Genomic DNA, 115343 nt, shown 5'->3' on the forward strand with positions numbered 1-115343 from the left:
GAATTGGTTGATTTAAATTTTTGACTGCCAACCCGAAGGCTAAGCAGTTTCGATTAACTCAACACCTGTGAGTGTCCACACAGATTTGCTTGATAAATTGTTAAAGAGCGTGGTTATCAGCTTATTCAGCGTTTAACCCTTGACCCCGCTGGGTCAGTGGATGCGCATTATAGGGATGTCAGATTTTACCGCAACCCCTTTGGCGCGAATAATTACGAAAAAACGATTCAATCGCACACTTTTCAAACTAAAAGTGTGTTTTAACGCCAATATTATCGAATTTGTGCTGGATTAAGGCAAAAGATGAGGTTAACCCAGCGCTAGAAATGACAAGAGCCAACCTATTGGTTAGCTCTTTATGCCATGTTAGATCGCTTTTAACGCAAGGTTCCATTCAACAAGAGCAACAACCCACGCTACTGGCTACTGTAATAGTAGCTACTTGAGATGAACTTATAAGCAAATGTTTATCTGCTTATAAGTAGTAGCGTAGCGACTAGCCTAGGCTTTTTAAGTAAGCCGGCACATCGGCAATACTGTCGAGTACCACAGTGGCATCACTGTCATCGGCAATAACCTTACCACTGCGCACTAATATACGTGTAGTCACGCCCGCCGCTTTCGCTGCCTGCATATCTTCGGCTTTGTCGCCAACCATGACTGAGTGCGCTAAGTCGATTTTTAAGAATTGCGCCGCATCATTAAGCATACCCGGCTTAGGTTTGCGGCAATCACAGTCGACCTTATATTCCCCTATACCTTTTTCGGCATGGTGCGGGCAATAGTAAATACCATCGAGCTCGACCCCTTTATCGGCAAAGTTCCAATCCATCCACTCCGTTAAGCTGTGGAATTGGTCTTCAGTATACATGCCACGGGCAATACCGGATTGATTAGTGACGACAACTAACTTGTAGCCCATTTCTTTTAAAGAGAGGCAAGATTCAAACACACCGTCAATATATTCGAAGTCATCCACTAAGTGGACATAACCATGGTCTTTGTTAATCACACCATCACGGTCTAAAAATACTGCTCGACTCACTGTAATACTCCCAAATCGCCTAAGGCGTTATCGCGCTATTATTCCATTCATTATCAGAAATTGCACCGCGAAGTTATGCTTTTAGCGCTAAATTGCGCATTAGTGATATTTCGTGGCTGTACAGGCAAATCTCTATGCACAGCTTGTGTCTATGCGAGATAGCAATTGTCCCACCAAATTAGAGTCCAAAAAAATCCAGCAGTGAAATGTGTAATTACACTGTTTTAATCAAAATACTCAATCGAAGAAGCTGAACAGCGTTTTTACAAATAATTGCCACCGTTGCCATCGAAGCCGCTCGCAAGGAATGCGCTTCAAATCGTAAGAGAAAACCACAAAAAACCCCGTCTTTTGGGCATTGTTAGTCTCTGAGATGCTGCACTCAATCAAGCATTTCCCTTTATTTGTGGTGTTTTTAACGGTAATCTTGGGCAAATAACGAGAAAATACCCGAAATAGACGGAAATAATGAGTCGAACTACGCCTATCGTCCACAAAACCCGCACCCAGTTAGTTGTGGAAGTGCTCAGAGAGAGAATTCTTTCAGGTGACATAGCCGCAGGAGAACCCCTCAGACAAAGTGCCTTGGCTGAAGCGTTAAATGTCAGCCGTATTCCGGTGAGAGAAGCATTATTGCAACTCGAAGCCGAAGGACTCGTTAAGTTTGAGCCCCATAAAGGTGCGACTGCGACCGTGTTATCCGTCGAACAAGTCACCGAACTCTTTGAATTACGTGCAATGATCGAAACCGATCTGCTTGCGAAAGCGATCCCACGACTTCAAGAGGCTGATTTAGAAAAAGCAGAACGTGTACTCGAGCAATTGGAGTCGGCCTTCAAACATGAAGATGCCGTCGCCAGTTGGAGCGAGTTGAATACGCAATTTCACACTTGCTTATATCAGGCGGCTAATCGCCCACACACCCTTGAGGTTGTTCACGGCCTCAATACTAATTGTGATAGATACATTCGTTTGCAGTTATTGCTCGCGGGGGGAATTCCTGCCGCAGAGCATGAGCACAGGGCTTTGCTCAACCACTGCAAACTGAGAGAAACAGAAAAAGCGACGGCGCTACTGCGTCATCATATTCTGCATGCCGCAATGACAATTCGAGATCTCGTCGCCAAACAGGTGGTCTAGATCACGGACGGCCATTAGAGTTGCCGATAAGCTTTGTTGTCGATTCAAGGCAGCGCTCAGGTTCTGCCTTTTTTATTTGAGAGAAACCACCATGCAGTACGCCACTATCACTGGTTGGGGCAAATGTGTTCCACCAGCCACGCTGACCAACGATGATCTTGCGACCTTTATCGAGACATCCGACGAATGGATTAAATCTCGCACAGGGATCAGCCAGCGCCATATCAGTCATGTAAATACCTCTGAACTTGCTTCAGTTGCAGCACAACGTGCGCTCGCAGCAGCAGGTATTGATGGCAGTGAAATCGACATGATCATTCTTGCCAGTGCCAGCCCAGACACTTTGATCCCAAATATTGCATCCACTGTACAAGCTAATATTGGCGCCAGTTGTGCAGCATTCGATATCAATGCTGCCTGCAGTGGCTTCTTATATGGCTTAGGTTTAGCCAGCTCACAAATCAAGAGTGGCCAGAGCAAGAAAGTATTAGTCATTGGTGCTGAACGTTTATCTTTCTATTTAGATTGGTCGCGCCGCGAAACTGCAGTGCTATTTGGTGATGGTGCGGGTGCCGTTGTGGTTGAAGCGACAGATGTTGCCGGTGGCGTGCTCGGTTATGAGCTAAATAACGATCCTGAAGGTCGTGATATTCTGAAAGCGGGCTTTGGCACGGCGATGGACAGATTCTCAGCCGACTCATTGGACTTTTTCATTGAATTCGATGGCCAAGAAATCTTCAAGCGTGCGATTAACGGAATGAATAAATTGAGCACTAAAGTGCTTGAAAAATGTGGTGTTGATAAGGATGAAGTGGATCTCGTGATCCCGCATCAAGCCAACGAACGTATTATTGATACCTTAGTTAGCCGAATGAAAATCCCGAAAGAAAAAGCCTTCGTGAACATCGCTAATTATGGCAATACCTCGGCGGCGACGATTCCAATTGCGATTTGTGATGCGTTAGAACAAGGCATTATCAAGCCGAATCAAACCATACTCTCTTGTGCCTTTGGCGCAGGCTTAACCTCTGCTGCACTCTTGCTGCAATGGGGAAATCGCGTCACACCTATCAATATCAGTGATGCCGAGTTACCGCCTTGTGACAAAACAGGCATAGAGTTAGTCAAACGCGCTGTAGATTATTTTTGTAAGCCGTAAACGGTTTTTGCAAAACGATTACATAGTGTTTCACTAAAACAAAAAGCCATCTTAATCGATGGCTTTTTTAGTATATGACTACAGAGCTTATTCATTCAGCTTGCTAATGATCATCTCATCCCAATAGATAGCTTGATTAAAATGTTCGGCGAGTTTTTGATTTAACTCGTTAAAGCCTTTAACCACGCCTTCGCTGCCACTAATACAAGACCAGACAAATCGATGGCAATTATTGTCGAATAAATCATATTCCCGATACTGATAAATCGCCTGTTCAGCACGGGGCAACACAGACTCGGCAATAAGAGGCTGATGTTGGTGATTACAGGCAAGATAGATTTGGCTGCCAGTCCGTCCCGCTAAAAAACGCTTTACCGATACAGCCCGCACCAGCCCTGAGCCATGTAACTCTACGAGGCAATCATCACCAAGCCAAATGCCAGTATGCTCAATCACGCCAAAAACATAACAACAGACGATACTGCCAGGAATTGGCGATACTTGTTTTAATCCCTTTTGCCATTGACTCGGCGGTGCCACCATAGCGCGATTGGCAACGGGGTACTTAGGGGCCTTACCGAGTAATCTGTCACGCTCAAGCTGTTGACGCTGCTCGCGCTCATCGGCCAGCAAAACCGCACCGATTACGGCACCACCCACCCAAAGTAAAGGTAACGGCATCATATTCTCCTACACACTCAACTTAGTAGAGTGAAGTACAAGTTGGTTGGATTGCCAAGTTAACGGCAGGTTGAATTTGAACAGAGGATTAAATGTCAACTGAGTTTAGCTTGTCAGTGATTAACCTAAGATGAAATCAAGGTGAAATCAATCCATCTCAAATGGATTCACTCACCACAAAAAGTGATTTCTGTTAACACTGACTAAGTCGATTTTTGCAGTAAATCAGCCACAGTAAGCTTTGCCGCACCGCCCATGGCGGCCATTTGCGCGAGTAATAATTCCCCACAAGCTAAGGCATCGGTCAGCGCACTATGGGCCGTATAAATGGGTAAACCATAACGCTCGCGACAAGCGCCAAGGCGCAAACTCCCCTCTTTAATCACTGAGTGTTCCCGTAGTAAACGGTGCTTTTCAATCATTAAAGTATCAATTGCAGGTAAAACAATGGCTTGATGATAAATCGTCAATAAATCCTGCTGTAAAAAACGACAATCTAAAGGGGCATGATGTGCCACCAGCACGCGGCCATAGGTTTGATTGATAAACCAACCCATGGCTTCTTCAATAGTGACAGCTTGCACCAAATGATTATCAAGAATGCCGTGGATCGTCGCACTTTGGCCGACACTACCGCGAATTTGCACTAATTTTTGCTCGGCGCGTGCCAACGGGATCTCACCGCGCTCAATCGGCACCAATCCAATACTGAGAATTTGATCTTGCTGTGGATTGAGCCCTGTCATCTCCAAATCCATCGCCGTTAACGGCGCTTCGGATAACGGCATTGCCAGCAGAGGCAACAGCGACTGATAATAGCCTTTAAATAAATGATGTTGGCAACGCAGCGCCCGCCAATTGAGCTGAGTTTTCAGCAACAATGTATTCATATCAAAAGCTTCGCATAAATTTCATCTTCATCCCCGCCTGCGCCTCATGCACGACTTTAAAAGCGTCACGTAACTGATGACGAACCAGCGAAGATAAATGCCCAGGCAGCAAATAATTACTCACCTCTACCCCTAGATTATGTTGATAACCTTGGTTCGATAACCGCATATGAGCGATAAACTCGTGGGCATCAGCCAAATTGAGCGCATCTTGTCGATTGAGGATATTCGCATCCATCAAGGCACGAATACGTTTTGCAGTATTCACTTCTTTAATGCCCGCAGACAAGGCATAAACACGGGCAATATCGTTAATCAAAGCATTACCTTTATGCTTCAAATCTATGCCTTTAACTTCACTACCATCCCGCTCTAGTACAAATTTGCGAAAAAATCCTAACGGCGGCGACTCCACTAGTGAATTGCCAGTCATACCCGCGAGGAAAATATCGTTATCGCGGGTTTGAGCTAAGACTTTATCCTGTAAGGCATCAAAAAGGGTTTGCGGACCGTAAACCGATCGCATATCGAAGAAGATGCTGGCGTGCATTAACGCCTTAGGCTCAGGCGTTATGACCCATTTTTCAAATACCTGTTGCCACTGTTTGAGTGACATCCGCCATTGGGGATTTTGCGCCATAATATTGCCGGGACAAAATTCATAACCGCATTGGTCAAGCCCTGCGCACACGGCATGGGTTAAGGCATCAAAATAACCTTTAGCAAAATCATCCATCTCTTCTGCGACTAACAAGCCATTATCTTGATCTGAACACGCAGCCTGATCTTGTCGTCCCTGCGAGCCAAATGCCAACCAGCAAAAGGCCATGGGCGGTTCACCGAGTAATTGCTGATTGAGCACAATTAATCGCCGCGTCAGCGCATCGGTGACAGAGGTTAACACTCGGCCAATTTCTTCAGCTCTAGCATCGGCACTAATAAGATTTTGCAGCAATAGGGGAATTTGCTTACTGACACCAATTAAACTGGCAAGATCCTGCTGCCGTTCAATCTCACCAATCAACAGTAGCGGTTGTGAGCCCTGCCCGCGCAAGATGTCAGTACTGGTCACCATACCGATAGCTTTATCTTGATCGATAATAGGTAAGTGATGAATGTTATGCTCACTCATCAGCAGCATGGCTTCAAAAATCAATGCATTGGAGGAAATCGAGATAGGTGAAACCGTCATGGCTTGATGCACAGCAACGTTGCCATCAAGCCCTGCAGCTAACACGCGATTACGCAAATCCTTATCGGTTAAGATGCCAACCAATTTATGATTATCCGTCACCAATAAGGACGATACTCGGCGATTTCGCATCAAGAGTGCCGCCTGAGTCACGCTAGCTTGGGCATCAATAACGATGGGAGTGGAAGACATCAAGGTACTTATCCGACTTGTGGTCGTCAGATCCTTTGCCTTAAAGCGAGCCTCATGGCGTAAACGCTTTGCGAAGGCGCGGGTAAAAAACTTATCGAAGTGACGACTCTCACTCCTAAGGCTATCAAACAAGGCTTGGGGCAGATGATAAACTAGACCGTCTTCAAGAATAGCGACTTTATTAACGACTTTTTCCCCTGATAACAAAGTAGAAAAGCCAAAAAACTCACCCTCGCCCACTCTATCCACCAACACGCCGTCAGGATCGCGCACCTCAAAGGCGCCGCTACGCACCATATACAACTTAGGCGAATTCGCGTCGAAATTAACATAACCAGAGGCTTTGCTGTAATACCCAACAGTAACAGCCTTAGCGCAGCGCACGACTACATCCTCAGGCAGAGCATCAAAGGGCACAAGTCCCTGTAGAAATTGCACTACGGGTTGTAACTCACTGGCATTCATAGACAACACCTTCTTTAGGCGAATTTTTACTGAGATGTCATCACTATAGCCTGCATTGTCGCTACGCTACATTCGACTAAAGTCAGCCGCAAGCATAATAAAGTGACTCCCCACAGAGTCATAAAGGCAGGCCAAAAGAGGCAATAAAAAAGAGCGCCGAAGCGCTCTCTTGTGTTGATACTCACCATTACGCAGTAAGGTTAGTGGCCGCTTGCTTCACCCGAACCTTTAGGGAAACGAATCGATTCAACCATCTCCTGAACATGCAGTGGTGTTGCCGCAGTGACTCGACTCACTATCGCTGCCACACCGAAGTTCACTAACATGCCTACCATACCAATACCTTCTGGTGAAATACCCAGGAACCAGTTAGCAGCTATGTTAGCCGTTGGATCAACAAACTTGAAGTAGATGATATAACCAGCAGTAAACAGCAGACCCGTTAACATACCAGCAATCGCACCTTCTTTATTCATTGTCTTAGAGAAAATACCCATAACAATGGCAGGGAACAGTGAGGAAGCCGCTAATCCGAAGGCGAATGCCACCACTGCCGCCACGAAACCAGGAGGGTTCACCCCAAAGTAACCCGCAATCACAATGCCAATACCTGCCGCCAAGCGAGCATATAGCAGCTCTTTTTTATCGGAAAGGTTAGGCATTAAATTCTTTTTCAATAGGTCGTGTGAAACCGACGTTGAAATCACCAATAGCAAGCCTGCAGATGTTGATAACGCAGCTGCTAAACCACCCGCCGCCACAAGGGCGATAACCCAAGCTGGTAAATTAGCGATTTCTGGCGTAGCAAGTACGATAATATCGTTATCAATCTTCATTTCATTTTTGCTAGCGGGATCTTCAATCTTACCTGACGAATAGTAAATTTTACCGTCGCCATTTTTGTCATCCCACTTAATCAAACCGGTTTTTTCCCAGTTCTTAATCCAATCTGGTGCAGACTCATAAGCCACACCTTTAGAATCGGGACCGTTAATAGTTTCAATCATGTTCACGCGGGAGAACGCTGCTAACGCAGGCACTGTGGTGTACATAATCGCAATAAAAACAAGCGACCATCCTGCAGTGATACGTGCATCTTTCACCTTAGGTACAGTGAAGAAACGCACGATAACATGGGGTAAACCCGCAGTACCCACCATCAAGGCACCCGTAATACAGAACACATCTATCATGCTCTTAGAACCGTCGGTGTAAGGTGCAAAGCCGAGCTCAACCGAAACGTTATTGAGTTTTTCTAACAAATACACACCGCTATTATTGCCAGCGGCATCCAGTAACTCAGCACCAAAACCAATTTGCGGAACTAAGTGGCCTGTCATCATCACTGAAAGGAAAATAGCCGGAACCATAAAGGCGAAAATCAGTACGCAGTATTGGGCAACCTGAGTGTAGGTAATCCCTTTCATACCACCGAGTACCGCGTAGAAGAACACGACCGCCATACCGATATATACGCCAGTATCCACCTCCACTTCAAGGAAGCGCGAGAACACAACACCCACACCGCGCATTTGCCCTGCAATATACGTAAAGCAAATAAAGATGGCACAGATAACCGCTACAGTACGTGCCGCCTGTGAGTAATAACGCTCACCGACGAAATCTGGCACAGTAAACTTACCAAATTTACGTAAATACGGTGCCATACAAAGGGCAAGCAATACGTAACCGCCCGTCCAGCCCATCAAGTACACACTACCATCGTAACCGACGAAAGACACAATACCCGCTAACGAAATAAATGACGCCGCTGACATCCAATCTGCCGCCGTTGCCATACCGTTCACCACAGGGTGAACACCGCCGCCAGCAACATAGAACTCTTTGGTTGAACCCGCACGGGTCCAGATTGCAATCCCAATGTAGAGCGCAAATGAGAGCCCTACGATAATATATGTGAGTGTTTGAACATCCATCTCAAAGCTCCTTAGTCTTCTTGTACGTTATATTTTTTATCTAAGGCGTTGGCTTTTGCCGCGTAGACAAAGATAAGCGCAACGAATACATACATAGATCCCTGTTGTGCAAACCAGAAACCTAATTTGAATCCCATGAAATGGACTTCATTGAGTACATCAACCAATAAAATGCCGCATCCAAAAGAAACTGCCGCCCAAATGGCTAATAAGCTCAGTACGAGACGAATATTCTCGCGCCAATAACCCTTTGCCTTGTCGTTGTTTTCAAAACCCATAGTGACTCCCCTGTGCTGTTTTAATTTTAAGTCATGTTTAATCTAGCAACAGCTGGTGTGAGCACAATCACGACTTTCGTCTAACCCGTGATTCAAAACACTGTCCGAAAATAGCGAATAGAAACAAATTCAATGAGTTAACAATGGCATTACATTTCGATACGGTTTTAACTTTTTTAACAGGTTAGACCAATGTCGAACAAGAATGAGTGGGATGTGAATGGAGAAAGAAGATTTGCAACCAATAAATAGAAATAACTTATTGTCTGAACTAGGGAAATTAGAAATTTAAATGACCTTTAATACGGCTCTAGACTGGTTAAAAAATCAGATAATTGAGATTTTTAGCCTAGATTATTGAGAGTTTTAATCATGAGTTTCTCAATTAATTAGAGACATTTCATTTCATCAAACCTAGGTCAGGTCAATTGCTTACCGTTTCATTTCCTCATGTTATTTCGTCAAAATGTTAGGGTTTGACTCACTGCCTCCTTGCAGGTTTACAACAAAAAATAACCCAGCCTATGCTGGGTTACTCAATCTACCTTGAGGAAACGTGACTAAGCGTTACTCGCAACAAGCGGCTTTCATCGCATGATACATCGCGTGCCGTCCGTCTATAAAATGCCGTTACTTCGCAGCTAAAAACCTCACTAACGCCGCCAATTCTTCTGCGGTATGTGCGGTTGAGGTCAGCATATAACGGCCATTAACCAGTAATGACGGTACCCCCTTGATCCCAGCAAGCTCAGCTTGAGAGTCATAATTCATTAGGGTAAATTTAGCATCGACGGAATTCATCGCGGCATCGACATCATCCGCCTTAGCGCCTTGGGCAAGGAAAAAGGCTTTTACTTGCTCAAGGGTGGTAAATTGCTCACCTTTCTCATGAATTTGCTTAAAAATGGCACCATGGGTTTGCTTAGTCATCTTTAATTTTTGCGCCATATAATAGGCAAACTGGCTCAATTCCCAAGCGGGACGACCTGCACCAACGGGGGTACGCTCAAAGGCCACATCTTTGCCAAGCAGCTTTACTGTCGACTCGATGAGCGGTTCTTGCTTATAACAATGTGTGCAGTTATAAGAAAAAAACTCCCGCAGCACTGGCTTTTGTGCTTCGGTAATGCCCGCCACAGTGACGTAATCCTTGCCTTCTTCGAAACTTGCAGCCTGCAGGGCAAAGCTGGCACTCAGCATTAATCCGCACGCAAATACTGCTATAGGTCGAACTCGATTAAACACGCTCATGATATTGTCTCTTTTTATTCGTCATTTGTTTAAATAAGGATTACACATTTGCTCAAGCAAATTTGGAACTCAAAGATAACCTAAAAGTTCAACTTTTACCTTTTACAGTAATGAACCTTTCTCAACATGCCGCTAGCATATCCAGCGGCGAAACATACTGATATCGAAAGCCTAAATCCGTGACAATCGCGTCAGCTTGGATGACTTTACTCGGCATAGATTGTTGATTAAATTCTGGCGCGACTAAACCTAGAGATTCAGCAGCAGCTTGATAAAACTCAGCTTTAGTCGGATGTGAAGGTGCGCAAAGATTATAAATCGGCGCCACTGATAATCCAGAATGAGTTGCCGCGAGAATTGCGCTAACGGCGCGCACACAGTCACTAAGATGGACTAAATTTACCGCGACATTCGCTCCACTCACATCGGTTTTTCCAGCAAGAAAACGCCCAGGATGACGTTTAGGACCGACGAGTCCAGCAAAACGAACGATACAGGTATGGGGCAATGCTTGAAATAAAGCTTCAGCATCTAACAGCACTTGGCTATCGCTTGATTCTGCCATCGCATCGGCTTCTGTCATCAATTTATCTTGGGTCGGATATACGCCCGTAGTGCTGATAAACACAATCCGCTGATATTTCCAGCCTTGAGTTAATGCGATGAGTTGTTGTAATTCTTCAAGATAAGCGGCATTACCACGCTTTAATCGGGGAGGAATATTGACCACCAGATAATCAGTCTGAAATAAACCGCTCAACGCCTGAGCATCGGGGGCAGATGATGCTTCGTGGCCCAATTGCAGCGGATAGGCTTCAATCCCGACTTCAGTTAATACCGATAATTCTTCGGCACTGCGCTTACAGCCAGTGACTCGATAGCCCTCATGGACAAGTTGCTTTGCCAAAGCAAAACCAAACCATCCACAACCGACCAAAGCAACACTGGATTTTACTGCGCTGTTTTCTGCTTTTACATTCGCCATATTAGCCCTAAGGGAATCACATCAGCGGATAGAATACGGAACTTAGCGCATAAGATTCAAGTTTGTAGCGAACTAAAATAAAAACTAATCCCTTTATCGACTTGTAAGGTACGAATCGCCCCCTCGGACAACTCTTCCGCCTTGATGGCTTTTTGTACTGTCACGCCTTCATTACTTAAAAAACGCAGCGATGGCTCACTGCCATCCTCTTTGCAGGCCCACACTTGGGGTTGACTCACTTCTTTGGTGGTCATGATCACTTTCGCAATACTGTCATCGGAGAGCTTTACTATGGTTCCTGGTGGGTAGATGCCAAGAATTTTAACCAACACAGAAATCAGTGATTCTGAATGTTTACTCGCACGGTTTTTAAACAAATAACCTAATGCTACTTGAGGAGATGTCACTTGCTGACCACTGAGCTGTTGATCGTAGTCATTTGCCAAACTCACGATCTGCGTAATGATAGGGATTTTATGACCCGTCAATCCGTCAGGAAATCCTGAACCATCAACAAACTCATGGTGGTGTAAAATGACATTCAGCACTTCTTTAGGGAATAATCCGGAACGATTCAGCATGTCAAAGCCAAAATTAGGGTGCATTTGCAAATAGCTTGCTTCGTGTGTAGTCAAAGAGCCTCGCTTACGGCGAATAACATCAGGTACCTTAAGTTTACCAATGTCATGTAACAAACTACCAAGAGCAATATCACGCAGCTCTCTTGGAGTTAAATCCAGCGCATGACCTATCATCATTGCCAGCACAGCCACAGAGACGCCATGTTGGGTCACACTGACATCATTATCATCCATTCCAACTAATGTTAGGAACGGTGTTTCAACTTCCTGTAGATGGCTGAGTAAGTCTTCGACCAGTGCCGCCGATAAACGATAGGCGCCTTCAGGATCGCTGACTATTTTACCAAACACACTACGGCAGTTATTCACATTCATTAAAAAACGCTTCTGACTCAAACGCATCGCCTTACGGGTATCAGCCTTAAGATCACGCTCGGGTTCAACTGCTATCTCATCTTCGATGTCATCTTCTTCAACAATATCCAGTTCGGCATTCAATTCAGATAACAAAAAAACATAGGGGACGCCTAAGCCACGGATCATTTCAATTTGAGCGGCACTGCTAATATCAACACGGTTAAATAAAAAAGGATGGTTCGTCCATGACAAAGGCAACTTGACTCTCATGCCAAGTTGAATTTCTGACAGTAACAACTTTTTTTGAGGTACTTTTGCCACGCAATATGACTCCTTTCAAATGTAATGTGGATATAAACAGATGGCCTTATCTGCGTATCCAACAGGGCACATTTAAGCTAAGTACATATAACTATAGATGATTCAAAGCATTCAATGGAGAAATAAGGTAAAAATCCTTATCAAACTGAGGGATAGAACACATCGTCATGTGCCCCACCGCTCAGATCTAAATAAAGTTATTATATAACAATACGATAAAAACTAAGGCTGAAGTTCTTTAGCTTCTTCTTTTGGCCAATCACGGAGGTAATAACTGAGTCGCTTCGATTTAATAAGATAAATGCTCGACCAAAACAACATTAAAGCGTCTAAAGCAAGACTCCAATGAAACAGAAATTGGCCATGGATTAACCGCTGACCCAACAAGACGCCATCAATAATCAACAGCAACCACAACCCCCATTTTAAATGCACAAAAATCGGTCTTAACCATTGGGGCGAACGTCGACGTTCAGCTATCACCACAAGATAAATCAAAACCGCGCCAAGTCCCGCCCCGAGTGCTAACAAAAAATCTGACTTTTCAGGGTAAAAAATCCGCACTAACTCAGAACGGTCACCCATCTGAGTCAGCGAGGCGATAAAAATACACCAACCACGCGCGAGATAAGCCAAAAGCGCATATAAAAAGATGGGCGGTTTAATGTGGCCTTTATCATCGAGCCAAGTGATGTGACTAAAATTCAAATAGGTTTCCAATCAGCAAAATCTAAAACAGCATATCAAGGAGATGGTGCCAATCGCGGTTAATTCAATAGCCAAAGCAGATAATCTTTCCGCACCTTGATTATTTTCAGACAAAAAATAGCGCCTTGGGCCAGGCGCTATTTAATATCTGCTATTCGGCGGTATTCCCCCCTCGATACAAGGCTGCAGCCGTTACAGCCGGCATTGAATCAACATCAAGCCAACGCCCTCTCTGAAATGACGCCAATCAAGCGTTCGCGGCGAGAAGGGCTAACAACGCGTCTTCATCCATCACTTTAACACCAAGCTCCTGCGCTTTAGCCAGTTTTGAACCTGCCGCCTCACCTGCCACTAAACAATCGGTATTTTTGGAGACACTGCCTGCCACTTTCGCCCCCAGCGCCTGCAACTGAGCTTTAGCATCATTGCGATTGAGCTGATTTAAGGTGCCAGTCAATACCCAAGTTTGGCCTTTAAGCGGCTGTGCATCTGCACTTGGCGCTTCAATGGCGGGCCAATGCACACCAGCAGCGATTAAAGCATCAATAACTTCAAGGTTATGGGGCTGGGCAAAAAAATGGGCCACATGCTGGGCAACAACAGCACCAACATCTTCCACTTCAGTTAACTGCTCCACAGTTGCCACCCGCAGCGCATCTAGACTGGCAAAGTGCGCCGCCAGGTTTGCTGCCGTCGCCTCACCCACTTCGCGAATACCTAAGCCATATAAGAAACGCGCAAGAGTGGTGGTTTTGGCTGCTTCAATCGCGGCCGCTAAATTGGTTGCCGACTTCATCCCCATGCGGTCAAGCATCGTCATCATAGAAGCGGTGAGCTTAAACAGATCCGCAGGACTTTGAACTAACTCTTTATCAATCAATTGCTCAACGACTTTGTCGCCCATGCCATCGATATCTAAAGCCTTGCGGGATGCAAAATGCTTAATCGCTTCTTTACGCTGCGCTTCGCAGAATAAACCACCGCTACAGCGAGCCACAGCCTCACCTTCTAGGCGCTCAACTAAACTGCCACATACAGGGCAATTATGCGGAAATACAATGTCAGTCGCCGTTTCAGGGCGTCTTTCAGGCACTATGGCAACAATTTGTGGGATAACATCGCCAGCGCGGCGGATGATCACAGTGTCACCGACCTTAATGCCTAAACGGGCAATTTCATCGGCATTGTGCAGCGTTGCATTTGATACCGTCACGCCACCAACAAACACTGGCTTTAAGCGCGCCACTGGCGTCACGGCACCTGTGCGGCCCACTTGAAAATCAACGCCTTCAAGTTGGGTCATTTCTTCCTGTGCGGGGAACTTATAGGCAATCGCCCAGCGGGGAGATTTAGCCACAAAGCCTAAACGTTGCTGCTGGGCAATGTCGTTAACTTTCATCACTACGCCATCAATTTCAAAGGCTAAATCGCCGCGACGGCTGAGAATGTCTTTGTAGTAATCATAGACTTGGCTTAGTTCAGCGCAGACTTTAATTTCACTACTTACGGGTAAACCCCACGACTTAAGCTGTTGCAACTGTTCAAAATGGGTTTTAGCTAACGGATGGGAGTCGGGCTCCACCACACCGAGCGCATAGGCATAAAAAGCCAATGAACGGGCAGCAGTAATTTTACTGTCGAGTTGTCGCAAGCTACCGGCTGCTGCGTTACGCGGATTAACAAAAAGTTTTTCATCTTTGGCGCGCGCCCTGTCATTCAAAGCTTCAAAAGCGGCTTTTGGCATAAAAGCCTCGCCGCGCACTTCAACGACCTCGGGAAAATCATGACCACGTAATTTAAGCGGGATCGATTTAATAGTTTTCACATTTTCAGTGATGTCTTCACCTACTGAACCATCGCCGCGCGTCGCCGCACGCTCGAGCACACCATGGCGATACAAGATACTCACGGCAAGGCCATCGAGTTTAGGCTCACAACAAAAGCTCACCTCACCGACTTTATCGGTGACACGCTTATGGAAAGCACTGAAATCCGCCTCATCGAAGGCGTTATCTAAACTCAACATAGGCTTAAGGTGCGTGATTTGATCAAATTTGGCGAGCGCTAATCCGCCCACCCTTTGAGTCGGTGAATCAGCGACAATCAAATGGGGATACAAGGCTTCTAACTTGAGTAAACGCTGCATCAACCTGTCGTACTCAGAATCGGTAATGCTCGGTGCATCGTCTACATAGTAACGAATGTTGTGCTCGTTCAGCGATTGGCTGAGCGCCTGCATCACCTGCGATGCGTTTTCTGGGGTGACGTCTTTAGACAGAAGTGTATCGATTTGAATGTCTTGCATATTCTTTATCCAGAATTCTTTAGATCACAAAAAGTAGATCACAAAAAATGAGGCCGCAATCGCGGCCTCATCAATGTATTAACCGCCAAGTTGCGGCGTCGGCTTAAGCGTTAGCGCGAATGCGGTGTAAATAATCTTGCTTAGTGAACTCACCCCAAGGTTGGCGTTGTCCGTCAAGCACGACCGCATCGATATCATCCGCGAGTTGACGCGCCGAGTTAAGCATAATCGAGAAATTCATTAGGGCGTCACCGTAGCAAGGCAAAGTCATGAAAAACACCACACCTTGGGTACTGAACTGCTCCATATTATCCGGATCAAACACGCCAGGCTTTAGCATATTCGCTATCGAGAACAATACTTTACCATTGCCAGCATTATCCACATGGCGATGGAAAATATTCATATCGCCATATTTAAAATTCAAGGTTAAGAAACAAGGTAGCAATTCGGCGCCGTTAAGCTGTAGACCCTCTTTAGCGACCACGTGTAATACCAGTACGTCGCGTGGTTCACCTAACTCATCTTCAGCGGCTTGTTCGACAACCTCTTCTTGATATCTATCTTCTTTATATTCATTTTCGTCAAACAAGGCCGTTTGCTGCGGAGCTGCACTACGTAACGCATGTTCCTGCTCAGCCGCTTTTTGCGCGACGATAGCCGCATGAGATTGACCCATTGGCGGAGTTTGCGTACTCACTTGAGTGTTCAAAACGGGCTCTTGACGCGAGACTTTCGGGCCACGGTGTTGCTCTTTTGCCACGGGTGGCTGCAAGCTAAAATCAGGCTGAGCTGTTACAGGCTCGTGTTTAGGGCCAACTTTCAACTCTGGTTTAAATTCTGCTGATTTAAACTCTTGTGGTTTAAATTCAGGCTTAGGTTCTAGCTTTACTTCCTGCTTCAAATAAGGATTGGTCGCAGGAGTTTCGTTGTTAGGTGCAAGTTCACCGGCTTTGCGCACGCGTACGGCGCCAATACCATCGGCATCAAACCCTTCTGAATCGATCCGCTTCGGACTCGGCTCACCTTTCTCAGCCTGTTTCTTATAAAAGTTGCTCATTGGGCTATCTTTCAATGATTTAGGCTGTTGTCTTCTGATAGACCAAAATCCATGCACCAGCACAGCAACTATGGCTATGGCGCCTAAAACGAACAATACTAGTTGCAAATCTTCCATTGGTTACCCTGTCTTTCTTCTAGTTATCCAGCGTCAGCCATCGCCACCGCTTGCTCTATGTCTACCGCAACTATACGAGACACACCGGGCTCGTGCATAGTCACGCCAATAAGTTGATCCGCCATTTCCATGGTTATTTTGTTATGGCTGATATAAATAAACTGTACGCTCTGTGACATTTCTTTTAGCAATCGACAGAAGCGTTCTACGTTGGCATCGTCTAATGGCGCATCCACTTCATCTAACATACAGAAGGGAGCAGGATTCAGCCTAAAAATGGCGAATACCAATGATAAAGCGGTTAATGCTTTTTCACCACCCGAAAGAAGATGGATTGTGCTGTTCTTCTTCCCCGGTGGTTGGGCCATGATAGTCACGCCCGTTTCTAGCAAATCGTCGTCAGTTAACGCTAAATAAGCTCGGCCGCCGCCAAACACTTTCGGAAATAAGCGTCCGAGATCTTCGTTGACTGAATCAAATGTCGTCTTAAAGCGGCTTCGGGTTTCCTTATCTATTTTACGGATCGCTTCCTCTAAGGTTGCAAGCCCTTTATTTAAATCGTCATCTTGATGATCAAGATAAGATTTTCGCTCACTTTGCTGTTCAAATTCTTCGATCGCCGCAAGGTTAATGGCACCTAAACGAACAATTTTCTGCCGTATTTGATCTAAATCACTCTGCCACTTGTCTGGCATCCCCTCTGCGGGCAAGTTTCCAAGGATTTCAGACAGAATGATTTGCTGTTCCTGTAAGGCTTCCAGCTGACTATTCGCTTGGCCTTTTATTCCTTCACGACGTAACTTTAACGTGCTCAGGCTTTGAGTCAAGTCCTCAAGCTTACCAAGCTCTTGTTTTTGCTTTATTCCTATACGGTTTAATGTGTCTGTGAGCACACTTTGCTGCTGACGAACCTCTTTTAAGCCCTGTTGTTGCTCATGTTGTTGCTTTAGTAACTGCGTTAACTGTTCAGTCAGCTGCCCACTATTTTGCACCCCACTCAATTGGGCAACTTTGGCAAGTTCTGTTAACACAGACTCGCGGGAGTGGATGAGTTCATTGACACGCACTTGCTGTAATTCAATTTGCTCCGTGCTCACGGCCATGCGCATCGTCACGGCTTGCAAACCCGTCGCAGTGGCTGATAATTGACGTTCTACCTCAGTAATACGCCCTTTTAATGCTTGATGGCGCACACTATCGGCCTGCGTGTCTTGGATGAGTTGCCGTTGAATATCTTCACTTGCCTGCAGCGTCTCATCGAGCTCCATTTCTTGTTCTGCTAATAATTCGCATTGCTCGCTTAAGCGTTCAATATCAATCAAACTCGTACTTAAAGCCGCGTCGAGTTTACTTTGCTGTTCGACGCGCGCCTTCACTTGCTCGATTAAACCACTAAGCTGCATCGACTTAGTCGCTTTGTCTAACTGCAATTGATGTAATTTTTGCGCGCCATCGGTCAGTTGCAGTCTTTGTTGCTGCAAAATAGCCGCAAGATCTGTCATCTTGTCTTGCCGAATCTGCAGGGATTGTTGCAAATCGAGGATATTTTGCGCTAACTGAGCTTGCTCTTTACTGAGTTGCACCAGTGACTGGGCGCCCTCTGTTTTCGTGATTAAAAAACCTTGTCCCAGTAGATAACCGTCGGCAGTGACAATCCGTTGATCGGATGTTAGCTGTGGCAGCAGTTCTTTCGCTGCATGGATATCCTTTGCCCACTTAAGCCCCGCTAACCAAGGGGCGAGATTCACCTTAGCCTGTAAAAATTCACTTTGGCTTGATTGTGACGCTAACGCTTGAAACCCCATTTCAGTTTCAGTGACGCCAACGGGCAAGGTCAACAAGCCATTTAGGGCGAGTTCCGCCGCTGTTTCCCAACCATTTTCAACGGTTAAACTCTGCCATAACTGCGGTTTATCACTCTGCTGTTCTTGCTTAGTCAACCACTGTTCAACCAGCTCATGGCGCGCTTTAGTCGCGGTTAATTGCTGCTGAATGTGCTCAGCGCTATGACGGGCTACATCTAAAGCTTGCGTACTTGCACTTACACTTTGTTCTTGCTGATGATTAATTTCATTTTGCAGTGTGAGCGCATCATCCAAAGACTCAATATCTTGCTGCAATGGTGTAATACTCGATGCGAGATCACCGTCCATTAACGCCGAAAGTTGCGCCTGCTGCTCACGACTTTGCTGCTGTTTGTGTTGCAGTAATTGCTGCTGATGCGCTAACTGGCTGCGACGTAGTTCAAGCTGCAACTTATGCTGAGAAACATCCGCTGCCTGTTGGCGCGCCACTTCGGCCTGCTGCTGACTACGTTCTATGCTCATTTCCCATTGGGATTGCAGCTCATCCATGAGCTCTTGTTGCTCATCATGCTGTGGCCCAAGTTTGGCAAGCTCAAGCTCCAACGCGCTAAGACTCGCTTTATAGCCGTTAAGCTTGTCGGTATTTTGTTGGATCTGCTCTTTGACTTGCGCCAACTGGGTTTCGAGCTGGGCGTCGCGCTGCTTTTGATTCTGTAGCTGTTGCTCTAACTTAGCGATTTCAGTACCAGTCAGATAATAGGCTTCAACGGCTCGCTGCTCTTGCTCCGCCAGTTGCGCGAGTTGCACTTGCAGTTCAGTGGTTTGTAATTCATCGGTTTGCGCGAGTGACTGCGCCGCCGCTTGCTGCACTTCAATAGCACTTATCTGCTCAGATAGGCTCGCCATCTGAGCTTGCAACTCTTGATAGCGCATCACAAGGAGTTCAGCATGGGTCTTACGCTCGGCCTGTTTAAGCTCACGATATTGTTTAGCGGCTTTAGCCTGCTGCGCGAGTTTATCTAACTGCTTACCGAGTTCACTGCGAATATCGCCCAAACGCTCGAGGTTTTCGCGGGTATGGCGAATACGGTTTTCAGTTTCGCGCCGACGCTCTTTATAGCGGGAAATCCCAGCGGCTTCCTCAATAAAGGTGCGCAAGTCTTGGGGTTTAGATTCAATCAGGCGGGAAATAGTGCCTTGCTCGATAATGGCATAACTTCGCGGGCCAAGACCTGTGCCCATAAACAAGTCGGTAATGTCTTTACGACGACACTTTTGACCATTGAGAAAATACCAAGACTCACCGTCGCGGCTCACCTGACGCTTAACGGCGATTTCTTCATAACTGGCATACTGACCAGCGAGGCGACCCTCTTTGTTTTCAAAAATAAGTTCAACACCCGCCACAGACACAGGTTTTCGCGCGCTTGAACCGTTAAATATCACATCGGCCATAGAATCACCGCGTAGGTGCTTCGCCGAGCTTTCACCGAGCACCCAACGCACGGCATCGATCACGTTCGATTTGCCGCAGCCATTTGGGCCAATAATGGCGGTTAATGCCTGTAAAAAAGGAATTTTCGTGGGATCGACAAACGACTTAAAGCCGGCAAGTTTTATCTGTTTTAATCTCATGGTGCCAGTTAGCGCGTCTCTGAAGTCTGGCCCGAAAATGAGCCAAGCGGTGCAAATGCATTTATCGGCCAACTTTAACAAAGCAGGCAGCATTTTGTAACGCTTTTTATTGAATTCATGCGGCTTTTAGCTTGTCATCTGTCCATGAGTTGATCACAATCGCATATAGCTGTCGCTTAACTTTTTGGAAAAACGATATGACACAGAAAAAAACCTTGCCCTTCCCAGCCAAAAGTGGCGTTAATTATTTTCTCGATGGCTTTGGTTTAATCACACGTAAAGGCCTGCGCACTTTCGTATTTATTCCGTTAATGATTAACCTTCTGCTGTTTGCTGGCGTCATTTATGTAGCCATAGGCCAGTTAGATACGCTATTCACTTGGATGACTGCCCAGCTCCCTGACTACTTAAGCTGGTTAAACTTTTTGCTTTGGCCACTCGCCGTCACCACTATGCTGGTGATGCTTGCTTTTGTATTTAGCTCCGTCATGAACTGGCTCGCTGCCCCCTTTAATGGTCTGTTGGCTGAAAAAGTCGAGCAGCTATTAACTGGTAAGCAGCTGAATACCGGTTCTGGTATTGATTTAATCAAAGACTTACCGCGTATCCTTGGGCGTGAGTGGATCAAACTCAAATACTATCTGCCCCGCGCACTGGTATTTTTGTTATTGTTTTTAGTGCCTATGGTAGGCCAGACGCTGGCGCCGATTTTATGGTTTCTGTTCAGCGCTTGGATGATGGCGATTCAGTACTGCGATTATCCCTTCGATAACCACAAGGTCAGTTTTAAAGATATGCGCTTTGCCTTGAATCAAACCCGTGGCACCAGTTTTAGCTTTGGCGCAACTGTGACGCTATTTTCGATGATCCCCATAGTCAACTTTATCGTCATGCCAGTGGCGATTTGTGGCGCGACGGCCATGTGGGTCGATAAGTATCGTGAAGCATATCGCAACCATGCCATCGCACCCGAGTAGTAACACCAGCAGTGCTGAGTCATGGCTCAGCACTGCTCCCCAATTTTTTAGACCCAATAATCCAATCATGTTTCGCCTCGTTAAAATCAACGCAAACCTTGTAACAATTACTCGCTATTGTTAACTTCACATTTTCTGGCAAAATGCGCGCCACGAATGTGTTATTTGAGTCTTTTTTGTTGAAATCAATCTTAGCCATCATCTTATCTAGTCTTACTTTTCTACCTGTAACTTGTCTTGCTGGCTATGCCAGCCAATTTCAGTTAGCCATTCCAACACTTAACAGTGCTGCCAATATCGACGGTGAGTTGGACGATGCCATTTGGCAACAAGCCGCAGTCACAGAGCTCAAATACGAAACCCAACCAGGGGAAAACATTGCCGCATTAGTGAAAACCGAGGCGCGAGTCTATGCGACTAAAACCAGTCTTTTTGTGGCATTTACTGCCAAAGACATTAATCCCAAACTCATTCGCGCCACACTCAAGGACAGAGACAAACTGTGGAGTGATGATTTAGTCGGAATTAAACTCGATACTTTTAATAATGCCCGTTTAGCATACCAATTTTTTATTAATCCCCTTGGCGTGCAATTAGACTCAATTGAAAACGAACTAACGGGTGAAGAAAGCGAAGCATGGGATGGTATTTGGAAATCCGCAGGCAAGATCACCGCCGATGGCTATCAGGTCGAAGTCGAGTTACCACTGAGACTGTTCAACTTTGACGACAAGAAAAGCCTGCAAGAATGGGGCTTTGAGTTAATTCGTTATTATCCACGCAATGAAAAACATCGCCTATCGACCCATAAGATTGACCGTAATACGAGTTGTCAACTTTGTCAGTTAGGTGTGGCTTCTGGCTTGGCGGGGGCAGAACAAGGACAGGATGTACAAATCACCCCGACTTTTATCGCCAACCGTAACGAACATAAACAGGCGGATGGCTGGGAAGCTGATAACAATCTCGAGCCAGGTGTAGACTTGCGCTGGGGCATTAATTCCAGCACCTTACTCAATGCCACCATTAATCCCGATTTTTCCCAAGTGGAATCCGATGCTGGCCAGCTCGATGTGAACAGCACTTTCTCCTTGTTCTATGATGAGAAACGGCCGTTCTTTTTGGATAATAAAGACTATTTCGACACACAGGTGAATCTGCTGCACACCCGCAATATTGTTGCACCTGACTATGGTATCAAACTGACAAGTAAGAGCGATGATCACACCTTAGCTCTGCTAGCAAGTAACGATAGCCAAACCACGTTTTTGGTACCGGGAAATTTAAGCTCAGAGGTTGCCTCGCTTGATCAAGAAAGTTTGAACCTTGCTGGACGTTATCGTTTCGACATGAGCAAAACTTTCTCCATCGGCGGATTACTTACCGCGAAAACAAGCAGTGACAACACTCACAATGGTACAGTAAATAACCCACACGATGGGATTAACAGCCAACCCGATTACCACAACTATGTCATTAGTCTGGATGCGAAATATCAACCAACACCACAGGACAGTTTCACTGCACAAGTGGCCCAATCGGATACTCAGTACCCCACTGGAGTCTATCGTCAATTTTGTACTGACACTGAAAAGGCCCCTAGTAATGGGTTGCCCTGTGGCCAATCTCAGCTTGATTGCGAACTCGGTCACTGCCAACTCAACGAACAAGTATTACGTAGCCAATCTGATAGCCGCTTTGGCGGCAATTTATATCAGTTAACCTTTAAGCACGAAGAACGAAATTGGTTTGCTTACAGTGAATACAACGCCGTTGATCCCGATTTTCGTGCCGATTTAGGCTTTGTCGAAAAAATCGATTACCGCACCTTTGAGGCTGGTGCGGGTTTGATTTGGTATCCTACGGGCACCTTTAACAAGGTAGAATTAGCGGGAGATTGGGATATCACTCATAACCAAGCAGGCGAACGACTTGAAGAAGAGTATGAAGCCTACATAGAAATCCTCGGCGCATTACAAAGCGAAATCACCTTTGGTATAGAAACCCGTGAACGTGTGGGCCCTCGCCGCGATGCTTCACAACTCACTATCGCCGGAAATAGTCAACTATATGATGAAACCCAAGTGTGGTTTTATGGCGCAGTAACCCCGTTATCGCCCCTGAGTATGGAGCTTGAAATGTACTACGGCGATGAAATTGATTTTATCAATGATAGGCTGGGCACTAAAACGCAAATGAACCCGAGTATCAATTGGAAAATTGCTAATGGACTTTCTATCGATATATCCCATCTTTATCAGCAAATGGATGTGGAACAAGGTGCGCTTTTTACCGCTAATCTGAGCGATGTACGCCTCAACTGGCAATTCAGTCTACACAGTTTTATTCGCCTTTCTAGCATTTACACCCGGATAAATCGCAATGTGGCGCAGTATTTATATTCAGCGCCGCAGAGTGAGGAAGCGCATTTAGGCAATGAGCTCCTCTACGGTTATAAACTCAATCCGCAGAGTGTGTTCTACCTCGGATACTCTGATAGTTTGCAGGCTAATGATGAGTTAAGCCGCCTGACACGGGACGAGAAAACCTACTTTATGAAGTTAAGTTACGCATGGCTGCTATAAACAATCATTGCCTTAAACAGAAAGCAACTTAGGCAAACAACTGACATAAAAAAGCCCACATCTTCCTCGATGTGGGCTTTTTATTATGACGGTGAGAATCTTAGACCTTCTGCAGAATAACACTACCAATAGAATATCCTGCGCCAAACGAACTCAATAAACCTAAATCGCCAGTCTTAAAGTCACCGGAAAACTTATGAAATGCAATCACAGAACCCGCGGAAGCCGTATTGGCATATTCATCTAGTACCACGGGCGCTTGTTCCGCTGACACATCATCCCCTAACAGCTTTCTCACCACGAACTGATTCATGTTGATGTTGGCTTGATGTAACCACAAACGTTTGAAGGACTGTGGCGTTAACGCTTGTTCGGCCAGATGTTCATCCAAATGTTGATAAATCATCGGCAACAGCTCTTTAAATACCTTGCGCCCTTGTTGGTGGAATAACTTATCGGCTTGATGGGCCGCACTCGGATCGCAGCGGTTCAAGAAACCGAAATTACTGCGAATATTGTTCGAGTAATCGGTAAAACAGCGGCTCGAGAGGATCTTAAACACATGGTCAGACTGGGCTAAGCTTCGTTCTTCCAGTACCAGAGCCGTCGCTACATCACCGAAGATAAAATGGCTGTCACGGTCGCGATAATTCACCTGTGCCGAGCAAATTTCAGGGTTGATCACTAGCACTCTAGAGGCAGAACCCGTAGCAATGGCATTAGCCGCGGCGACAATTGCAAACGTCGCCGATGAACACGCTACCTGCATGTCGTAACCATAACCCCGCGTTCCCAGTGCACGTTGAATTTCAATCGCCATAGCAGGATACGCACGCTGAGTATAAGCGCAGGCAACAATCACTAAGTCAATTTGCTCAGCCTTGAGATTGGCATTCTTTAGTGCCATCAAGGCAGCTTCAAGGCCAATCTCAGCCTGCATAGATAATTCGTCACTACTGCGCTCAGGAATCAACGGCATCATGACTTCGGGATCCAGAATGCCCTCTTTCACCATCACATATCTGTGCTTGATACCTGAGGCTTTTTCAATAAACTCGCTCGATGAATAGGACAAAGCCGCAACATGGCCTTGCTCAATTAAGCCTGCATTTTCAAGATTGAAAATATCCACATAAGCATTGAAGCTCTCAACTAAGGCTTCATTGGAAATACTGTGGGGCGGCGTAAATAGGCCACTCCCCGAAATGACGACCTGTTTCATAAATGCTCCAAACGGGTACTGGTTGTAAGGTGAGCAGAGGATGCATCATCACTCGTAAGCACAGGTGCTAACTCATTTTGCCTCTGCGCTTGTTGCTCTAATCGTTGCTTTTTATGCATTTGCACTAAGTCTATCACGACTGTTGAAGATATTTTATCTTGGATCCCCTGCCGATTAGCATCCCAAAATATTTGCATAAAACCAAGTAAGCCTGTGGTAAAGCCTGCGGCATAGCCACCATAACGGCCAAACGCGGCCCATAAACTGATGTTGGCACCATCGAGCTGGATCACCCGAATGCCCAACATCTTCTTACCTAAGGTTTGACCATCAAATCGTGCAGTAAAGACGGTAAAGTAAAACGCTGCCCACCCAAAACCCAACCCCATATCACTCAGAAAGCCTTTCACCCAAGCGAGAACACTATGGGTTGTAGCTTCATCAACGGTTCTGAGGCGAGAATATTGCGAAGAGCTCACATTCACTGCATCAGCCGCACTTTGCAGCTGTACATCCGGCGAAATAGCTTGAATAGGCTGAAGTGGCTCAGGCGGAGAATCTGTTGTCGCCAACTCAACAGGAAGTGTAATAACAGGCCATAGGCTGCCATTAAGCACCTCCGCCTGTAACTTTTCACTGTCTACGGCAGGCAAACTACTGTTGGCTATGGTTTCTAGCACCATTTCACGTTGATCATTTTCTGTCATGCCCTTTGATACTGAAGCGCTTTTTATCGCTTCATGTAGGGATTGAACTTGAGTTTTACCACAAGCATAATTATTGCACTGGCTCAACGACATCAATGCTGGTAGTGACGTAATGATTTGTTCACCTAATGCCAATTGTTGCTCTACTCCCTCACTGCTTTTAACGTCTGTTCCATTAAAATCAAACAGATTATTGGCGGTTGTCAGCAACATAAAAACCAACATCAGGGCATAAAGTCCCCACTTTAATAAACGACCAAACTTACGACTTCGCTTTTCAATCCAGATAATACTGACCACCAGCAAGACAAACATCCAATCCATCTGTTCAGCTAACACAGTGATCAGCAAACCATCAATCAGTATGGCTAACATCCGCTTCAACGGTGTCGCCAATGGGGTGTATAACACGGATGCTGCAATGGTAAATGCCTTTGGTGTTACCATCGTTTTTGGATCTTTACCCAGATCCATTTGTTGCTGCTTCATCTTTGCGCTTGTCCGATACGAGTGATAGGCTAGTTTTACGATTGAGACATCAAGAAGTTATCCCTGTTAATGCCACAATCTTTTTTATGTTAGCAAGAGGTTAACACAGTTAAACTGGCTGCCAATCAGGGTTTGCGAATAACAGCACCCCCTTTAATAACCAAATCGAATAAAGAAGAACAAACAATCACTTCTAAAAGCGCCACAGCAGATTATGATTCAGTAGTGCCAACATAGGAGCAAGCAATCCATGAGCAAAATTTTCGAAGATAATTCATATACTATTGGTAATACACCACTAGTACGTTTAAACCGTGTTAGCCAAGGTAAAGTGCTGGCCAAAGTCGAAGCCCGTAACCCAAGTTTCAGTGTTAAATGCCGTATCGGTGCCAATATGATTTGGGATGCCGAGAAGAAAGGTCTATTAACAAAAAATCACGAGCTGATTGAGCCGACATCAGGCAACACAGGTATTGCATTAGCGTATGTTGCCGCGGCCCGTGGCTATAAACTGACCCTGACCATGCCAAATACCATGAGTTTAGAGCGTCGTAAGCTACTCAAAGCCCTAGGCGCAACTCTCGTGCTGACTGAAGGCGCGAAAGGCATGAAAGGTGCGATTGATAAAGCGGAAGAAATTCGCCAATCGGCTCCTGAAAAATATATTTTATTGCAGCAGTTTAATAACCCTGCTAACCCAGAAATCCATGAAAAAACCACAGGTCCAGAAATCTGGAATGATACCGATGGTGAAGTGGATGTGTTTGTTGCCGGTGTAGGTACTGGCGGTACAATTACTGGTGTAAGCCGTTACTTGAAAAAAGTGGCCGGTAAAACCATCACCTCAGTTGCGGTTGAGCCAGCAGATTCTCCTGTTATAGCTCAAACCTTAGCGGGTTTACCTGTGCAACCAGGGCCGCATAAAATCCAAGGTATTGGTGCTGGCTTTATCCCAGGTAACTTAGATTTAGAATTGATTGACCGTGTTGAGGCTGTAACTAACGATGAAGCCATCGACATGGCCCGCCGCTTAATGCAAGAAGAAGGCATTTTAGTGGGTATTTCATCGGGTGCCGCCGTTGTCGCCGCCAACCGCATCGCTGAGTTGCCAGAGTTTGCAGGCAAAACCATTGTGGTGATTTTGCCATCGGCTGCCGAGCGTTACCTATCTTCAGTCTTGTTCCAAGGCCAATTCGGCGACGAAGAAAACGTTCAATAAACGACGTTTTCTCGTCCTTAAAATACCCAGCTTTGGCTGGGTATTTTTATTTATGGCATTCCATTATTTAGATCTCGATTACAGAGCATAAATAAGTTACTGCTCAAGTTTGGATACAGCTCATAGTTCTTCGTATCTCAACTGGCTTTCACGGCTAACTTGGTTATAAAGAACGGACCCGCTCGCCAATTCATTCCTTTTTATGTCTTTTTACCGAACACCAAGTAATATCAGCGCCTTCAATGCAAAGTTTGAAGCTCAAAAAATTGCCTTTGGCCCCATCAGCTTTCAAGTCGCCCACTGCCTACTCAAATTCGATGTGCTGGCGCAAATAGATAAAGCGGCCGAGCATGGGATCACTGCGGCCGAGTTAAGGCAATCCACCCCACTGAGTGAATATGCCTTGGGGGTATTGCTGGATATGGGACTCAGCATGGGGCTCGTTTGGCAACATGAAAATGGCTATGTGCTCGATAAAACGGGGCACTTTTTACTCCATGACGACATGGCCGCCATCAATCTTAACTTTGTGCAGGATGTTTGCTATCAAGGCCTTTTTAACCTTGATACCGCGCTACTCGAAGGCAAGGCCGCAGGACTTAAGGTGTTCGGTGACTGGAATACCATCTACCCCGCCTTAAAAGATCTACCACCCAAAGCGAAACAGAGCTGGTTTGCCTTCGATCATTACTATTCGGATCATGCCTTTCCACACCTTCTGCCATTAGTGTTTGCCCATAAGCCAATCCATTTAGTGGATATAGGCGGCAATACGGGAAAATGGGCACTGAGCTGCTGTGATTATGACGCAAACGTTGAAGTCACGATTATGGATTTTCCGGGGCAACTAGAGGTAGCCACACAAAATGCACTCGCACGAGGTTTTGCAGCACGAGTGCATACCTTTGCCACCGATCTGCTGGACGACTCCCAACCCTTTGTCGAAGGCGCCGATACTTACTGGATGAGTCAATTTCTGGATTGCTTCTCAAAAAGCCAAATCCTGAGCATTTTACAACGCACGGCAAAGGCAATGACATCAAGCAGCCAACTCTTTATCGTCGAAACCTTTTGGGATAGACAGCCATCGGCCGCCTCCGCCTATTGCGTAAATGCCACTAGCCTCTATTTCAGCGCCATGGCCAATGGCAATAGCCGCATGTATCACTCTAAGGATTTATTGGCCCTGCTTCACCAAGCGGGACTGTATGTGGATGAAGACACAGACAATCTTGGCCTAGGGCACACGCTACTGCGTTGTAAACTCAAACCTTAAGTTTAATAGCAACATTAAAGTAAATAAAACTTATGCAATGAATAAAATTAATCAAATTTATTTATCATAGATACCCGCAGTACACTAAATACATCAAAACAGCGCCCCAATAAAGCGATGTTAAGCATTGTCAGTATTGAGAGGTATTCAAAATGACTTCAAAACGCAAACGCTGGACATCCCACGCAGCTAAACTTCCCAGCCCTATGGCTGGGTTGGCACTGGCAATTGCCAGCTTAGGTTGGACATGGGAGAACATGACACCTTCACTTAATGGCGCAGGACAACTCACAGGTGCCATCATAGCCTCTGTGTTACTGTTATTGCTCATGGGTAAATTCATGCTTCATCCTAATATTTTAAAGGACGAGCTGAGTCACCCTGTGATTGGTAGTGTGATCCCCACCTTCGCCATGGGCTTGATGGTGGTGTCTAAATCACTCGGCGATTATTTCCCCCATGCAGGCTTAACTCTGTGGCTAGTCGCCATTGGTATCCATGTGATCTTCCTAAGCGCGTTTATCTATTATCGCGCCATTGATTTTAAACTCGAGCACATGGTTCCAAGCTGGTTTGTACCACCGATTGGCATTATCGTCGCGGCAGTGTCTTTCCCTGTGTCTGACTACCAATGGTTAGCAAATGCCATTTTGGTTTTTGGGATGTTGGCTTACTTAATCATGCTGCCTTTGATGCTCTATCGCCTCATTTTCTGTCAGGCGATACCCGATGCCGCTAAACCAACCATTGCCATTCTCGCGGCGCCCGCCAGTTTATCACTTGCAGGTTATCTGACCGTTTGCGAGCAGGCGTCGATTCCCTTAGTCGCCTTACTACTGAGCATCGCCATTCTGATGACCAGCATCATCTACTTAGCCTTCTTTCACCTGCTAAAGCTGCCCTTTAGCCCAGGCTATGCTGCTTTTACCTTCCCTATGGTAATCGGTGCAACCGCCCTCTTTAAAACCGCTGCTTGGTTAACGCAGTTCAATAGCATGGGTGAGTTAGCGATATGGATAAAATACTTAGCAGAATTCGAACTGGTAATCGCCACCTTAGTGGTTGCCTATGTCGCCATACGTTATTTAGGACACTACTTTCCACTGCAATTTAACGTGGTAGAGCACAAATCAGTTCTAAATAGCAAATAAACAGAACAGCTTTTTGTAAAAAAAAATAACCATACAAATGAATTGTTCACTCAAAAAACTAAACAATAAACCGAAAGCGAAGTGAATAAACCGAAAGCGAAGTGAATAGATATTCACTTCGCTTTTATATTTAAACGGTCAAAATTAAATAATCAGAAATAGCATTTGATTAGTTTTTATTCTTTACAACATTTCATTCCATAATTTTACTTCTAGCTTCCTGACGCGGTGTAAAATATCACCATACAAAATTAAACCGCATGAAAACCCTTATTGATAACACTCCTCAATCATCCAATCTAAAATATATGGAATGACAAACCATATCGTTATTAATTTTTACTTTTTCACATAAAATAGTTTCAAACTATTATTGAAAACAACAAAATTAAAAAACAATAAAACAAAATATTAGCAACAATAAAAAAACACAAAGAACCAATAATAAAAACAAAAAGCCAAATAAAAAACAAAACCCTCAGATTAAAACCTTATCTGCCACCGATTACACACACACCCTACTTATATCTGCATTTTAAAAAGAGAATAAATAACAAATTCTAAACAAAACTCCAGCATGACCAATGTTGCACTTGTTATTTTCTTGTGGTTATATCCTGAATTCAATTAAATGAGAGCTTAATTCTTTACATAAGTAACCATTTAAGAAAAATAAAAAATAAACATACAACATGTGTTAAGGGAGAATAAAATGCGTGCAAATTCTACATTAGCCAAAGCCGTTCGCTTTGCATTAATAAGCGGAGCAGCTACTGCCGCGTTAACCACTTCGATAGTATATGCAGCTGAAGATGGTGCCAAAGTTGAACGTATTGAAGTAACAGGTTCACGTATTAAGCGTACCGACATGGAGGGCTCATCACCAGTTACAACTATCAGTGCATCCGATATTGAGAAAACGGGTGAAATGTCTGTTGCTGATGTATTACGTAGAAGTAATTTAAACAGCTTCGGGTCTACTTCAGAACGTTCAGGTAGTAGTGCTCAATCACAAGCGACAATTAACCTCCGCGGTGCGGGTTCAGATCGTACTTTAGTACTGTTAAATGGCAAGCGTATGCCTGGCTCTCCTACGCTAGGTGGCACCGCTGTCAACCTTAATACTATCCCAACTGCTGCAATTGAAAGAATTGAGGTATTAACTGATGGAGCTTCCGCAGTATATGGCTCAGATGCCGTTGCAGGTGTAGTCAATATTATTCTTAAAAAAGGCTTTGAAGGCCTTGAAGTTTCAGCTACAAGCTCACAACCAGAGCAAGACGGTGGTGAAGAATGGAAAACACAAATTGTGGGTGGTACTGTTGGTGAAAAAGGCAGTGTAACTTTCTCTTTTGAACACTTAAACCGCGAAATCATTTATCAACGTGATCGTTGGTTTTCAAGTTCTTCCAATATCCTAGCACCAAAATTTGACGATACCACTGGCGTTTCAACTTATGCTCGTAATTTCCTAGATGGAAAAACAGGCCAATTTAAACCTATGACGGCTTGTGATAACCCTAAGATGGTTGGTGGTGGACATATCTATGATGCTGGCGATGGTGACTATGTTTGTGGTTACGATTTTACAGCAGAAGCTGCTGACCATGCTGCACGTTCCTATACTGCTGGCTATGTAAATGGAGAATATGAACTTTCTGATGAAATCGTATTTCAAGGCTTAGGTCTATTCTCTCGCAATGAAACTTTCGGTCGATATGCTCCGGCAGCAGGCTGGTTTAATGTCGCTCCAGGTCAAGTTGAAGTAAAAAATTATGATGCTAATGGGAAATACACTGGCAACAGTTTAAACGAAAATGCTGGGCGAGCTTATTATCGCTTCACAGATGTTGGTACTCGTGATGCAAAAACTGTCGATTACAGCACCGATATTCAATTGGGTTTAGTTGGCACGCATGACAGCTTTGGTTGGGACTTCACATACCATTACAATTTAGCTGAAAACAGTAACTATGGTACTGGATATGTACACAGACCTACGGTTGAAAGATATGTGAAAGATGGTATTTTCAACTTTGGTCCTGAAGGAAATAGTGCATCTGTCATAGCAGATATGACTCACGAAACCCTCAAGCAAGACATAATGGAGTTCCAAAGTATTAATGCTGGTGTGAACTTTGAAGCCATTGAATTACCTGCTGGTAGCATTGGTTGGTACATAGGAACTGAAGCACTCCAATACAAGTATGAAGCTAACGTTGATGCGCAAACCGCTGCTGGTGACGTTATTGGTTCATCAGGTAATGGCTCTTCAGGTGACCGTGATGTCTATGCACTGTTCGCTGAATCAATTATCCCTGTAACCGAAGATTTAGAATTAAACTTAGCTTATCGCTACGATAACTACTCTGACTTTGGCTCTGCAACAACACCAAAAGTCGCTCTAAGATATCAAGTCTTAGATGATGTTGTATTCAGAGCATCTTGGGGTCAAGGTTTCCGCGCTCCATCATTATCAGATCTACTTGCAGCAGATTCTTTCAGTGCAGATACAGCAACGGATTACCATTACTGTGATGTGCTAGGCACGAATGTAGCTGACTGTAAAGCCAAACAATATGATGTGACTCGCACTGCGAATAGCGAATTACAACCAGAAACATCAGATTTCTACAACTTAGGACTAGTATGGGATATCACAGATAAACTGAGTAGTAAAGTTGAGTATTACAGCTTAGATATCAAAGATGTTATTACTTTTGTCTCTTTAGACTCACTATTAAAAGAAGAACAAAAAGTTGGTTACGGTAACTTAAGCCGCGGTGAAATCAAACGCGTAGGCGATAATCCGAATGGCAAGTTATTATCAGCAACGACACCTAAAGCAAATGGCAACGGTTTTGATACTTCTGGTGTTGACTTCAATCTAACATATAGTGGATTTGAAACAGCTATTGGCGACTTTAGCAGCTCGTACGATCTAACTTATATTCTTTCTTATAATGAGGAAGAATATTTTGATGGCCCAGTTAACGATAAAATTGGCCGTAATGGTATGCCTGAGTTCAGATTTACTTGGGTTATCGACTGGAGCTATGGCGATCACTCTGCATCTATATTAACGCAATATATTGATGGCCAATCAGAAAAGACAGATCCAAATACATACGCCCAAGTTGGAAGCTTGTCTTCGCAAACAACTTTCGACATTAGCTATGGCTATGCTACACCATGGGAAGGCAAAATTAGTTTGGGTATTCGCAACTTAACTAATGAAGATCCAGTTTTAGATTCGGACCTTAAATATGATGCTTCTCTGTACAGCTTATATGGCCGTACATTTACGGCAACGTATACACAGAAATTCTAATCTCGCATTTATTAGTTAGAACCTAATCAAAAAACGGCATCTTCGGATGCCGTTTTTATTTACTTCATTATTTACACATCATAGTAAACCGACATAAAAATGCCCAGCTACCTGCTGGGCACTTTCACTTCAGACTGATAATTAAAGACGTTTTAGGAATGTTTAGTCAGCTTAATCTCACTCTGATGCTGAGGTTTTTCAGTATGTGAATGTGGTGCAGAAAAATGTTCATGATGAGCTTTGTGTGATTCAGCCAAGGTTACTTTACCCTGCTCTATCCACCAATAACCTAAACCAACAATCACACCGCCACCGACAATATTGCCTAAGGTTACAGGTATTAAATTATTGAATATAAAGTTTGCCACGGTTAAATCGGCAAATTGTGCTTGAGTAACCCCTAAAGACACGAAGAACTCTGGGCTGGCGATAGATTGGATCATCATGCCCATAGGCACCATAAATAAGTTAGCGATACTGTGTTCAAAGCCACTACTGACGAACATAGCCACAGGTAAAATTAACAGTAACGATTTAGTCAGCACATCACGGCTAGCAAAGGTCATCCACACACCTAAACACACCAACATGTTACATAAAATGCCTAAACTAAAGGCTTGGACCCAAGTATGGTGCAGTTTGTGCTGTGCCACTTTAAGGGCATTTAATCCCCAATTACCACCATCGAGATCATACATACCTGCGGCAGTGATCAAGCAAACCATCAACATAGCGCCGACAAAATTGCCGGCATATACGCGGCACCAACATTTGAGTAATTCAGCGCCAGTAACCTGTTTTTGTGCCCAGGCGACGGTACTGAGCACAGAACTGGTGAACAGTTCTCCACCGCAAACAACCACTAAGATTAAACCTAAACTAAAGGCTATTCCGCCAACGAAACGAACTAAACCCCAAGACGCATCGCCTGCGCCAGTGGTTACGGTTAAATAAAAAACAAAGGCTAAAGCGATAAATGCGCCAGCAAACACGGCTAAGCCAAAGGACTGCCAAGGTGCTTTAACCACTTTGCTTGTCCCGTAAATTTCAGCCTGATTGTAACAACTAAAATGAGCTGAAACCTGTGGCGCTTCATGTGCGCTGTTTGTCACAGTTGGAACTGATGACGATGGATTTGGGCTTTTCATTGCATAACTCCAACTTCAGATAAACAAACTTGAACGCGTAGCATAGGTATCTCCAGCAGCGCCATTGCGCAGATAACACGAATCAAAACCGAGATAATGATTTGCTTAAATGATGATTCACTAAAGTCTCGCTTTGTATCATACAACGCGCTTATGCTGTGAAGCAGATATTGCTAAAGCGTGATGCTATTCACACCCAAAATGTGAAAACTTTGAAGCCAAAAACACAAAAGGTTAATTGGTCTTACCATGGTGACACAATTTTCATCGCGAGAATGTGGCTTAATTAAGATGGTATACGATGCAAATCCTGCACGTTTCCATCTCATATTTAGCGAACTAACGCTTAAATTAATGCCCTATAGATTCAAGTTAACCTCAGCAATGACACATTAAATGACCAATAGCTTGATGCGTGTATCTCAGTATTCATTAAATTGAACCGATACTTTAGCATTGACAGTTTAGTCCAACAGCAAGTAACAAGTTGCCTGCATCATAGCAAACTACCATATTTAGCCACTCTCTAACCCTTCCTGAATGATTTAAGCATTGCATGCTTTATTTGATGGCGTTATGACATGCCGTCTCCTAAATCGACACTAAGTTAGCAAATAAAAATAAATTAATACAAATAGCTAACATCAAACTTATTTTTAATATCATAACCACTGCGCCTACTGTGACAGCATCCATTATCGAGCCGTGACTCCCACCAATCAAAATCAGCCTATACGAGGATAGATTTATCCTCGCTAAAGGTGGACAGTAAATGGGAACAATATAGGCAGGCTGATTTAAGAGATAATGGGGTTCAGATGTCACACCAACTTAAAAAGCGTGCCGTATTCCCTATTGTGGTAAAAAAATGCTACCTAGCTAGCAAATTTGGGATTAACAGAGCATAAACCAAGCCGTTTAAGATGCGATAGCGACAGACCTATGTTAATATGCTTATGGACAATTGGTCTTACCAATTATAAAGATTTATCAGTAGCCGATAATCAAAGTAAGCGAATATTTGTCATCTTATCGGGTATCAATAGACAGACTTTTGGAGTGACGAGCGCTTCAAAATCCAGTTCCCATCATAGGGCGTCATCATGAAGGGAGCTTTATTTCAGGAATTAGCTATTGGCTTATACTCAGCATTGCTTAACGCTGATCGCCAATAACCTTTTATCTCAACCAGAAGGTATTAGTACGATGACCGACAAAACTGAACTGTTTGCCAACGCATGGGAAGGCTTTACTCCTGGCGATTGGAAATCTGAAGTCAATGTACGTGACTTTATCCAACAAAACTACGCGCCTTTTGAAGGCGACGAGTCCTTCCTCGCCGGTGCCACCGAAGCGACCACAAAATTGTGGGATAAAGTCATGGAAGGCATCAAACAGGAAAACCGTACCCACGCGCCTGTTGATTTCGACACTAAGATGGTTTCAACCATCACTTCCCACGACGCTGGCTATATCAACAAAGAATTAGAAACTATCGTTGGCTTACAAACAGACGCGCCGCTAAAACGCGCTATGTTGCCTAACGGTGGTATTCGTATGGTGGAAAGCTCATGCGCCGCCTACGATCGTGTACTGGATGAAGATGTTAAATACGTTTATTCAGAACTGCGCAAAACCCATAACCAAGGTGTGTTCGATGTTTACACCCCCGAAATTATGGCCTGTCGTAAATCAGGTATTTTAACGGGCTTACCCGATGCTTATGGCCGTGGCCGTATCATTGGTGACTATCGCCGTGTGGCACTTTACGGTATCGATTACCTGATGAAAGATAAGTTTGCCCAATTTAGCTCACTGCAAGCGCAGTTCGAAGCGGGTGAAGAGTTATCTAGCGTTATCCAATTACGTGAAGAAATTGCCGAGCAACACCGTGCATTAGGCCAAATGAAGAAAATGGCTGCCAAGTATGGCTTCGATATTTCTCGTCCTGCGACCAATGCACAAGAAGCGATCCAATGGACTTACTTCGGCTATTTAGCTGCAGTGAAGAGCCAAAACGGCGCTGCCATGTCATTAGGTCGTACCTCTTCATTCCTCGACATCTATATTGAACGTGATCTGAAAAATGGCACCTTAACTGAGCAACAAGCTCAGGAAATGGTTGACCATTTCGTGATGAAATTGCGTATGGTGCGTTTCCTACGTACCCCTGAATACGACGAATTGTTCTCAGGCGACCCAATTTGGGCGACGGAGTCAATCGGCGGTATGGGCTTAGATGGCCGTACGTTAGTGACGAAATCAAGCTTCCGTTTCTTGAACACCCTTTACACTATGGGTCCAAGTCCAGAGCCAAACATCACAGTATTATGGTCAGATAAACTGCCAATCGGTTTCAAAAAATATTGCGCCAAAGTGTCTATCGACACTAGCTCAATCCAATACGAAAACGATGACTTAATGCGTCCTGATTTCCAATCAGACGACTATGCAATCGCCTGTTGCGTGAGCCCTATGGTTGTGGGTAAACACATGCAGTTCTTCGGTGCTCGCGCTAACTTAGCGAAAACCATGCTGTATGCGATTAACGGCGGCGTAGACGAAAAACTGAAAATCCAAATTGCCCCTAAAGCAGACATGATCACAGACGAAGTGCTCAACTTTGATGATGTGATGAATCGCTTAGACGGTTTAATGGATTGGTTAGCGACTCAATATGTCACTGCACTGAACTCAATCCACTACATGCACGATAAGTATTCTTACGAAGCCGCGCTTATGGCGCTGCACGACAGAGACGTACGTCGCACTATGGCTTGTGGTATTGCGGGTTTATCTATCGCAGCCGACTCACTGTCTGCCATCAAATACGCCACCGTAAAACCAGTGCGTGATGAAAACGGCATAGCAGTTGATTTCGATATCAGCGGTGACTATCCAAAATTTGGTAACAACGACCCACGTGTAGATGATATAGCCTGTGACTTAGTTGAACGTTTTATGGCGAAAATTCGTGACCGTAAAATGTATCGCAATGCAATCCCAACGCAGTCAATTCTGACCATCACCTCAAACGTGGTTTATGGTAAGAAAACCGGTAACACACCAGATGGTCGTCGTTCAGGTGCGCCATTTGCACCGGGTGCAAACCCTATGCATGGCCGTGATGAAAAAGGCGCAATCGCTTCTTTAACCTCAGTGGCAAAACTCCCATTTGCCCACGCTCAAGACGGTATTTCTTATACCTTCTCAATCGTGCCAAATGCGCTGGGTAAAGATGATGATGCTCGCCGTACCAACTTAGCGGCATTGATGGACGGATACTTCGACCACAATGACAAAAAAGAAGGTGGCCAACACTTGAACGTCAACGTGATGAACCGCGAGATGCTCGAAGATGCCGTTAAGCATCCAGACAAGTATCCACAGCTGACCATCCGTGTTTCTGGCTATGCAGTGCGCTTCAATTCACTGACGCCAGAGCAGCAACAAGATGTGATCACGCGTACATTCACAAAAGGTCTGTAAGCTAAATTAGTCAAGGCTGTAGTACACTGTGCTACAGCCTCACTTATTTTAACAGGAGTCACAATGGCAGTTATCGGTCGGATCCACTCGGTGGAATCCTTTGGCACAGTAGATGGTCCAGGCATACGGTTTATCACCTTTATGCAGGGCTGTTTAATGCGCTGCCAATATTGCCACAACCGTGACACTTGGGATCTTGATGGCGGAAAAGAAGTTCTGGTCGATGAGTTAATGAGTCAAATCATCAGCTATCGGCCTTTTCTCGATGCCAGCAATGGTGGTGTTACGGCCAGTGGTGGTGAAGCCATTTTACAGGCCGAATTTGTCGCCGAATTATTCACGGCTTGTCAGCAAGAAGGTATTCATACCTGTTTAGATACCAATGGTTTTGTACGTAAGTACACGCCAGTGATTGATGAGTTGCTCGACCATACTGACTTGGTCCTGCTCGACATCAAGCACATGGACGATGAAAAACATATTGAGTTAACTAAAGTCAGCAATCATAGAACATTACAGTTTGCGCAGTATTTAGCAGAGCGTAATCAAGCGACGTGGATACGTTATGTCGTAGTGGGCGGATTTACCGACGATGAAGCATCGGCATTACAACTGGCCGAGTTTATCAAGCCCATGAAAAACATTGAAAAGGTAGAGTTACTACCCTATCACGAATTAGGTAAACATAAGTGGGAAGCCATGGGCGAAAGCTATCAACTCGATGGGATATCCCCCCCGAGTCGAGAAACCATGGAAAAGATCAAAGCGGTATTTGTCCAGCAAGGGATTAACGCGATTTATTAATCCACAGTAACAAAAGAGCCAAAAGGGATAACAGCGGCAACGGCCTAAAGTTCTTCCCAATAACTAGCATCTAGACGCTCAAAAGCTATTTTTAAAATCAGTGCCATATCGAGGTAACAGGCCTTAGCGCCTAAAGTGTGGCAATTGATACCCATGGATGACAACTTCGCACTCAACTGGTTAATCCAGTCGAACAGCGTTAACGGTAATGGATGGCGAGCTCGCCAGCCTAACCACAGCAGCCCCTGTAACGGTAAGCTGATGAAAAATAAACCGAGAGTGACAGCTTGGGGCAGAAATGCCCAACCGTGAATATACAGCTGGCTCATGCTCACAAAAATCGCCAGCACTGGCATCACCAGTATGGCGAGCTGAGTTGCTCGGACGACCCGATACTCAGGAAAATAAAAACCCAGTTGTCTAACCATAGGCCAAGTCTTCATATACTGATGACCATCACCTAAGGTTTTGAGGATCTTAATGCTCAATCTTAGACACCAACTACAATGGAATACTGCTCTTACCATAGCACAATCTGGCGAATCGCCCCAAGACTGATATGGTAAAAACACCGCAGTTCCTCATTATTTTGAATCGTTATATTAAACACAATGGCAAAGGGTTTACACATGTCAAATAAACTGGTTTTAGTTCTCAATTGCGGTAGCTCTTCTCTCAAATTTGCCGTCATTGACGCGCAAACAGGTGACGACCAAATTTCTGGCTTAGCCGAATGTTTTGGTTTAGAAGACTCTCGCATTAAATGGAAAATCAACGGCGAAAAACATGAAGCAGCCTTAGGTGCATTTACGGCTCACCGTGAAGCAGTTGAATACATTGTTAATAAAATTCTTGCGGAACAACCTGAATTAGCAGCAAAAATTCAAGCCGTTGGCCATCGTATCGTTCACGGTGGTGAGAAATTCACTCGCTCAGTGATCATCGATGAGAGCGTGATCAAAGGTATCGAAGACTGTGCTTCATTAGCCCCACTGCACAATCCTGCTCACCTTATCGGCATCCGCGCGGCAATGGCCTCTTTCCCTAAATTGCCACAGGTTGCTGTATTTGATACCGCTTTCCACCAAAGCATGCCAGACAGAGCTTATGTCTACGCCCTGCCTTACAAGTTATACCGTGAACACGGTATCCGCCGTTATGGCATGCATGGCACGAGTCATTTATTTGTTAGCCGTGAAGCGGCAAAAATGCTCAACAAGCCAATTGAAGAAACGAATGTTATCTGTGCTCACTTAGGCAACGGTGCATCAGTCACTGCCATCAAAGGCGGCAAAAGTGTCGACACTTCTATGGGCTTAACCCCATTAGAAGGTTTAGTGATGGGCACACGTTGTGGCGATATTGACCCTTCAATCATCTATCACTTAGTCCATCAACTGGGTTACACCTTAGAAGAAGTGAATAACCTGATGAACAAGCAAAGTGGTCTGCTGGGTATTTCCGAGCTGACCAACGATTGCCGTGGCATTGAGGAAGGTTACGCCGAGGGCCATAAAGGCGCGACCTTAGCCTTAGAAATCTTCTGCTACCGCTTAGCCAAGTACATCGCCTCTTACACTGTGCCACTGGGCCGTTTAGATGCAGTCGTCTTCACCGGTGGTATTGGTGAAAACTCAGATTTAATCCGTGAAAAAGTGCTCAACATGCTGGAAATATTCAATTTCCATGTCGATAGTGAGCGCAACAAAGCGGCGCGTTTCGGTAAGAAAGGTATCATCACCCAAGATAAAGGCACGATTGCCATGGTGATACCAACGAACGAAGAATGGGTTATCGCCGAAGATTCCATTAAACTTATCAACAAATAAAAAGGCCGAAGCCGTTTGCTCACCCAAACGGCTTTATACCTTACGTAGCCGTACTCACAAGCAAATTTGCAGAAACTATTCTGCCAAAAACCATCGAAACTAGAGGTTTTTATGTCTCGTAATATTATGTTAATCCCCATAGGTACCGGAGTCGGCCTGACCTCCTTAAGCCTTGGGATGGTGCGCGCACTGGAGCGCCACGGGGTTAAGGTTCAGTTCTTTAAGCCTATTTCTCAGCTTCGTCCAAACGATAATGGCCCAGAACGCTCGACCACTATTCTGAGCAAATCGCCAACAGTAAATCCCTTAGAGCCCTTCGACATGGCCCATGCCGAAGCCTTAATTCGCGCCGATCAAATCGACGTCTTAATGGAGCAAATCATCGCCCGTGCGGCCGATTGCGCTAGCAACACAGAGACCTTAATTGTCGAAGGTTTAGTGCCAACGCGTAATCATCCCTTCGCCGATGATGTGAACTATGCCATCGCTAAAGCCATGGATGCCGACGTGATTTTTATTGCCACACCAGGCAGTGATACGGCCACAGGGCTAATGAATCGCCTCGAAATCGCCTATAACTCTTGGGGCGGGAAAAAGAATAAACGCTTAATTGGCGCTGTGATTAACAAGATTGGAGCACCCGTGGACGACGAAGGTCGCGCGCGCCCTGACTTATCTGAAGTCTTTGATCACCAAGGTGTTCAACGCTCAGATGCGGCCAGCATGTTCCAACTGCCGGGTAAGAGCCCACTGCGTATCTTAGGCAGCGTGCCCTACAATCTTGATCTTGTCGCTCCTCGTGCGTCGGATTTAGCGAAACATTTAAGTGCACGCATTCTGAATGCTGGTGAAATGCATACCCGCCGCCTGCGTAAAGTAACGTTTTGTGCCCGCAGTATCCCGAACATGGTCACTCATATTAAGACTGACTCCTTGCTTGTAACCTCAGGCGATCGCTCAGATGTGATCGTATCAGCCTGTCTTGCGGCCATGAACGGCGTGAAAATTGGTGCCCTGTTGTTGACCGGTAGCTACGAGCCAGAGCCGGAAATCCTTAAGCTGTGTGAACAGGCCTTTGAAACTGGTTTACCTGTGTTCTTGATCGACAGTAACACTTGGCAAACCTCGCTCAACATTCAACGTTTCGACCATGAAGTACCCGTCGATGACGCGGTTCGTATCGATCTGGTGCAGGATTATGTGGCCAGCCACATCGATCAAACGTGGATTGAAAGCGTGACTAAAAACTCACCCCGTGAGCATCGCCTGTCACCACCGGCTTTCCGTTACAAACTCACGGAATTGGCGCGCGCCGCCCACAAGACTGTGGTGCTACCTGAAGGTGATGAGCCGCGTACCATTAAAGCGGCGGCCATTTGTGCAGAACGCGGTATTGCTCGCTGTGTACTTTTAGGTAAAAAAGATGAAATCCTGCGTATCGCCGCACAGCAAGATGTGGTGCTTGGCGAAGGCGTGATCATTATCGATCCAGAAGAGGTGCGCGACCGTTACGTAGAACCTATGTTGGAACTGCGTCGCAGCAAAGGCTTAACTGAAGTCGTTGCCCGTGAACAGTTAGAAGACAACATGGTGCTCGGCACTATGATGTTGGCGCAAAACGAAGTCGACGGTATCGTTTCTGGTGCGGTTAACACCACAGCCAATACCATTCGCCCACCACTGCAATTGATCAAAACGGCACCGGGCTCAAGCTTAGTTTCATCCATCTTCTTTATGCTGATGCCAGATCAAGTGCTTGTTTACGGTGACTGTGCGATTAACCCAGATCCCAATGCTGAGCAGTTAGCAGATATCGCCATCCAATCGGCAGAATCAGCAAAAGCCTTCGGTATCGAGCCAAGAGTGGCAATGATCAGCTACTCAACTGGCAACTCAGGTACAGGTTCTGATGTTGATAAAGTGCGTGAAGCAACCCGTATTGCCAAAGAAAAACGCCCAGATCTGATTATTGATGGTCCATTGCAATACGATGCGGCGGTTATGCCAAACGTTGCCCGCTCTAAGGCACCTAATAGCCCTGTCGCTGGTCAAGCTACCGTTTTCGTGTTCCCAGATCTTAATACAGGCAACACGACTTACAAGGCCGTACAGCGAAGCGCCGATCTGATCAGTATTGGTCCTATGCTGCAAGGTATGCGCAAACCTGTGAACGACTTGTCTCGCGGCGCGTTAGTCGATGACATCGTCTACACTATCGCACTAACGGCAATTCAAGCTGCACAAAACGACGCAGCTAAAGGCTAACAGCATTAAATCTGCATAGCGTTACGCACAAAAAAGCACTGGTTATTACCGGTGCTTTTTTTATGCTCAAATTTAGCGTAAACCATACCGTTGATCGTAAGAATCGCTTAATGGATAAGTCTAAATTGCAAAAGATGAAGAAAAAACGAGAAATATCAAATTATGCAGTGTGAATAAGCTCGGAAAATTGCGAAAAATATCCACAAGTAGAAGTGGAACATAATGGAAAGCAGAAAAGCGTCACTTTTTAACCAGCAAATAAAGCAAGACAATATCAGTGACTTACAAAGTATCACTGAAGTCTTCAACATAGTTTTCCACAGTTTCTGTGGATAACCTTTTTATGTGACTCCTAACTATATGCCACACACATGAGGTTTGAGTCAATGCTTTTCACAATAGACAGCGAATCACGACAAGACTTGTACATTACAGCTAAAATCGCGATACTCGGAACAAATTCCAATAACTAAAACTTATGCGAACTCTATTTTTTTTCTCCCTCCTGTTCCTCTTCGGTTGTGGCGATCCCTCAACGCAAGAGCAACGCCAGTTATCACCGGAAGAAGTGAGCTTAGGCTTTTTTCAAGCGATTTATGTTGATCGTAATGTTGAACAAGCCAAGCAATACGTCGACGATCCCATTAAACAAGTGCTCACCCATTACCACATTGCCGCAGCCGTACAGCGTAATATGCTCGGCCTATCTATGACCAATGTTGAAATGGAAATTGATGATATCGATATCGACTTCTTCCGCAAATTTACCAAAGACGTCATTGTTGTGGTCAAAATGAAAGGTCTTAAAGGTGGTCAACCATGGATTGATGACAGGACCATACGCCTACACAAAATTGGTAGCCAATGGATTATCGTCGAACTTCTGCCTGAAAAGCGCAAAGTTAACGGTTAACCCCCTTTCTTGCCTGCTTTCACCGCGCATACCTTGTCATACAATCATTCTGCTTACTTTCAACCAAAAAAATAGCAACCCTAAGGTTGCTATTTTTTGTGCTTGTTCTGTTATTTCCGACTCATAAGTACCGTCAGTTTAATCGTTATCGATTAAGCTTGGATCACTTCTTCTTCGCTTTCAACAGGTAAAGACGTTAGTACATCGTCTTTCACTTGATAATAAGCATTTTCGTATTCATGAACTTCCATAACAACTCCTGCTTGATTGGGTAAGGTCGCAGAGGCTTGCCATTCTATGCTGACATTTTGCCTATGAGGAAAGGGATACATTCCGTGGGCGGGAGTATAACAAAGCAAAAGTTATAATTACAGAAAACTTTCAGTTTTGTACCACAAAGCATGGCATTTAAGGCTGATTGTCATTTAAATAGCTCAAAATCAGTGATTAAACATGAAAGACTTTCACTTTCTACGAGGATATTGAGGCCATGCTGACGCCATTTCATCATTCGCTTTATACACAAAAGCGATTAACAGAAATCGCTTACATAAAATGAATCTAGGGAATGCCATTAGATGTTCAGGGCAGGCTTTATGGTGAAATTTCTACCCTCAAACACTTAGACCAACATCAAGTCAGTAAAGTGATTGAAACCTATGGGCGATCGCAGCTATCTGAGCGATTAAGCTACTGAAGAATAAGTGCTGTGTAATAAGCGACAGTGTAGAAAGCTAAACACTCAACCTAAGCCGACAAAAAAGGCCAGTTAATACTGGCCAGTTAAGTTAAATCAGGCCTAGGCTTGAGTCGATAAGCGGTAGCGAAGCACCTTAAGTGACTTCTCTTCCGACACATCCATAAAGGCTAGCGGATTGGCTAAGCGCTCTATGTATTCGAGTGCAGGTGCAGCTTCCGCTACCTGTTGACGCAGGAAAGCGGTATCGAGTTCAGGTGCATTTAGACACAGTAATACTTCGCCATTCTCGACAAGCAACTCAGGTAAACGCCTAATTAAACGCACATAATCCTTAGTCGCGACAAAACTGCCCTTCTGATTGCTCGGTGGATCGGCAACAACAATGTCGTAGGGACCGAGCTTTTTCAGTTTGCCCCAAGATTTAAAAATATCATGGCCTAAAAAACGGGCTCCCGCGCTAAAGCCATTCAGCAAATGGTTCTGCTTACCTATGCCTAATGCGCCTTTGCTCATGTCCATATTCACAACTTCATCGGCGCCCCCTTGTAATGCCGCGACCGAGAAACCACAGGTATAAGCGAACAAATTAAGCACCTTTTTATAACGGGCGTTTGCTCTAACCCACTCACGACCATTAGCCATATCGAGGAAGAGTCCGTGGTTTTGTCCGCGCATTAGGTGCACCTGAAACCGTGCACCATTTTCGCTAACGATATGCGGCTCAGGCACTTCACCTTGCAATAATTGGGTAAACGTCTCCCCCGCACTACGGTATTGGTAGACTAAATTCAATTGGCTATCTGGCCTAATAGCTTGCCAGCGCGCTGCAATCGCCTGTTGGCAGAGGGTTAAATCCGTATCCTCCAAGGGAGTAAAGCTGGTCAGCAATAGTACGGGTGCAAACCAATCTAAACATAGGTGCTCACAACCCACGTAATGCCCACCGCGGCCGTGGAATAACCGCACCGCATCATCACCTAACTCAATTGTCGCTAGCGCTTGTATAAAACTTTGCATCTTCTACTACTTACTCTCAGTTGCACTTGTATTGGCTTCATCGCCATTGGGAATTGAATTTTCCGTGTTACTGGCCAAGAACTTATCTTCGATATCGTCCGATAATAAAATGGCTAACCAATTACCACTCTTACTCGATTCGAGGGCAATTTTAACCACCATAGTCAATGGCACTGACAGCAACATGCCCACAGAACCTAATAACCAGCCCCAGAAAATTAATGATAAAAATACCACTAAGGTCGATAACCCCAGGCCGCGCCCCATAAATTTAGGCTCAATGATATTGCCCATCACCATGTTGGCACCCACGTACAAAAGTGCAGTCCCCCCCGCAGCCGCAGGGCCAAGCTGAATAAAGGCCAACAACACCGCTGGAATGGCGGCAATGATAGAACCAATATTGGGAATGTAATTAAACAGGAAAGCAATCACCGCCCATAACATGGCGTAATCCACGCCGATGAAGGTCAACCCCACACCAACAATGATCCCAGTAGCCAAACTCACTAAAGTCTTGATCACCATGTACTGATTCACAGATTGTAAAAAACGGTCAATCTGCTTTAAGCGCATATCAGGATCGTCCAATGCCAGATGCAATTTCTTTGGCAGCGACTGAGCTTCAAACAGCATAAAGACGATAGTGAGGATGATCAGAAATAAATTCGCCATCACATTGCCGACACCCGATAGCATATTCGTGGTCATAGACAAGGCCATACCTGGGTCAAAATAGGCTAATACCTGATCCTTCGAAATCTGAATATTTAATGCCTGTAATTTATGGATAATCCACGAAAACTGCTCCACCAGCTGATCGCGATATTGGGGCAATTGTTTAGAAAACTCATTGACAGAACTGCCGACGACTGAGGCTAACCATAGGCCCATCAACACAATAAAACCCATCAAGAGAATTACTGCCAGCCATTTAGGCACACGGAACTTTGTCATCAAACCGATTGCAGGATTACAAATCACCGCAAGAAAACTGGACAGCACAAACGGCACCACAATCGGGCTCGCCGCCTTAATCCCTGCCAAAATAATCACTACAAAGGCCATAACCGCAAAGCCACGATAAGCAGCAGAGGGCGCATTAGGTCGAGTCATTTATTAAAAATCCTTCTTGATCTTAGATAAAATTGTTAGGCTAACCCTTGAAACCACTTAACCTCAGAAACTTTAGCTTAAGATAGCCATTTGTCATTATGAAACCAGAAACCGCGATTATACGCATTAAAAACTTAAGACTTCGTACTTTTATTGGCATTAAAGAAGATGAAATCCAAAATCGCCAAGACGTGATCATTAATGTCGTGATCCATTATTGTGCCGAACGTGCCCGCAACAGTGACAATGTCGAGGATGCGCTCAATTACCGCACAATCACCAAAAAGATCATTGAACTGATTGAGAATAACCGTTTCTCATTACTCGAAAATCTCACCAGCCAAACGCTGGCCATCGCCAGTGAGCATCCTTGGGTTGAATTTGCCAGTGTCGAAATCGACAAGCCCCATGCACTACGCTTTGCCGATTCAGTCTCGATGGAGTTATGTTATCAAAAATAATCTGGCTAAAAATACTCCGACTAAGTGATCGTTGCACACCGCATTTTGGTATATATCCGCAGAGCTTAACCAATTAAGAGAGGTTCCATGAATATACTGATCACCGGCGCAAGCGGCTTTATTGGTCGCCAATTAGTCGAACGACTGGCGCCATATCATCAACTGACGTTATTAACTCGCTCAGTGCAACAAACACAAAAAGTGCTCGGTAGTCAGCACCATTACCTCGAGAGTCTCGATGCGCTAAGCGACTTAAATCACATTGATGCCATTGTAAATCTTGCGGGTGAACCCATAGTCGCTAAACGTTGGAGTAAAAACCAGAAGCAGCGCATTTGTGATAGTCGCTGGAATATTACGGCAAGATTAACTCAGTTAATACAACAGAGTAGCACTCCTCCTCAGATCATGGTGAGTGGTTCGGCAGTAGGTTATTACGGGCGGCACGATGATAAATTACTCGATGAGTCTAGTGGCGCCCATGTTGAGTTTAGCCATGACATCTGTCGAAAATGGGAACAAGAGGCGCTAAATGCAACCTCAGAGCACACACGCGTCTGTATTATCCGTATTGGTATCGTGCTAGGCAAAGGTGGTGCCTTAGAGAAAATGTTACCGCCATTTAAACTCGGACTCGGTGGCCCAATTGGCCATGGACGCCAAGGTATGAGCTGGATCCATGTGCAGGATCTCATTTCCCTTATTGATTTTTTACTCACTCAACAACACTGTAAAGGCATATTTAATGCCACTGCACCCAATCCAGTGAGTAACGCTGTGTTTACCAAAGCGCTCGGAAAAGCACTTAATCGCCCAGCGTTAATCACGACCCCACCGCTTGCATTACGCTTAGCGATGGGCGAAATGTCGGAGCTGCTGACGGAAGGGCAATTTGTTTACCCCAAACGTGCCCTCGAAGCGGGTTTTCAGTTTCAATTCAGTGATCTTGATAACGCCTTAACAAACGTGTTAGCCAAATAGGCTAGCACGCTAGAGCCTAAACTCAGCTTAAATATGCTGATAAAATCAGTCGCTAATGCAGGCGGATCTTAGTACTCAAATCCGCTCAACAGCCAGGTATATTGTAACGTCAATCTTGCCATTATTTTAGCAACACTAGAAAAACAAGAATGTAACATCATGATTTATATTATGATTTAGCGACAATCCGTCCATTTTCTGCTAAACTCGCCTTCATTCGGTCATAGGAGGCACGCATTAATCGCCTCAGCCTTGACCACAGATAGACTCAGCAACACCTCATAAATAGACAGTTATTTATGCTCAGGAACAGGCTATTTAATCTGCTGTTCTTGGTCTGTAGACCATAAAACGATACACACTCGCGCCTACTCGTCCTTTAAATTTTTTATCGGATTGACACTGATCTGTCCTCGACATCAAGCGCTTAACATCCAGCATTAGCAGGTACTTAATAACAAGATGGGTTACTTCTCATTGGACATTGTGCCCAATGAAACGCCCGCACTAAGACAGTTTGTAAGGAATTTTCATGCACACGACCTATATGATTGGCGAGCTAGAATCATTTTTAATTGCCATTTTCGTGCTGTTTATCGGCCACTCTATCAATCGCCATGTACGTGTCTTCAGGCAATATAATATCCCCGAACCCATAGTGGGTGGCCTTGTTGTCGCCGCGGGAGTCACATTTCTTCACTTTCAAAATATCAGTCTCGACTTCAGCCTATCACTGCAAAATACCTTAATGCTGATGTTTTTTAGCACCATTGGCCTCTCGGCAAACTACAAGCTATTGCTCAGCGGTGGTAAAAAAGTCTTCATCTTTTTAGGTGTGGCCTCAGTGTATATTGTGATTCAAAATGCCGTCGGCGTCAGTTTAGCCAGCCTATTGGGGCTCGATCCCATCATGGGACTTATCGCAGGATCAATTACCCTGTCGGGCGGCCATGGTACCGGCGTCGCTTGGTCACAAACCTTTGCTGAGCGCTACGGTATCAACACCTTAGAGTTTGCTATGGCCGCGGCAACCTTTGGTTTGATCATGGGTGGGATCATCGGTGGCCCCGTCGCGCAGCGATTAATCGGTAAGCATAATCTTGTTTCTCGCTATGGGGTTGGCCGCAAGCATCACAGTGAACATCCACATTTAGTCACTTATGATCACTTAGAAGAAGACCAAGTCACCGCCAAAACCATATTAGAAACTCTGTTTGTGCTGTTGTTGTGTGTTGCAGGATCAAAATGGCTCACGCTGTGGATCAGCCAATCGGGTATTGCATGGCTAAAAATGCCCGACTTTGTATATGCTCTTTTTCTTGGCGTGCTCATCGCTAATCTCACAGAACTCACCCGCGGTTACAAACCCCATACCGAAAGTATCGATGTGATAGGGACGGTCGCACTGTCTCTCTTCCTCTCAATGGCCTTAATGACTTTAAAATTATGGGAAATTTTTGATTTAGCGATCCCGCTATTGGTGATTTTACTGGTACAAACCGCAGTGTTAGCCATTTTTGCCTATTTCGTGACGTTCAAAGTCATGGGCAGTAATTACGATGCTGCGGTGATCACCGGTGGCCACTGCGGCTTTGGTATGGGTGCAACCCCAACAGCGGTAATGAATATGGGCGCGCTAGTCTCACGCACAGGGCCATCACCCCAAGCCTTTATGGTAGTACCTATCGTCGGAGCTTTCTTTATCGACATAGTTAACTTAATTGTCTTACAGGGCTATCTGAGCTTTATGAAGTAGTTGCGAATAAACCAATCACTTAAAAAATAGGGCGCCGACTTTGGCGCCCTATTTCATGGTTCAAAATAGTTAAGACTAGAATTCACGCATTAAGCGTTCAGGCCGAGGCAGGTAATAATCATCATAATCAAGGGAGAAAACGACTGAACTTGAACGGCCAACAATCTCATCACGGGGTACGAAGCCAATAACCCGAGAGTCAGCGCTGTTATCACGATTATCACCCAGGGCTAAATAATGCGCATCTGGCACTGTGACAGGTCCAAAATTGGCAAGCCTTGAGGGTACAGGGTTAAGGCGAATACTGTGGACCATACCGAGTAAATTTTCCTGCATTTCTGTCACATCAGCGGGAGCATAAGCACTCAATGCTTGGGATGTGTAGCTAAGCAGTTCACCGTTTAAATACAAGCGATTATCCTGCATCATCACAGTATCGCCTGGCACAGCTATTACCCGCTTAATCAGTTTTTTATCGGCCTTTTTCGAGTCAAATACCACGATATCGCCGCGAACAGGATCTGCCAGTTTAACTAATGCGATATGCGTAAATGGCACCCTAAGATCATAAGCCATCTTATTAACAAGAATGCGATCACCCTCGACGATAGTCGGCAGCATAGAACCCGATGGCACAGTATTCCAATCGGCCACAGCGCTCCTGAACACTAACATTAAGCTGATAAACAGAAAAAAGGAGCGATTATCCTTAAGCAGTTTTGTTATTCCTTTGAACATAATATTCCCTCTATGGCATATATAAGCTAGTCGCTGTTCTCAGTTAGATAGACCCATTGCGTTGCACTAAGTTCTGTTGCTACCTGCTTAAGCACAGATCAATTTGTAAGCCGATGTAAAAAGCATATTCAATTCAAGTGCAGCAGAATCAACCCCATAACAAAAAAGCACTGAGCTTATGTGGCATCAGTGCTTTTATTGTTGGCTCAGCTTGTTGTTTTAATAAGCTTTATGTTTTAGCCCATCAACAGAGTTCACAAACCGCCCTAGATCCCAGCTTTCAATAGCTCGGAACAGGATTGGCTGAGCAATTGTCGGCAACGCCACACCCCAAGTAAGGCGACAATTAAGGCTCCAGAAACTGGGGCAATACCCCACCAAGGCCAGTGCATGTATACATTAAGCTCAAACACTTGTGTCTTAAGTAGATATAACGCAAATTCGGCCACAATTACGGCTAACACACCCGCAATACCGCCAAGCAAGGCGAACTCTAAACCCGTTGCACTGCGCAATAACCATCCTGAAGCACCAAAGGTACGCAACACAGCGAGTTCACGTTGCCGAGTTGCCATGCCAGCCTCAGTCTGTGCAATCAAGACTAAGGCACTGGCTAATAACACTAAGGCCAGCACTAAAGACAAGGACAGCGACACTTGCTCAATTATCTGCCGCAACTGCCCCACCATAGCGCCAACATCTATGATAGATATCGTCGGAAATTGCTGAATAAGCGCAAGGATCACTGCATCCTTAGGCGTACCATCAGCATTCATAGTCTTATCGTTAGTCGCCTGATCATTCAGATAGAAACTCGCCATCGAGGTATACGCAAAAGGCGCGAGCGCTTCTTGGGTGAAAATCATAAAGAAGTTCGGTTGCAGCGTTTCCCAGTGTACAGCACGAATACTGGCAACTTTAACTGTGAGCTCTTGATTATCAATCACGTAAGTCAGCTTATCGCCAAGACCAATACCTAGACGCTCCGCCACGCCGGACTCCACCGATACTTCATCAGCGGCTTGATTAAAATGCCCCTCTAACAGTTCGTTGTTAGCAGGCAGTGTATTGCGCCACGTTAGGTTTAACTCGCGCGAAATGCCCACTCTTCCCTTTTCACCCGCTTCGGACTGTTCATTCGAAATCAGCGCTTCACCGTTAATTTGAGTTAATCGGCCACGGATCACCGGATAAATATCTGTCGCCACTATCCCCTTCGCCGTCATGAAATCATTCAAGGGCTTTGCATCATCAGGCGCAATATTGACAAGGAAATAATTAGGCGCATTTTCGGGCAACTGTTTTTGCCATTCGTTAAGTAAATCTTGTCTTAACGCCAAAATAGTCAATAACAGTACCAGTGCAGCGCTAAAGCCAACCAATTGCACCGCATTTTGCCGCGCACGACGCCTTAGCCCCGCCAGCGCTAATTGCAAAGGATTGGTAGTCTTCATACCAACACTGTGTCCTGCTCGTATCATCACAAATCCAAGCAGACTTAATAGCGCAGCCAGCAATAGCACAGCCGCGACCACAGTCAGAGTCAAAGTCCAACTTTGGGAATACAAATAGCCCAGTAGCGCCATAGCCCCTAGACTCAGTAGCAAATGCAGCCACATACCAAGCTGTAAGCCTTCTAACTGGCGCTGCAACACCCGCAGTGGCGGAATAGCCAGTAAACGCATCAATGGATAAGCCGAAAACATAAAGGCGCTGATGAGCCCAGTGCTGATACCGAGTAAAAATGGCCGTGTGAGTGGCGGTGAATAGGCCGCAATTTCGGGTGGCAATAGATAACTGATCCCAAAATCGAGTAACCCTCCCCCAATTAGACCTAGACCAATTCCCAGTAGCGTTACCAACAATAAATGAGTACCAAACAACAGGCGAATTTGCTTTGCCGAGGCGCCAAAGGTTTTCAGCATGGCAACCACATCGTAATGGCGCTGACAATAACGCTGGGCGGCAATACCTATCGCCGCGCAGGCCAATGCAATGCCCATCAAACTTGCCAGCAGTAAGAAGCGCTCCGCTCGCTTAACGGCCCCCGCAATCGGCGAGTCACCGGATTGCACATCGACCCAACGCTGGGTACTATTCAAAAGCGGTTTAACACTTTGTTCAAAGGCCGTAAGCGAGGCTTCATCTCCGGCAAATTGATACAGATAAGTCACGCGACTGCCCGGTTGAATCACTCCCGTTTTGGCGACATCCTCCATCCGCATCAATACCACAGGCGATGAAGCAAAAGGATTAAAACCTGCGTCGGGTAAGCGGCTGATCTCATTGCTGAGCACAAATTCGCTGTTACCTAGTTCGATGGATTTGGGATAACCCAAAAGTCCGCCTAAGCGAGTCTCAAACCAAATTTGATCCGCTTGAGGTAACGCCTTTGTTTTACCGCTGGTGAGTTCAATATCGCCCTTAAGCGGGTAACCCGACTCTACGGCGCGTACTGTGACTAACTGAAACTTATCTCCCGAATAGACCATGGAATTAAATTGCATGTTAGTCACATGCTTAAGCCCAAGCGCTTCGGCTTTGGATAAAATCGCCGCATCAATTTTAACCGGTGAATCGATAATACGGTCAGCAGCAATAAACTGTGACGCTTGACCACTAATTGCCACTTGCAGACGTTCACTCACCCGCGCCAAGCCACTCACAGACAAAACCGCGAGCGTAATAGCGAGGATAATCAATAACAATTGTCCCTGCTGTAACTCGCGTTTAAACAGGCGCCATGCCAGACTTAACTCCATTATTAAGCCTCCTTAACATCAGCTAGCAGTTCTGTTTGAGTGATATCTTCCTGTAAATAGCCGTTATCCATCACTAGTTGACGCTCACATCGCTTGGCCAGCAGCAGATCATGGGTAACAAGGACTAAGGTTGTATGGCTTTCTTGATTAAGCTCAAACAACATATCGGCAATCTTATGGCCGTTGACGCTGTCTAAATTGCCAGTTGGTTCATCGGCAAACAAAACTGTAGGCTCACAGATAAAAGCGCGGGCAATCGCCACCCTTTGCTGTTCACCACCCGAAAGCTGTTTGGGTAAATGGGTCAAGCGATGGGATAAACCAACACGCACCAACATGGCCTGCGCTTTTTCCTTGGCATTGCTCACGCCCGCAAGCTCGGCGGGTAACATGACGTTCTCGAGTGCAGTTAAGGTATCCACTAACATAAAGGATTGAAAAATAAAGCTGACCTTCTGTTTACGCAGTGCCGCTTTTTGCTCTTCATTCAATGGTGATAATGCCACACCATCGAGCCAAATCTCCCCCGACGTAGGCGTATCAAGCGCCGCAAGCAATCCCAATAAGGTGGATTTGCCTGAACCTGATGGGCCGAGAATAGCCACACTCTCACCTTGCTTGACATCTAAGTTAATGCCCTTGAGGATAGTGAGCGTTCCTTCCTGAGTAATCACTGATTTTTCGAGGTTAACAACATTAATGGCACTGTTTTTTAAGATGACGTTAGACATAGGATCCTTCTTATATAAATCGTTCTGGTATCAATCGCTAAGATTAAAATCAATGGCGAAGACCCTAGGGGCATTCATCCTACTGAGTGTACTCATGGTCACGCCCGCTCACGCGGCAAAGATACTGATCCTCGGCGATAGCTTAGGCGCTAGCTACGGCATGGCAGAACAGTCAGGCTGGGTAGCACTACTGCAAAAAAATCTGCCCGAACATCAGTTTACCAATGGCTCAGTGAGCGGCGAAACCACAGCGGGCGGCCTACGCCGATTACCCGCCTTGCTCGATTCTGTTGCTCCCGATCTTGTGGTCGTTGAGCTAGGAGGTAATGATGGTTTACGTGGATTCCCCCCAACGCAACTCGAAAATAATCTAATCCAAATCATTACCCTAGCCAAAGATAGCGGCGCAAAAGTGCTGCTGACCGAGATCATGGTACCGCCTAACTATGGCCCTCGCTATACCCAAAAGTTCACCCAAGTGTATCAAGACATATCTAAAACCCAGGATATAGTGTTGATCCCCTTCTTTATGCAGGATATCGCGCCCCATCCAGAATTAATGCAAAGGGATGGCATTCATCCCAACGAAAAGGCACAAGCTCAGATTGCGGCTTGGATGCAACCATGGATAGAAAATGCGTTAACCCAATAAAATAGCTGCTATTTTAAGCTAACGAACCGCTTACTTAGCTAAACTCATACTCAACGGATAAAAACGTGTTCTAACGCAAGATTAACCCTATAGATAAACAGTAAAATTCGTGTTAGCAAATGGTTAACTCAAACAAGGAGTCAATATGTCCCTTAGCCATCAGCAAAAAGTGTACATACCCAAGGAAGCCCGTACCAATCAATACATCACAGCCGAAATCAAGGTGACGGATGAGCTACTCAATCAATATCCCGATTATCAAAGCTGTTATCAAACGTTAAGCCGTTTGATATTTAATTTGGCAGAACAACACGATCTCCGTAATGTTCACGTGATCACTAACGATAAACTGCCAGTAGTGCGTTACCATACCGAAGCATATTGCTTCCAAACCACTGAACAAATTCTATTTTTTTATAACCCAGCCTACCACGAAGCCCAAAACTTATTCTCGCAAGAAAACTATCGCGCCCGTAAACTGCGCATTGTGTTTCTCGCCACAGGTGACGATATTCGCAGTAATTCCGCCAGTTTCCATATCAAGGTGCGTGAATTGCTCACTGAATTAATGCCCTTAATGCCAATAAGCGATCTTAAGGTTAAGGTCCGCGACCATCAGCATTTATCCTATGATCTGTTCGCAAAAGCTAAGGGCTATAAAGAAACCTATGGTTATAAACTGCGCGCCATCGGCCCAAGATATAAAGCCAGAAAATGTGAGTTACCAGAAAACGTTAGCTCTCTTACCTATGTGACGGTGAGCTTGCCGCTGAGCCGCAAACTCAAACAGGGTTTATTACCTGACTCAGCCACTGACTTTACGCCTTTATATCAGCATCTTGAAGACTGCTTCCTCAAAGCGGCAGCTAATAGACAGCTGACACGCCTTGCTATGATAGCGAACGGCTTAACACCGCTTGTGCGTAACAGTAAGTTTGAAAAGCTCGACAGCAAAGCCGAAGTACAAATGATAGGGTTCGATCCTAATGCGACTGAGCAACAAGTTATCCGTCGCTGGGATGCCGATAACTTGGTCGAAGCCGCGCACTTTACCATAGTGGCAGGTACTAAGGACTGTGACGATTCGGGTTTCGGTCGCTTTATGAACAATGTTGAAACAGCCCTGAAGGCCTTTGCTGCGGACATAGGTGTCGATCCGGAGCGTGAAGATCTCATCGTACGCTTCCATCAACATATCAGCTATCAAATCTAACCCACTTCGGTATTAGCCGCGAAAGCTAAGCAAATGAAAACGCCTGCAAATGCAGGCGTTTTTACTTTTATTCACCAATAGACAGAATTACATAGGACGATTTTTTTCTATGAGGCGATTGAAAATAGCGTTCACAGACAAAGAAGCACCGTGGGCAATTTTATCGGCAAGTTTCTTTCTCACCTGATAACGTATCTTGTACACAGTACGCTCTGTGGCGAGTGACATTATCACATCATCGCTGGTCGAAATCGCATCAACTAAACCTAATTCAATAGCTTGCTGACCGTACCAATGCTCGCCAGTAGCGACTTTCACTAAATCCAACTCAGGGCGATACTTACCAACAAACGCTTTAAATAAGACGTGGGTTTCTTCGAGTTCTTCTTGAAACTTCTGTCTTCCCTCATCGGAGTTTTCACCAAATACTGTCAAGGTGCGCTTAAAATTACCAGCCGTATGTTGCTCATAATCAATTTCATGCTTTTTCAGCAGGCGATTAAAGTTAGGCAGTTGAGCAACAACACCAATAGAACCGACAATGGCAAAAGGCGCAGCATAAATTTTATTCGCAACACAGGCCATCATATAACCACCACTGGCGGCGACTTTATCAACACAGACAGTCAATGTAATATCAGCTTGACGTAAGCGATCTAACTGGCTGGAGGCTAAACCATAACCATGCACCATACCACCGCCACTCTCAACATTAACAACCACTTCATCGCCTTTTTCTGCGATAGCGATAATTGCACTGATTTCTTCACGCAGTGATGCGACCTCAGCGGCATCGATACTGCCCTTAAAATCAATCACGAACACTTTGCCCGTGCAGGCTTCATCTGCGGCTTTGTCTTTTGCCTTTTCGTCAGCTTTTAATTGCTTTTCATAGGCTTTGAATTGTTTCTTTGACAGAAGTTCTTCTTTTAAGCCATGCTTAAGTTCTTCTAACTCTTCAGACAAGTTAGTGATCCTCAGCTCGCCCTTATCTGACTTGTGTTTTACAGTGGAAGCCAACACCACAATAATAACGGCAACGATTGCGACCACTATTGTGACGGCTTTCGCCAAAAACATTCCATACTCGTATAAAAATTCCAAAGTGTTCTCCGTTAGGGCGTTACATCATTCAATCAATTGCGCGCTATTCTAACAGCCTAAAGGCCCATAAAAAAACCCAGCAAAGGCTGGGTTTTTCCGATTAAGGCAAGATTAGTTAGGACAAGTCGCAATGACCCCACTGTTTGTCACTAAAATCGTCACGTCGTCCTTACCTGCAGTAGCAGCATAGGTTGCCACTTGAGTCTGCATTTCAACCGTGGCAGCCGCGGCCATACCATCCGTTGATTCCTTTTCTTTAGGATCAACAATCGAACTGTGGTGACCTTTAGCGAAACGCACAACGCCATGACCTTTGCTCGTGCTATCGGCACAAGGTAGCCCGATGGCAGCGATCAGCGGCTCAGTGCCCGATAATGGGAAGTTATCGACGCGATTAGGCAGCACTTGATCTGCTAAGTTACCGTTACCATCACCCGCCACTTCAATTAAGTGAACAGGTAAGCCTGTCGCTTTTAACATAGCAGCATGGTTAACAGGATCTGCAGAATCTACCGCTGTTTGAACCGCAAAGGCAAACGTCGGAATAAATTGGGCATATACCCCCTGCACCAGTGCCGCATATTCAGGGCTACCAGGCTCATAACCTGCTGTATTAGCCGCATCGACCTGTGCTTGGAAAGTTGCAGATGCCGTAATATTACTAAACAGTACTGGGCCAAAGGTTGCAGAACCTGCGAATGATCCTGCTAATCCACCTGCTGGCGCAACTAAGGATACAGCATTGATAACATAAGCATTTGGCAAGGCATCGCCGGTTGCTGGATTCTTCATACCTGTGCTGGCATAGGTCGCAAAATCGGTGCCCACAATGGCGCCTAAACTCAGACCTTGAGCACTGATTTTAGTCACATCAAATACTTGCGGCTGACCTGCTTGTGCTAAGCCCTGTGCTAAGCCCGTAAGGGCAAGACGCACCCCTAAATGGTCCATCGTCGCTTGACGGAAGTTATCTCGCACCGACAAAGTGCTAGAAATATTCACAAACACCAACGGGTTACCATTTTTAAAGGCGTCCGGTTTACCGACAACTGCACCGAAGGCAGGATCTGTCGCAGAGACTTCATAAATCCCATCACCGTTAGCATCAAATGAACGTGCACCGTGAAGTGGCATATCAATAGCAACAGTCGCAACCCCCATTGCCGCATACGTGCCGGCATAGGCCAATGACATTTCTTTGCCGCCACCTAAACCGTGAAGGGCAATTGTTGTTGGCCAACCAGATGTAGGAGGAATAAACTCACGACCTTGCTGTTGATAAAAAGCGGCCAATTTCGTTGCATTGGGCATAGAAATCAGTACAGATACTGTTTCATAACCTTTGATTGCTGGAATAGGATTGAATTTAGTCAGATGTTTGGTTTTATCAACTGCCGTACCATCGTCTAAAACCCATGTTTTACCCGCCATTAACGAGGGATTGGCTAAAGCATCAGCAGGGTTAGCAATACCATTAGCCACCGCTTGCATACCAAAATTATTCTGGCTGAGTGTGCCCGCTTGCAGTGCTAGTAGCACAGATACAGGGCTATCACCTTGGGCTTTCCAATGACCATTAATTAATGGTTTACCTTCAGCGGATAAACAACCAACTGAAGAACAATCACCGTAAATAGGCAGTTTAATTTTTGCCGTATACACATCAGCCAAGTTTGCGGCAACATAGGCAGCTCCAGCAGCCGGTGTTAAGCCCGCCACTTGAGCCACAGTCAATCCAGTTGGTGTTGGCATCTGGGCAAAGCTTGGTGCATAGGGAGCACCCTTCGCCATCAGCAATTTGGTGGTTTCATAGACGTTAGCAACAGACTGAGTTGTAAATAAGCCAGAGTAACTGATGGTTAAAGGATCGATCTTATGGGCCGCAGCAATCCCTTTCTCATAACTGTTCACTAAGGTTTGCAGCATCAATTGGTCTGGCGTTTCTAAAGGTAACGTATTGATATCCAGCTTCAACAAACCATAGGTCGTTGAAGGAGCGATACCACGACCTTCAGAATCTTGAATAAGATTCGTTGTCGCATAAATATAAGATTGGCCAGCTTTGAGTGGCTTAAGCGGAATTATCACCACTTTTTTGCCCGAAGCGGTTGATATAAAGTCAACGCCAAACTGCAACTCAGCGCCCACTTTACAGGCTGAAACTGACGGTTTAGCCTTACATTCGGGATCAGATGATAATGCGCCGCCTACTGTGGCTTCAAACATTCTGACAGCACCCGGTTGCGCAACCGATGCCGCCATTAAGGTCAGCGGTGTACCGTCATGTTTTTTCGCCAAATCAATATCAATAGAAATCGGTGATGTTGTCGACCACCCATCTAACGCCCCAAGCGCTATTTGTGGATCAACATAATTGCCCGAGCTTTCACCCGGAATCGATAATGTGCCATCTTTGGTGCCACTGAACAGCAAATCATTCGGTAATGGAACTTTTGAATTAGCAGGGTCGAACACCATGTGCGATTCAGGGATGAGCACTTCTGTCTTATCCTTGAGTTCATTAAAACTGTCCTCACCACATCCTGTGAGGCCCAGTGCAGATGCAATCGCAACACCCAAAATGAGTCTTTTCATCTTTTTTCCCCAAATCTTGTTGTAATAGTTTTGTTTTCCCCAAGAAATTAGTCACAATAGCTTTTAGATCTGTGACCAATAGGGCTTATGTTAGCCCCTAACTCATTTCAAGTTAACGTAAAAATATTGAGTTAGCCACAAGTTTGTCACAAAGATTTTAGCTATTGATAACAAAGTTTCATTCATTTGTTTGAAACATGCGTTTATCACTTCGGCGACTCTAGAAGTGGCGGGCATTCTCGCCAAGAGGAAAAAGAGACTCATGTTGGAATATCAAGCAACAAAAGATTTACTCAAGGGCAAGACGATTTTAGTCACAGGCGCTGGTGCTGGCATAGGCCGTACCGCCGCCATTGAGTTTGCAAAACACGGCGCCACTGTGATTTTACTTGGTAAAACAGTGAAAAAATTGGAAGCAGTTTACGACGTAATAGAACAAGCCGGTTATCCCAAACCTGCCATAGTGCCATTGGATCTTAAGGGCGCAACGGAACAAAATTATCGCGATATGGCCGATACCATAGCCGAGCAATTCGATCATTTAGACGGCTTATTACATAACGCTAGCTTGCTCGGTGCCTTAGGCCCGTTTGAACACATAGATATTCCATCACTCGAAGACGTGCTCAAAGTGAACGTCACGGCCCAAGTCATTCTAACTAAAGCATTACTACCTGTGATGCGCCAAGCACCCAGTGCATCGATTATCTTTACGTCGAGCAGTGTGGGTCGTCAAGGCCGCGCCTATTGGGGACCTTATGCTTTCTCTAAGTTTGCCACCGAAGGCATGATGCAAGTTCTCGCCCATGAATGCGATGGCACCTCAGTTCGAGTTAACAGCATCAATCCAGGAGCTACCCGCACTGAGATGCGCGCTAAAGCCTACCCTGCAGAGAATCCACTGGATCTCAAAACCGCTGAAGAGATCATGCCGACCTATCTATATTTGATGGGTCAAGATTCTAGTGCCGTCAACGGACAGCAGTTTAACGCACAGTAATCGAATCGCTTATTGAGTTTCTGCCGGTATGATTCAGCAATATTAAAGGGCCTATTTATGGCTCTTTATTATTTTAGATATTCTCAAAATGAAACCCAGAACTTGTCGATAACATTAAGTACGACAAAGATAGCGCACCGCCAATCTTAGCTTAACTGAATTTTTGCAAAATAAATCATCGTTTTAGCTTTGGCGACTCTGTTTGATTCATCAAGCGAATTTTGCGTATCCAGCTGTGAGTCAGCTAACTCATGGCTGGAGTAATAACTTACCCACAACTCATTTCCATCAATAACAACGCCCGCATAACTAGTATCGCCCTTCGATGGCAGTGTCAGTAGTTCTTGAACCACGCCAGTATCTGGATGAATTTCAACTAAAGCCGTGCGAACTCGTTCATCATATAAACGCACTACAGCCAACAAACGGGATTGATACATCAACATCACTGGCCCACCAATGCGCTTATCGAGTTCTTGCCATTGCCAATCAGTGAATGGCATTTGACTGCGGCCGAGTAAACCGACAAATTCTGGGCCCCATACGGGATCGCGCCTCAATAGACAAAAGCCGTTTTCTTGATGAAAAACAATGGCAGTTTCGTTGACATAACCTTGATTATTAAACACCTTTAACCAAGTCTCAAACTGCACCCCATCATCACTTTTATACAAGCGGGTATCACCATCAGGCCCAGCGCGATAACCCACGCCATAGAGTGCATTTTGATGCTCGGTTAAGCGCCATAACCAATAGCCTTTATCCGCGACTTTTAACGCATCCGACCACGCTAGCCCATTGGCTGAGCGCCAAAGATGTGATTGTAAGCCAGACTTATCGTGTAAAATCCCGCCGCCGAGTAAGAGTAATTCCCCTTGATACTCAATCAGTTTGCCATCGCGTAAATCCGCCTCATCCGAACGGATCAGCGCCACGCTCTGCCAAGTGTCGCCTAAATCCGCTGAGCGTAGAATTCGTAGCGCACCATCGGGTGACACATGGGCTGTCCCTTCACGGAAAACGCAAAACAATGCCCCCTGAAACGTGATTAAATCGGTAAACGCATTATGGGCAGCGTGTTCCCAAATCCGTTTCACTGAAATTAGCTTCATTCATTCACTCCTCAATCCAACTGAGACTTGTTATAACATAGCTGCAAATAACAGAAAGCAAAAAGGCCGCTTAGCGGCCTTTTTCATTGGGATAAAACAACTTAGCTACGCTGACGCGATGGCTTAGGTTTTCCCGAACCTGTTACTTTATGCTTACGTACGGCGCGGCGAATTTTAGCACTCTTCACCTGAGCACGGGCTACGCTGTGTTTATCGGCAGCAAGCATAGTACGTGTTTCGGGCTCAAGACCCGCCAGCTTACGCAAGTAGTTAACTTGCTCTACGGGCAATTCAACCCAGCCACCGCGAGGCAGTGATTTTGGCAGTTCGACCATACCATAACGAATACGGATCAAACGGCTCACCTGTACTTCTTGGGATTCCCACAAACGGCGCACTTCACGGTTGCGACCTTCGCGTAAACAAACATGCCACCACTGGTTCATGCCTTCGCCGCCCGCTGGTTTGATGCTATCAAACTGCGCAGGGCCGTCTTCTAACATGACGCCAGTACGTAAACGTTGCACTGTCGCCTCAGGGATTTCACCAAAGGTACGCACTGCGTATTCGCGGTCGACTTCGTTCGATGGATGCATTAAACGGTTCGCCAACTCACCATCTGACGTAAACAACAATAAGCCTGAGGTGTTAATGTCTAAACGACCAACCGCTACCCAGCGTGAATCACGCACTTTAGGCAAGCGATCGAATACCGTTGGACGGCCTTCAGGATCTTTACGACTACAAATTTCGCCTTCAGGTTTATGATATGCCAGCACACGGCAAATCACATCTTCGGCAGACTTTAACGAAATGGCTCTGCCATCGATACGCACTTTAGCATCAGCTTCAATACGATCCCCAAGGCTAGCAATTTCACCATCAATACTAACTCGGCCTGCAGCAATCCATGCCTCCATCTCACGACGGGAGCCATGGCCTGCACGGGCCAAGACTTTCTGCAATTTTTCACTCATTAGTATTTTGCTCTTCTGACTGTTCTGGCGCTGATTTCAAACCTGAAAAAACCGCCTGCAATGACTCAGTATCCGACAACGGCGGTAAATCCGCTAAGGTGTCTAAGCCAAAATATGCTAAAAATTCTAAGGTAGTGGCATATAACGCGGGTCGCCCCGGTACTTCTTTATGGCCAACTACTTTAATCCAATGTCTATCTGACAAACTTTTTATGATATGGCTACTTATAGCCACACCGCGCACCTGTTCAATATCGCCGCGAGTCACTGGTTGACGATAAGCAATCACCGCCAAGGTTTCTAATGTCGCACGCGAATATTTAGGCGCCTTTTCTTGCCACAGGGGCTGCAAAAATGGACTCAAGACTTCTAAGGTCTGGAAGCGATAACCTCCAGCGACTTTCACAAGTTGCACACCTCTGTCTTGATAATCCTGCTGCAGCTCATCCAATGCAGCTTTTATTTTGTCTCTGGAAACCGTGAAATCCACCAATACAGTGTCTTTCAACATTTTCGCCGACAAGGGTTTCCCCAATACAAACAAACTCGCTTCAATAAGCTGTTTTAATTGAGTCGGATTTATCTGCATCAATTAATAGGCCTTAACGTAAATAGTTGAAAACGGCTCTGTTTGGTACAATTCAACCAATAATTCTTTGACTAATTCCATCAGTGCTAAGAAGGTCACAACCACGCCTGCACGGCCTTCTTCTAGGGTAAATAAACGTTCAAATGCCGTAAAATCTTCCGAGTTCAACATGGCTAAAATCTGGCTCATGCGCTCACGGGTCGATAACTGTTCACGCTTAACGTGATGATCTTCATAGGCATCGATACGTTTGAGTACATCACCAAAGGCGCGGGCAATTTCAAACAACGAAACTTCTGGCGGGATCATTAACGGCTTAATGTCGGGTGCTGCCACTGCTTTGGCTTGAAATACATCCCGCTCGAGCCGCGGTAAATCATCGAGTTTTTGCGACGCTTCTTTAATCACTTCATAGGCTTTAAGCTGCCGAATAAGCTGTGCCCGTGGATCTTCCTCAACCTCATCTTCGGCCACCATACGCGGCAGCAGCAAACGGGATTTAATCTCGGCAAGCGTTGCCGCCATCACTAAATAATCAGCGGCAAGTTCGATTCGAGCCTGAGTCAGCAACGTAATATATTCTAAATACTGCGCGGTGATTTGCTGAATGGGTAAATCGACAACGTCTAATTTTTGCTTACGGATCAAATATAAAAGTAAATCCAATGGCCCTTCAAAGGACTCGAGGAACACTTCCAATGCCTCAGGCGGAATAAACAAATCCAGCGGCATTTCGGTCATTGCCTGACCACGAATAACGGCTAAGGGTAAACTTTGTTGCGTGCCCTGCATCCGCTATCTTGCTCCGTTAACACTGCGCTATCCAACCTAGGTTAACGCCAAACGCGCGATTATACCTGTAAATCTACGGCGATAAAACTGCCAAATGTTGACTACCACTATCCGAATCACTTACCCGCATCCATTAGCGATAAATCTAATGTGGCAGATTTAGAGGAACGGCGTGATATCACCCGCGCCTTCACGTAAAATCTCGGCGCCATCTTCAGACATATCAATCACAGTCGTTGGCTTTTCGCCTAAATAACCACCGTGGATAATCACATCCACTTGATGCTCGAGCAAATCACGAATTTGTTCAGGATCAGACTCGGCAAATTCTGCATTCGGCATCACTAAACTGGTCGACATCAGCGGCGCATCTAAGGCTTCAAGCAACGCCAGTGCGATCACATTGTCGGGCACACGAATACCTATGGTCTTTTTCTTGTCATTTTGTAAGCGACGCGGTACTTCTTTAGTCGCTTTGAAAATGAACGTATAAGGCCCAGGCGTGCAGCTTTTTAGGATGCGATACGCCTGATTATCCACTTTAGCGTAGGTCGCAAGCTCGGATAAATCGCGGCACATCAAGGAAAAGTTATGATCGTTCTCAATTTGACGAATTCTCGCCATCCGCGTCATAGCGTCTTTCTCACCAATCAAGCAGCCTAAGGCATAGCCCGAATCGGTGGGATAAACAATCACACCGCCGCTTTTCAATACGGCAACCGCCTGACTAATAAGCCGCGTTTGCGGATTTACTTCATGTACATAAAAAAACTGACTCATGGTCGTTCCATCCAAGATTCCGATTGCCAGACCCAATCAATACCTTGGGGCTGATACAGATTTTTACCTAATTCTATCCAATTGCTCGGAAAGTGAAAATCACTCCCTATCGATGCAAGCAACTGGTTTTGGACACTCAGCGCCACAAGATTGGCCCTGTCGTCTAATGTTTGCTGGCCAAGCACCACTTCCATGGCATCTCCACCGGCTTCTTTAAATTCACGCACTAAGCGCTTAAGCCACTTAGCCGATAACTTATAACCACTGGGATGCGCCAACACGGCTAATCCACCTGCGTTATGGATGATATCAATGGCACTGGCCATATCACCCCAATTATTAGGCACATAACCGGTTTTACCGCGTGCAAGGTAGCGTTTAAAGACGCTGGGCATATCCACAGCATGACCATTTTCAGCCATCCAGCGAGCGTAATGTCCACGGCTCAATGCCGCATCACCCGCCAACGCCTTAGCACCTTCGTAGGCACCTTCAATGCCGGCTTTAGCTAATCTATGGCCAATTTCTTGAGCACGTAATTCACGTAATTCACGCTGGTTTTCTAAAAATGCTAATAACGCTGGATTATCAGCATCGAAGTTAAGCGCCACTATGTGGATATCATAACTGTTCCAGCGAGTAGAGATTTCCACGCCAGAAATCAATTTCAATGGAGTAGCTTGTGCCTGATTAAAGGCACGGGCTTCAGGTAAACCAGCCACTGTGTCGTGATCGGTAATGGCAAATAACTGCACACCCTTTTCAAGGGCTCTTGCCACCAATTCAGACGGCGTTAATTGACCATCGGACGCTGTCGTGTGGCTGTGTAGATCAGCCAATATGCTTTGAGTATTCATGGCGCTATTGTACGCGAACTTGTTAACAAATGCGCTGCTATCTCGTATTTTGTGGCTGAGTAACATCAATTTTATGCATCATTGCAGCGAATAAATCGCAGGAAGTGAAAAATATTCAATTGACATTCAGCTCCAGCTAAGGTTTTCTATACACCAATTACTGAATTAGCGAGACCCTTTTGAATGACACACATTAACGCTTCATTAAACATCATTTGGTGGTGGCACTTCCCAACGTAGCGGGTGGTGTGAAGCTCTGTGCTCATTTGAAAGTGACCAGAATCAACAAGAAGCCCGCAGAAATGCGGGCTTTTTTGTTAGGTGCGAAAAATGTCGGCAGACTCGGGTAAAAAATTAAGAAAGCGAGATAACTCATGATGTTAAAGACATTTTATAAGGTAGCTGGAATATGAACATGCCCAAACAGACATTCGCACGCTCAAGCACACTCAAAGCGGCATTAACCTACCACAGCGATCCACTACGCTTATATCAGCACATCACCCAAGATGCGCCCCATACTATGTTGCTCGAATCGGCCGAAATCGACAGTAAAGATCACTTAAAAAGCATGGTAATGACCCATGCCGCCATGATGATCCGCTGTGACGGTTATCAGCTGACCTTCACCGCACTGACCGACAATGGCGCGAGCTTACTTGATCCCATCGAACGCTTTTTTAGCCCGACCGCCCACTGCCAAAGCGCGCAATCCACCTTAGTGGTGACACTACAAAAAGACACTCAATTGCAGGATGAAGATGCACGCTTAAAATCGACCTCGCCACTCGATGGTCTACGGATGTTTATACAGCAGATTGGTTGTGGCGCCCATACTGACAGCCAGACCAAGCCCGCCTTTGAGGATCTGTTTTTAGGTGGCGTGCTGGCCTACGACTTGATTGATACCGTCGAACCACTGCCTGCCGTACCGAACCGCGATAACGATTGCCCAGACTACTTATTTTACCTCGCTGAAACCTTAATCCTTATCGACCATAAACTGAAACAAGCCGACATTATTACCCATAACTTCAGTCACGATTCAGCTCAATATGCCGCCATCACCGCAACGCTAAGCGAGCGAGTACAGCATTTAAGCACACAATGTAAAACTCTGGGTAATTCACCTGCCGATATACCGACACTGGTCGCCATTGACGCAACTGAGCAAGTCAATATTTCCGATGAAGTGTTCAAACAAACCATTATCGATTTGAAAGAACACATTATTGCGGGCGATATTTTCCAAGTAGTGCCATCCCGTAGCTTTAGTTTGCCTTGCCCGAATACTTTAGGAGCTTATCGTGCCCTGCGCCTGACGAACCCAAGCCCTTACATGTTTTATTTCAGAGGCCAAGATTTCACGCTTTTTGGTGCCTCACCAGAAAGTGCGCTCAAATTTGATGCCAGCAGTAATCAGGTGGAAGTCTACCCGATTGCAGGCACCCGCAAACGCGGTAAAACCGCCACGGGCGAGATTGATTTTGACTTAGACAGCCGTATTGAACTTGAACTGCGTTTAGATAAAAAAGAACTGTCGGAACACTTAATGCTGGTCGATTTAGCTCGCAACGATATCGCACGCATCAGCCAAAGCGGCAGCCGCAAAGTCGCCGAACTATTAAAAGTTGACCGTTATTCCCACGTGATGCACCTCGTCAGCCGCGTAACGGGTCAACTGCGCCAAGATTTAGATGCCCTGCATGCTTATCAAGCCTGCATGAACATGGGCACATTAGTGGGCGCACCAAAAGTACGCGCATCACAACTGGTACGCCAAGCAGAAAAAGCCCGTCGCGGCAGCTATGGTGGCGCTGTGGGTTACCTTAATGCCCTTGGTGACATGGACACTTGCATCGTTATCCGCTCCGCCTTTGTTAAAAATGGCACCGCCTTTATTCAAGCGGGCGCTGGCGTGGTATTTGATTCGGATCCACAAAGCGAAGCAGATGAAACCCGTCAAAAAGCCCAAGCCGTGATTTCAGCCATCAAGATGGGCGCTGGACTGCTAGTAACTGAATCACCAGTGAATGAATCGTCAGCCCAATCCACTTCAGAACAATCCTCTTCAGCACAATATAAATAGGAGCCAAACATGAAACTCTATCTACTCGATAACTTTGACTCCTTTACCTATAACTTAGTGGATCAATTTCGCAGCCTTGGCTGTGAAGTGGTGATTTACCGCAACGATGTTGCCGCCGATTATATCGCTGAAAAACTGCTTAACGAACAAGAGCCTGCAGCCCTCGTGTTATCACCAGGACCAGGTGCACCCCATGAGGCAGGTTCTATGATGGCACTTATCGCCAAAGTTGCGGGTAAGGTGCCTATACTGGGTATCTGCCTTGGGCATCAAGCCATGGTGGAATATTACGGCGGCACAGTGGCACGCGCACCTTTTGTGGTACACGGCAAGGCAAGCCCGACTTTCCATGACGGTACTGGCGTATTTGCCAGTTTGCCCTCTCCCCTGCCCGTTGCCCGCTATCACAGTCTCGTCGCCACTCAAGTGCCGGATTGCCTGCAAGTGATCGCAACCACTGAAGATATGCCTATGGCGATTTTGCACCCTGAGCATAAAGCCGTTGGGTTTCAGTTCCACCCAGAATCAATTCTGACGACGTTGGGCAGCACACTGCTCATTCAAACCTTGGCATTTCTGACCCAAGACATGACAGCAGGAGTAAATGCATGAGTACAAACAATATTCAGCTTTTACTCGACGTTTTATACCAAGGTAAGAGTTTAAGTCGCGAGCAAACCTTTGAGATTTTTAGCGCGTTAATTCGCGGTGAAATGAGTGAAGCCACTATGGCAGGCATGTTAGTCGCGCTCAAGATGCGCGGCGAAACCATTGATGAAATCAGCGGCGCCGCCGATGCGATGCGCGCCGCCGCCAAGACGTTTCCCTACTCGAATGGCGATAACCTTAGCAATGGCATCGTTGACATAGTTGGCACGGGTGGCGATGGCTTTAATACCATTAATATTTCCACCACTGCGGCCTTTGTTGCCGCGGCGGCGGGCGCCAAGGTCGCCAAACACGGCAATCGTAGCGTGTCGAGTAAATCGGGTTCATCGGATCTATTGGCGCAGTTTGGCATTGACTTAACCATGTCACCAGACACCGCCAGTCGTTGCCTCGACGCATTGAACCTGTGCTTTTTATTTGCGCCCCACTACCACGGCGGAGTAAAACATGCGGGGTCGGTCAGGCAAGCACTGAAAACGCGCACCTTATTCAATGTGTTAGGGCCACTTATCAATCCTGCCCGCCCCGAATTTATGTTACTTGGCGTTTATAGCCCTGAGTTAGTCTTACCGATAGCGAAAGTATTAAAGGCGCTTGGCACAAAACGCGCTATGGTAGTGCACGGCAGTGGTTTAGATGAAGTCGCGCTGCACGGCAACACCCAAGTGGCCGAATTAAAAGACGGCGACATCATAGAGTATCAACTCACGCCCGCCGATTTAGGTGTGCCTTTAGCACAAATCAGTGACTTAGAAGGCGGCGAACCCGCGCAGAATGCCTTGATCACCGAGGCAATTTTAAAAGGTTACGGCACAGATGCGCATGCCAATGCGGTCGCCATTAATGCAGGTTGTGCTTTATATGTGTGTGGGATTGCTGATTCAGTGAAAACAGGAACCTTACTTGCGCTCAGTACCATACAAAGCGGTAAAGCCTTTGAATTACTAAGCCAATTAGCTAAAGTCAGCAGTGAAACAAAGGAATAAGTGGCAATGACTCAAGAACTGATAACAAATAGCCAAGATATGAGAACTCAGCCACAGGCAGAAACAAACCCTATGCCAAAAAGTAATGTGTTAACCCGTATAGTCGACACCAAAGCTGCCCATATTGCCGCCCTGAAGCTGCGTTTCCCCGAGGCCAGTCTGTCGCCAAAAATCTCTGACCGCAGTTTATTTGCCGCACTCAAGGCGCCCAAGGCGGGTTACATTTTAGAATGTAAAAAAGCCAGCCCGTCCAAAGGGCTTATCCGCGATGTGTTTGATGTAGAAGCCATTGCCGATATTTACGGAAAATATGCGGCGGGCATTTCGGTATTAACCGACGAGCAGTTTTTCCAAGGGGATATGGACTATATCCCTAAGGTGCGCGCTCGGGTGAACCAACCTATTCTGTGCAAAGATTTTTTTGTCGATGAATACCAAATTAAACTCGCCGCCCACCAAGGTGCCGATGCCATTCTGTTAATGCTATCCGTACTCGATGATGCGCAATATCACCGCCTAGCGAAAGAAGCCGCTAAGTATCAACTCGATGTGCTGACCGAAGTCAGTAACGAAGAAGAACTTAAACGCGCCATCGCATTAGATGCGCCGATTATCGGGATCAATAACCGTAACTTAAGGGATTTGAGTACCGATCTCGCCACCACAGAAACGCTGGCGCCACATATTGGCAGCGACCGCGTGGTGATCAGCGAATCAGGCATCTACAACAATCAGCAAGTACGCCGCCTGAGTCCACTGGTTGATGGTTTCCTCGTCGGTAGTTCGATAATGGCCGAGGCTGATATCGACTTAGCCTGCCGTAAATTGATCTTCGGTCACAATAAAGTCTGCGGCCTCACCCGCATGGAAGATATTCGCGCCGCGGCAACGTCAGGTGCCGTCTATGCCGGGCTGATTTTTGCTGAAAAATCCCCGCGCGCATTAACCCTTAATGCAGCTGAACAATTGCTCAGGGAATATCGCGCATCCGCGGCTCCCGCCATTGAATTCGTCGGTGTGTTTGTTAATGCCGCGCCAAGCACCATTACGGATACCGCAGCCAGTTTGCAGTTATCTGCCGTACAGCTGCATGGCACTGAAACTGAACTTGAAATCGCACAACTCGCAGAGCGACTTGAGCAAGCGGGACTCACAACTCAAATTTGGAAAGCCGTCAGCGTCGATGCGCAAACGGGTGAGCTTGGTAACATACCTCAGGGAGCATCGCGATATCTCTTTGATAGTAAAACGGCAGACCAATTTGGCGGCTCAGGCCAAGCCTTTAATTGGCAAAGCATTGATGTGAAATCCCTCTGCCCACAAAAAGCCCATGCCATGTTGGCTGGCGGACTCAACGCCGACAATGCGGCCAGTGCCAATGCCCAAGGATTTTACGGTTTAGATTTTAATTCTGGCCTAGAAACCGCCGCAGGAATTAAATCGGCGCAACTGATCCAAACGGCTTTTGCCCATTTACGTCTCTAGCCTATCGCGCTAAGCAAGAAGCCCTAGATGCTGTTGGTGCAGGACAAGAGTGATGCTCAACAAACAATATGAACCTATTAATGCCAGTGGCCAAATAGATAACGATGCGGTTAACCCCAAGACGCTGTTAGCACCATCAAGCCACTGACAAACTGATTGATAAGATAAGGAAAAAGGTATGTCAAAGTTAAAGCTTAACCCTTATTTCGGCGAATACGGCGGCATGTATGTGCCACAGATTTTAGTGCCAGCCCTTAAGCAATTAGAAACTGCCTTTGTGGAAGCGCAGGAAGATGAAGACTTTAAAGCCGAGTTTACCGATTTATTGAAAAACTATGCGGGTCGCCCAACAGCACTGACCTTAACCCGCAATTTAAGCCCAAATCCTATGGTGAAAATCTACCTTAAACGGGAAGATTTACTCCACGGCGGCGCCCATAAAACCAACCAAGTGTTAGGCCAAGCCCTGCTTGCTAAGCGCATGGGGAAAAAAGAAATTATTGCTGAAACCGGCGCAGGACAACACGGCGTTGCCACCGCCCTTGCCTGCGCGCTGTTAGGCTTAAAATGTAAAGTCTATATGGGCGCTAAAGACATTGCGCGCCAATCACCTAACGTATTTAGAATGCGTTTGATGGGTGCGGAAGTGATCCCTGTCACCTCAGGTTCTGCCACCCTAAAAGATGCCTGTAACGAGGCGATGCGCGACTGGTCTGGCAGCTACGAAAAGGCCCACTATCTCCTAGGCACAGCTGCGGGGCCACATCCGTTCCCAACCATAGTGCGTGAATTCCAACGCATTATTGGCGAAGAAACCAAGAAGCAAATGCTGGAACGTGAAGGTCGACTGCCCGATGCTGTTATCGCTTGTGTTGGCGGCGGTTCCAACGCTATCGGCATGTTTGCTGACTTTATCGACGAACCAAGTGTCGAACTGATTGGCGTCGAACCTGCGGGTAAAGGCATAGACACGCCAATGCACGGCGCGCCGCTTAAACACGGTAAGACTGGTATTTTCTTCGGCATGAAAGCGCCTTTGATGCAAGACAGCGAAGGGCAAATCGAAGAATCTTACTCGATTTCAGCCGGATTGGACTTCCCCTCCGTTGGCCCGCAGCACGCGCATCTTAATGCCACAGGCCGCGCCCGTTATGAATCAGCTACCGACGATGAAGCCTTAGAAGCCTTCCAACAACTGGCGCGCTGTGAAGGTATTATCCCCGCATTAGAATCGGCGCATGCTATCGCCTATGCCGTCAAAATGGCGCGCGAGTGCACCAAAGAAACCATTTTAGTGGTCAATCTTTCCGGTCGTGGCGACAAAGATATTTTCACCGTTTCTGACATTTTGAATGGTAAAGAGGAATAATAAACATGAGTGACACGTCTACCAACACTGGCCGTTACCAAGCCACCTTTGCCAGACTCAACGCCGAAGGCCGTGGCGCTTTTGTCCCCTTCGTCACCCTTGGTGATCCTAGCCCTGAGTTATCGCTAAAAATTATCGATACCTTAGTGCAAAACGGTGCCGATGCCTTAGAACTGGGCTTTCCGTTTTCCGATCCCTTGGCCGATGGCCCAGTGATCCAAGGCGCTAACCTGCGTTCTTTAGCCGCTGGCACAACTCCAACGGCGTGTTTTGAATTACTGGCGCAAGTGCGCGCTAAATATCCTGAACTTCCAATCGGTTTACTGCTGTATGCGAACTTGGTGTTTGCTAACGGCATAGATGCGTTTTACGCCAAAGCGCAGCAAGCGGGTGTGGATTCAGTACTTATCGCCGATGTTCCAGTGGAAGAATCAGCGCCCTTTAGCGAAGCCGCTAAAGCCCATGGTATTGCGCCGATTTTTATCGCGCCGCCCAATGCTGACAGTGAAACCCTGGAGCAAGTGAGTAAAAGTGGTGAAGGTTACACCTATCTCTTATCCCGCGCAGGAGTCACAGGCACAGACACGAAAGCTGGCGTGCCGGTAGAGGAAATTTTATCTAAATTAAAAGCCTTTAACGCCCCGCCACCGCTCCTCGGTTTTGGTATTGCCGAGCCTTCACAGGTAAGCGCCGCCATCAAAGCGGGCGCTGCGGGGGCGATTTCTGGCTCTGCCGTAGTAAAAATCATCGAAACCCACCAGCACGATGAAGTTAAGCTACTTGCAACGCTTGGGGAATTTACTCGCACAATGAAGGCTGCAACCTAAGCGAGTCTTGATTTAAATAATCCAATATAAATCAAGAATTCAATTACAAATAAAATAAGTGAGGTAGACTCGTCGCCTCGCTTATTTTGTTTATATTTACCAAGCTCTATGTTTACTCAGCCTTTATCTCCCTCAAACACAATCTATCAAGGCAATACTGACACTCACCCAGTACTACACTGACAGCGTATTTATTTAGTCACAGTTCCTCGATAGAATGCCCTATCGAAGAAAAACGGACTTTTTATGCAGTATCGGATCTATATTCTCGAATTAACGCCTTGGGGCTGTGGTTTTGAAGGTGAAGTTGCAGGTAAATGCGATAATGGTGCGCCAATTTGGTTTTACTACCAAGGTAGCGATCAGCAGGCCGAAATTCGCTTTCCGGTTAACCAATGGGTCACAATTGAGTTGCTTGACCGATTAGCGAGTGCAAGCATTCAAGCTAATGATATAATTAAACAAAATCCACACCAGTATCTGAAGTTCCCGTTGCATAACTGTCACTTTGAAGCTTCGGGACAAATCATCGACATCAGCCAAACACCCGAAGATACAATTTACCTGTTGCAATCAAATCTACCGCTCCCCTTTGATAATGAACTTGGGAAATCCCCTATCTCGCTAGGCCATTGGGTTAATGTAACAGGCGAGCTTTGGGTAACAAATTGGATGAATTGAGTCGATAAAAAAAGGTATAGTGCTAGCCTGTAACAAATCATTCGCCTGATACATATCCATTAGAGGATCCGATGACCATTTCTAAATCTTTACCCAATAACAAACCTCGTACTTTTTTGGGAACACCCAAATTACCGGCCAAGTATGCCACTGTGGTGATGCCATTTTTTCTCTCTATTCTCATGAGTTGTATCGTTTCTGGGATCAGCACTTTCAATGGCGTTGGCGCTTCACCGCAATTTCTCGAACTCTGGCTAGGCGCTTGGCTGATCTCATGGGTTGTCGCCTTTCCTACACTGCTGATGGTGTTACCTTTGGTGCGTAAAATCACAGCTCATTTTGTCGATTTACGCTAGTTTTACGACTTAATCTTCCGATTTAACTATTTTATTTCAAAGCCGTTTTAGGACGGCTTTATCTTGAACTCCTTCTCTTATGCGTACAGCGACTAAAAATCACATCGATAATTGCTCGATCTGTTACCCTGCCAATATTCACTTAAACTAAAACAGTACGACCTACACCATACCAATCGTATTAAATCAAAGCGCTCATTGAGCCCCCTGTCCACGCTTTACAATGGATTTACACTGACCGTTTAGCGGCACCTATGTTTATTGTATAAGGATTACATGACTCCCACCTAAATCAATTTTCCTCTGCTCTCGAACCAACTCAAGCATTAATGTAAACCACTGTATTTATATCTTTTATAAAAATAGAGATTGTAAAACCCTAAATGATACATCCCCAAAACGCTGCCTAATTATCACCCCTTTATCACTTACTTATTTGTACCATTAACCGTATCCGCCCCCCTTATTTATCAGTTAAAAGTATTAACCTATAGCCCCACACAAATGAGAATGATTTGCATTTGAATATTTTCACATGCTAATTTACCTACCGTTGTCGGGACAGAGACAGCAGGAAATGGCCTAAGGACTGAGCTAAAAATAGCGAGTTAATCAACGCAAGATAAATAGCCAAACAGTCTATTTTGATAACCGCATTCACTTTGGTTTGCGTCCTTAGGTAACTGATTACTGGATCGGCAACGCGCAGTAGCATGTTGCCAAGGAGGCGTAAGTGAGTACACAGCAAAGGGAAATGGATCGCGAAATTTTTGATCTACTTGGCATAGGCATTGGCCCATTCAATCTTGGCCTCGCCGCCTTATCAGAACCTATTGACGGCTTTAACTGCTTATTTTTAGATGCTAAAACCAGTTTTGACTGGCATCCAGGCATGCTACTCAAATCCTCAAGATTACAAACACCCTTTATGTCGGATCTGGTGACTATGGCCGATCCCACCAGCCGCTACAGTTACCTTAATTTTGCCAAGCAAACGGGCAGACTTTATCCCTTTTATATTCGTGAGAATTTCTTTTTACCTCGCCACGAATACAACTTGTATTGCCAATGGGTGAGCCAACAACTCAGCAACCTTAAATTTGGTTTTAAGGTCACTCAAGTGGATTACAACGCAGGTGAAAGTATTTATCGAGTTACAGGTTTTGATAGGCGCAGTGGTAAAACCCATACCTATCAATGCCGAAAGCTAGTGCTAGGCACTGGCACTGAACCTTATCTACCAAAGGATTGCCCAATCCAAGATGCACGGGTCATGCATACTGCCAGTTATATGCAGCAAAAAACCTACCTGCAGAGTCAGAGTGCCATCACAGTAATTGGTAGTGGCCAGAGTGCGGCGGAAGTGTTTTACGATCTACTGCAAGAGATTGATACCTATGGTTATCAACTCAATTGGATGACACGATCAGCGCGTTTTTATCCCTTGGAATATACCAAGCTTACTTTAGAGATGACCTCGCCAGATTATGTCGATTACTTCCACGAGTTGACCCCTAATCAAAGATGCTCACTGATCGCCAGCCAGAAACAACTCTACAAAGGAATAAATTCTGAGCTGATAAACGACATTTACGATTTGTTATATCAAAAGCGCCTATTGGCCGATTTTCAATGCCGACTGATGACGAATGCGGCGCTGACTCATATCGAGCCCCAAGCCAATATGCTCAAGTTGCATTTCCACCACAATGAAAAAAATCACACCTTTGAGCAAGAAACGGGCGCCGTCATTTTAGGCACAGGTTACCACTATCGTTTACCCGAGTTTATCAGTGGTATTAAACAACAAGTCGAATTCGATGACGCCGGACAACTTAGCGTGCAGCGTGATTACAGCATAGATATTCGAGGGGATATTTTTGTCCAGAATGTCGGTTTGCATACCCATGGAATAAGCTCTCCAGATCTGGGTATGGGCTGTTATCGCAACGGCACCATCTTAAAAGCTGTGCTCGGTTATGCGCCCTACCACATTGAGGAACATATCGCATTTCAAACCTTCGATCCGGCCAAACTTGCCAGTCATCAGCCCTGCGGCGCCAATGCAATTAACACGCTGGATCTTAATCCAAGACATTTTCCTAAGGCGCCGCACAGAAAAACTCAAGTTGATGCGCCACAAACTATCCCTCCAACCAAGATTCCAAGTTCTGGCGCAAGTTCAACCGTGAGTTCAGGCGCGGGAACCAATATGCCGGTCTTAATGGCGCCGAACCAGGAGGCATAATAATGGCAAGCCAATTTAGCAACCATTGTTTAACGCAACTATGTTTAACGCAACTATCCGCTATTTCGAGCATTAATGGTTTCCAATTCAGAGCGTTAGACCTTACACAAGACATTCCAACACTACAGTCTTGGTTTAACCAAGATTACGCCAAGTTTTGGGGTATGCAGGGCTTGAACCTTAATGCCATAAAAAATCTGTTAGCAACAACAGAACACAAGTTTGCCTTGATAGGTGAATGGCAGGCCAAAGCGCTATTTATGGTGGAACTCTACGATCCCGTCCACGATGAAATCGGCCAGCACTATCGTGTTGCGCCGGGTGATTGTGGTATGCATCTGATTATCGCGCCGCCAGATGGCAAACCCGTCAGCGGCTTATCCTTGAAGGTGATGGATGCGATAGCGCAGCTCGTGCTTGAAAAACTGGCCTTTAATCGCCTCGTGGTTGAACCCGATCAACTCAATAGCAAAATTCATCGCTTAAATAGCCTGATAGGCATTCGCTATGAAAAAGTGATTCAATTAAGCACTAAAGCTGCTTTCCTCGGATTTTGCACTGCGGCCCAGCGCCTTCGACCATCGAGCACACCCTCTTTGACGAGCCTAGCCCAAACAACCTCAGCCCTGCCAAGCTCAGATCAGTCAATGCCTGCTCTGCCAAACTTAGCAGAACAATACTTAGCAAGCCCAACCCTAGCAAAGCCAAGCTCGCACGCGGCATCTCCAACCTCTCCCATGACATTATCGACTCTTTAGGTGAATTAGATGAACTTACCCACAAAAGCCTTATTAATTAACCCATTGCCAACGCAAGATCATCATGATCAAGCAGTACGTGCTCAACAAAGCTCGGCGCTGTCGACAACATCGACTTCTATGCCGGAGCATTTGACTCCCGTCTATTGGCAAGCGGCTAATCGTCATTTAGTGAAGAAAATCCTCTGCGAATTCACCCACGAGAAGCTCATTACGCCGACCCTATACGGGCAAAAAGCGGGGCTCAACCACTATGAACTGCGGCTCAAAGACAGCACTTATTATTTTAGTGCACGACATTATCAGCTAGATCATCTCGCGATTGATGCCGATACCATCCGCGTTTCACTTGCAGGCAAAGAACAAATCCTCGATGCGATGTCGCTGATTATTTCCCTTAAAAATGACTTAGGGATCAGCGAAACCTTACTACCAACCTATTTAGAAGAAATCACCAGCACCCTTTACAGTAAGGCATACAAGTTAGCGCATCAGGCGATTCCCGCAGCCACACTGGCGCGAGCCGATTATCAAAGCATAGAAGCGGGTATGACAGAAGGTCATCCGGTGTTTATCGCCAATAATGGCCGGATTGGTTTTGATATGCAGGATTACCGTCAATTTGCCCCAGAAAGCGCGATGCCGATGCAGTTAGTCTGGCTTGGTGTCCGCAAAAACAAAACCACGTTTGCCGCCCTCGAAAACTTGAGTCACGACGCATTACTCAAGGAAGAGCTTGGCCAGCAGTTCACTGACTTCCAACAATGTCTTAAAACCCAGCAGCATGATCCGCAGGACTTCTACTTTATGCCTGTGCACCCTTGGCAGTGGCGTGAAAAAATCGCCCGCGTCTTTGCCGGCGATATAGCCCGTGGCGATCTGGTTTATCTTGGTGAAGGCAATGAGCAATATCAAGTGCAGCAATCGATACGCACTTTCTTCAATCTTGCATCACCGCAAAAGTGCTACGTCAAAACCGCGCTTTCTATCCTAAATATGGGCTTTATGCGTGGTCTATCGCCCCTTTACATGAGCTGCACACCGCAGATCAATGCTTGGGTTGCAAACTTGGTTGAAAACGATCCTTACTTTGCCCAACAAGGCTTTGTGATCCTCAAAGAAATTGCCGCAATAGGTTACCACCACCATTATTACGAGCAGGCACTCACCCAAGATAGCGCCTACAAAAAAATGCTCTCTGCCCTGTGGCGCGAAAGCCCGCTGCCACACATTGAGCCTAAGCAAAATCTGATGACCATGGCTGCGCTACTGCATACGGATCATGAAGATAAGGCCCTTATTGCAGCCTTGATAGCCGCCTCAGGCTTATCAGCAAAGGATTGGGTCAGTCGCTACTTAAACCTGTATTTATCGCCGCTGTTACATGCCTTTTTTGCCTACGATCTGGTCTTTATGCCCCATGGTGAAAACCTGATCTTAGTGCTCAATGAATATGTGCCAGTCAAGATTTTAATGAAAGACATAGGCGAAGAAGTCGCGGTACTCAATGGCGTGAAGCCACTACCTGATGATGTAAAACGCCTTGCGGTTAGCCTTGAAGAAGAGATGAAGCTTAATTACATCTTACTGGATATTTTTGACTGTATTTTCCGCTATTTAGCACCGCTGCTCGATGAGCAAACCAGTGTCAGTGAAAGCCAATTCTGGGAGTTAGTGGCGGACAATGTACGTGATTACCAAGCCCAGCATCCACATTTGGCCGACAAGTTTGCCCAATACGATCTGTTTAAGGACAGCTTTGTACGTACGTGCCTCAACCGTATCCAATTGAATAATAACCAACAAATGATAGACCTCGCCGACAGGGAGAAAAACCTGCGTTTCGCCGGCGGCATCGACAATCCCTTGGCGGCCTTTAGACAAAGCCATGCCTTTAAGCGCCCTATGCTTAGCAGCGCTGAGCAAAGGACACGTTAACACACCACAAAGTGGATAACCCCGAAACTTTAGCTGGGCCAATGTTGGCCCAGCTTGTTTAACCCCCAACCTAAACGGAATTAAAGATCAACATTATGAAGACTTTTCCTCTCTCCAGCATCGCACTCGTCTGTCGGCAAGCCCTCGTTAACCCGAAGCTATTGCTGTGCTCAGCCATGTTAGCCACGGTTCCCCATGCCACAGCTGACACTGTCGATGCGGATAGTAAGACTAAAAAGCACCAGAAAGAAATTGAAGTCATCAATGTCATTGGCGCTAAGGATTTACACGACAATCGCTATAAGACACAAGCGATGAACACGGCTACTGGGCTCGATTTATCCTATCTAGAAACGCCGCAATCGGTCACGTCTATCACCCGCCAAATGATGAATGATCAACAGCTTAATAGCGTGATTGATGCCATGACCAGCGTTGCGGGGATCAATGCCCGCCCAATGGATAACGACAGATACAGTATTAGTGCCCGCGGCATTGCCGTGACCAGCATTTTGTACGATGGTGTGCCCACCACCTACGATACCCGCTTCAACTATGGGGATAATCTCATAGACACCGCCATCTACGAGCGAGTAGAAGTGGTACGCGGCGCGACTGGCCTCATGACGGGAGCCGGTAATCCTTCGGCGGCCATTAACCTTATCCGTAAACGCCCGACTCAAGAGTTTATGGGCAACACCTCGCTAAGTGTGGGCTCATGGAATAATGTGCGCGGTATGGTCGATGTTTCCAGCGGCTTAAATGACTCGGGTTCTGTGCGCGGTCGCGTGGTCGCCGCCTATCAGGATAAAGATTCATTCCAAGACAGGTACGAGCAGCAGCGCACAACGCTATACGGCATAGTCGAAACCGATATTGGCGATAGCACCTTATTTACCCTTGGTATCGATTACCAAGATGCCACGCCGAGCGGCACTATGTCGGGCGGTTTACCGCTATTTTACAGCGATGGCAGTCGCACTAATTATGATCGTGCCACTTCAACGGCGCCCGATTGGGGCTCGGCGCATACCCAAGGCCTCAACACTTTTGCGAGTCTCGAACACAGATTAGACAACGGTTGGAACCTAAAAGGGACTTACACCTACGGCGATAACTCATTGGAGTTCGATGTACTATGGGCCACGGGATATCCTGATCCTGTAACCAATATCGGCACCACTGCAGGCTCTATCGCCTATGTCGACGGCAGTCGCACCCAACACAATGTGGATTTGCGCGCCGAAGGACAATACCAACTCTTTGGTCAGGAACATCAATTGATGTTTGGCTGGAATGGCCAACGCCAAGAGTTCGCCAATCCCTACTATTATCCCACTGCGGCAGTACCGCCTTTGGGGGATTTTCGCGATCCGAACTTCCAATATCCAAAACCTCAATGGAAGGAAACCTATACCACGGGTTCATTTGGCGAAACCAAACAGAGTGCAGCCTATGTGGCGACTCAGCTTAATCTCAGCGACGCTTTAGCTGTCATCGTCGGATTACGCCTCAATGAGTGGGAAACTGACCAAGATAACTTTAGCAGCCGCTACGATTTCAACATCAGCAACGAACTCACCACTTACTTCGGCCTCACCTACGCCCTGACCGAGCAATATTCGCTCTATGCCAATTATACGGATATTTTTGCACCGCAAACTAAGCAAAGAATCGATAAAAGCTACCTAGATCCAGTCAAAGGGAAAAACTACGAAGGCGGGATTAAGGCGAGCCTGTTCGATGAGGCTTTAGATATGTCGCTGTCGGTGTTTGAGATCAGGCAAGACAATGTCGGAGTCAGCACTGGCGATGTGATCCCAGGAACAACAACGCAAGTGTATGAAGGCATAAACGGTACAAAAACACAGGGATTCGAATTTGAATCGACGGGTAAAATCACTGATGACTGGAATCTTTACTTAGGTTACACCCAGTTCACTAGCGAAGATCCTGAAGGCAAACGTATCAGTACCACTTCACCACGCCAGCAATTAAAACTCTTCACCACTTATACCTTTGGCGGTGATTGGCATAAATTGCAAATAGGTGCGGGGGTTAACTGGCAGAGCCGCGTCTACCAAACAGTTAATTCGCCACTTGGCAAAGTCGAAGTCGAGCAAGGCTCTTACGCGCTAGCGAGTCTAATGGCGAGTTACGCCTTCACCGAGCAACTTAAACTCAGCGCAAACCTGCACAACGCCTTAGATAAAAGCTACTACAGCCAAGTCGGTCAATACAGCCAATTCCAATACGGTACGCCTCGAAGTGCCAGCTTAACCTTGGACTATCGCTTCTAAGTCAGACTTTTATTGAGATCGTTCGAAAAACCTTGTGAGCCCCAATCTTGGGCTCACAAGGTCCTCATTTATATGGAACTTATCAATAATAGTGGGGCTTATCAATAACAGCAGCAATCAATCACAGCCATTAAGGAGTCACTATGGCAAGCCAACGGAGAGACACCAGAATGCAAACATTGTGCGATACCTCGCCAAGCCACAACGCGTTGAATCAAACTATTTTGTCACTCAATCAGCTGTTACATCAACGGGCACCCTTCTATGGCGAACACCTTAGCGCAACGCAGTCCCCTACTGGGCTCAGTTTTGATGAATGGAGTAATGTCGATACTTATCAAAAACTCATTGCACGTTTTGCCATCGCACACCCTAGCGCAGAAACTCAGAGTGAAACTGAAACTGAAGCTGCAACCAGCCGAGCGCACGCTTTCGCCAATAAAAGCGCCTTAGTCAGTAAAAGCACTACGGCCAGTAGAAAAGACACTCGCAAAGCGCTGCATTCACTTTGGGGTCAATGGTATTTTGGCCTTTTAGTTCCGCCTGTGATGGAGTGGATTTTTAACGCAAAAAAAGCCGATTTCGAGCCTATTCACTGGCAGCCACAGTCCGTGTTTATGCAGCTACACGCCAGTGGCCGAGTGGCAAAATTTGAATTTAACATCGCAAAGCGCCAGCCAAATACCGCTTTAACCTTTAAAAAATACCACGGCATCGAGCCACTTGCCCAAACAAACACTAAGCCAAGTTTCAAGACAGACACTAAGGTACACTCGCCATTAACTTCATATAAGCCGCCAGTTGATAATGAACTCGCCCTACAAGGCCTTGTCTTAAACTTACTGCAACCAAGTGTTGAGCGCCTACTCACTTTGAGCCCCGTGCCCGCTAAATTATATTGGAGTCACTTAGGCTATCTGATCCACTGGTATCTAGGAGAGTTGGGATTATCTCAGCAACAAAGTCAGCAACTTAAGCAAGCTCTGTTTCGCAGAACGACCTTTTTTGATGGCACCCAAAATCCACTGTATAACAGCATCAATTTGATTGTTGAACCCAAAGAAGGCAGCACAAACATCCACTGCATTCGCCGTACTTGCTGCCTAAGGTATCAACTCGCCAACACCGGCCAATGCCACGATTGCCCACTACTAAGTCGCCCTAACGCTAAGACAAACGCCGCCAAACAAGCACAAGTCTAACTTGCCCATTAAACCCATTTAATGGGCAAGATCGCAATCCTAGGCCCATGGTGCTTTTGCCCTTATGTTGCACATGCTACACTCAAGCCCATGTCTCTTTAACATGATTATTTATGAAACAACTGCTTGATTTCCTGCCCCTCGTCATCTTTTTTGCCGTTTATAAATTTTTCGATATTTATATCGCCAGCGGTGCATTGATCGCAGCCACCGCGCTTCAATTGATCGTGACCTATGCGCTATATAAGAAACTTGAAAAGATGCACTTAATCACCTTTGCTATGGTGACAGTGTTTGGCACACTCACTTTAGTGTTTCACGATGATTCTTTTATCAAGTGGAAAGTGACCATTATCTATAGTTTGTTTGCCATCGCCTTAGGTGTCAGTCAATTGCTCAATAAATCGATATTAAAGTCGATGTTAGGCAAAGAAATGCAAGTAGACGACAAAATTTGGGCTCGTGTAACTTGGTATTGGGTGATCTTTTTCGCCGCTTGTGGCCTAGTCAATATTTATGTCGCCTTTAGTTTGCCATTAGAAACTTGGGTCAATTTTAAAGTGTTTGGTTTAACCGCTTTAACCTTAATTAATACTGTCCTGACCGTATTTTATCTTTATAAACACCTTCCCGAAGATCAACGCAAGGAACTCAAATAATGTGGTATATGATTTCAGCTCAAGATTTTGAGAATAGTTTAGAAAAACGTTTAGCCGCCCGCCCAGCCCATTTAGCTCGCCTGCAAGCCCTCGCCGATGAAGGTCGTTTACTGATCGCTGGCCCACACCCAGCCATCGACAGCGAAAATCCTGGTGATGCTGGCTTTAGTGGTTCACTGGTTGTCGCAGATTTTGAATCCTTAGTCGCAGCAAAACACTGGGCCGATGCCGATCCCTATATCGAAGCGGGCGTTTACCAAAGTGTTGTGGTTAAACCCTTTAAACGAGTCCTGCCTTAATGAAAATAGTGTCCTTTAACATCAATGGTCTGCGGGCACGCTTGCATCAATTGCAAGCCTTAATCGATAGCCACCAGCCCGACATTATCGGCCTGCAAGAAACCAAAGTGCACGATGAGGCGTTTCCATTAGCCGAAGTCGAAGCTATGGGATATCAAGTGCATTACCACGGCGGTAAAGCTCACTATGGTGTTGCCATGCTGTCTAAAGTCGCACCAGAAAAACTGCAAAAGGGTTTTCCAAGCGATGATGAAGATGCCCAGCGCCGCATGATTATCGGCACATTTACCCAAGCGAATGGTCGTCCATTGACTGTGTTCAACGGCTATTTCCCCCAGGGCGAAAGCATAGACCACCCAACAAAATATCCTGCTAAACGTAAGTTTTATCAGGATTTAATGCACTACTTGCAGACAAATCACAGCAACGATGAAGATATCGCCATCATAGGTGACATCAATATTTCGCCGACCGATTTAGACATAGGCATAGGTGAAGTCAATCGTAAGCGTTGGCTAAAAACCGGCAAATGTAGCTTCCAACCGGAAGAGCGTGAGTGGTTAAAAACCTTACAAGACTGGGGCTTAATCGACACTTTCCGTCAATTACATCCAGAGCGCATCGAACGTTATTCTTGGTTCGATTACCGCAGCAAAGGGTTCGATGACAACCGCGGCCTGCGAATTGATGTGATTTTAGCAACGCCTTCACTGGCAGCACGTTTAGTCGAATCCGATGTCGATTACGATCTGCGCGGCATAGATAAACCTTCAGATCACGCCCCCATCTGGAGCACGTTCAAAGAGGCTTAACCCGCTAACGTTCGATCATCTTAGTAGATATAAAACATCGGCTTAGGTCGATGTTTTTTTATGGGCGAAACATATTTTATCTTTATCGTTCGATGAATAGTCAATGAGTCAGGTGTGATACTGAACGTAATTCACTTTTGGACAGATATGTCTTGAAGACGAGTGTTTGGGGACCAATAATTTTAGTTGTGAGGAGTTTAGCGTTTGCTGATGTCCACTCACACATGCTTGCCATGGTATTTGCTCGTCGACTCGCAGCCAGTCCATCCGTGGATGCTCGACCGCCCCATCTGATGTGAAAGGATTCACAAATGCCACGATGGCATGGACGCCAAAGAGCGGCCATGGGGCGGAAGGTCGTCTCGCAAATCACCAAGGCTCACCTGTTTAGCATTGGCGAAACCTGTTTGTTTTTAAAGAAATAGGTAGCATGCTTTGGGACAAAAGCGTATTAGGTCATCAGCTATAACAAGTGAATTTCGCATAGAAATTTCTATGGTGTAACGCCTTGCTCAGCTGCATTTTTGGAGTAGAAGCTTTTGTGTTATCAAACAAAAAAGAAGGAACGGAAAAATTTCAGATACAGCAATTTGTTATGTTCGCATTCTGATAATACTATCAACATATTGATGGACCATTATTCAACTTTCACATAGAAGCAATTACATTTACAACTGAAAAGACCAATTTGAGGATCTTTAGGTGTAACTCCCTTACGTTTAGCTTGTGAGTTAGCAACTTCTACAGCGTGCTTAATCTCATTAATTTCTTTGCTAGATAGCCTTCTCGTATGCCCATGTACAGGACATCGTTCTCGTTCTCCATCACCCGATATTCGCTCTCCTGACATATTGATGCCCTCTTTCTAATGTCTACCGCTTTAAACATAACGCCGCCAGCAACTGCCGGAGTGAGTTGGAAGCTTTTTTACGTCTTTTTTGCAAAAAAGAAGACAGTTTACGGAGGTCAGATTGACTGGCCTTGTTAAACATTTTAGAAATTGAGCGAATAACCACTGGAAACCCACTCATTGAAATTTTCCGCCAACAATACCATAGACTCTTTCGTTAAATCGCCGAAAGGTACCCTATAAACTGGCCAGTCTTCTGAACTTATATTATGTGTGGTATCGAAGACAATTGACTCTCCCCCACCATCTGAACCAATAGCAACCAACCCAGGCAAGTATTGCTCGTAGCAATAGGCTTCTGTTAATTCGGATATCTCTTTAGCGCTCCAGAGCACAACTGAGTCATCTGGTTCTTGCACGCCAATCGGAGTTTCTGCCCCATTAGTTTCAAGCAAGAACTTCTTATACTCACTCGGAAGATCTGTTCCTAACCATTTCTCAAGAGCCTGAATTTCTTCAGCACTTGCTGGATTTTCCGGATATTCGAATTTATCTCGATATTTGCTCATAATGCTTAACGCCCATTTAAGGGGCTGATAATCGTTTGCTAAAATTGTGTAGCGAAGCGAAGTCGAGCAAACTGTTAGCAGTCCCGCTTTAAATGCTTGTATGGGTTAACGTTTGGCTAAGGGGCAGGCTTTAACCCATCACTGAGAGCGGAGCGAACGATTTGAACCACTATTTAGGCTATCACAGTTACTCAAGGTCTACACAAACCTGCTTGTGCCATGCAGAAAGATTCGGCCATTCTTCCTTAGTGCTGCCGTTGTGAGACCAATAAATTATCTCACCCGTCTTTGCTATGCAGAAATAGTCGCCATTATCCTCGATGAATGGCAAAAGGTCTCTTGGAAGACCCATGACATTCCAGGCTGTTTCAGCAATGTCAAAGATATCAAGATGGCCAGAGCCGGGTAAAATTACCGCAGGCTCAAAGGTAGCGTTTGCAACATCGCTGCCAGACTTCAAAAATGATCGGTAGTCGTCATGAAAACTGATGCCCAGTTTGCTTTCTGCGCTAGCTATTTCGGTATCTGTCGGGTTTCGAAATGGATCGTTATTCATAATTATTGTTGCCTAACGTTAAGCGGCGTCCCAAGCCAATTTTAATTGACCGAGGCGAACAAGTGATACTCTGGTGAACGTTTATCATCAACAAACAATTTAAAATTGCTTGATATTTTTCTTAAATATTTCCGATAAAGGTTAACACAATCAGCCATATAGAAACCATCAATTTCCCCAAATTCTATTTTTACAAAACACAGATTTCCACCGCCAACCACAGTGAAATACCCTCCGCAAAAAGGACATTTTCAGACATAACTTTCTCCCCTGAAATCTATGACCGTCAATTTAGATAATGTCACGCTGATAGAACGGAATGGGGCAATATAACTAAATAGTTCTTTGGGTACTTCCAAATTAAAATGGCGGAAATCAAAGATTTCCGCCATTGTCGGATGATACGTTACTACTTAATATGAGACTCAGTATCGGGCGTTATTGCTCAACACCCCATGCCGACGACTCACATTAAAGGTGACATATTAACTCGTGCGGTACTGCTTTAAAATGCCATCTAACTCGACCGAGGCATGGTGCAAATCATTGGCTAAGGTCACACTGCGCTGGGCTGTTTGTTTGATAGTTTCCGACTGATGGCGGATTTCATTCAATTGTCCGGCAATATCCCGCGCGGCGACACTCTGCTCTTCCGCCGAGGCGGCAATTTGGCTGCTCATATCAAATACCGCATTGACCGATTGCGCCATGCCTTGAACATCATCACCGACGGCGATAATCGCACTGCGACCTTCATCGGCCTGATCGACTATCTCCATGGTAATGCTAGATAAACGACTCGTGCCAGATTGTAAGCCTTCAATCATGGCCTGAATTTCTACTGTGGCCTGTTGAGTTCGACCCGCTAAGGTACGCACTTCATCGGCTACAACAGCAAAGCCACGACCTTGCTCACCGGCACGGGCCGCTTCAATGGCCGCATTTAAGGCTAATAAATTAGTTTGCTGGGAAATACTGTTAATGGTTGTGACTACAGCATCGATACTCGCCGCATCCTTAGACAATTGTTCCACCGATGAAAACGCCGCGCCAATCTTAGTTGAGAGTAAACCAATGCTTTCCACTGTGTGGCTAATACGCCCACGACTGGCCAACATTTGGGTTGAATTTTCCTTGGTTTGCAACGAAGTATTACTCGCATTAACAGAGACTTCTTCAATCGCTGAGGTCATTTGCGCCATCGCCACGGCAACGGAATCGAGGAATTGATGTTGGAACCCAATCAGTTTATCACTGGTGGCCGCCTGTTGATTAAATTCATCAGATGCCAATGATAAGGTCTGTGCATTTTTGCCAATGGCTGACACCATTTCACTCATATTGTCGGCGCAGCGATCGATTTCGCGGGCAATCAAACTGAAATCGTCAGTACCAAAGAAGTTTAATCTAAAGCTCAAATCACCATCGGCTAAGCGTTTGATGGCTAAGTACATGTCCCATAATCCACCACCGAGTGAAGTTGAAATCCAGTAACTCAGTTGGAATAAAGGCAACAAGCCCACTAACGCTAACCAGAACATAAAGTTAGCATCGCTACGCGCATCGGCTTCCCACTCATGGACATTCTGCGTCAGTTGTAAGGCTTGACCTGACACACTGGCGCTGACCGTCACTTTATCCCCTTGACGCTGCGCGTCACTTTGCCTTGAAGTTACAGTTAACCCGTATTGACTGGCAAATTGAGATAAGGCGTCAGCTTGTAGCTTTTGCGCCGTTGCAACTTGCGCTAAGGTATCGACGCTAGCTTGAACCCGAGCGATAGAGGCCTGCTCAAGGTTACGGTGCGCATGTTGATAGTTGACAAGTGCCACGGCGGCCGTGATCAGCGCCACCATAGAACACACTACCCAAAACTTTCCGTTGAGACTGAACTTGATCAATATGGCATCAATGGTACGAAACTGGATTTGTTTCATCTTGATAATTCCTAAGAACAAAATGCTATTTGGCACTAAATCAGCAGTATAGCTCAGATTGCCACGACAACTATGTCAGTCATAAGATCTGAGCAGGTATTATGCTAATCCGCGCTAGCAACTTGGTTACGTGTGGCGGCAGACCACTTTTGTGTCAGAGTAACCAACTGCCCCGTTAACAGGCTCATGCTAAAACCTAATAAGCCACCAATGATCAACGACGGCACGACATTGGCCACATCACCCGCCATAGCAAAGGTAGTGCAACAGCCAATAAATGCGCCTGGAATAAAGCTAAGCTTTTGATAACTTGCCTGTAAACACATGGCCGAAGTGGCTATGCCGGTAAAAATATACCCAAATACGGGCGAAATAAAAAAGCTGCTACCCGAGATAATGAGCCAAGCCCAAAATACACCGGACAGGTTTGTGCACCACGCCATCATCACGCCCTGAAAGCCAGCCTTAGGTTGAGCAAAAAAAGTGCTACAACCTAAAAAGCCGATCCAAGTGACCAGATGAAAAGCATCTGCGACGCCACACCAAATAGCCGCCAATAGGCCGGCAGAAATAGCGACTTGCCAACGATTTTCCATGGATGACCCCTTTAGTAATTCTATTCACGGAAGTTTAATACCCTTGGGCGCTCTAAAATGTGTATTTTGAGGTGGCTTGGGTAAACATATTGGTTAAATTACCTCTATTTTGGTAACAAAAACCTGATCTATTGCTAATTTTCGGCATTAATGCCCGTAAAATCGCTAACAAGCAAATTTTTTGTGGTAAAAAAACGAAAAAAGCGCTTATTAGGCGCTTTTTTGTTCAACAGCTTTCAGTTAACCCTTCTGCAGTGCCCTACACTCGCAATAGTTTATTCACGGGAAGATCGCGGATCCTCTGCCCCGTCGCCGCAAAAATCGCATTGGTTAAACTCGGGGCAACGGGCGGCACACCCGGCTCACCCACGCCTGCGGGCGGCGCATCGGATGCAATAATGATGATCTCCATATCGGGGGTTTGGGGAAGTCGCAGCAAAGGATAATCGTGGAAATTCGATTGCTGCACCTTGCCCTCTTTGTAAGTGATTTCCCCCATCAAGGCTAAACTCAGGCCAAATATAATCGCACCTTCTGTCTGAGCTTTTACCCTATCAGGGTTAACTATCGTGCCCGCATCGATAGCTGCGATGGCATTAAGCACTTTAAGCTGTTTATCCTCACTCACTTCCACCAACATAGCCACGGCGACATAACTGACAAAACTGCGATGTACGGCAAACCCCCAGCCCTGATTTTTACCCGCCTTGGGCGCCTTAGCTTGGGCTTTTTCGACCGCGTCGATTACCTCCAAATAGCGACTAACGTCCACTGGATGACGATTGAGCTCTTCGCCATAGTTGCCATATTTAAAGCCTTGGTTATCAAAGGTCTCACGCCTTGATTGCCCAAGTAAGCTGCGCCACATATCGGGACAAGACATCTGAGCTCTGTGAGCCATTTCATCGACAAAACTGCCGACACTAAAACCGTGCTGAATGTTACATACAGAGCGCATCCAACCAATACGGCTGTGCGCCTGCGCTTTAACCGCTTCGTATCTTAAATTCGGCAAAGTAAAGGGCACATCCACAAAGCCTAAATCCAACTCACCGCCAGAGGGATATTCCACCCCTTCAGCAAAGGTTGAACTGATCGATGGGAATCCCGTACGGGCTAAAAGAGCGGTCGGTTTGTTGCTGGCATCAAACAGTGCCTGATAGGACTGGGCGCTGATAGCATGGTAATAACCGTTTTGAATTTCATCTTCGCGGCTCCAACTCACCTTAATTGGACGCTTGAATTGCTTAGATAACAGCGCGGCTTCAACACTAAAATCAGGTTTGGATTTACGACCAAAACCACCACCCAATAGGGTGACATTCACTTTAATCGCATCTTCTTCCATACCTAGCGCTGCGGCCACATTTTGCTGGGTACTTTGCGGCGTTTGGGTCGATGCCCAGATTTCACAGCCCTTTTCAGTCACATGGGCAGTAGCAACGGGCGGCTCGATAGAAGAATGAATTAAATAAGGCACGGTATAAACCGCCTTTAACGTATTCGCCTCGGGCCAGTTTTTGATCTCATCACCAACTTGGCGCACGACATTACCGCTTTGCTGTACCCGCTCGACCAACTCTTTCAAATAAAGGCTTGAATCATGCTGACTATTGTCGGCCTGAGTCCAAGTGACTTTTAAAGCTTTGCGCCCTTCAAGGGCACTCCACGTGTTTGTGGCGATGACAGCAACGCCGCCCAAAGCCTGAAACGCGGGTGCGCCCTTAGCGGCGGGCAAACGATACACATCCACGACACCGGCCACTTTGCGCGCTGCGGTATCATCCAAGCTTGCCACATCGCTCCCAAGCACGGGCGGGCGCATGATGCTGGCGTAGAGCATGCCCTCGAGTTTGATATCGTAACCATAAATCACGCTGCCGCTTAACATAGCATCCATATCAACGATTTGGCGTGATGCACCAATCTGCTTGAAATCTTTAACGTCTTTAAAGGTTAACGACTCAACGGCGGGTACGGGTTGCTCAGATGCGGCTAACGCTAACTCGCCGAACCTGGCCGAGCGGCCCGATTTTGCATGCAACACTTTATGGTCGGCGGTATGCACCTCGCTCACGGGGACTTTCCAGCGCGCAGCGGCGGCTTGCTCTAGCATGGTTCTTGCCATCGCCCCCATTTGGCGCATGCGGTCGTAATTTTCGCGAATACTGCGGCTACCGTCGGTGTTTTGGCTGGCATAACGTTTATCAGCTAAGCCTTGAATAGGGACAATTTTATCCCAATCCGCTTCTAACTCTTCGGCTAAGACTTGCAGAATACCGGTTCTGATCCCTTGTCCCATCTCGGAGCGATGGCAAGTGAGGTACACTTTGTCGTCTTCACCAATGGCAATAAACAGATTCAACCGCGCTTCTTTATCCTGCGCCAGGGCCATGGGGCTCCAAGTTAATCCACTCGCCCCTAATGCTAATCCGCCACCCACTGCGCCAAACAGTTTTAACACATCGCGGCGGCTGATATTTTCTACAGCAGTAAAAGTACTCATATTAGCCCTCCTGTTTGGCATAGTTTTGCAGTGCCGCTTTAATCCGCGGATATGTGCCGCAGCGGCAGAGATTACCCGACATGGCCGAGTTGATTTGTTCTGCAGAAGGTTTCGGATGCTGCGCCACTAACGCCGCAGCCGACATCAGTTGTCCCGCTTGGCAATAGCCGCACTGGGGCACGTTATGTTCGGCCCAAGCATTTTTAAGTTTTTGATTATCCAGCCCTTCAATTGTTGTCAGACGTTTTCCTTGTGCCTGCCCCAAACTGGTTAAACAGGCGCGCACAGGTTGGCCGTCTAAATGCACAGTGCAAGCACCGCATAGCCCTGCACCACAGCCATATTTAGTGCCCGTGAGCCCTAAAATATCCCGTAACGCCCACAGGATTGGCATTTTAGGATCGGCATCTAAGGTAAATGATTTACCGTTGATGAAAAGTGTTTTGGTGGAAGCGGCGGTACTGGCTTCCTTGATAACTGCAGTGGTTGATAATACTTCTGCCATAACTCACTCCTTAAGTGCCAACCACGACGCAAGATCGGCTTGGGTATCAATATCAATTGCGGCGCGGGGTAGTGTTATAGCGACTAACGCTCCCCGCTGTGCTTGTTGTTTTAGAATCGATTTTGCCCCGCGATCACCACTCAAGTGAGTGAACTGCGGTAATGTAGAGGCATTAAAAATAGCAGGTACGCCTAAATCATCCAAATAATGGGCGGCAACGTCTTTACCGGTTTCATGCCATGTCAAAATCAGTTGTCGATAATCGTCTGCACTCAAGGCCACTTGGTCTGCCAATGTCAGCAGCATGGCATCAAAGCCCTGCTCCTTGGCATAGCTTGCCGCCAAACTCACTGAGGATGCCAAGCCTGTTTGCCACTGTGGATTAACTAAAATATCAAAGGGTTGGCGGGAATGAAGCTCGACTAATAATGGCTGCAATATGTGCTGATGAGCACCGAGTATGATTAACAAAGGCGTATGCTGGAGCGAATGAGTGTCTTGGCGATCCAAACCTAAATCTTGGCAACTAAGCTGCTGTAAACGCTCAACATGAGTGTTAATGATGGTTTGTTCGCGAATTTCCGTAGCGCTATGTGATGGTAGAAGTTGCGCTAACTTTACCCCATCAAAGCGCTTACTCTCACCCGCCGCAAGTACCACAATCAGCAGCCGCTTGGATGAAAGTGGCGTTTGCTCTGTCAACGTTTGCTCTGTCAACGTTAGCGCTGCCGACTTTGGTGCTGAAGACATTAGTACAGAAGGCTTTTGTACTGGCGGCAACGTCATCAACGCATTATCTCATTGAGATGTTTTAAAGTCGCACCATGGAGCACCCCGTGGCACTGGGCCAAAATACTTAACGCAACGGCACTCGGTAACTCGCCGCCAAGGGCAAGCCCCGCGGGAGCAGAAAATACCCCAGTAAAAGATTCAGCACTGAGCCCTGCCATTCCAAGCACTTTATCCCGTCGATGGGCAGGACCAAGCAAGGCGATATAGGCTAGCGGATGCGCTTGAATAACCTTTAATGCCGCAGCATCTAAGCCCAAGTTATGGTTCATCACCACGGCACAATCCAATTGAGCGATATGATTCGCGGTTAATTCCCCCGCGGTCAGTTTCACTATATGGGCATGGGGGAAATCCGCCGCTCTGGCATAGGCGGTACGACCATCAAAAACAGTCACTAGCCAACCTAAAGTGTGGGCCATGGCGGCAACGGGCTTAGCATCGATACCACCGCCAAAGATCCCAAGATGGAATCTTGGTCTCAAGGGAATAATCAGTGATTCACCCGCGTCTTGGGTGAAGACGCCCGTGCGAACAAAATCGCTGGCGGGGAACGGCGTCAACTCCTCAGAATAAAACGCAGCGTGATACTGGCGCGCATCCGTCCCCGCTTTGACTAAAGGCAATTGGTAAAAACCCGACCGACCGTGGCGAAATGCCTGCACTAGCTCAACTAAGCCAAGATCATGATTCTCTTTTAGCAGAGGGATCAACATGATATCTACTATGCCACCACAACCGAGTCGATAGCTGGCATCGGACTCATCGCTTGCATCATAGGTGACACACATGACTTGCTTAGTCTGCATGGCATTTTGAGCATGGCGGCGTAAATCGGCTTCTAAACAGCCGCCACTTAACATACCCACGCCTTGACCAAACTCATGGAACAACATCATGGCGCCAGGTTTGCGATAGGCCGAACCTTGAATTTTGGTGATCACCGCAAGCACCCAAGCGTCATCCGCCAGTGGTAGCCAATGCTCTAGTAAATCTTCGATTTGGTGATCCATCCGCAAGGACTCCATTGGGTTAGGGAGATTTAAAAAATTTAATGCGCTGATCGCTATTGAAACGATCAACCGTTAATAACGCAGCTATCGACGTCTATTTGTCATCAAAACTTGACGCAAGTTTTATCAGCAAATAAAACCGCTTAGTCAAACGCTCGCATTAAACATATAGACAACCAAGTTAGCAAAGGCGTGTACGTATTGAAAGGAGTAATAGATTTCAAAAAGTGTTGAAGCATAAAATATGTTCAGGGGAAGCTAAAGAGGAAGAATTGACGTCCATGTCTGAGTAGCGTTTGTTCGCAAATCAATCACATTTATCTAAAACTGGTATTCGCCCGCCTTAGTGCGCAGTATCTGGGATTGGTTGTCTAGACTAATGGATGTCGATTCAATCTGTTCGATAATCTGTGATACTTCACGGGAATTATCGCGGATCACCATCATGCTCGAAGCGATTTCTTTAGAAACCAAGGATTGTTCTTCGGTTGAAGCGGCAACCTGAGTATTGATCCCATGAATCGCTTCCGTACTATGGCGAATATCCTCAAATACTGCCACGATACGTTGCAGTTCTACCCCCGCCTTTTGCATTAGCGTCGCCGCTTGAGTCACAGATGTACCCACTTGATTGGTACGGCTTTGAAGGCTTGCAACAATATCATCGATTTCCTTGGTGGAATCTTGAGTGCGCTGGGCTAATGAGCGAACCTCATCAGCTACCACAGCGAAGCCTCGTCCTTGCTCACCGGCCCGTGCGGCTTCAATCGCGGCATTCAGTGCCAGCAAATTCGTTTGCTCAGCAATTGCCTTAATCACACTCAACACATTGCTGACTTGGGTACTTTCGTTCACTAGATGTGACATAGAGTCTTGAGTATTCCTAAACTCAGTTTCTAATACCGACATGGCTTTCAACGCTTCCGATACTGTCTGTTTACCTACAGTGACATGCGTTTCATTTTCGGCGGCGCGGCTTTCAGCATTCGAGGTGCTCTCACTCACATGCACTAAGGTCGTGGTCATTTCTTCCATCGCACTGGCGCTGGCGTCCAGTTCTCTCGCCACCCGATTTGAGCTTTCACGCGAAATTTGAATTGATGCTTTAGTTTGCTTAGCTAAATCAGCCACCTCTTTTGCAATGCCATCAGTCGTCGATAATGAACTGGCAAGGGAGGATATAAACAAGTTGATTTGATTAACGATTTCGCCAATTTCCCCCTGAGTCGTAACAGAGATCCGCCGCGCAAGATTTTTAGAGCGCTGAATATCGAGCAATTCAACACAGGTCTGCACTAAGGGAGTCACAATCCTGCTTTTAACGATAATAAATCCGCCAACGGCGGCTAAAATCACGATAAATAACACCAATTGGGACCAGTTTAATGCTGCATGCAGGGAATCGAGTCGGTTATTCACATCACCATCGGTACGTTTATCCAATGCTGTAAAAAACTCATCAATCGGCAGCATGATCTTAGCTTTTTCTCTGTGGTATTGGTCGCTATGTAATAACTCCCTCGCCATGGTTAAGTTAGGCTCACCTTTGATCGTGTAGGTTTGGGTGTTGGGGTCCATAAAAATACCTTTAACGGCATTCATGGCTTTCACTTCGAGGGCGACTAACGCATCTGAGTTTTGCTGAGCTTGTTCAAGGTAACGGAATTCTTCATCAGAAAAACCGAGGGACTTCATTTGCGTGTTTATCGCAATGCTAGCACCGTCGGGTTTTGGCTTATCGCCATAGCTCAGCACCAAATCCCAGTAAATCTGGTGATATTTTTCAGGTCTAGACTTCTCACCATTACGGATAGCCAAAATATCCATATACATTTTTTCGTATTTTTCATCACCCGTAACAGCGTAAGTTCGAGCGAGACGCGTTAGGTCATCAGAACTTTGTCTTAACTCATCGGCGACTTGATAGGACTGATATCGGACGCTAGCCGCATCATTAAAGAGATCGATTTTAGACTTAACATTGAAGCTCAATACCGCAGAAATCACGGCACTCGCGACTATGGTCGAAAAGACCACGCTCATCATTGTTTTTGTTTTCATACTTACCCCAGTAGACGGAAGAACTGCTTTAAGTCTAGAAGGAAAAACAGAAAACATAAAAAAGGTTGGTTTATTAGCTGAAATAATCATTTGATTTGCGAGTGATTATCGCTCACAAATCAAGCAATGCTGAATGGCGTCTCAATTACAGTAAAAGTTGGTCCGCGACAAAGGGGTTATGCTCGCGCTCTTCGCCAAAAGTCGACATAGGACCATGCCCAGGAATGAATTCAACCTCGGCACCTAAGGGCCACAGTTTTTCGGTGATCGAGTGAATTAAATCCTGATGATTTGATTGGGGGAAATCGGTGCGACCGATAGAACTTCGAAACAAAATATCCCCCACCCACGCCAACTTAGATTGGGCAGAGAAAAGTGCAATGTGTCCCGGCGTATGCCCAGGGCAATGCAGCACAGATAAACTTTGCTCGCCCACTTTAACAATATCGCCATCCTGTAGATATTGATCCGGTTCAAAGGCATCGCAATGGGGAAAACCAAAATTTTGGCTTTGCTTAGGTAAGTTATCAATCCAAAATTTATCGGCAATATGCGGGCCAATAATCGGCACATTGGCGGCTTTCGCTAAGGCTTTTGCACCACCGACATGATCGATATGCCCATGGGTAAGGAGGATTTTTTCGAGGACGAGTCCAAGTTTCGCCACTTCGTTTTGGATCCTGTCAATATTCCCGCCGGGATCCACAACCGCAGCACGCTTGGTTTTTTCACACCAGATCAAGCTGCAATTTTGCTGAAAAGGTGTCACTGGAATAATCTGATACTTCATAGCTTCAATCTCGTGTTATCCATAAGCGATAGATTACGCTAAGAAACTCATCATGGCTCAAATTTGTATCCAAAAAATTGATCTTCACCAAAAGCTAATCAAATAATCCTAGCTTACGACATAAACTATTTTGTCTATACCCAAGTTAGCTGAAGATACGCGTTTCAGATAGCCTAGGTTGCTGCATCTTCAGCTTATTTGGGTATACAATCTGCCAATCACAATAACATGATCCTCTGCCATTAAGGTTGTTTGATGAAACCCGATATTATTCTCGCCGGAGTGCTGGCGAAAAAACACACTTTTACCTTGCCCCTCAACTATCAAAATCCAATTGCAGAGCAAATCCAAGTGTTTGCCAGAGAACTCTGTAGCCCAGAAAACAAAGATAAAAAACTACCTTATATCGTATTTTTTCAAGGCGGCCCTGGATTTGCGGCCATGCGTCCCGCCAGCAACAGCGGCTGGATCCGCCGCGCATTAAAAGAATATCGAGTGTTATTACTCGATCAACGTGGTACAGGCTTATCAACACCGATTAATTACCAAAGCTTGCAACACTTAGATCCCGCAGCTCAAGCGGATTACCTAAGCCATTTCAGGGCTGACAATATCATTCGTGATGCCGAAACGATTCGTGCCCAGCTTTGTCCCGCCGATAAGTGGGCGATTCTCGGCCAAAGTTTCGGGGGATTTTGCGTGTTACATTATTTAAGCGCCGCCCCTCAAGGCGTCAGCGAAGCCTATATCACGGGTGGCATACCATCATTAACCTGTAGCAGCGACGACGTCTATCTTGCGACTTATCAACGCGTACTGGCGAAGAATAAACAATTTTTCCAACGCTTCCACGATGCTCAACATCTCGTCACTCGCTTAGCAAAACATTTGCTTGAAAATGAAGTGTATTTGGCAACGGGTGAACGCCTCACGGTTGAAATGTTGCAACTGCTGGGTATTAATATTGGAATGGAGCAAGGGCCTGAATCGGTTTATTATTTGCTTGAGCAAGCCTTGATTAACACGGCTTCAGGGACAGTCGTTAACCCGTTATTTTTAAATCATTTCGGTCAAATGCTCGATTACAACACTAACCCGATTTTTGCCCTGTTGCATGAAGCCATCTACTGTCAACACTCGGCTTCACAATGGTCGGCACACAGGGTTAGACAGCAATTCCCCGTCTTTAACTATCAACAAGGTAAACCGTTTTTATTCACAGGTGAGATGATATACCCATGGATGTTTGACCAATTTAGTCACTTAGTGCCGCTTAAAGCCGCGGCAGAAATCCTTGCCCATAAATCAGATTGGCCAACACTTTACAATCTAGAGCAACTGGCACAAAACCGAGTCCCTGTTGCAGCGGCCATTTACAGTGAAGATATGTTTGTAGAGATGCAATACAGTTTAGAAACCACAAAACAAGTTGGCAGGCTAAAGTATTGGTTAACATCAGAATATGAGCACAACGGCATCCGCATGGATGGAGAACGCATACTGGATAAGCTCATCAGCTTAAACCGAGGCGACACCCTAAGATAAATATGAGCTTTAAGGGCTAATTAAGTTAATGCTGAGATTATATGCCTGCTCCTCATCAGTTGAGTGATTTTGGCAAGCTTTAACGACCTATTTCCGTATGAGTAAACCGTTTTGGTTTACTCTTTTTTTTGCCCAAATTCAGTGCTATGAAAGCGTTATAGCTTAAGGTCGAATATCCCCTACAACAGAATCACAACGCACTCGTGATGATTAAACCTCTGTAGCCATTTTGCGTGTTCGACTCCTTGCGCCAGCACTAGCCACTGACTTCTTCACACTGCTTTTAGCTGTACTTGCAGTGCCTGCCCGTTTTGCCGAGCTCGAGGCTTTGCGGTAAGGCGACTTACGATAACCAGATTTATTACTTGCCGTTTTACGATAACCTTGGCCTTGTAAACCATTAAGCGCGGTTGGCAGTTGTGCGCCTGCATTCTGGATAAGCGTGGATAAGGTGCCGAGCAGTGGCTGCATAAAGGCTTGATAAGAGGTTTCTTTATGGCAAATGCCATTCAGACTCGCTTCCCAAAGCGCTGTCATATCCGGCGTAATCGCACTCGCGGGCAAGCTGTTAACCAATCCTTTCCCCACGTCTGTCGAGACAATAGATTTACCTAGGCGTTGTAAAAAACCGCGTTTGAACAGCAATTCGATAATACCTGCACGAGTGGCCTCTGTACCTAATCCATCGGTTTCTTTAAGAATTTTACGGATCTCAGGATCGGTCACATAACGGCTAATACCCGTCATAGCACCGAGTAAAGTGGCATCGGTAAAGGCCTTTGGTGGTTGAGTATTTTTCTCCAACAATTCGCCTCGAGTACAATGCAAAGCCTGTCCCAATTTCAAAGGTGGTAATTGGCCGATAAACTCGTCATTCTCCTCATCGTCCTTACCAGTGCTTTCTTCCGTCGACTTGTTGCCACTCGCCTTACTGCCATTTGGCTCTTGGCGGGCAAAGAGTTGCTTCCAGCCGAGGGATTTATCCTGACGCGCCTTAGTATTAAATAAGCCACCCTCGATTGTCACTTGCACTGTGGTTTCACTGTAACAATAAGCCGGATAAAACTGGGCTAAGTACTGGCGAGCAACATGAAGATATAACTGCCTCTCACGCTGACTCAAGCTAGATAAGTTAGCCGTCTTCTCTGTGGGGACGATTGCGTGATGGGCGTCCACTTTTTTATCATCCCATGCTTTAGATTTAAGACGGGGATCGGGTGCATCAGCACCTTGCAATAACTCAGCAGCACCGTCACTTATCGCCTTAAGTACCGAAGGCGCAAGGTTATGTTGCTCAACGGGTAAATAACGACTGTCGGAGCGTGGGTAAGTAATGAGTTTATGGCGTTCATACAAACTTTGGCAGGTATCGAGCACATCCTTAGCACTCATACCAAACCGTTTGGCCGCATCAATCTGTAACGCGGATAAGCTGTAGGGCAATGGTGGATTCTGTTTCTTGTCCTTAGCCACTAATTGAGTGACTAAAGCGGGTTTATCACTGATGCGACTCACCACATTTTGCGCTAGCCCTCTCGCTAACACTCGTCCTTCTTCATCCATATAAGGCTGACAAGCTTCGCTAGGTTGCCACTTGGCGCTGAAGGTTTCTTGCTTCTCGGTCGCCAAATGCGCCAGTACTTCATAAAAAGGTTTAGATTGAAAGTGGGCAATCTCTTCATCACGGCGCACCACTAGCCCAAGCAATGGCGTTTGTACTCGGCCGACGGATAACACGCCTTGATAACCGACCTTTTTACCTTGGATGGTGTACGCACGCGTCATATTCATGCCATAGAGCCAATCGGCACGACTGCGGGCTAAGGCAGATGTGGATAAAGGAATAAACTCGCGATTACTGCGTAGTTGCGTTAAAGCCCGTTTTACAGCTTGTGGGTTTAAGTCACTGATCAGTAAACGCTGGGTTTGATGTAGCTTGTCACCCGTCACGCCAAGATAGGCAATCACTTCATCCACGAGTAACTGCCCTTCACGGTCGGGATCGCCCGCATTAACCAAGGTGTTAGCTTGTTTGACTAATCGTTTAAGCACTGTGAGTTGGCTGCGGGTCGCAGCCTTAGGTTTTAGTTGCCACTTGTCTGGCACTATTGGCAAATGCTCGAATTTCCAAGACTTAAATTCGGGATTATAGGCATCAGGTTCTGCTTGCTCGAGCAAGTGACCAACACACCAAGACACACAATCGCCATTGGCGGCTTCGATAAATCCATCGCCTTTTTTATGGGGTTTAGGCAATACATCGGCAATGGCCCGCCCTAGGCTAGGTTTTTCTGCGATATAGAGAATCATATAAACACCAAGCACTGGATATAATTACAGTATAATTTAGCCCAAACGCCAGCTGAGTGCAAATTTCTGTAGTAAACCGAGCTTAAATGTAAAAGCTTAAGTGTAAATTCAATTGCGAATGATTCTCAACAAGGCATAAGATACACTAAATGACTAAGGAGTGACTATGAAACAGTTTGCAATAAATGCGCGACAGGCTATGACAATAACTCCAGCATTAATATTAAGATTCAATCAGTTATTGATATTCCATAGCTTAATGTTACTCGCAATAAGCATGCTCACCAGTACCTGGCTGGGACAAATGAAAATCATCGATATGCCGTTAGCATGGGGATTCATTCTCGTCATTCCTATTGCTGTGAGTTTATCTCTATTACTCAGCCATCAAATCACGCGCCATAGCTTAAGCAGCTTATTCGGCGTGTGGATGCTACTTTGGGTAATGGGATAACTGACATTCATAATAAATCACTAACGTATTTCGAGTTAACTCGCCCCTCCGCTTTATTTATCCATGCTAAAACTCAATTTCAAAACACATTGGTTTCAAATATTTAACACTTTAACTATGAAGCTCCCTAAAAAATAGTTATGTTGAGTATCTCGGATATTTACAAAAAATGTCTTAATCAAAAGTGAATGTCCTAACTCAACATCTGTTGAATAACCGTAAACCTAAAAACTCTGCTAAAACAACACAATAAAGGAATCGGAGTCTATGAATGAGATTGTCAACGCGATCAATAGTGTAATTTGGAGCCCTGCACTTATTTTTCTTTGCCTAGGTGTCGGGCTCTATTTCTCCCTTCGCACTCGATTTTTACAGCTGCGCCATCTGCCAGAAATGATCCGCCTGATGTTTGATGGTAAGAGCACTGATGCGGGAGTGTCGTCTTTTCAAGCACTCGCGATGACATTAGCGGGTCGAGTCGGTACAGGTAACATTGCAGGGGTTGCCACAGCAATCACCTTTGGTGGTCCTGGCGCTTTATTTTGGATGTGGATGGTTGCCTTTCTCGGTGCCAGCTCCGCCTTCGTTGAATCGACCTTAGGTCAAGTCTATAAAGAAAAAATCAATGGCGAGTATCGTGGTGGGCCTGCTTTTTATATTGAAAAAGGCTTAGGCATGAAATGGTATGCATGGGTATTTGCAATAGCGACCATATTTGCCTGCGGGATCCTGCTGCCAGGCGTACAAGCTAACTCGATTGGTTCAAGTTTAAAAACCGCTTTCAACATAGATCCTAATGTGACTGCAGCCATACTGGCTATGCTTCTTGGTTTTATCATTTTTGGCGGTGTAAAACGTATCGCTCACTTTGCCAGCGCCGTCGTCCCCTTTATGGCACTGGGTTACATCATAGTGGCTTGTGTCATCATAGCGCTAAATATTGGCCAGCTACCGGGTATTTTATGGTTAATTATCAAAAGTGCCTTTGGCTTTGATGCGGGTTTTGGTGCCATTTTAGGCTTAGCCATCATGTGGGGGGTAAAGCGGGGGATTTACTCCAACGAAGCGGGTCAAGGTACAGCGCCACACGCCTCATCTGCAGCGGCGGTAAGCCATCCAGCCAAACAAGGGTTAGTTCAAGCTTTTTCTGTGTATATCGACACCTTATTCGTTTGCTCTGCAACTGGTTTCATGCTGCTTATTACAGGACTGTATAATGTTCAGGGCCCAGACGGTGCGGCGCTCTATACAGGCATTGCCGGAGTCGCTGCAGGACCAGGCTACGTACAAACGGCAATGGAAAGTATGATGCCAGGATTTGGCAATATCTTTGTGGCTATCGCACTGTTCTTCTTCGCCTTTACGACCATAGTGGCTTATTACTACATTGCCGAGACCAACATTGCCTATATTAACCGTAAAGTAAATCACCCTTGGTTCATGGTCGTTCTCAAAGTCGTGATCATTGGCTCAACCGTATACGGCACAGTTAAAACGGCTGATATGGCTTGGGGAATGGGTGACATTGGTGTCGGACTTATGGCATGGCTCAATATTATTGCCATTATTCTATTAAGGAAAACCGCATTCACTTGCCTTAAAGATTATGAATCACAGCAAGCACTCGGCATAGAGCCACTTTTCGACCCGGTAAAACTGGGGATTAAAAATGCGGATTACTGGGTTGAACGCAAACACGCTGAAGAAAATGTAATGACTGAAACAGCGCAACGCATAAATACGTAGACGTTACCACGATGATCCGTTAAGCAAATATAAGCCATTAAAAAGCCAGTGATTTCTCACTGGCTTTTTTTGTATCGTTTAGAACAAAAAGGAAACAAACTTTACGATACTGAATGACCCACAATCCTTATGGGTGACAGACGTTATGCAGCTCTAAGTTAGTGCCGATATCTTTATTTCGATCGGCTTTGGCATCGTCATTACGCAGTTGCGTCAAGTGATCTAAATACGCTTGGTCAACGTCGTTCGTGATGTAGTGACCATCAAATACGGACGTTTCGAAACGTTTAATCGCAGGATTCTCCATTCTTACCGCTTCAATTAAATCGGGCAAGTCTTGGAAAATAATGCCATCAGCACCAATTAACTTGGCGATTTCATCGGCATCACGACCGTGTGCAATAAGCTCATTCGACGTTGGCATATCAATACCGTACACGTTCGGGAAACGAATTTCCGGTGCGGCAGAGGCAAAGTACACTTTCTTAGCACCTGCTTCACGGGCCATTTCGATGATTTGCTCTGAGGTCGTACCGCGAACGATAGAGTCGTCCACCAACAGGACATTTTTGCCTTTGAACTCAGTGTTAATGGCATTCAACTTACGACGCACTGACTTCTTACGCTCCTGTTGACCAGGCATGATGAAGGTACGGCCAATATAACGGTTTTTCACAAAACCTTGGCGGTACGGTAAATCCATGCAACGGGCAATTTCCAGCGCGATATCGCAAGAGGTTTCAGGAATAGGAATAACCACGTCGATATCGTGATCGTACCATTCTTTCTTAATCTTCTCGCCAAGCTTAGCGCCCATGTTGACGCGACTTGCATATACAGACACTTTGTCGATCGTCGAATCTGGACGGGCAAAATAGACGAATTCGAAGATACAAGGTGCATAGCTAGGCTCGGCTGCACATTGACGGGTATACAGCTGGCCGTCAATTGAAACATAAATCGCTTCACCCGGTGCTACATCACGCATCACTTCAAAGCCAACTGCATCGAGTGCCACACTTTCAGAAGCCACCATGTACTCAGTGCCAGTGGCAGTTTCGTGCTTACCTAATACCAAAGGACGAATACCAAATGGGTCACGGAACGCAACTAAGCCTTGACCAATAATCATGGCAACAACCGCATAGGCGCCACGAGCTTGTTGGTGTACGTTAGCGACCGCATCGAACACTTCTTCCGACGTCAGGGTTAAACTCGTGGTTTTTTGCAGTTCGTCGGCCAACAGATTGAGCAACACTTCAGAATCCGAAGTGGTGTTCACATGACGACGTTTTTTGATCAGCCCTTCGGCTAATTCGACTGTGTTGGTTAAGTTACCGTTATGGGCTAATGAGATCCCAAATGGCGAGTTAACATAGAAAGGCTGCGCTTCAGATGCGCTTGAACTGCCCGCAGTTGGATAACGCACATGGCCAATACCAGCATTACCTTGTAGGCGTTGCATATGTTTGACTTCAAAAACGTCTTTAACCAAACCATTGGCTTTACGTAGTCTGAAAGCACCACGATCAATGGTCACAATACCTGCCGCATCCTGACCTCTGTGCTGCAACACTGTCAGTGCATCATAAATGGTCTGATTAACCGATGATTGGCCAACTATTCCGACGATACCACACATGGGTAAGCTTCCTCATTGTAAGATGTTCTATCACTTAGGATTATTTTATTTTCTTTCTTATAGTTTGGGTACAAAGCTGGAGGTATTTTCCAAATAGTCAAAAAACCATTGAATAACAACGCCAAATTCGGGCACTAGCACAGAATCTTTCCACCATTGGGAGTTGGGAGAGCCTGTAAAAGCATCCATGAAAAACAACAAGGCGCTCACAATAAGCGCGCCTCGAATAGCACCGAAGCACAAGCCCAAAAGCCTGTCAGTGCCAGATAATCCGGTTTTGACAACAAGTTGTCCGAGAATATAGTTAACTAAGGCACCGAGTACCAAAGTGGTAATAAAGAGGATGGCAATAGAAACACCATTACGCAGCATCTCATCGTTCATTTGTGTTAAGTGAACGGCAAGATCTTGGTAAAATTGGCTGGCAACAAAGAAAGCCGCAAACCATACCACTAAGGACATGGCTTCTTTGGCAAATCCACGGATCAGACTGATGAGAGTCGATAATCCGATGACGAATATGATAGCGTAATCAATCCAAACCATTGAGATGGCTTTCCGACATGGGCTTTAAGACGGCGCGATTCTACCAGAGACTGAAACGATTCTCACCCCTAGTGAGGTAAATAAATCATTTTCAGTCTCGTGTGTTGTATCACCATTAAGATTCTAAGGGATTAAAAGGAACAATCCAGCCCTTGAGACGTGTGAGGTTTTCCACCTCAACTTGTACTTTCTTCAGCTTTGCCTCAGACACATCGGGTCCGACAAACACTTTAGTTAATACGCCATCTTTAGGGTTTTCAGGAATAGTGTATGCTTTAAAACCACTCTTACGCAGCTGTGCAACCAAGGCTTTAACATTCGTTGCGTTGTTAAAACTGCCAAGCTGCAAGGTAAAGCCACTTTTCAAGCTGTCACGGCTGACCACTTTAACGGCATCCTCTTTGGCTGCACTGGCTTTGGGCGTTTCTGCTTTAGGCTTTTCAGCCTTAGCCACATTGGTCGCTTTAGCGTCCGCCTTTTTAGCCGGTTCAGTTTTTACAGTGGCTTTAGGCGGCTCTTTTTTAGCTTCAGGTTTCGTTTCAGGCTTAGGCTCTGCTTTTTTAACATCAGGCTTAACATCTTTCTTAACATCTTGCTTTGCGACTTCGATTACTGGCGCGGCGACAGACTTTTCATTGTCAGCATTAACTGGCATTTCGGCTAAGGCGACCTCAGTCCCATTCAGCGCGGCAGCATCCTCGGCCGACAAGACTTCAAACATATTATCGTCGGCTTTTTGCTGCTCAATCACGGTCGGGCGCAAAGGAATTTCGGAAAACTGCTCTTCTTGGCGATCTTTTTTGCCATCCAAAATATCCGGCAAAAAAATTACCCCAAGCGCAACCAGCACCACAGTGCCGACTAAACGATTATGAAACTGGCTAGACAAAACTGACTTCCTGCATAAATTGAGACTTAAAACCTGCCACAGTGTAAAAGGAGCCAAACACAATTACCACATCATCTGGGTTAATTTGCGCTTTTAATGCAGACCAAGCCTTAGATATGTCCTCAAACTCAAATGCAGCAGCCTCAGTGGCTAATGTTTTGCGTAGCATGGCCGAACTCGCGCCACGCTCACCGTGCAGACTGACCAAATACCAAGTGTCGATCAGTGGGTTGATCACAGGCAACACACCTGCGATATCTTTATCCTTCAACATGCCGCAAAGGGCGAACACGCGCTTACCCACAACGATTGGCGCTAATTGTTGTACCAAAAACCGCGCCGCATGGGGATTATGGGCAACATCGAGTAACACCAACGGCTTCTCACTCACCCGCTCTAATCGACCCGTTAACCGAGCCGTGCTAATACCCTCAGCAATAATTGAAGGTGTGATATCCGGCCAGCCCTGTTCAATCACTGCCAATACAGTCGCCGCATTAGGTAATGGCAAAGTTGGTAACGCTAAATCGTGCAGTTTGAGCACTTGGCCTTGAAAATCCCACAGATTGCCATGGGCTTGATAACTGAATTCATTACCGACGCGATACAAGATGGCGCCAACCTCATTGGCGACATCATTGACAGTGTGTGGCAAGTTGGGTTCACCGACAATGGCAGGTTTACCACGGCGGAAAATGCCCGCCTTTTCACGGCCCACAAGCTCACGGGTATTACCGAGATAACTTTCATGGTCTAAATCGACCGACGTCAGTACGCTAATGTCGGCATCGATAATATTGGTGGCATCTAACCGTCCACCTAAACCGACTTCTAAGATAACCACATCAAGCTGAGCGGCTTTAAAGAGTATCAAGCCTGCAAGCGTAGCGTACTCAAAAAAGGTCAGAGAAATATCGCCGCGCGCGGCTTCAATTTGCTCAAATGCCCTAACAAAATCGCTATCACTGACATCGCTACCATTGATACGCACTCGCTCGTTGTACTTCAGCATGTGTGGCGAACTGTATACGCCCACAGTCAAACCCGATAAGCGCAGAATATTTTCGAGCATGGCGCAGGTGGTGCCTTTGCCGTTCGTCCCCGCCACTGTCACTATCTTGGTTTGACCTAAATCCAAAAGACCAAGGGTTTGCGCGACCTTAGAGACACGGATTAACCCCATATCGATTTCGGTTGGATGTATAGATAGCAAATAATCCAACCACGGTTCCAATCCTGCATTTGACGCTGGTACTGTAAGCATGTCCGTATATCCTCGTATTCGATTATCTCTCAAATAAGATCTTTTCAATCCAACATGAATAATGGCCCAAGGGCGAGCTTAGGTAATTGATATTGTTCTGGATAAGTCACATCAACTAAATAGAGTCCATGGGGTTTAGCCGTTGCTGCGGCTTGGTTTCTGTCTTTTAACGCGAGCAAATCGCCCATCCAAGTCAGTGGCTGATTACCTAGACCGATTTCTAACAATGAACCGACAATATTGCGCACCATGTGATGCAAGAAAGCATTCGCGGCGATATCAACAATCACATACATACCTTGGCGCGTGACATTAACGCAATGCACATTACGAAACGGTGTTTTCGACTGACACTGAACAGCGCGAAAGCTAGTAAAATCCTGCTCACCCAAGAGTGCCTGTGCCGCTTGGTGCATTTTGTCAGCATCGATATTGCCGTGATAATGGCTTACACCATGGCGTAAAATCCCAGGGCGAAAAGTGTGATTATAAATCACATAGCGGTAGCGTCTGGCGGTGGCCGAAAAGCGCGCATGGAAACTGTCGTCGACTTCTTTGACCCAACGAACGGCAATATTGTCGGGCAAATTAGCATTAACCCCTAAGGTCCATGCGCCTTCATTACGAATGGCATTGGTTTCAAAATGAACCACTTGGCCTGTGGCATGCACACCCGCATCGGTACGGCCAGCGCAGAAGACGCCGATAGGCTCATTGGCCACTATCGATAACGCCCGCTCTAATTGCCCTTGTACTGAATCGACTTCGGCCTGACGTTGCCAGCCAAAATAACCATTACCGTCATATTCAATACCTAATGCAATCCGCATCCACTTATCCTCACAATTGATTTAGCGGCGCATTTTATCACAGCAGCCCATAAAAAAAACGGCGCTGAAGGCGCCGTTAGATTGAAACACTCTCAACCGGGATTAACTAATCTCTTTGAGCAAACGTCCAGCTTCATCTTGCTGGCGCTCGTTACCGTCAATTTGCACTTCTTTGAGCAGGGCTTTCGCACTGTCGCTGTCGTCAATTTCGATATAAGCACGCGCTAAATCCAGCTTAGCGTTGACTGAGTTTTCTTCATCATCAACATCGATCATCGCGGCATCACCGATTAAGGCACCGACATCACTCATCTCAACGTCAACTTCCGAATACAAATCGGTATCTGCGCCCTCTTCATCGGCATCATTCAGCAACTTGTCGATGTCGATAAAACCGTTTTCATTTTGAAAACTGGTTAAATCATGGTCAGGAACAAACTTTTTCTGCGCTTTTCGTGACTCCTGGGCATCGAGTGCAGCCAAGGCTTCATCGACGGTAAGATTATGATCATCGACCAGAGAGAAACTGTCTTCCGACGTCAACACATCTTCATCGTCATAATCTGTATTGGCTGTAAAAGCGGCGAGCACATTATCGTCACTTAAGTCTAGCCCTTGCTCAAGGTCCAAATCATCCGCGTCTTCTTTGATATCAAGTTTAAAATCTTCACTAAAATCAATATCGTTACGCGTAGCCTTAATGGGCTTCTCTTGAGAAGCATAATCGAGCGCTGTGGCATCTTTGTTAGGCTCAACATCATTAGCCGTTACATCTGCTTGCGTTGCAGCAGGCTTAGCCTTAGGCGCAAAATCTAGCTCTGAGTCCCAATCGAGCACATGGGGATCTTTGCTCTTATTGGCTTTTAAATCATTAAAGAAAGAAGATTCTTTTTCTTTAACACTGGCCGCGGCTGCAGCAGCAGCCAAAGTGACTGCGGCCGTCGCTAATACATCAGTGTCGTTATCGTCACTCAGTTCCTCGACTAATGTAAAAGTATCATCGGTGCCGTCGATAGAGTGAGCCGCACCTATGCCTTTAAGTAAATTATCTTCGTCAACTGAATTGTCTTCTGAATCGAGCTGCGCCGTTTCCATATCAAAGTCGAATTCATCTTCATCGGCATCCAATTGCTCCGGCACATCAAACTCAGCTAAGAGTGCATCTAAATCATCATCACCTGACGCTTCACCTTTTATGTCTTCCGGTAACGAAGCTTCTAATTCTGCGGCGATTTCTGCACTGATATCATCATCTTCTGCATCGACTTTGAGTTCAGGCTCAGCATTAAAACTCGCCAGTAGTGAATCAATATCATCGGATTCTTCTACGCCTAATTCATTAAGCTCATCGTCTAACTCAGCGGCAATTTCAGCACGAATATCGGGCTCAACTTCAGGTTCAACCGCTGGCGTCGGTTTATCAAAATCCGCTAACAGAGCATCAATATCATCGGTATCTTCCACACCCAGCTCATCAAGCTCAGCATCTAACTCTGCGGCAATTTCAGCGCCGAGGTCGGGTTCAACTTCAAGTTCTGCTGGTTTATCGAAATCGGCTAACAGGGCATCAATGTCGTCGGTATCTTCTACGCCCAGTTCATTAAGCTCAGCGTCTAGCTCTGCGGCAATTTCAGCGCCGAGATCAGGTTCAACTTCAGGTTCTGCTGGTTTATCGAAATCGGCTAACAGGGCATCGATGTCATCGGTGTCTTCTACGCCCAGTTCATTAAGCTCCGCATCTAGTTCAGCAGCAATTTCAGCGCCAAGATCAGGCTCGACTTCAGGTTCAGCGGCTGGCGTTGGTTTATCGAAATCAGCTAATAAGGCATCGATATCATCAACGTCTTCTCCGCTAAGTTCATCATCTAGCTCATCACCGAGTTCAGCCGCGATGGCAGCACTGAGATCTTCATCATCAGACGCAACAACGTCTGGTGCAGGCGCTTGTGCAATCTCAGTATCTTCTGCAGGAACACTAAACTCGGCAAGTAATGCATCAAGATCATCGTCATCCGCGATGGCTTCATCGGCAGGTTTGGTGTCTGCGACTTCAACATCATTCAGCTTAGAAGTAACATTATTACTGTCATCTTCTTGAGCTAAATCGCTCGCAAAGTTACGCTCTAATTCACTTAAATCCTCTTCGGCTTCGGTGCTGTCTTCAGAAGTGCTGTCGTCAGAAGTGCTGTCGTCAGAACCTAGGCCAGCTAATAGTGCATCAAGATCGGCTTCCTCAAGAATATTGCCAGATTTGGGTTTCTCTTCAGAAATATCATCCTCCTGATCGCCCATCGCTTCTGCCCACAGGTCATCAAGAGATTGCCCTTCGTCTTCAACCTCAGGTTCGGCAGAGATCCCCGGATCGACAAACATTTCAGAAGCCATATCCATCTGATCGTGGGAGTCAGTCAAATCTTGCTCAGGTTGTAAATCGACACTGCCCATATCAAGAAGACTATCGATGGAGTCCGCATGGTCAGAATCTAAATGTACCGCCATATCGTCTAAATCGTCATCATCCATATCCATGATGGCGGTACCCGCAATCCCAGCGGCACCGGCGGCCATAACCGCTTCTTGTGTCTGCATTTCACGACGTTCTTTATTGCGTTTACGGCGCAGGAACCAGAATACAGCAAGCAGTAAGAACAAGGCAGGGATCACTGCCGCAGCAATCAATAACACAGGACTGTTAAGGATATTGCGCCACAAGTCATCGGGCTCAATAGGTGCCTCTGCCTCTACTTCAGCTTCAACAGCTGTCGTCTCTGGCACTTGCGCAGCTTCAACCTCAGCTTTCAAGGCTTGGTTTTGTAGTTTACTGGCTTGAAGTGTTTCTTCCAGCACCGCAATCCGTTGATTTAATTCTTCAACTTTAACTTTTAGCGCTTCAACATCTGAAGTGCGCACTGACAGTTGATCTTGCGTGCGGGCTAATTCATCGGTTAATGACAGATTTTTGCTTTCTGCCGCTTCTAACCGCGCCGTCACATCTGAACTCAGCATCTTGGGCTTTTCTGGAACAGGTGTTTCAACAACCGCTTTAGGTGGTGTCACTTTCGTTTCAACAATCACCGCAGGAGCCGTGACTGGCGCTTTTGCTGTCGTCACCTTAGCTGGCGGTTTAGATGCTGCTTTCGCCGGAGCCCGAGATTGTCTATCACTTTGCTCTGCTCTGGCTATCGCCATACGATTGGGGATCGACAGCATGACTTCTTTAGACGGAATGAGCAGGATCATACCGCGTTCTAAACTGTTATAACTGGCAGAGTTAAACGCATGAGGGTTAGCATCGTATAAGGCGGCCATCACCTGATAGACGCTAACACTGGCATCAGGACGGACTTTTTGCGCTATGCTCCAAAAAGTGTCTTTCGATGTCGTTGGACCATATTGATGGTTAACTTGACGGATCTGTCCGTCTGGCCCCATGATTTTTAAGGGTTTTAATCTTGGTGTATCTGCAGCAACGGCGGGATCAATAAAATAAGCGGTAGAAGAAACAGCTAAAACAGTGGCCATTAGACCCACAAGATACGAAGTGCGAAATTTCATCAATCCTTCCCTTTGAAGCGCTATAAAGTTATCTCACTGATAACAGGCTTTAGGCAATTGTATTTATTGAGATTACTATAAACCAGAAATCCCCGCCCTGCTACTGTTCACAATTGTAAAACAAAAAAAGCCTGCTGACAGCAGGCTTTTCAATGGGCATCAAATGCAATCTAATGCTTAGTAATAATCTCTCACTAAGATCTCGGCAATTTGCACACTGTTCAAGGCTGCGCCTTTACGAATATTGTCTGACACGACCCACAAATTAATCCCGTGAGAATGAGAAATATCCTTACGAATGCGACCCACATAAACCGGATCGGTTCCTGCGGCATCTGTCACTGCTGTTGGATAATCATCATCGGATTCAAACAATACCACTCCTTCGGCATTACGCAGTAAAGCTTTAACGTCTTCGGCATCAACAGGCTGACGAGTTTCGATATTAATGGCTTCTGAGTGACCATAAAACACAGGCACACGTACGGCGGTCGCATTCACTAAAATCTCATCGTCACCGAAAATCTTCTGGGTTTCCCAGACCATTTTCATTTCTTCTTTGGTATAGCCGTTATCCATAAATTTATCGATTTGTGGCAATACGTTAAAAGCAATTTGTTTTGGATAGACTTCAGCGTCAGCAGGTAAACCTTGCAGTAATTTAGTGCACTGATGCGCTAATTCTTCAATGGCTTTTTTACCTGTGCCCGATACTGACTGGTACGTTGCCACATTAATGCGGCTGATACCATAGGCATCATAAATTGGCTTAAGTGCCACCAGCATTTGAATGGTTGAGCAATTTGGGTTAGCAATGATATTGCGATTGCGGAAATCAGCGATAGCATGCGGATTCACTTCAGGTACAACCAAAGGAATATCGATGTCGTATCTAAAGTGAGAGGTGTTATCAATCACAACACAGCCTGCTTCAGCGGCAATCGGTGCCCATTTGGCGGAAACATCACCACCTGCAGAGAAGAAACCAATTTGAGCTTGGGTCCAATCGAAGGTTTCTACGTCGAGAATGGTAATTTGTTTGCCATGAAAGCTGACCGTTTCACCGGCGCTGCGGCTACTGGCTAAAGGGTACAAATTGGCAACCGGGAAATTACGCTCTTCGAGGATCTCTATCATAGTTTGACCCACTGCGCCCGATGCACCTAAAACGACAACATTAAATTCCTGTGACATAGCTACTGACCGACTCCTGAAAAACCTAAATTGGACAACCAATCTACCTCAGATTGACCGTCATAAGCCAGCGCCAATGCACTAAATTCGCGTCTATGTTGGTGATTTTTTCTCATAGTGTCGAAGCCATTCTCATTTAAGAATGTATTTCTGAACATCTTGTCATCATCGCGCAAATCATAGACAAAACGCGCTAGCTGTAATAACGCTTTTTCATTCGGCGCAGTCGCAAGTTCGACCGCCTTAATGTTAAAGCTTGGCAAGAGATCCAGCAGACTTTTATCGGCAGTAATATTAAGTAACTGACACAGCTTTTGATAGAGCATAAAAGTGCCGCGCGCCTTACCTTCTAAGCTGTAACCTGCAATATGCGGGGTGGCAAATTCAGCCAGTGGCACCAGTTCAGGCATCGGTGTTGGCTCGCCTTCCCACACATCGAGTACAAGTTTGAGATCATCACGCTGGCGTTTAACTCTGACAAGTGCTTTGTTATCTATCACATCACCGCGGCAGCAATTCACTAACCATGTATTGGGTTTGAGCGCCTTTAAGCGCGCCTCATCGAACAAATGTTTGGTTTTATGCTCGCCCGTGCGCGTGATGGGCACATGCAAACTGATGATATCGGCCTGCGCCATGATGGTTTCTAAGCTCACAAAACTACGCGGATCGCCCTCTGCAGCTTTAATGGGATCGTTAAGCAGTACTTTAATACCATAGGCTTGCAAGCATTTTGCCGTTGCAGTGCCAGTGTTACCCGCGCCCACTATGCCGACGACCTTACCCTTAAGCGGCGAATCAAACCGCTGCGCCAACTCCAGCATAGCGATAAAAGCAAATTCCCCAACCGCAGTCGCATTGCAACCTGGCGCATTAGAGAAGGGAATATTATGCTCGGCAAGGTAGGCTAAATCCACATGATCTGTGCCTATAGTGGCACTGCCGACAAACTTCAGTTGATGATTGTCCGAGAGCAACTCGGCATTCACTTTGGTGACTGAGCGCACTAATAACACATCGGCATCGCGCACTTGCGCTGCGGTTAACGTGCGGCCATTAACAGGAATAATTTCCCCGAGATCGCCAAATAGCGGTTCAACATAGGGCATATTTTCATCGACTAAAATCTTCATGGGCACCTGATCTAAAAAAAGTGGGAATGGAAGGCATCAAGATGCTCGGTATTCTAACAAGACTAATGGGATAAATCCTTGTCGATGCAACAGGTTTACAAAAAACGCCCATAAAAAAGGGAAGCCTAAGCTTCCCTTCTATCGCATTTGATAAACAAACTTATTTGAATTTACGCATCACTAGCGTGGCGTTTGTACCGCCAAAACCAAAGCTGTTACTCATGACTGTAGTCAGCTCAGCATCGCGATATTCACGCACGATAGGCATATCTTTCGCCGCTTCGTCCAGATTTTCGATATTGATGCTTGGGGCAATAAAGCTGTTTTCCATCATGATTAAGCTGTAAATCGCTTCATGTACGCCTGCGGCGCCTAATGCATGACCTGTCATAGACTTAGTCGATGCAATCGGTGGGCACTTGTCTTTGAAAACTTCACGTAGCGCTTCTAATTCACGCACGTCGCCCACTGGCGTTGAAGTGCCGTGAGTATTGATGTAATCGATTGGGGTATCGACATCCATCATCGCCATTTGCATACAACGCACAGCGCCTTCACCCGATGGCGCCACCATGTCATAACCGTCTGAAGACGCGCCATAACCAATCACTTCAGCGTAAATTTTTGCGCCGCGAGCCAGAGCATGCTCTAACTCTTCAACCACTAAAATACCGCCGCCGCCAGAGATAACAAAACCATCACGGTCTGCATCATAGGTACGAGAGGCTTTTTCGGGTGTGGCATTGTACTTAGTTGACAGTGCGCCCATAGCGTCGAAGCCCATGGTCAGTGTCCAATCCACTTCTTCAGCACCACCGGCAAACACCATGTCTTGCTTACCCATTTGGATAAGTTCAACGGCGTGACCAATACAGTGGGCGCTGGTTGCACAAGCTGAACTGATAGAATAGTTCATGCCTTTAATTTTAAATGGCGTGGCTAAACAAGCGCTGGCCGTGCTCGACATGATGCGAGGCACAATATAAGGACCTACGCGTTTAACGCCTTTTTCACGCAATGTATCAGCAGATTGTACTTGGTTAGACGATGATGCGCCGCCTGTACCCACAATCAAACCTACGCGCGGATCTGAATACTGCTCTTCAGTTAAATTGGCATCGGCAACCGCTTCTTGCATAGCAATGTAGGCATAAGCTGCCGCATCACCCATAAAACGCAATGCCTTACGATCGATATGCTCAGCAGGGTTTAACTTGATGTCACCCCATACATGGCTACGTAATTGCATCTCTTCAAACTGAGCTGAATGCGTAATACCACTGCGGCCCGCTTTCAGTGACTCGGTCACTTCTTGCTTGTTATTACCGATACTTGAAACAACACCCATTCCGGTGATCACGACTCTTTTCATTTTATTGCTATCCATTGTGTACATGTCAGTACCTACTTTTCGCTGAGGCAATAGTATCTGTTTTGACTCAATTAAGTGGTCAGCTTTCCATAAAGGCGAGTAAAATAATGCCAATTATGAGACCGAGAGTAAATTTCTTTGACTGCAGAGCCCAATAAACCTTGCCAAATTAAGCGCGATTACCCGCAATTAATCAACCTTTATCCCGCAACAGCTCACACTGATGCACACTATCTCAGCAAATTGCGCATTTATCAGCAGCGGGTATTTGAGGCTCATTCACAGCAAAAACTCTTAGTATTAGGGCAAATGGGTTTAGGCAACGGGCTTGAACTCTTATCTTGGTGGCGCACTCAGACGAACCCTAACCAACGATTACTCCTTAACGTATTCGAACCCAATCCGATTAATGCTTACGAACTTAAATTACTTTGGGATCAATCCGCCTGTTTAACCAAAGTGCCTGAACTTGAGCCACTTGCCCAACGCTTACTTCATACAGAGCCGACGGCTATTATAGGTTGCCAGAGATTAATTTTTGATGACGGTCGTACCACAATCGACCTGCACT

General features: G+C 45.9%; 90 protein-coding genes and 1 other annotated feature (1 of these 91 running past the window's edge). Of the genes, 40 read left to right on the forward strand and 50 right to left on the reverse strand.

Annotated elements, in window-relative coordinates; genetic code table 11:
* Positions 1–496 precede the first annotated feature (496 nt).
* The gene (gene gmhB / locus KO531_RS13960; protein ID WP_131523561.1) at positions 497–1045 is read right to left on the reverse strand and encodes a D-glycero-beta-D-manno-heptose 1,7-bisphosphate 7-phosphatase; all 549 of its coding nucleotides are present in this window, start codon (positions 1043–1045) and stop codon (positions 497–499) included.
* Between the two features lie 468 nt (positions 1046–1513).
* On the opposite strand from gmhB, the gene KO531_RS13965 reads away from it, so the two are divergent.
* Complete coding sequence (locus KO531_RS13965) at positions 1514–2185, forward strand: GntR family transcriptional regulator (RefSeq protein ID WP_028760950.1); 672 nt, start codon at positions 1514–1516, stop codon at positions 2183–2185.
* A 91-nt stretch (positions 2186–2276) separates the two neighbouring features.
* On the forward strand, positions 2277–3344 hold the full coding sequence (locus KO531_RS13970) for a ketoacyl-ACP synthase III (protein ID WP_028760951.1): 1068 nt from the start codon (positions 2277–2279) through the stop codon (positions 3342–3344).
* A gap of 87 nt (positions 3345–3431) precedes the next feature.
* On the opposite strand, the gene KO531_RS13975 is transcribed toward KO531_RS13970, so the two are convergent.
* From KO531_RS13975 to KO531_RS14030, 12 genes are all read right to left on the reverse strand, one after another.
* Positions 3432–4025: a lecithin retinol acyltransferase family protein gene (locus KO531_RS13975; RefSeq protein ID WP_219251473.1), complete on the reverse strand. Its 594-nt coding sequence runs from the start codon at positions 4023–4025 to the stop codon at positions 3432–3434.
* Between the two features lie 203 nt (positions 4026–4228).
* On the reverse strand, positions 4229–4915 hold the full coding sequence (locus KO531_RS13980; protein ID WP_212600713.1) for an exonuclease domain-containing protein: 687 nt from the start codon (positions 4913–4915) through the stop codon (positions 4229–4231).
* Position 4916: 1 nt separating this feature from the next.
* Positions 4917–6764, reverse strand: a complete 1848-nt coding sequence (locus KO531_RS13985; protein ID WP_212600712.1) for a DUF294 nucleotidyltransferase-like domain-containing protein — start codon at positions 6762–6764, stop codon at positions 4917–4919.
* 200 nt (positions 6765–6964) lie between these two features.
* The gene (locus tag KO531_RS13990) at positions 6965–8701 is read right to left on the reverse strand and encodes a sodium:solute symporter family protein (RefSeq protein ID WP_028760955.1); all 1737 of its coding nucleotides are present in this window, start codon (positions 8699–8701) and stop codon (positions 6965–6967) included.
* A gap of 11 nt (positions 8702–8712) precedes the next feature.
* A complete protein-coding gene (locus KO531_RS13995; RefSeq protein WP_006082142.1) occupies positions 8713–8979 on the reverse strand; it encodes a DUF4212 domain-containing protein in 267 nt (88 codons plus the stop codon).
* A 630-nt stretch (positions 8980–9609) separates the two neighbouring features.
* Entirely contained in the window at positions 9610–10230 is a 621-nt protein-coding gene (locus KO531_RS14000) for a thiol:disulfide interchange protein DsbA/DsbL (protein ID WP_198572822.1), read from the reverse strand.
* A gap of 121 nt (positions 10231–10351) precedes the next feature.
* On the reverse strand, positions 10352–11215 hold the full coding sequence (locus tag KO531_RS14005) for an NAD(P)-binding domain-containing protein (RefSeq protein ID WP_219251474.1): 864 nt from the start codon (positions 11213–11215) through the stop codon (positions 10352–10354).
* 56 nt (positions 11216–11271) lie between these two features.
* A complete protein-coding gene (locus KO531_RS14010) occupies positions 11272–12474 on the reverse strand; it encodes an HD domain-containing phosphohydrolase (protein WP_219251475.1) in 1203 nt (400 codons plus the stop codon).
* Between the two features lie 222 nt (positions 12475–12696).
* Entirely contained in the window at positions 12697–13182 is a 486-nt protein-coding gene (locus KO531_RS14015; RefSeq protein WP_131523553.1) for a DUF2919 domain-containing protein, read from the reverse strand.
* A gap of 247 nt (positions 13183–13429) precedes the next feature.
* On the reverse strand, positions 13430–15487 hold the full coding sequence (ligA, locus tag KO531_RS14020) for an NAD-dependent DNA ligase LigA (protein ID WP_219251476.1): 2058 nt from the start codon (positions 15485–15487) through the stop codon (positions 13430–13432).
* Between the two features lie 103 nt (positions 15488–15590).
* Complete coding sequence (gene zipA / locus KO531_RS14025) at positions 15591–16664, reverse strand: cell division protein ZipA (protein WP_219251477.1); 1074 nt, start codon at positions 16662–16664, stop codon at positions 15591–15593.
* Between the two features lie 23 nt (positions 16665–16687).
* The gene (locus KO531_RS14030; RefSeq protein ID WP_219251478.1) at positions 16688–20104 is read right to left on the reverse strand and encodes a chromosome segregation protein SMC; all 3417 of its coding nucleotides are present in this window, start codon (positions 20102–20104) and stop codon (positions 16688–16690) included.
* A 197-nt stretch (positions 20105–20301) separates the two neighbouring features.
* Here KO531_RS14030 and cysZ point away from each other — a divergent pair, with 197 nt between their 5' ends.
* Together cysZ and KO531_RS14040 are read left to right on the forward strand one after the other, a co-directional pair.
* Complete coding sequence (gene cysZ, locus KO531_RS14035; RefSeq protein WP_219251479.1) at positions 20302–21081, forward strand: sulfate transporter CysZ; 780 nt, start codon at positions 20302–20304, stop codon at positions 21079–21081.
* Positions 21082–21257: 176 nt separating this feature from the next.
* A complete protein-coding gene (locus tag KO531_RS14040; protein ID WP_251068962.1) occupies positions 21258–23666 on the forward strand; it encodes a DUF5916 domain-containing protein in 2409 nt (802 codons plus the stop codon).
* Positions 23667–23766: 100 nt separating this feature from the next.
* Here KO531_RS14040 and KO531_RS14045 read toward each other — a convergent pair whose 3' ends face one another.
* On the reverse strand, positions 23767–24888 hold the full coding sequence (locus KO531_RS14045) for a beta-ketoacyl-ACP synthase III (RefSeq protein WP_219251481.1): 1122 nt from the start codon (positions 24886–24888) through the stop codon (positions 23767–23769).
* Entirely contained in the window at positions 24885–26084 is a 1200-nt protein-coding gene (locus KO531_RS14050; RefSeq protein ID WP_219251482.1) for an RDD family protein, read from the reverse strand. The genes KO531_RS14045 and KO531_RS14050 overlap by 4 nt, the downstream gene beginning before the upstream one ends.
* A gap of 250 nt (positions 26085–26334) precedes the next feature.
* Between KO531_RS14050 and cysK the strand changes: the two genes are divergently transcribed.
* From cysK to KO531_RS14070, 4 genes are all read left to right on the forward strand, one after another.
* Positions 26335–27303, forward strand: coding sequence for a cysteine synthase A (gene cysK / locus KO531_RS14055; protein ID WP_113940761.1), 969 nt, complete (start codon positions 26335–26337; stop codon positions 27301–27303).
* 202 nt (positions 27304–27505) lie between these two features.
* Complete coding sequence (locus KO531_RS14060) at positions 27506–28579, forward strand: methyltransferase (RefSeq protein WP_219251483.1); 1074 nt, start codon at positions 27506–27508, stop codon at positions 28577–28579.
* A 152-nt stretch (positions 28580–28731) separates the two neighbouring features.
* A complete protein-coding gene (locus KO531_RS14065; RefSeq protein ID WP_219251484.1) occupies positions 28732–29730 on the forward strand; it encodes a TDT family transporter in 999 nt (332 codons plus the stop codon).
* 712 nt (positions 29731–30442) lie between these two features.
* Positions 30443–33061, forward strand: coding sequence for a TonB-dependent receptor (locus KO531_RS14070; protein ID WP_131523544.1), 2619 nt, complete (start codon positions 30443–30445; stop codon positions 33059–33061).
* A gap of 152 nt (positions 33062–33213) precedes the next feature.
* Here the strand turns inward: KO531_RS14070 and focA are convergent, their stop codons facing one another.
* Positions 33214–34209 carry a formate transporter FocA gene (focA, locus tag KO531_RS14075; RefSeq protein WP_219251485.1) on the reverse strand — a complete coding sequence of 332 codons (996 nt, stop codon included), beginning with the start codon at positions 34207–34209 and terminating at the stop codon, positions 33214–33216.
* A gap of 1206 nt (positions 34210–35415) precedes the next feature.
* On the opposite strand from focA, the gene pflB reads away from it, so the two are divergent.
* Positions 35416–37698: a formate C-acetyltransferase gene (gene pflB / locus KO531_RS14080; protein WP_219251486.1), complete on the forward strand. Its 2283-nt coding sequence runs from the start codon at positions 35416–35418 to the stop codon at positions 37696–37698.
* Positions 37699–37761: 63 nt separating this feature from the next.
* Positions 37762–38502: a pyruvate formate lyase 1-activating protein gene (gene pflA / locus KO531_RS14085; RefSeq protein ID WP_105252135.1), complete on the forward strand. Its 741-nt coding sequence runs from the start codon at positions 37762–37764 to the stop codon at positions 38500–38502.
* 44 nt (positions 38503–38546) lie between these two features.
* On the opposite strand, the gene yfbV is transcribed toward pflA, so the two are convergent.
* Positions 38547–38990, reverse strand: coding sequence for a terminus macrodomain insulation protein YfbV (yfbV, locus tag KO531_RS14090; protein ID WP_081729091.1), 444 nt, complete (start codon positions 38988–38990; stop codon positions 38547–38549).
* Between the two features lie 141 nt (positions 38991–39131).
* Between yfbV and ackA the strand changes: the two genes are divergently transcribed.
* From ackA to KO531_RS22560, 4 genes are all read left to right on the forward strand, one after another.
* The gene (ackA, locus tag KO531_RS14095; protein ID WP_105252134.1) at positions 39132–40331 is read left to right on the forward strand and encodes an acetate kinase; all 1200 of its coding nucleotides are present in this window, start codon (positions 39132–39134) and stop codon (positions 40329–40331) included.
* Between the two features lie 111 nt (positions 40332–40442).
* Complete coding sequence (pta, locus tag KO531_RS14100; RefSeq protein ID WP_028760976.1) at positions 40443–42596, forward strand: phosphate acetyltransferase; 2154 nt, start codon at positions 40443–40445, stop codon at positions 42594–42596.
* Positions 42597–43074: 478 nt separating this feature from the next.
* Positions 43075–43509: a hypothetical protein gene (locus KO531_RS14105; protein WP_028760977.1), complete on the forward strand. Its 435-nt coding sequence runs from the start codon at positions 43075–43077 to the stop codon at positions 43507–43509.
* 568 nt (positions 43510–44077) lie between these two features.
* On the forward strand, positions 44078–44206 hold the full coding sequence (locus KO531_RS22560; RefSeq protein ID WP_263146341.1) for a hypothetical protein: 129 nt from the start codon (positions 44078–44080) through the stop codon (positions 44204–44206).
* Between the two features lie 102 nt (positions 44207–44308).
* On the opposite strand, the gene KO531_RS14110 is transcribed toward KO531_RS22560, so the two are convergent.
* Both KO531_RS14110 and KO531_RS14115 read right to left on the reverse strand, forming a co-directional pair.
* Positions 44309–45226: a class I SAM-dependent methyltransferase gene (locus KO531_RS14110; RefSeq protein ID WP_219251487.1), complete on the reverse strand. Its 918-nt coding sequence runs from the start codon at positions 45224–45226 to the stop codon at positions 44309–44311.
* Positions 45227–45232: 6 nt separating this feature from the next.
* The gene (locus KO531_RS14115) at positions 45233–46342 is read right to left on the reverse strand and encodes an AI-2E family transporter (protein ID WP_028760979.1); all 1110 of its coding nucleotides are present in this window, start codon (positions 46340–46342) and stop codon (positions 45233–45235) included.
* Positions 46343–46440: 98 nt separating this feature from the next.
* Here KO531_RS14115 and folX point away from each other — a divergent pair, with 98 nt between their 5' ends.
* From folX to gltS, 3 genes are all read left to right on the forward strand, one after another.
* Positions 46441–46803 carry a dihydroneopterin triphosphate 2'-epimerase gene (gene folX / locus KO531_RS14120; RefSeq protein WP_006082167.1) on the forward strand — a complete coding sequence of 121 codons (363 nt, stop codon included), beginning with the start codon at positions 46441–46443 and terminating at the stop codon, positions 46801–46803.
* 87 nt (positions 46804–46890) lie between these two features.
* Entirely contained in the window at positions 46891–47784 is an 894-nt protein-coding gene (locus KO531_RS14125) for a TIGR01777 family oxidoreductase (RefSeq protein ID WP_219251488.1), read from the forward strand.
* Positions 47785–48316: 532 nt separating this feature from the next.
* Positions 48317–49540 (forward strand): sodium/glutamate symporter, encoded by a 1224-nt coding sequence (gltS, locus tag KO531_RS14130; RefSeq protein ID WP_113940752.1) that lies wholly within the window; start codon positions 48317–48319, stop codon positions 49538–49540.
* A 75-nt stretch (positions 49541–49615) separates the two neighbouring features.
* Here gltS and lepB read toward each other — a convergent pair whose 3' ends face one another.
* The 3 genes from lepB to KO531_RS14145 form a co-directional block, all read right to left on the reverse strand.
* A complete protein-coding gene (gene lepB / locus KO531_RS14135) occupies positions 49616–50278 on the reverse strand; it encodes a signal peptidase I (protein WP_113940751.1) in 663 nt (220 codons plus the stop codon).
* Between the two features lie 266 nt (positions 50279–50544).
* Positions 50545–53040 carry an FtsX-like permease family protein gene (locus tag KO531_RS14140; RefSeq protein ID WP_219251489.1) on the reverse strand — a complete coding sequence of 832 codons (2496 nt, stop codon included), beginning with the start codon at positions 53038–53040 and terminating at the stop codon, positions 50545–50547.
* 2 nt (positions 53041–53042) lie between these two features.
* Positions 53043–53771 (reverse strand): ABC transporter ATP-binding protein, encoded by a 729-nt coding sequence (locus KO531_RS14145; protein ID WP_219251490.1) that lies wholly within the window; start codon positions 53769–53771, stop codon positions 53043–53045.
* Between the two features lie 52 nt (positions 53772–53823).
* Between KO531_RS14145 and KO531_RS14150 the strand changes: the two genes are divergently transcribed.
* Both KO531_RS14150 and KO531_RS14155 read left to right on the forward strand, forming a co-directional pair.
* On the forward strand, positions 53824–54423 hold the full coding sequence (locus tag KO531_RS14150) for an arylesterase (RefSeq protein WP_028760985.1): 600 nt from the start codon (positions 53824–53826) through the stop codon (positions 54421–54423).
* A gap of 145 nt (positions 54424–54568) precedes the next feature.
* Complete coding sequence (locus KO531_RS14155; RefSeq protein WP_028760986.1) at positions 54569–55636, forward strand: DUF3083 family protein; 1068 nt, start codon at positions 54569–54571, stop codon at positions 55634–55636.
* 87 nt (positions 55637–55723) lie between these two features.
* On the opposite strand, the gene sohB is transcribed toward KO531_RS14155, so the two are convergent.
* Both sohB and KO531_RS14165 read right to left on the reverse strand, forming a co-directional pair.
* Positions 55724–56740, reverse strand: a complete 1017-nt coding sequence (gene sohB / locus KO531_RS14160; RefSeq protein WP_219234378.1) for a protease SohB — start codon at positions 56738–56740, stop codon at positions 55724–55726.
* 111 nt (positions 56741–56851) lie between these two features.
* Positions 56852–59335: a VolA/Pla-1 family phospholipase gene (locus KO531_RS14165; protein ID WP_219251491.1), complete on the reverse strand. Its 2484-nt coding sequence runs from the start codon at positions 59333–59335 to the stop codon at positions 56852–56854.
* 262 nt (positions 59336–59597) lie between these two features.
* Here KO531_RS14165 and KO531_RS14170 point away from each other — a divergent pair, with 262 nt between their 5' ends.
* The gene (locus KO531_RS14170; RefSeq protein WP_219251492.1) at positions 59598–60335 is read left to right on the forward strand and encodes a YciK family oxidoreductase; all 738 of its coding nucleotides are present in this window, start codon (positions 59598–59600) and stop codon (positions 60333–60335) included.
* Between the two features lie 146 nt (positions 60336–60481).
* Here KO531_RS14170 and KO531_RS14175 read toward each other — a convergent pair whose 3' ends face one another.
* The 6 genes from KO531_RS14175 to KO531_RS14200 form a co-directional block, all read right to left on the reverse strand.
* Entirely contained in the window at positions 60482–61447 is a 966-nt protein-coding gene (locus tag KO531_RS14175) for an exo-alpha-sialidase (RefSeq protein WP_219251493.1), read from the reverse strand.
* Positions 61448–61548: 101 nt separating this feature from the next.
* Positions 61549–62424: a 23S rRNA pseudouridine(2605) synthase RluB gene (gene rluB, locus KO531_RS14180; RefSeq protein ID WP_028760991.1), complete on the reverse strand. Its 876-nt coding sequence runs from the start codon at positions 62422–62424 to the stop codon at positions 61549–61551.
* A complete protein-coding gene (scpB, locus tag KO531_RS14185; RefSeq protein ID WP_011788946.1) occupies positions 62417–63013 on the reverse strand; it encodes an SMC-Scp complex subunit ScpB in 597 nt (198 codons plus the stop codon). The genes rluB and scpB overlap by 8 nt, the downstream gene beginning before the upstream one ends.
* 3 nt (positions 63014–63016) lie before the next feature.
* Complete coding sequence (locus KO531_RS14190; RefSeq protein ID WP_105252121.1) at positions 63017–63805, reverse strand: ScpA family protein; 789 nt, start codon at positions 63803–63805, stop codon at positions 63017–63019.
* 159 nt (positions 63806–63964) lie between these two features.
* A complete protein-coding gene (locus tag KO531_RS14195; RefSeq protein ID WP_028760994.1) occupies positions 63965–64585 on the reverse strand; it encodes an L-threonylcarbamoyladenylate synthase in 621 nt (206 codons plus the stop codon).
* A complete protein-coding gene (locus KO531_RS14200; protein WP_105253095.1) occupies positions 64582–65442 on the reverse strand; it encodes a PHP domain-containing protein in 861 nt (286 codons plus the stop codon). The genes KO531_RS14195 and KO531_RS14200 overlap by 4 nt, the downstream gene beginning before the upstream one ends.
* Before the next feature lie 210 nt (positions 65443–65652).
* Positions 65653–65760 (forward strand) — a sequence feature (Trp leader region).
* 97 nt (positions 65761–65857) lie between these two features.
* On the opposite strand from KO531_RS14200, the gene KO531_RS14205 reads away from it, so the two are divergent.
* The 16 genes from KO531_RS14205 to xthA all read left to right on the forward strand — a co-directional run bounded on the left by KO531_RS14205 (position 65858) and on the right by xthA (position 84120).
* Complete coding sequence (locus tag KO531_RS14205; protein WP_219251494.1) at positions 65858–67531, forward strand: anthranilate synthase component 1; 1674 nt, start codon at positions 65858–65860, stop codon at positions 67529–67531.
* Positions 67532–67540: 9 nt separating this feature from the next.
* On the forward strand, positions 67541–68143 hold the full coding sequence (locus tag KO531_RS14210; protein WP_219251495.1) for an aminodeoxychorismate/anthranilate synthase component II: 603 nt from the start codon (positions 67541–67543) through the stop codon (positions 68141–68143).
* Positions 68140–69186: an anthranilate phosphoribosyltransferase gene (gene trpD, locus KO531_RS14215; protein ID WP_219251496.1), complete on the forward strand. Its 1047-nt coding sequence runs from the start codon at positions 68140–68142 to the stop codon at positions 69184–69186. The genes KO531_RS14210 and trpD overlap by 4 nt, the downstream gene beginning before the upstream one ends.
* A gap of 6 nt (positions 69187–69192) precedes the next feature.
* Positions 69193–70671, forward strand: coding sequence for a bifunctional indole-3-glycerol-phosphate synthase TrpC/phosphoribosylanthranilate isomerase TrpF (trpCF, locus tag KO531_RS14220; RefSeq protein WP_219251497.1), 1479 nt, complete (start codon positions 69193–69195; stop codon positions 70669–70671).
* Between the two features lie 178 nt (positions 70672–70849).
* Entirely contained in the window at positions 70850–72040 is a 1191-nt protein-coding gene (trpB, locus tag KO531_RS14225; RefSeq protein WP_219251498.1) for a tryptophan synthase subunit beta, read from the forward strand.
* A gap of 5 nt (positions 72041–72045) precedes the next feature.
* Positions 72046–72867, forward strand: a complete 822-nt coding sequence (gene trpA, locus KO531_RS14230; protein ID WP_219251499.1) for a tryptophan synthase subunit alpha — start codon at positions 72046–72048, stop codon at positions 72865–72867.
* Between the two features lie 246 nt (positions 72868–73113).
* A complete protein-coding gene (locus KO531_RS14235) occupies positions 73114–73548 on the forward strand; it encodes a glycerate kinase (protein ID WP_219251500.1) in 435 nt (144 codons plus the stop codon).
* Positions 73549–73619: 71 nt separating this feature from the next.
* The gene (locus tag KO531_RS14240) at positions 73620–73904 is read left to right on the forward strand and encodes a DUF2798 domain-containing protein (RefSeq protein WP_219251501.1); all 285 of its coding nucleotides are present in this window, start codon (positions 73620–73622) and stop codon (positions 73902–73904) included.
* Between the two features lie 733 nt (positions 73905–74637).
* Positions 74638–76152, forward strand: coding sequence for a lysine N(6)-hydroxylase/L-ornithine N(5)-oxygenase family protein (locus KO531_RS14245; protein ID WP_219251502.1), 1515 nt, complete (start codon positions 74638–74640; stop codon positions 76150–76152).
* A gap of 2 nt (positions 76153–76154) precedes the next feature.
* Positions 76155–76910: a GNAT family N-acetyltransferase gene (locus tag KO531_RS14250; protein WP_219251503.1), complete on the forward strand. Its 756-nt coding sequence runs from the start codon at positions 76155–76157 to the stop codon at positions 76908–76910.
* A 9-nt stretch (positions 76911–76919) separates the two neighbouring features.
* Positions 76920–78848 (forward strand): IucA/IucC family siderophore biosynthesis protein, encoded by a 1929-nt coding sequence (locus tag KO531_RS14255; RefSeq protein ID WP_219251504.1) that lies wholly within the window; start codon positions 76920–76922, stop codon positions 78846–78848.
* A 95-nt stretch (positions 78849–78943) separates the two neighbouring features.
* Entirely contained in the window at positions 78944–81148 is a 2205-nt protein-coding gene (locus KO531_RS14260; RefSeq protein ID WP_219251505.1) for a TonB-dependent siderophore receptor, read from the forward strand.
* 143 nt (positions 81149–81291) lie between these two features.
* Complete coding sequence (fhuF, locus tag KO531_RS14265) at positions 81292–82350, forward strand: siderophore-iron reductase FhuF (RefSeq protein WP_219251506.1); 1059 nt, start codon at positions 81292–81294, stop codon at positions 82348–82350.
* 113 nt (positions 82351–82463) lie between these two features.
* Positions 82464–83009, forward strand: coding sequence for a septation protein A (locus KO531_RS14270; RefSeq protein WP_028761007.1), 546 nt, complete (start codon positions 82464–82466; stop codon positions 83007–83009).
* Positions 83009–83308 carry a YciI family protein gene (locus KO531_RS14275; RefSeq protein ID WP_028761008.1) on the forward strand — a complete coding sequence of 100 codons (300 nt, stop codon included), beginning with the start codon at positions 83009–83011 and terminating at the stop codon, positions 83306–83308. The genes KO531_RS14270 and KO531_RS14275 overlap by 1 nt, the downstream gene beginning before the upstream one ends.
* Entirely contained in the window at positions 83308–84120 is an 813-nt protein-coding gene (gene xthA, locus KO531_RS14280) for an exodeoxyribonuclease III (protein WP_028761009.1), read from the forward strand. The genes KO531_RS14275 and xthA overlap by 1 nt, the downstream gene beginning before the upstream one ends.
* Positions 84121–85113: 993 nt before the next feature.
* On the opposite strand, the gene KO531_RS14285 is transcribed toward xthA, so the two are convergent.
* From KO531_RS14285 to KO531_RS14330, 10 genes are all read right to left on the reverse strand, one after another.
* Positions 85114–85539 (reverse strand): SMI1/KNR4 family protein, encoded by a 426-nt coding sequence (locus KO531_RS14285; RefSeq protein ID WP_198572796.1) that lies wholly within the window; start codon positions 85537–85539, stop codon positions 85114–85116.
* 187 nt (positions 85540–85726) lie between these two features.
* The gene (locus KO531_RS14290) at positions 85727–86095 is read right to left on the reverse strand and encodes an SMI1/KNR4 family protein (RefSeq protein WP_028761011.1); all 369 of its coding nucleotides are present in this window, start codon (positions 86093–86095) and stop codon (positions 85727–85729) included.
* Positions 86096–86580: 485 nt separating this feature from the next.
* Positions 86581–88032, reverse strand: coding sequence for a methyl-accepting chemotaxis protein (locus KO531_RS14295; RefSeq protein ID WP_219251507.1), 1452 nt, complete (start codon positions 88030–88032; stop codon positions 86581–86583).
* 104 nt (positions 88033–88136) lie between these two features.
* On the reverse strand, positions 88137–88628 hold the full coding sequence (locus KO531_RS14300) for a DUF1097 domain-containing protein (RefSeq protein WP_028761013.1): 492 nt from the start codon (positions 88626–88628) through the stop codon (positions 88137–88139).
* A gap of 259 nt (positions 88629–88887) precedes the next feature.
* Positions 88888–91134: a molybdopterin cofactor-binding domain-containing protein gene (locus KO531_RS14305; protein ID WP_219251508.1), complete on the reverse strand. Its 2247-nt coding sequence runs from the start codon at positions 91132–91134 to the stop codon at positions 88888–88890.
* Position 91135: 1 nt separating this feature from the next.
* On the reverse strand, positions 91136–91639 hold the full coding sequence (locus tag KO531_RS14310; RefSeq protein WP_219251509.1) for a (2Fe-2S)-binding protein: 504 nt from the start codon (positions 91637–91639) through the stop codon (positions 91136–91138).
* A 3-nt stretch (positions 91640–91642) separates the two neighbouring features.
* Positions 91643–92389 (reverse strand): nucleotidyltransferase family protein, encoded by a 747-nt coding sequence (locus KO531_RS14315; protein ID WP_219251546.1) that lies wholly within the window; start codon positions 92387–92389, stop codon positions 91643–91645.
* A 35-nt stretch (positions 92390–92424) separates the two neighbouring features.
* Positions 92425–93441, reverse strand: a complete 1017-nt coding sequence (locus tag KO531_RS14320; protein ID WP_219251510.1) for an XdhC/CoxI family protein — start codon at positions 93439–93441, stop codon at positions 92425–92427.
* A 321-nt stretch (positions 93442–93762) separates the two neighbouring features.
* Positions 93763–95502 carry a methyl-accepting chemotaxis protein gene (locus tag KO531_RS14325; protein ID WP_219251511.1) on the reverse strand — a complete coding sequence of 580 codons (1740 nt, stop codon included), beginning with the start codon at positions 95500–95502 and terminating at the stop codon, positions 93763–93765.
* Positions 95503–95647: 145 nt separating this feature from the next.
* Positions 95648–96292: an MBL fold metallo-hydrolase gene (locus KO531_RS14330; protein WP_131523516.1), complete on the reverse strand. Its 645-nt coding sequence runs from the start codon at positions 96290–96292 to the stop codon at positions 95648–95650.
* A gap of 255 nt (positions 96293–96547) precedes the next feature.
* On the opposite strand from KO531_RS14330, the gene KO531_RS14335 reads away from it, so the two are divergent.
* On the forward strand, positions 96548–97837 hold the full coding sequence (locus KO531_RS14335) for an alpha/beta fold hydrolase (RefSeq protein ID WP_219251512.1): 1290 nt from the start codon (positions 96548–96550) through the stop codon (positions 97835–97837).
* Positions 97838–98047: 210 nt separating this feature from the next.
* On the opposite strand, the gene KO531_RS14340 is transcribed toward KO531_RS14335, so the two are convergent.
* Positions 98048–100147: a DNA topoisomerase III gene (locus KO531_RS14340; RefSeq protein ID WP_219251513.1), complete on the reverse strand. Its 2100-nt coding sequence runs from the start codon at positions 100145–100147 to the stop codon at positions 98048–98050.
* Positions 100148–100313: 166 nt separating this feature from the next.
* Here KO531_RS14340 and KO531_RS14345 point away from each other — a divergent pair, with 166 nt between their 5' ends.
* Together KO531_RS14345 and KO531_RS14350 are read left to right on the forward strand one after the other, a co-directional pair.
* Entirely contained in the window at positions 100314–100601 is a 288-nt protein-coding gene (locus KO531_RS14345) for a hypothetical protein (RefSeq protein WP_219234295.1), read from the forward strand.
* Positions 100602–100868: 267 nt separating this feature from the next.
* Complete coding sequence (locus tag KO531_RS14350; RefSeq protein WP_105252099.1) at positions 100869–102347, forward strand: alanine/glycine:cation symporter family protein; 1479 nt, start codon at positions 100869–100871, stop codon at positions 102345–102347.
* Positions 102348–102474: 127 nt separating this feature from the next.
* On the opposite strand, the gene purF is transcribed toward KO531_RS14350, so the two are convergent.
* The 9 genes from purF to fabB all read right to left on the reverse strand — a co-directional run bounded on the left by purF (position 102475) and on the right by fabB (position 114772).
* Positions 102475–103989, reverse strand: coding sequence for an amidophosphoribosyltransferase (gene purF / locus KO531_RS14355; RefSeq protein ID WP_028761029.1), 1515 nt, complete (start codon positions 103987–103989; stop codon positions 102475–102477).
* Between the two features lie 57 nt (positions 103990–104046).
* Positions 104047–104535, reverse strand: a complete 489-nt coding sequence (locus KO531_RS14360) for a CvpA family protein (protein ID WP_028761030.1) — start codon at positions 104533–104535, stop codon at positions 104047–104049.
* A 115-nt stretch (positions 104536–104650) separates the two neighbouring features.
* The gene (locus KO531_RS14365) at positions 104651–105424 is read right to left on the reverse strand and encodes an SPOR domain-containing protein (RefSeq protein ID WP_219251514.1); all 774 of its coding nucleotides are present in this window, start codon (positions 105422–105424) and stop codon (positions 104651–104653) included.
* Positions 105417–106688, reverse strand: coding sequence for a bifunctional tetrahydrofolate synthase/dihydrofolate synthase (gene folC / locus KO531_RS14370; RefSeq protein WP_219251515.1), 1272 nt, complete (start codon positions 106686–106688; stop codon positions 105417–105419). Before folC ends, KO531_RS14365 begins: the two co-directional genes overlap by 8 nt.
* Positions 106689–106732: 44 nt before the next feature.
* A complete protein-coding gene (gene truA / locus KO531_RS14375) occupies positions 106733–107518 on the reverse strand; it encodes a tRNA pseudouridine(38-40) synthase TruA (RefSeq protein WP_028761033.1) in 786 nt (261 codons plus the stop codon).
* A gap of 102 nt (positions 107519–107620) precedes the next feature.
* On the reverse strand, positions 107621–111073 hold the full coding sequence (locus KO531_RS14380; protein ID WP_219251516.1) for a FimV/HubP family polar landmark protein: 3453 nt from the start codon (positions 111071–111073) through the stop codon (positions 107621–107623).
* Between the two features lie 177 nt (positions 111074–111250).
* On the reverse strand, positions 111251–112267 hold the full coding sequence (locus KO531_RS14385) for an aspartate-semialdehyde dehydrogenase (protein ID WP_131523510.1): 1017 nt from the start codon (positions 112265–112267) through the stop codon (positions 111251–111253).
* Positions 112268–112269: 2 nt separating this feature from the next.
* Entirely contained in the window at positions 112270–113400 is a 1131-nt protein-coding gene (locus KO531_RS14390) for a 4-phosphoerythronate dehydrogenase (protein ID WP_219251517.1), read from the reverse strand.
* A 160-nt stretch (positions 113401–113560) separates the two neighbouring features.
* The gene (fabB, locus tag KO531_RS14395) at positions 113561–114772 is read right to left on the reverse strand and encodes a beta-ketoacyl-ACP synthase I (RefSeq protein WP_168824238.1); all 1212 of its coding nucleotides are present in this window, start codon (positions 114770–114772) and stop codon (positions 113561–113563) included.
* A 138-nt stretch (positions 114773–114910) separates the two neighbouring features.
* On the opposite strand from fabB, the gene mnmC reads away from it, so the two are divergent.
* Positions 114911–115343, forward strand: partial view of an FAD-dependent 5-carboxymethylaminomethyl-2-thiouridine(34) oxidoreductase MnmC gene (gene mnmC / locus KO531_RS14400; protein ID WP_219251518.1) — the 5' portion only. 1610 nt of this gene lie beyond the right edge of the window; only the first 433 of its 2043 coding nucleotides appear in the window; its start codon is at positions 114911–114913; its stop codon lies beyond the right edge, outside the window.

Origin of the sequence: Shewanella sp. NKUCC06_TVS (assembly GCF_019345515.1) — a bacterium.
GTDB lineage: Bacteria > Pseudomonadota > Gammaproteobacteria > Enterobacterales > Shewanellaceae > Shewanella > Shewanella oncorhynchi.

What these genes read in the sequence shown, in the direction of transcription:
- KO531_RS14305 (WP_219251508.1), bottom strand. Translation starts at nt 91,134, where the DNA reads ATGAGTACTTTTACTGCTGTAGAAAATATCAGCCGCCGCGATGTGTTA.
- KO531_RS14000 (WP_198572822.1), bottom strand. Translation starts at nt 10,230, where the DNA reads ATGAGCGTGTTTAATCGAGTTCGACCTATAGCAGTATTTGCGTGCGGA.
- KO531_RS14045 (WP_219251481.1), bottom strand. Translation starts at nt 24,888, where the DNA reads ATGAAACAGGTCGTCATTTCGGGGAGTGGCCTATTTACGCCGCCCCAC.
- KO531_RS14145 (WP_219251490.1), bottom strand. Translation starts at nt 53,771, where the DNA reads ATGTCTAACGTCATCTTAAAAAACAGTGCCATTAATGTTGTTAACCTC.
- KO531_RS13990 (WP_028760955.1), bottom strand. Translation starts at nt 8,701, where the DNA reads ATGGATGTTCAAACACTCACATATATTATCGTAGGGCTCTCATTTGCG.
- KO531_RS14290 (WP_028761011.1), bottom strand. Translation starts at nt 86,095, where the DNA reads ATGAATAACGATCCATTTCGAAACCCGACAGATACCGAAATAGCTAGC.
- KO531_RS14260 (WP_219251505.1), top strand. Translation starts at nt 78,944, where the DNA reads ATGAAGACTTTTCCTCTCTCCAGCATCGCACTCGTCTGTCGGCAAGCC.
- ackA (WP_105252134.1), top strand. Translation starts at nt 39,132, where the DNA reads ATGTCAAATAAACTGGTTTTAGTTCTCAATTGCGGTAGCTCTTCTCTC.
- KO531_RS14335 (WP_219251512.1), top strand. Translation starts at nt 96,548, where the DNA reads ATGAAACCCGATATTATTCTCGCCGGAGTGCTGGCGAAAAAACACACT.
- folC (WP_219251515.1), bottom strand. Translation starts at nt 106,688, where the DNA reads ATGCTTACAGTACCAGCGTCAAATGCAGGATTGGAACCGTGGTTGGAT.
- KO531_RS14005 (WP_219251474.1), bottom strand. Translation starts at nt 11,215, where the DNA reads ATGGCGAATGTAAAAGCAGAAAACAGCGCAGTAAAATCCAGTGTTGCT.
- KO531_RS22560 (WP_263146341.1), top strand. Translation starts at nt 44,078, where the DNA reads ATGCCATTAGATGTTCAGGGCAGGCTTTATGGTGAAATTTCTACCCTC.
- cysZ (WP_219251479.1), top strand. Translation starts at nt 20,302, where the DNA reads ATGACACAGAAAAAAACCTTGCCCTTCCCAGCCAAAAGTGGCGTTAAT.
- KO531_RS14105 (WP_028760977.1), top strand. Translation starts at nt 43,075, where the DNA reads ATGCGAACTCTATTTTTTTTCTCCCTCCTGTTCCTCTTCGGTTGTGGC.
- pflA (WP_105252135.1), top strand. Translation starts at nt 37,762, where the DNA reads ATGGCAGTTATCGGTCGGATCCACTCGGTGGAATCCTTTGGCACAGTA.
- KO531_RS14110 (WP_219251487.1), bottom strand. Translation starts at nt 45,226, where the DNA reads ATGCAAAGTTTTATACAAGCGCTAGCGACAATTGAGTTAGGTGATGAT.
- KO531_RS14125 (WP_219251488.1), top strand. Translation starts at nt 46,891, where the DNA reads ATGAATATACTGATCACCGGCGCAAGCGGCTTTATTGGTCGCCAATTA.
- rluB (WP_028760991.1), bottom strand. Translation starts at nt 62,424, where the DNA reads ATGAGTGAAAAATTGCAGAAAGTCTTGGCCCGTGCAGGCCATGGCTCC.
- focA (WP_219251485.1), bottom strand. Translation starts at nt 34,209, where the DNA reads ATGAAAAGCCCAAATCCATCGTCATCAGTTCCAACTGTGACAAACAGC.
- KO531_RS14240 (WP_219251501.1), top strand. Translation starts at nt 73,620, where the DNA reads ATGACCATTTCTAAATCTTTACCCAATAACAAACCTCGTACTTTTTTG.
- KO531_RS14320 (WP_219251510.1), bottom strand. Translation starts at nt 93,441, where the DNA reads ATGGATCACCAAATCGAAGATTTACTAGAGCATTGGCTACCACTGGCG.
- KO531_RS14340 (WP_219251513.1), bottom strand. Translation starts at nt 100,147, where the DNA reads ATGATTCTCTATATCGCAGAAAAACCTAGCCTAGGGCGGGCCATTGCC.
- KO531_RS14065 (WP_219251484.1), top strand. Translation starts at nt 28,732, where the DNA reads ATGACTTCAAAACGCAAACGCTGGACATCCCACGCAGCTAAACTTCCC.
- KO531_RS14295 (WP_219251507.1), bottom strand. Translation starts at nt 88,032, where the DNA reads ATGAAACAAATCCAGTTTCGTACCATTGATGCCATATTGATCAAGTTC.
- KO531_RS14165 (WP_219251491.1), bottom strand. Translation starts at nt 59,335, where the DNA reads ATGAAAAGACTCATTTTGGGTGTTGCGATTGCATCTGCACTGGGCCTC.
- KO531_RS14195 (WP_028760994.1), bottom strand. Translation starts at nt 64,585, where the DNA reads ATGAGTCAGTTTTTTTATGTACATGAAGTAAATCCGCAAACGCGGCTT.
- KO531_RS14350 (WP_105252099.1), top strand. Translation starts at nt 100,869, where the DNA reads ATGAATGAGATTGTCAACGCGATCAATAGTGTAATTTGGAGCCCTGCA.
- trpCF (WP_219251497.1), top strand. Translation starts at nt 69,193, where the DNA reads ATGACTCAAGAACTGATAACAAATAGCCAAGATATGAGAACTCAGCCA.
- scpB (WP_011788946.1), bottom strand. Translation starts at nt 63,013, where the DNA reads ATGCAGATAAATCCGACTCAATTAAAACAGCTTATTGAAGCGAGTTTG.
- KO531_RS13985 (WP_212600712.1), bottom strand. Translation starts at nt 6,764, where the DNA reads ATGAATGCCAGTGAGTTACAACCCGTAGTGCAATTTCTACAGGGACTT.
- KO531_RS14175 (WP_219251493.1), bottom strand. Translation starts at nt 61,447, where the DNA reads ATGAAGCTAATTTCAGTGAAACGGATTTGGGAACACGCTGCCCATAAT.
- trpD (WP_219251496.1), top strand. Translation starts at nt 68,140, where the DNA reads ATGAGTACAAACAATATTCAGCTTTTACTCGACGTTTTATACCAAGGT.
- KO531_RS14255 (WP_219251504.1), top strand. Translation starts at nt 76,920, where the DNA reads ATGAACTTACCCACAAAAGCCTTATTAATTAACCCATTGCCAACGCAA.
- KO531_RS14150 (WP_028760985.1), top strand. Translation starts at nt 53,824, where the DNA reads ATGGCGAAGACCCTAGGGGCATTCATCCTACTGAGTGTACTCATGGTC.
- KO531_RS13965 (WP_028760950.1), top strand. Translation starts at nt 1,514, where the DNA reads ATGAGTCGAACTACGCCTATCGTCCACAAAACCCGCACCCAGTTAGTT.
- fhuF (WP_219251506.1), top strand. Translation starts at nt 81,292, where the DNA reads ATGGCAAGCCAACGGAGAGACACCAGAATGCAAACATTGTGCGATACC.
- KO531_RS14325 (WP_219251511.1), bottom strand. Translation starts at nt 95,502, where the DNA reads ATGAAAACAAAAACAATGATGAGCGTGGTCTTTTCGACCATAGTCGCG.
- fabB (WP_168824238.1), bottom strand. Translation starts at nt 114,772, where the DNA reads ATGAAAAGAGTCGTGATCACCGGAATGGGTGTTGTTTCAAGTATCGGT.
- ligA (WP_219251476.1), bottom strand. Translation starts at nt 15,487, where the DNA reads ATGCAAGACATTCAAATCGATACACTTCTGTCTAAAGACGTCACCCCA.
- KO531_RS14210 (WP_219251495.1), top strand. Translation starts at nt 67,541, where the DNA reads ATGAAACTCTATCTACTCGATAACTTTGACTCCTTTACCTATAACTTA.
- pflB (WP_219251486.1), top strand. Translation starts at nt 35,416, where the DNA reads ATGACCGACAAAACTGAACTGTTTGCCAACGCATGGGAAGGCTTTACT.
- KO531_RS14390 (WP_219251517.1), bottom strand. Translation starts at nt 113,400, where the DNA reads ATGAAGATTTTAGTCGATGAAAATATGCCCTATGTTGAACCGCTATTT.
- KO531_RS14205 (WP_219251494.1), top strand. Translation starts at nt 65,858, where the DNA reads ATGCCCAAACAGACATTCGCACGCTCAAGCACACTCAAAGCGGCATTA.
- KO531_RS14235 (WP_219251500.1), top strand. Translation starts at nt 73,114, where the DNA reads ATGCAGTATCGGATCTATATTCTCGAATTAACGCCTTGGGGCTGTGGT.
- KO531_RS14250 (WP_219251503.1), top strand. Translation starts at nt 76,155, where the DNA reads ATGGCAAGCCAATTTAGCAACCATTGTTTAACGCAACTATGTTTAACG.
- cysK (WP_113940761.1), top strand. Translation starts at nt 26,335, where the DNA reads ATGAGCAAAATTTTCGAAGATAATTCATATACTATTGGTAATACACCA.
- KO531_RS13970 (WP_028760951.1), top strand. Translation starts at nt 2,277, where the DNA reads ATGCAGTACGCCACTATCACTGGTTGGGGCAAATGTGTTCCACCAGCC.
- KO531_RS14070 (WP_131523544.1), top strand. Translation starts at nt 30,443, where the DNA reads ATGCGTGCAAATTCTACATTAGCCAAAGCCGTTCGCTTTGCATTAATA.
- KO531_RS14115 (WP_028760979.1), bottom strand. Translation starts at nt 46,342, where the DNA reads ATGACTCGACCTAATGCGCCCTCTGCTGCTTATCGTGGCTTTGCGGTT.
- trpB (WP_219251498.1), top strand. Translation starts at nt 70,850, where the DNA reads ATGTCAAAGTTAAAGCTTAACCCTTATTTCGGCGAATACGGCGGCATG.
- KO531_RS14155 (WP_028760986.1), top strand. Translation starts at nt 54,569, where the DNA reads ATGTCCCTTAGCCATCAGCAAAAAGTGTACATACCCAAGGAAGCCCGT.
- folX (WP_006082167.1), top strand. Translation starts at nt 46,441, where the DNA reads ATGAAACCAGAAACCGCGATTATACGCATTAAAAACTTAAGACTTCGT.
- KO531_RS13975 (WP_219251473.1), bottom strand. Translation starts at nt 4,025, where the DNA reads ATGCCGTTACCTTTACTTTGGGTGGGTGGTGCCGTAATCGGTGCGGTT.
- KO531_RS14300 (WP_028761013.1), bottom strand. Translation starts at nt 88,628, where the DNA reads ATGGAAAATCGTTGGCAAGTCGCTATTTCTGCCGGCCTATTGGCGGCT.
- pta (WP_028760976.1), top strand. Translation starts at nt 40,443, where the DNA reads ATGTCTCGTAATATTATGTTAATCCCCATAGGTACCGGAGTCGGCCTG.
- KO531_RS14385 (WP_131523510.1), bottom strand. Translation starts at nt 112,267, where the DNA reads ATGTCACAGGAATTTAATGTTGTCGTTTTAGGTGCATCGGGCGCAGTG.
- xthA (WP_028761009.1), top strand. Translation starts at nt 83,308, where the DNA reads ATGAAAATAGTGTCCTTTAACATCAATGGTCTGCGGGCACGCTTGCAT.
- KO531_RS14345 (WP_219234295.1), top strand. Translation starts at nt 100,314, where the DNA reads ATGAAACAGTTTGCAATAAATGCGCGACAGGCTATGACAATAACTCCA.
- KO531_RS14170 (WP_219251492.1), top strand. Translation starts at nt 59,598, where the DNA reads ATGTTGGAATATCAAGCAACAAAAGATTTACTCAAGGGCAAGACGATT.
- KO531_RS14315 (WP_219251546.1), bottom strand. Translation starts at nt 92,389, where the DNA reads ATGTCTTCAGCACCAAAGTCGGCAGCGCTAACGTTGACAGAGCAAACG.
- KO531_RS14030 (WP_219251478.1), bottom strand. Translation starts at nt 20,104, where the DNA reads ATGAGATTAAAACAGATAAAACTTGCCGGCTTTAAGTCGTTTGTCGAT.
- KO531_RS14140 (WP_219251489.1), bottom strand. Translation starts at nt 53,040, where the DNA reads ATGGAGTTAAGTCTGGCATGGCGCCTGTTTAAACGCGAGTTACAGCAG.
- KO531_RS14310 (WP_219251509.1), bottom strand. Translation starts at nt 91,639, where the DNA reads ATGGCAGAAGTATTATCAACCACTGCAGTTATCAAGGAAGCCAGTACC.
- KO531_RS13995 (WP_006082142.1), bottom strand. Translation starts at nt 8,979, where the DNA reads ATGGGTTTTGAAAACAACGACAAGGCAAAGGGTTATTGGCGCGAGAAT.
- KO531_RS14330 (WP_131523516.1), bottom strand. Translation starts at nt 96,292, where the DNA reads ATGAAGTATCAGATTATTCCAGTGACACCTTTTCAGCAAAATTGCAGC.
- lepB (WP_113940751.1), bottom strand. Translation starts at nt 50,278, where the DNA reads ATGTTCAAAGGAATAACAAAACTGCTTAAGGATAATCGCTCCTTTTTT.
- truA (WP_028761033.1), bottom strand. Translation starts at nt 107,518, where the DNA reads ATGCGGATTGCATTAGGTATTGAATATGACGGTAATGGTTATTTTGGC.
- KO531_RS14380 (WP_219251516.1), bottom strand. Translation starts at nt 111,073, where the DNA reads ATGAAATTTCGCACTTCGTATCTTGTGGGTCTAATGGCCACTGTTTTA.
- KO531_RS14270 (WP_028761007.1), top strand. Translation starts at nt 82,464, where the DNA reads ATGAAACAACTGCTTGATTTCCTGCCCCTCGTCATCTTTTTTGCCGTT.
- zipA (WP_219251477.1), bottom strand. Translation starts at nt 16,664, where the DNA reads ATGGAAGATTTGCAACTAGTATTGTTCGTTTTAGGCGCCATAGCCATA.
- KO531_RS14275 (WP_028761008.1), top strand. Translation starts at nt 83,009, where the DNA reads ATGTGGTATATGATTTCAGCTCAAGATTTTGAGAATAGTTTAGAAAAA.
- KO531_RS14200 (WP_105253095.1), bottom strand. Translation starts at nt 65,442, where the DNA reads ATGAATACTCAAAGCATATTGGCTGATCTACACAGCCACACGACAGCG.
- KO531_RS14285 (WP_198572796.1), bottom strand. Translation starts at nt 85,539, where the DNA reads ATGAGCAAATATCGAGATAAATTCGAATATCCGGAAAATCCAGCAAGT.
- KO531_RS14360 (WP_028761030.1), bottom strand. Translation starts at nt 104,535, where the DNA reads ATGGTTTGGATTGATTACGCTATCATATTCGTCATCGGATTATCGACT.
- gltS (WP_113940752.1), top strand. Translation starts at nt 48,317, where the DNA reads ATGCACACGACCTATATGATTGGCGAGCTAGAATCATTTTTAATTGCC.
- purF (WP_028761029.1), bottom strand. Translation starts at nt 103,989, where the DNA reads ATGTGTGGTATCGTCGGAATAGTTGGCCAATCATCGGTTAATCAGACC.
- KO531_RS14190 (WP_105252121.1), bottom strand. Translation starts at nt 63,805, where the DNA reads ATGCAGGGCACGCAACAAAGTTTACCCTTAGCCGTTATTCGTGGTCAG.
- trpA (WP_219251499.1), top strand. Translation starts at nt 72,046, where the DNA reads ATGAGTGACACGTCTACCAACACTGGCCGTTACCAAGCCACCTTTGCC.
- KO531_RS14060 (WP_219251483.1), top strand. Translation starts at nt 27,506, where the DNA reads ATGTCTTTTTACCGAACACCAAGTAATATCAGCGCCTTCAATGCAAAG.
- KO531_RS14050 (WP_219251482.1), bottom strand. Translation starts at nt 26,084, where the DNA reads ATGAAGCAGCAACAAATGGATCTGGGTAAAGATCCAAAAACGATGGTA.
- KO531_RS13980 (WP_212600713.1), bottom strand. Translation starts at nt 4,915, where the DNA reads ATGAATACATTGTTGCTGAAAACTCAGCTCAATTGGCGGGCGCTGCGT.